We start from the raw sequence: 108,805 nt of genomic DNA, 5'->3' as shown, positions 1-108,805 counted from the left end.
GGTGGGAGCTGCCAGGGTGCGCCGTGCCGGGGTGCTGCATGCCATCCATCTTGCCCTGCCGCGGGTGGACGTGGGCACCGCGTGGGACGATGGAGGCGTGAGCAAGCAGGACGGCTCGAACCGACTGGTCTCGGGTCCGGAGGTCGACGACACGACCGCGACGATCCTGCACGTCGACCTGGACGCGTTCTTCGCCTCGGCGTCCCTGCTCGCCCGGCCAGAGCTGCTCGGCAGGCCTGTCGTCATCGGCCACGACTCGTCGCGCTCGGTGGTCACCGCCGCCACCTACGAGGCGCGCAAGTACGGCGTGCACTCGGCGATGCCGATGGCGCGGGCGCTGCGGCTCTGCCCGAACGCGATCATCCTCGACCCCGACTTCGCGCTCTACTCACGGCTGTCGCAGCAGGTGATGGGCATCCTCGACGAGACCTCTCCCGAGGTCGAGCGGCTCGGCATCGATGAGGCCTTCGTGGGCATCGCGGGGCTCCGGCGGCTCGCCGGCGGCGCGAACCGCATCGGGCCGACGCTGCGCGCCCGCATTCACGCAGAGACCGGGCTGGTGGCCTCCATCGGGGCCGCCGGCACGAAGTACGTCGCCAAGCTCGCCTCCTCACGGGCCAAGCCCGACGGGATGCTCGTGGTGCCGAACGAGCGGGTCGTCGACTTCCTGCACCCGCAGCCCGTCTCGGCGCTGTGGGGCGTGGGGCCGGCGCAGCAGGAGCGGCTGGCCCGCTACGGCCTCCACACCATCGCCGACGTCGCGCACACCTCGCCGGAGCGGCTCAGCTCCTGGTTCGGCGAGGCCACCGGTCGCCACCTCGCCGATCTCGCCTGGGGCCGCGACCCGCGCGCCATCACCGAGCGCGAGCAAGACAAGTCCTTCGGCCACAATCACACCTTCTTCCGCGATGTCACCGACCGCGCCGAGCAGCAGGGTGAGATCCTGCGGCTCGCGACCGGGGTCGGCCGTCGGCTGCGCGACGCCGGGGTGCAGGCGCGCACCGTCACACTCACCGTGCGCTTCCACGACTTCCGGACCATCACGCGCTCCCGCACGCTGCCGGAGGCGACCGACGTCACCCGCGTCATCGTCGAGACCGCCTGGTCGCTGCTCGAGCAGCTCGGCGAGCTGCCGCCCGTGCGGCTGCTGGGCGTGCGCGCCAGCTCGGTGCAGGCCGCAGCCGATCACGGGCTGCTCTGGGACGACACCGAGACGTGGGGGAGCGCCGAGCGCGCGATGGATGCCGTGCATGACCGCTTCGGCGCGGCCACCGTCGTGCCGGCCAGCATGCTGCGCCGCGAGCGCAAGCGCGAGGACACCGGGCCCAGCGGCGGCGACTGAGGAGCGCTCAGCCCCGCGCGAGCCAGCGCTCGAGCGGGATCGAGCCCAGCTCGTCGGGTGTCAGCACCCACACGATCAGGTAGACGAACCAGCTGACGACCGTGAGCGCGAGCAGGATGGTCAGCAGCCGAACGAAGCCGGCGCTCGTGTTGGTGTGGCGGGCGATGCCGCCGCACACGCCGCCGATCATGCGATCCGGCCCGCGGTGGAATCCGGATGCGCGGATGCTCGAGAACAGCGTCGTCATGCCGCAACCGTAGCGCTCGCGATCGTCGTGATCGTCCGGGGAGCGCTCGACGCGCGACACGCTTGACACGCAACCTGTATAGACAGCACCATACAAGCACCGAACCACCACGACGCTCGAAGAGGAGCCACCCGATGCAGGTCACTTCCCCCGGTCACGAGGCCCGCGAGGTCCGCGCCCCGCGCGGCACCGCGCTGTCGGCGAAGAGCTGGCAGACCGAAGCGCCGCTGCGCATGCTCATGAACAACCTCGACCCGGAGGTCGCGGAGCGCCCCGACGACCTGGTCGTCTACGGCGGCACCGGCCGCGCCGCCCGCAGCTGGGCCGCCTTCGACGCGATCGTCGACACGCTGCGCGATCTGGAGGACGACGAGACGCTGCTGGTGCAGTCCGGCAAGCCGGTCGGGGTCTTCCGCACGAACGTCTGGGCGCCGCGCGTGCTGCTGGCGAACTCCAACCTGGTGGGCGACTGGGCGACCTGGCCCGAGTTCCGCAAGCTCGAGGCCGAGGGCCTGATGATGTACGGCCAGATGACGGCCGGCTCCTGGATCTACATCGGCACCCAGGGCATCCTGCAGGGCACCTACGAGACGTTCGCCGCGATCGCCGACAAGCGCTTCGACGGCACCCTCGCGGGCACCATCACACTGACGGGCGGATGCGGCGGTATGGGCGGTGCACAGCCGCTCGCCGTGACCCTCAACGACGGCGCCTGCCTCGTCGTCGACGTCGACGAGGCGCGCCTGCAGCGGCGCGTCGGCAAGCGCTACCTCGACGAGGTCGCCGCCGACCTCGACGACGCGCTCGCCAGGGTGCAGCAGGCGAAGGAGGAGCGCCGCGGCCACTCGGTCGGACTGGTCGGCAACGCGGCAGAGGTCTTCCCCGAGATCCTGCGTCGCCACCGGGCGGGCGAGATCACGATCGACATCGTCACCGACCAGACCAGCGCCCACGACCCGCTCTCGTACCTGCCGATCGGCTACAGCGTCGCCGAGTGGCAGGAGCGAGCCGCGGCCGACGCGGAGGCATTCACGACGGATGCCCGTGCATCGATGGCAGCGCACGTCACGGCCATGGTCGAGTTCCAGGACGCCGGCGCCGAGGTGTTCGACTACGGCAACTCCATCCGCGACGAGGCCCGCCACGGCGGCTACGACCGGGCGTTCGAGTTCCCCGGCTTCGTGCCCGCGTACATCCGCCCGCTGTTCTGCGAGGGCCTCGGCCCGTTCCGCTGGGCGGCGCTCTCCGGCGACCCGGAGGACATCCGCGTCACCGACGAGGCGATCCTCGAGCTGTTCCCCGAGAACGAGCACCTGCACCGCTGGATCCGCGCCGCGCAGGAGCGCGTCGAGTTCGAGGGACTGCCCGCGCGCATCTGCTGGCTCGGCTACGGCGAGCGCCACCGTGCAGCGCTGCGCTTCAACGAGCTGGTCGCCGAGGGCAAGCTCTCGGCGCCGGTGGTGATCGGCCGCGACCACCTCGACTCGGGCTCGGTCGCCTCGCCCTACCGCGAGACGGAGGCGATGGCCGACGGCTCCGACGCGATCGCCGACTGGCCCCTGCTCAACGCCCTCACGGCCGCCTCCTCCGGCGCCACCTGGGTCTCCATCCACCACGGCGGAGGCGTCGGCATCGGGCGCTCGATCCACACCGGGCAGGTCTCGGTCGCCGACGGCACCGAGCTGGCCGCCGAGAAGCTCTCGCGGCTGCTGCTGAACGATCCCGGCATGGGCGTCATCCGTCACGTCGACGCCGGCTACCAGCGCGCCGCCGACGTCGCCGTCGAGCGCGGCGTCCGCATCCCGATGGCACCCGTCATCCGTGACGCCGAGCAGGCGCGGTGACGGTGAGGACCGGTCACCTCGAGCCGCCCGCGTGGTCGGGCCGTGACGACGGCCCGGGCGCCGAGCACGCTCGGTGGCACACCGCGGTGCAGCCCTATGCCGCAGTGCACGAGGGGGCGGATGCGGTGCCCGGCGTCGTGCTCGTCGGCTTCGCGAGCGACGCGGGCGTGCGGCGCAACGACGGCAGGCCCGGCCAGGTCGACGGTCCCGATGCGCTGCGCGCGGCACTCGGCCCACTCGCGCTGGCCGCGCCGCTCACGGCCTACGACGCCGGCACCCTGCGCGTGGAGGGCGACGCGCTCGAGGAAGGGCAGGAGCGCCTGGGGGAGATCCTCCGCAGCGTGATCGATGCCGGCCACCTGCCGATCGGGCTCGGCGGCGGGCACGAGATCGCCTACGGCAGCTACCTCGGCATCGCCGACACCGCGCTGCGCGATGCGCGGCCGCGGCTGGGCGTGCTCAACCTCGACGCGCACTTCGACCTGCGGCGCGCGCCCCGGGCGTCCTCGGGCACGCCGTTCCTGCAGGCGCTCGAGCGCGAGCGGGCACTGGGCCGCCCGATCGACTACGCCGTCCTCGGCATCAGCGAGCCGTCCAACACGCGCGCGCTGTTCGACACCGCGGCGCACCACGGCGTGCGGCACCTGCTCGATGACGACTGCCGCACCGCTGCATCCGTCGACGCCTTCCTGGATGGCTTCCTGGACGCGATCGACGTGCTGTACCTGACGATCGACCTCGACGTGCTGCCGGCATGGATCGCTCCGGGCGTCTCGGCGCCGGCGTCGTTCGGGGTGCCGCTCGAGATCGTGCAGCACGTGTGCGACCGGGTGAGCGCGAGCGGGAAGCTGGCACTCGTCGACGTCGCAGAGCTGAACCCGGCGTTCGACATCGACCGCAGGACGGCGCGCGTCGCCGCGCGCCTGATCCATCGGATCGCGGTGCGCCGCGTCCCGCTCACCGCACCAGGAGCCGCGTGATGCAGGTCGACACCGCCTCGCTCGCCCGCGAGTTCGAGGCGACCGGGGGCGACGGCACGCCGGCGTACGAGCGCATCAAGCGGGTCATCAGCGACCGCATCCGCACCGGCAAGTGGGGTGAGGGTGAGCGGCTGCCGTCTGAGCACCAGCTGGTGGCGGCGCTGGGCATCTCGCGCATGACCGTCAACCGGGCGCTGCGCGAGCTCGCCGACAGCGGCGCGATCGTGCGCAGCATGGGCGTGGGGAGCTTCGTCGCCGAGACCAGGGCCGTCTCGCCGCTGCTCGAGGTGCGCAACATCGCCGACGAGGTGCAGCGGCGCGGGCACCGGCACAGCACCCGGCTCATCTCGCTCGCCGCGGAGGACGCCGACGACCGGCCGTTCGCGGCCGATTCGATGACCGACCGGGTCTACCGCTCGGTCATCGTGCACTTCGAGGACGACACCGCGATCCAGCTCGAGGATCGCCTGGTCAACCCGGCCCTCGTGCCGGAGTATCTGCAGCAGGATTTCACCAGCTCCACGCCCAACGACTACCTCAGCCGCGTCGCGCCGCTGACGCGCACCCAGCTGGTGATCGAGGCGGTGCTGCCGACCGACGAGCAGGCGGCGGTGCTGGGCATCGAGTCGCACGAGCCCTGCCTGCAGATCCGCCGCAGCACCTGGTCGGCGGAGGGCCTCGTGAGCGTCGTGCGGCTCACGCAGCCGGGCGCTCGCAGCCGCCTGGAGGGCGGCTTCGACAGCTGAGGCTCAGCGGCCCAGCCAGCGCTCGAGCGGGATCGACCCCGACTGGTTCGGCGTCAGTATCCAGACGACCGCGTAGGCGCCCCAGCCGACCACCGGCAGTGCGAACAGCAGCAGCATCAGCAGCCGCACGAGCCACACGTTCACGCCGGTCTTGGCGGCGATGCCGCCGCCGATGCCTGCCAGCAGGCGAGCGGGGCCGCGGCGGAAGCCGGCCGAGCGGATGGAGTTGAAGAACGACATGCGGCGACGCTACTCGCGCAGCCTGTGCGCGGCCCGCGTCGCGAGCCGAGAAGAGGCCCGGAGCGATGAGCTCCGGGCCTCTGCCTGTGCGCGAGGGGGGACTTGAACCCCCACGCCCTAATACGGGCACTAGCACCTCAAGCTAGCGCGTCTGCCAATTCCGCCACCCGCGCAAGGTGTCGGACCACTTGGTGGACCAAGAGAAGACATTAGCACGGCCCGCGACGCGCTCACGACCATCGCTCATGCTGCCGGGGCGTCGAGCTGCATCACCAGCAGCGTGCCGGAGGCGGTCGCGACGACGCGGCCCGACGCATCCGTCACCTCGCCCTCGGCGAAGACGACACGGCGCCCCGGCTTCACCACGGTGCCGGTGCAGGTCAGCTCGTCGCCGGCGCGCACGGGGCGCAGGTAGCTCACCTTCAGCTCGATCGAGGTGTAGCCGGTGCCGGCGGGCAGCGTCGTGTGCGCCGCGCATCCCAGCGCCGAGTCGAGCAGCGTGCAGACGAGACCCCCGTGGATCGCACCGATCGGGTTCGCGTGCGACTCGTCGGGCGTGCAGCGGAAGACGGCGGTGCCCGGATCGACCGACTCGAGCGTGAAGCCCATGCGGTCGGCGATGGGCGGTCCGGGCAGCTCGCCGGCGAGCATCGCCCGCAGGTAGTCGATGCCGGGCATCGTCGGCATCACCTGCAGGCCGATCGACGGGTCGGACCACGTGTACGTGCTCGAGCGCTCGGGCATCCTGCTCCTTCGTGCGTCTGGCGGGTGCCCTCAGGCTAGCCGCGGCGCGGGCGGTGCGCGCAGCCCCGAACGACTAGCCTTGCGTGGTGACCGACCGCCTGACCCGCACCGCCCAGATCGCCAGGGACCTCATCCGCATCGACACCCAGAACTGGGGCGGCGGCCGCTCGAACGGCGAGGCGGATGCGGCGGCCTACGTCACCGAGGTGCTGACCGCGATGGGCGTGGCGAGCGAGACCTTCGAGTCGGCGCCCGGCCGCGCGAGCGTCGTCGCCCGCATCGAGGGCGAGGACCCCTCGCTGCCGCTGCTGGTCGTGCACGGCCACCTCGACGTGGTGCCCGCCGACGCGAGCGAGTGGAGCGTCGACCCCTTCGCGGGCGAGATCCGCGACGGCCTGCTGTGGGGCAGGGGAGCGGTCGACATGAAGCAGATGGACGCGATGATCCTGGTCGCGCTCGAGCGCATCCTCGCCAGCGGCAGGAGGCCGCGCCGCGGGCTCGTGATCGCGTTGTTCGCCGACGAGGAGGCCGGCGGCGCGTACGGCTCGCAGTTCCTGGTGCGCAACCACCCGGAGCTCTTCGCCGGCGCCACCGAGGCCATCAGCGAGGTGGGCGGCTACTCGATCGACATCGCCGGGCAGCGGGCCTACCTGCTGCAGACCGCCGAGAAGGCCCTGCAGTGGATCCTGCTGCGCGCCAGGGGCACCGCCGCTCACGGCTCGCAGCACATGCGCGACAACGCGGTCACGAAGCTCGCCCGCGCCGTCGCCGCTGTCGGCGCGCACGAGTTCCCGGTCGAGTACACCGACACCACGCGCGCGCTCTTCGCCGGCATCGCCGAGCTGCTCGGCATGGATGACGACGACCCGGATGCGGTGGCCGAGCAGCTGGGATCGGTGTCGCGCTTCCTGCGCTCGAGCCTGCGTCACACGGCCAACCCCACGATGCTGGAGGCCGGCTACAAGCACAACGTCATCCCCTCGGTCGCGGAGGCGCGCATCGACGTGCGCCCGCTGCCGAGCCGCGAGCAGGAGGCGCTGGATGCCATCCGCGAGCTGGTCGGGGACGAGATCGAGGTGGAGCTCGTGCACGGCGACGTCGGCCTCGAGCAGCCCTTCGGCGGCGAGCTGGTCACGTCGATGACTGCCGCCATCGGCAGGCACGACCCCGGCGCACCGGTGCTGCCGTACATGCTCTCCGGCGGCACCGACAACAAGGCGCTCTCCGAGCTCGGCATCGCCGGCTACGGCTTCGCGCCGCTCAAGCTCACGCCGGATCTCGACTTCGCGGCGATGTTCCATGGCGTCGACGAGCGCGTGCCGCTCGACGCGCTCGAATTCGGCACCGACGTGCTCGAAGACCTGCTGCTGACCTACTGAGGACTCTGCTGAACCCATGGACTGGCTGATCGCGATCTTGCTCGGTGCGCTGCAGGGCGCCACCGAGTTCCTGCCCATCTCCTCCAGCGCCCATCTGCGCATCGCCGGCCTCTTCCTGCCGGGCGCTGAGGATCCCGGCGCCACCTTCACCGCCATCACCCAGATCGGCACAGAGCTCGCGGTGGTGATCTTCTTCTGGAAGGACATCACCCGCATCATCACCAAGTGGTTCCAGCAGTTCTCCGGCAAGACCGACCGCAGCGACCCGGACGTGAAGATGGGCTGGCTGGTGATCATCGGCACGGTGCCGATCGTGGTCGCCGGCGTGCTCTTCCAGGACCTCATCCGCGACCAGCTGCGCAGCCTCTGGATCACGGCGACGGTGCTGATCGTCTTCGGCATCATCCTCGGCATCGCCGACATGCTGGGCCGCCGCGTGAAGACGCTCGAGACCACCACCTACAGGGACGGGCTGCTGATCGGCGTCGCCCAGGTGCTCGCCCTCATCCCCGGTGTCTCGCGATCCGGCGCCACCGTCACGATGGGCCGCGCGCTCGGCTACGAACGGCCCGCAGCCGCCAAGTACGCGTTCTTCCTCGCCGTCCCGGCCGTCTTCGGCGCCGGCATCTACGAGACCATCCAGGCGGTCAGCGAGCCGAGCTCCGTCGGCCTGGGCATGGGCCCGACGATCGTCGCGACCGCGGTCGCCTTCATCGTCGGCCTGGGGGTCATCAAGTGGCTGATGGACTGGATCTCGCGCCGAAGCTTCATGCCTTTCGTCGTCTACCGCATCGTGCTGGGCGTGCTGCTGCTGCTCGCGCTCAGCGCCGGCTGGATCGAGGCGCTCTGATGCACAGCTGGCAGCGTCCGGTGGTGCCCTCGCTCGATGCGTTCGGAGCGGGCGAGGGCACCCGCCCGAGCGTCCACGACGTGCGCACGGATGCCCGGGTGGTCGTGCCCGACGGGCCCACCGCATCCATGTACACCTGCGGCATCACCCCGTACGATGCGACTCACCTCGGCCACGCGTTCACCTACCTCGCGTTCGACACGCTCACGCGCGTCTGGCTCGACGCCGGCATCGAGGTGCGCACCGCGATGAACTCGACCGACGTCGACGACCCGCTGCTCGAGCGCGCGAAGCGCGACGGCGTCGACTGGCGCGAGCTCGCGCAGCGGCAGCAGCAGCTCTTCCGCACCGACATGGAGGCGCTGCGCATCCTGCCGCCCGACCACTGGGTCGCGGTCACCGAGCGCATCCAGCCCATCGGCGACGCCGTGCGGCGACTGCTCGACTCCGGCGACGCCTACCGACTGGCGGCGCCCGAGGGCGAGGGAGCCCTGGGCGAGGACGTGCTGTTCGACACCACGCGCGCGCGGCGGTTCGCCGTCGGCGAGGGCAGCCGCACCGATGCGGCGCAGATGCTCGAGCTCACGCGCGAGTTCGGCGGCGATCCCGACCGCCCTGGCAAGCGCTCGCCGCTCGACCCGCTGCTGTGGCGCGCGGAGCGCCCCGGGGAGCCCGCCTGGGACTCGGCGGTCGGCCGCGGGCGCCCGGGCTGGCACCTGGAGTGCACCGTCATCGCGATGGACGAGCTGGGATCGCCGTTCACGGTCGCCGCAGGCGGCCGCGACCTGCGCTTCCCGCATCAGGAGCTGCAGGGACACCACGCCATCGCGCTCGGTGCGCCGCTGTTCAGCATGACGCGGCTCAACGCCGGTCTGGTCGCCTATCAGGGCGAGAAGATGTCGAAGTCGCTCGGCAACCTCGTGCTGGTGTCGAGGCTGCTCGAGCAGGGCGCCCGGCCGGCGGCGCTGCGCCTGGCACTGCTCGACCACCACTGGCGGCAGGACTGGGAGTGGGCCGACGACGAGCTCGAGGTCGCCGAGCAGCGGCTCGACCGCTGGTTGGCGTGGTCGACCACCCCGGACGACGACCCGTCGCTGGCGGAGTCGGTCGTGCCGTGGCTGCGCGTGACGCTCGCCGACGACCTGAACACGCCGGCCGCGCTGCAGGCGGTCGACGCGTTCATGCAGCGCGCCCCCGCCGACGCAGGCAGCCTCGCTGCGATCGACGCTCTGCTGGGCATCGATCTGTCCGCCGTGGCGGCGCGCTGACGCACGCGACCGGCTGAGGCCGCGCCGATCGATGCTCAGACCGGCGGCGCGTCGTCGTCCAGCTGGTCGTCGGTGCGCGGACCGGCGGACGGCGGGGGAGGCGTGCTGCTGCCGCCTTGGCGAGGCGGCTTCGGGCCCTGATCGCGCAGGAAGCGCTCGAACTCGTTGGCGATCGCCTCGCCGCTCGCCTCGGGGCTCTCGACGGCGTCGCGCTGCTCCTCGAGCTTGCCGATGTAGGCCCGCATCTCGTCGTCGCGCTCGGTGATCTCGTCGATGCCGCGCTCCCACTCGCCGGCCTGCTCCGGCAGGTCGCCGAGCGGGATGGTGACGTCGAGCAGCTCCGAGAGCCGGTCGAGCAGCGCCACGACGGCCTTCGGCGCCGAGGCGTTGTGCACGTAGTGGGGCACCGATGCCCACAGCGATGCGGTCGCGATGCCTGCCTCGCCGGCGAGCAGCGCCAGCACCGACATGACGCCGGTCGGGCCCTCGTAGTCGCTGGCGACCGCACCGAGCCGCGACTGCAGCTCGGCGCTGTCGCTGGTGATCGAGGTCGAGATCGGGCGGGTGTGCGGCACATCGGCCAGCATCGCGCCCACGAAGACGATCGCGTCGATCTCGCAGCCACGCGCGATCTCCAGGAATTCCGCCGCGAAGGCCGTCCAGTTGCGGCTCGGCTCGGCACCGACGAGCGCGAAGACCTCTCCCTCGTTGCCGGAGGAGACGTCGAGGCCGGCGTCCGCGGCGAGCGCGGTCCTGCTGGAGGGCCGGGTGGGTGCGTACGCGATCGTGGCGGGCCACTGCAGCGCACGTGTGCCGTCCTCGAGCGTGCGCACCACCGGCCGGTGCAGTGCGAAGTCGACGAAGTCCTCGGGTTCGATCTCGTCGAACGCCTCGAGCTCGCATGCCTCGATCAGCTTCCGCACCGCACCGCTCGCGGCGTCGCCCGCATCCGTCCAGCCCTCGAAGGCCACGACCATGATGCGACCCTCGATGGGTCCTCGTGCCACTGACGGCACCTCCTCGCGTCAAACGGCCACTCTACGCGCGCGTGCTGGAGCTGAGAGCGGGCGAGGTGTCTCACCCAGCGAGTGAGGGCATAGGTGATGCAGTGCCTGACGCGGGGTGAGCGCGAGAGCCCGCGGCCCGCGGTCTGGAGTTGACGGTCCGTCGGCCTCAGTGCTGCCATGTCGAGGTGCCCGCTGGCGGCCATGGTCTCGCTCTTGCCGTGGACGCAAGTCGGCCAGGTCGACGCCGGCGATGCCTGCCCGCACCACCAGCCGGTGGCGTCCTCGTCGGGCGCAGAGGTTCACAGCTGCATCACGATGTGGGCCGGCGGTGCGAGATCGAGCGCGATCAGCCGGCCGGGTGGGCTGGACCGGCGATCGAGGAGTGCGCGGACTCGCGGTTCGATGCCGCGCGATCGCGGTTCCGGTCGTACTTCAACGCGGTGCGGCCGCGGTTCCGGTCGTACTTCGACGCCGTGTGGTCGCGGTCGCGTGGTCGTGCGGCGGCGCGGCGCCCTCGTCATGGGTGTCGGCGGCGAGATCTCGGTATCGAAGGCGTCGTCGGGGAGCTTGATGGCGAGCGCGGGCGTCGCTGCTGCCGCGACGCTGCCGGCGCTGCGGGGCGTCGACGCCTCGCCCCTGCGGCTGGTGCGTGCGTAGCGGTCGGTGGGGCGCAGCTGGGGGATGATGCGCCAGTGGCCGGGTTCTGGGCTGGCGGCTTCGACGCGGAGGCGGCCGGCGTGGATCTCGTGGTGGTGGTAGACGCAGACGAGGATGCCCCAGTCGATATCGGTGGGGCCGCCGTCGTCCCAGGGGGTGATGTGGTGTGCCTCGCACCAGGAGGCGGGCATGCCGCAGCCGGGCACCCGGCAGCCCTTGTCGCGGGCGGCCAGCGCGCGCCGCTGGGCACGGTTGAACAGCCGCTCGGTGCGGCCCAGGTCGAGCACCTGGCCGACGCCGTTGACGACGGCGTGGTGGATGGTCGAATCGCACGCGAGCCGGGCGACGGTCTCGATCGGCACCAGATCACCGGTGTGCTCGATCGTGAGCGTCCGATCGGGGCAGGGGCGGTCGTGCAGGAAGGCGTTGAACGCGTCGATGGTGCCGGTGAACACCAGCGTGGGCGCCTCACCGCCCGCGACCGGCGCATCGCCGGAGGCGGCGTGGCCGCGGGCGAGGCCGATGATGATGTCGTGCGCGCGCTGATCCTTGGTGCGGTCGTCGACCACGCCCGAGTCGTCGCCGGCGGGGTTGCCGTTGAGGTCCACGTGCCGGCCGGCGTCGCAGTCGTCGCCGCACGCCTCGCCGCAGCCATCGTGGCCGGTGTCGCGGAAGGCGACCTTCACCCGCGGACCCTGGTGCGCGTCGACCACGGCCTTCAGCGAGGAGCCATCCTCGGCCGGGGACCAGCCGCGCCAGCCCCAGCCGCCGCGCTCGCGCCAGATGCGGAACGACCGCTCGGTGCGCTGCCGCTCGTCCGCCGGCAGCACCCCGTCCGGATCGATCGCCGCGGCGTAGAGGCGCGCCTGATCGACCAGCCGCTCGGGCACCAGCGGGAAGTCGCGATCGGTGGCAGCTTCGACCAGCAGGCCCTCCGCCCACGCCAGCCGCTCCAGATCCGCGCGCGGCGCCGCCGGCTCCAAGGCGCCCACGATCGTGCGCGCCTGCTCCAGCGACAGCGCGCCCGCGTCGATCGCCGCCGCCACCCGCGGGTACTTGACCGCGATCTCGGCGCCGGTCAGCGACATCCCCGGGCTCGTCATCGCCGCCAACGACAGCAGCTGCTGCGCATCGCGGGCGCGGATGCCGAACGACTGCGCGAGCGCCTCCTTCGCGCTCCGCCGCCCCATCGCGCGACAGATCTGCCGATCGGCCGGACCCTTCGAGCGCTCCTCCACCAGACCCGCCAGCCGCACCTGCAACGCATCCACGATCCGCGACAGCGCCGCCGTACCCGCCAGCACATCCTCGACCACCGCGACCGGCGCGGCCGCGAGCGAATCGACACGATCGAGCACGGCACGCGCGGCATCCACCGCCACGCCCATCTGCTGCTCGGTCACCATCGACTCCGTCCGTCGCGACGAGAGTAGATGCGGCCACCCACACGACTCTCGAATGCCTGTTCGAACAAGGCTAGCCGAGGCCACCCACACGGGTGCGGGCAGAGCGGCAGGCTGTGGAAAAACGGGTGCCGCCCCAGTCGTCGCCGTCCTCATCAAGGGTCCTGGCGTTGTGGGGCTTGCCTCCGCTCCGATGGGTGTTCCTGTCGCCGCGCGGCCGAAGCGCCTGAGGCACGTCGTAGGCTGTCGCGGTGACCTCGCCCGCTCCTCACGCCGTCTCACCCGTCCTCGATGCCGTGCTGTTCGACATGGACGGCACCCTGATCGACACCGAGCCGCAGTGGATGGCCGCGGAGGCCCGCCTGGCCGCAGAGCACGGCATCCCGTGGGGGACTGCGGAGGCCGAGGCGCTCGTCGGTGTCGACCTCTGGGACGGCGCGCGCGTCTTCATCGCGAAGGGCGTGCCGCTCGACGAGGATGCGATCGTCGCGCGCCTGGTCGGAGAGGTGCTCGGAGCCATCGGCGACGAGCTGCCCATGCGGCCCGGAGCGCTCGAGCTGCTGCGCGCGCTGCTCGAGGCCGAGGTGCCGGTGGCGCTCGTGACCATGTCGACGCGCGAGATCGTCGACCGCGTCGAGGCCGCCCTCGCCGAGCGGCTCGGCCGCGCGCCCTTCACCGTGACCGTCGCCGGCGATGAGTGCACGGAGGGCAAGCCGCACCCCGAGCCCTACCTGCAGGCGCTGCGGATGCTGGGCGTCGGCGCCGAGCGCGCCGTCGCGATCGAGGACTCGCTCAACGGCGCGCGCAGCGCGCTCGCAGCCGGGCTCACGACGATCGGCGTGCCGCACGCCGTCGACGTCTCGCAGCTGCCCGGCATCGTGCACTGGCCGAGCCTCGCCGACCGCACCGTGGCCGAGCTCGCGGCGAGCATCGGGCAGGCCCGCGCATGATGGGCAGGACCGGCCCCTTCCAGTGGGGCGACGTGGTGCAGCTGACCGGACCGAAGCAGCGCATGTACACGATCGTGCTCACCGAGGGCAAGCAGTTCGGCACCCAGAAGGGCGCCGTGCCGCACTCGGCGGTCGTCGGGATGGACGACGGCTCGCTCGTCACCGTCGGCGAGGCCGAGCACCTGGCGATCCGCCCGCTGCTGCAGGACTACATCATGTCGATGCCGCGGGGGGCGGCGATCATCTACCCCAAGGACGCATCCCACATCCTCGGCTTCGCCGACATCCACCCCGATCTCACCATCGTCGAGGCCGGCGTCGGCTCCGGCGCACTCTCGCTCTGGCTGCTGCGCGCGCTGCACGGCACGGGCCGACTCGTCTCCTTCGAGCGACGCGAGGAGTTCCGCGACGTCGCCGAGGCGAACGTGACGGGGTTCTTCGGCGAGCGCCCCGGCAACTGGGAGACGGTGCTCGGCGACCTCACCGACGAGCTGGGCGAGCACGTGGGCGATGGCGAGGCCGATCGCGTGCTGCTCGACATGCTCGCGCCGTGGGAGTGCGTCGACGCGACCGCCACCGCGCTCCGCCCCGGTGGCCTGGTGCTCTGCTACGTCGCCACCGTGACGCAGCTCTCGCGCACGGTCGAGGCCATCCGCGCCGACGGCCGCTTCACCGCGCCCAAGTCGTCCGAGACGCTCGTGCGGGGTTGGCACGTCGAGGGCCTCGCCGTGCGGCCCGACCACCGCATGGTCGCCCACACCGGCTTCCTGATGACCGCCCGCCGCATCGCCGACGGCGTCGAGCTGCCCTCGTTCCGCCGCCGAGCGGCCAAGGCAGACTTCGCCGAGGCCGACATCGAGGCATGGACTCCCGGCGCGGTGGGCGATCGCACCCCGAGCGCCAAGCGCGCGCGCCGCGCACGCCGTGACGCGCAGCGGCAGGCGGAAGCGATCGCGGCGGGTTCCGAGCCGGCTGGCGGGGCAGCGTCAGGCGTCGACGGCGCGCAGGTAGACTGACCCGGTCCCGATCTCTGAAAGGCATCGTTGTGCGCACACGCCCCCTCATGATCGCCGCGCTGCTCGTCGCCGCGGCCGGTCTCACCGCCTGCCAGGCACCTGCAGGCAGCATCGACGGCTGCATGCCGACCCTGCCCGCCGGGGCCGCGTCGAACCAGGTGAGCGTCGAGCAGACCGAGGGCGCGCCCACCGTCGACTTCGAGATCCCGCTGGTGTCCGAGGGCGACCAGGCCACGCTCATCGGCGGCGACGCTGACCGCGTCGAGGACGGCGACGTCGTCGACGCGAACTACGTCGTCTACTCCGGCAAGACCGGCATGATCATCACCAGCTCGTATCCCGAGCCCGGCTCCGACGCACCGGCCGCGGATGCCCTGCGCCTGTCGGCCGGCGGCGAGACGGCGCTCAGCCAGGCGGTCACCTGCGCAGCACCTGGCTCGACCATCGTGCTCACCACCACCATCGAGAGCCTCTTCGGCCCCGGCGCCGAGTCGCCGCAGATGGACATCGCGGCGGCCGACACCGCCGTCGTCGTGCTCGACATCACCGGCGCCTACCCGGGCCGTGCTGAGGGCAACGCGCGCCCCGGCCAGCAGGGTATGCCCGCCATCGCCCTCGCCACCGACGGCCGCCCCGGCGTCACCTTCCCCGGCGGCCCCGCACCGGAGGAGCTCACGATCATGCAGAGCATCGAGGGCACCGGCGAGACGATCGCAGCGGATGACACCGTGCTGCTGCACTACACCGGCGTCATCTGGGAGCGCGAGGAGGTGCTCGACTCCTCATGGGAGAAGGGTGCGCCCGTGGCCTGGTCGATGGACGACCCGGGCCTGATCCCCGGCTTCGTCGACGCGGTCGTCGGCCAGCCGGTCGGCAGCCAGATCGTCGTGTCCATCCCGCAGGAGCTCGGCTACAGCGACCCGGCGACCCGCCCAGCGAGCGTCCAGGACGGCGATCACCTGCTGTTCGTGATCGACATCCTCGACCGGCTCGAGCCCGTCGCCGACTGACGGCGACTCGTCGATGAATCGCGTCGAGGCCGAGGAGCGCCAGTTCTCGCTGCTGCTCGCGCTCGTGGACACGAGCGTCGGCTTCACGAAGCACGAGCTCTTCGTGCGCGTCGCCGGCTATCAGGGCCAGCCGGTCGGCGATGCGCTCGAGCGGATGTTCGAGCGCGACAAGGACGCGCTGCGCGAGCACGGCATCGTCATCGACGTCGTGCAGCCGCCGGGCGATGACAGCAACCAGGAGGCCCGCTATCGCGTGCTCGACGGCGTGCTCGGCTCACCCGCAGAGCTGCAGTTCGACGCCGAGGAGCGCGACCTGCTCGATCTCGCCCTGCGCGTGTGGCACGAGGGCGGCCTGACCGAGGAGTCGCAGCGCGCGGCGCTGAAGCTGCGCGCCGACCCCGAGTTCCGCGGCGGTCTGCCGCTCGAGCGCACCCCGGGTCGCACGAGCGATCCCGACGGCGCCGAGCCGGCCACCGCATCCATCCTGCAGCCGCGCCAGCGGCCGCGCGAGAGCGCCTTCCAGGCGTTGAAGCGCGCCGCCGACCGCCGCCGCGAGGTGGTCTTCGACTACCTGAAGCCGGGGGAGCGGACACCCCGCAGCCGCACGGTGCAGCCGTGGGCGGCGGTGCTGTTCCGCGGCCGCTGGATGCTGGTCGGCCACGACCTCGGCGCCGAGGACACCCGCACCTTCCTCATGCAGCGCATCGTCTCACCCGTGAAGGATCGCGCGGCGAAGCAGCCCTTCGAGGCGCCGGGAGATGCCGCGACCACTGCGCTGGCCAAGCTCGAGGAGATCTGGGCGACCGCCTCGGTGGGCGTGCACGCGCTGCCCGGCAGCGACGCCGACATCCGGCTTCGGCACCGCCGCGACACGAGCGAGGAGGACGGCCTGCTCGTCGTCCACCATGCCGACCGCCACCTGATCGCCGACGAGCTGACCGGCTTCGGCTCCGACGTCGCCGTCGCCTGGCCTGCCGAGCAGCGCGAGCTCGTGCGCCAGCGCCTCGAGCGCATCCGCGACGCCCATGCAGAGGCCACCGGGGAGGCTGCATCGTGAGCGAGAGCCGCATCGAGCGGGGCATCGGCCTGCTGCTCTCGCTCATCCAGTACGTCACCGCATCCGGGTCGGTGACCGTGCAGGAGGCCGCCGCCCACTTCGGCGTGCCCGAGCAGCGCATCCGCGAGGCCGTCGAGCGGGTGTTCATGGCCGGGGTGCCCGACGGCGCCGGCGACTTCATCCGCTTCGACATCGACTTCGACGCGTTCGAGCAGCAGGACGTCATCTCGGTGACCATGCGACCCGCCTTCGAGGACGAGACGGTGCGCCTCTCGCCGCGCGAGGCGAGCGCGCTGATCGCCGGGCTGACGCTCGTCGCCGGCTACACGGAGGCAGCGCCCGAACGGGTCGCGGCGCTGCGCGACAAGCTCCGCAGCGCCGCCTCGCAGGGCGCCGACACGGTCGCCGTCGACACGCTCGCCGTGCCGCTGGCGGCGCAGCGCATCCGCGACGCGATCCGCGACCGCTCCGTGCTGGCGATCGACTACCGCAAGCCCGGGGCCGGCACGCAGCGCCGCCGCATCGCGCCGGTGGCGCTCAACCTCAACGAGGGCCAGGTCTTCGTCGAGGCCGCCGACCTCGACAAGCAGGGCATGCGCACCTTCCGGCTCGACCGCATCGAGGCGATCGAGCCGACGCACGATGCATGGCCGTATGCGCTGCCCGAGCGGGAGCGCACGGTCACGGGCAGTGCACAGGTCGTCGCGACCCGCGCGGCAGCGGCCATGCTGCGCGACTACGCCACCTCGGAGCCGGTCTCCGTGGACGGCGAGCGCGTGCGGCTCGACATCGAGGTGTGGAGCGAACCGGCCGTGCTGCGCGCTGTCGCTGCCTGCGGCGGAGACGCCGAGATCGTGGCACCGGCCAGCCTGCGACGCGCCATGCACCGCTTCGCGGTCGACGCGCTCGGCGGCCCGAGCGGCGAGCGGGAGCAGACGCCGCGGGACTGACGCACCCGGCCCACCGCGATGCCGGTAGGATGGGTGACGACCAGGACAGGGCGGAAGGCGATCATGGGTGGAATTCTCGGCAATGCGGGAGCGCATTGGTGGATCATCCTCATCATCGTCGTGCTCGTCTTCGGTGCGACGAAGCTGCCGGCGCTCGCCCGCAGCCTCGGGCAGTCGGTCAACATCCTGAAGAAGGAAGTCAAGGGCGACGGTGCGAAGGACGACGCCGCCGGCCCCGACGGCGGCGACTCGACCGCCAGCACCGACCGGAAGTAGCCGATGGCCCGCAAGGGGCGCACGGCTGAGCGGCAGTCGAAGCTGGAAGGCCGCATGCGGCTGGCGGAGCACCTGCGCGAGTTCAAGCGGCGTTTCTACATCTCCGGTGCCGCCATCGTCGCGGCCGCCATCGGCGGCTTCTTCCTCGCGGAGCCGCTGCTGCGGCTGCTGAGCGCGCCGCTCGTCGAACTGCAGGCGGCGGGGCTCGACGTCGAGCTCAACATCACCAACATCACCCAGGCCTTCGACGTCCAGATGCGCATCGGCTTCCTGCTCGGCATCATCATCTCGAGCCCGATCTGGATCTGGCAGCTGCTCGCCTTCATCGTGCCGGCGCTGCGCACGATCGAGCGCCGCTACGTGTTCGGCTTCATCGCCGCCGCCGTGCCACTGTTCATCGCGGGCTGCACGACCGGCTGGTTCGTGCTGCCGCGCATCATCCGCCTGTTCGTCGGCTTCACGCCCGACGGCTTCACCGCCTTCCTCGGCGCGACCGACTACTGGGACTTCTCGCTCAAGCTCGTCTTCGCCGCCGGCGTCGCCTACACGCTGCCGGTCGTGGTCGTCTTCCTCAACCTCGCCGGCGTCGTCTCGGGGAAGGCGATCCTGGGCGCGTGGCGCTGGGCCATCCTGACGGCCACGCTGTTCGGCGCCTTCGTCACGCCGGCCGGCGACGTGTGGAGCATGTTCATCATCTCCGTGCCGATGGTCGTGCTCTACTTCGCTGCCGCGGGCATCGCGCTGCTCGTCGACCGGCGGCGCGCCAAGCGCGCGGCTGCCTCTGCCAAGGTTGATGCATGAGCGCGGTGACCGGATGACGATCGCGACCGACGCGTTCGCCCGCGCCATGCCCTTCGGGCTCGACCCCTTCCAGCGCGAGGCCTGCGAGGCCATCGAGGACGGCTCGAGCGTGCTCGTCGCCGCACCGACGGGGGCGGGCAAGACGGTCGTTGCCGAGTTCGCCATCCACCTCACCATGGAGGCGCCCACCGGCCGCGTCTTCTACACGACGCCCATGAAGGCCCTGTCGAACCAGAAGCACCGTGAGCTGACCGAGGTCTACGGCAGCGCATCCGTCGGCCTCCTCACCGGCGACACCTCCATCAACGGCGACGCGCGCATCGTGGTGATGACCACCGAGGTGCTGCGCAACATGCTCTACGAGGGCCGCGACCTCTCGCAGCTCGAATACGTGGTGATGGATGAGGTGCACTACCTCGCAGACCGGTTCCGCGGGGCGGTGTGGGAGGAGGTGATCATCCACCTGCCGCGGCACGTGCGGATGGTCTCGCTCTCTGCCACCGTCTCGAACGCCGAGGAGTTCGGCGCCTGGCTCGACGCCGTGCGCGGCGACACCCGCGTGATCGTCTCGGAGCACCGGCCGGTGCCGCTCGACGCGCACGTGCACATCAAGGGCCGCCTGGTCGACCTGTTTGACTCGAAGGCGGGGGAGGACACCCACCGCCCCAGCAAGGAGCTGCAGCAGCTGGCGCGCGGCAGCGACCTGGCCGACTCCGCCGCGCACGGCCACCGCGACCGCGGCGGGCACAACCGTCACCGCTCCCGCCGCCCCGACAAGGGCGGCCGCCGGGCACCGGGCAGCTGGGGCGGGCCGCCACGCGTCGACCGGGTGGCGCTCATCGAGCAGCTCGACCGGCACGAGATGCTGCCGGCGATCGACTTCATCTTCTCCCGGGCCGGATGCGACGGCGCCGTGCAGCAGGTCGTGGACGGCGGGGTGCGGCTCACGAGCCCCGAGGACCGCGCCGAGATCCGCGCGATCGTCGACGAGCGCACGCGGCTGCTCGACGACGCCGACCTGGCCGTGCTCGGCTACTACGAGTGGATCGACGGGCTCCTGCGGGGCGTCGCCGCGCACCACGCCGGCCTGCTGCCGGTGTTCAAGGAGGTGGTCGAGGAGCTCTTCCGCGCCCGCCTGCTGAAGGTGGTCTTCGCCACTGAGACCCTCGCGCTCGGCATCAACATGCCCGCCCGCACGGTCGTGCTCGAGCAGCTCGAGAAGTTCAACGGCGAGGCACGCGTGCGCATCACGCCGGGGGAGTACACGCAGCTCACCGGCCGCGCCGGCCGCCGCGGCATCGACACCGAGGGCCATGCGGTCGTGCTCTGGAACGGCAAGCTGCAGCCGGTGGAGGTGGCCTCGCTCGCCTCCCGGCGCACCTACCCGCTGCACTCGAGCTTCCAGCCCACCTACAACATGGCGGTGAACCTCATCGATCGGCTGGGCGTGCCGGGCACCCGCGAGGTGCTCGAGACCTCGTTCGCGCAGTTCCAGGCCGACCGCTCGGTCGTGCAGCTGGCGCGCCGCGTCGTCGACCAGCGCGCGAGCCTGGCCGGCTACGAGGAGTCGATGCGCTGCCACCTGGGCGACTTCTCCGAGTACGCGACGCTGCGGCGCGAGCTGAGCGACCTCGAGCGCGACGCGCAGCGCAAGAACCTCAGCCACAGCGAGCACGACCGCATCCAGAAGCAGCTCAAGAGCCTGCGCGGCCGCATGAAGCAGCACCCCTGCCACGCGTGCCCCGAGCGCGAGTCGCACGCCCGATGGGGCGAGCGGTACTGGCGCCTGCAGCGCGACGTCGAGAAGGCCGAGCGGCAGATCGCCCGCCGCACGGGCGAGATCGCCGAGCGCTTCGACCGCATCACCGTGATCCTGCGCACGCTCGGCTACGTCGAGGAGACCGAGACGGGCTCGCGCATCTCGCCCGCCGGCGAGGTGCTGCGCCGCATCTACGGCGAGCGCGACCTGCTGGTCGCCGAGAGCATCCGGCAGGGCCTCTGGAACGGGCTCGACGCGCCGGCACTGGCGGCGCTCGCCAGCGCACTGGTCTTCGAGGGCCGCCGCGACGACGGCATGCTGCCGCAGCGGATGCTGCCCAAGGGCGAGTTCCTCGACGCACTGGATGCGACCCACGCGCTCTGGGCCCAGCTCGACGACCTCGAGCAGGAGCACCGGCTGCCGGGCTCCGAGCCGCTGCAGACGGGGCTCACCCTCGCGATGCACCGCTGGGCGCGCGGCTACCCGCTCGACGGCGTGCTGCGCGACACCGAGCTGGCCGCGGGCGACTTCGTGCGCTGGACGAAGCAGACGATCGACGTGCTCGAGCAGATCGAGCAGGTCGCCCCCAAGCGCCTCACCCGCACCGCCCGCGAGGCCGTGGAGCGCATCCGTCGCGGCGTCGTCGACGCATCGGGCTCCGCGCTGTGACCGTCAACCCCCTCGCCGGTGCCGGCATCAAGCAGCGCGTCGCCCGCACCCGCGCCCGCCAGCCGCTGTCGACCGGCTACGCGTGGGGTGCGGCGATCGTGGCCGGGGCGATCATGCCGCTCGCCTTCCAGCCGTTCGACTGGTGGCCGCTGATCGTGCCAGCGGTCGCGCTCTCGCTGCTCTCGCTGCGCGGCCGCAGGGTCGGCAGCGCCTTCGGCCTGGGCTTCACGACCGGTGCGATCTTCTTCCTGCTGCACATCGAGTGGATCACCGTGTACCTCGGGCCCGTGCCGCTGATCGCCCTGACCGCGTGGATGGCCGTCTGGTGGGGGCTGGGCGGCATCGTGCTGGCGCTCGCCTGGCGGTGGGCGGAGTCGCGCATGCCGGGCCCGATCGGCTCGTTCGCCGTGCTGCCGCTGCTGCTGGGCGGCCTCTGGCTGCTGCGGGAGTCGCTCTCGTCGACCGTGCCGTGGGGTGGCTTCGCCTGGGGCAGGCTCGCGCACTCGCAGGCCTCCAGCCCGCTCGCCGACACCACCAGCTGGGTGGGCTTCGCCGGGCTCAGCTTCCTCATCGCGACCGTGTCGGCGCTCCTGGTGCAGCTGGCGCTGCACCACCGCACCATGCTGCGTCGCAGGCTCACGTTCGGCGCGATCGCGCTCATCCTGCTCGTGGCGATCCCCGGCTTCCCGATCGAGCAGTCCGGCAGCCTGCGCGTCGGTGCCGTGCAGGGCGACAGCGAGGCGGGCCTGCTCGCAGAGCGCATCCCGGGCCAGATCCTGCAGGAGCACGTCGATGCCACGCGCGAGCTGACCGGCGAGCAGCTCGACCTGCTCGTGTGGCCCGAGAACGCGGCCGAGTTCTACGCCGACGAGACACCGTCGACCCTCGCCGCGCTCGACAGGGTCGCGACCGAGTTCGACGCGCCGCTCGTGGTCGGCACGGTCACCCGCGACGGCGACGACACCTACAACGCGCTGCTGCAGATCGAGCCGGGAGAGGGGGCTGTCGCCGAGTACCGCAAGCGGCACCCCGTGCCGTTCGCCGAGTACCTGCCGCAGCGCGAATTCTTCGGGCCCATCCTCGAGCAGCTCGGGTTCCTCGAGCTCATCCCGCGCGACTTCTCGATCGACCCGACCAGCGCGAACGCGTTCGATGTCGCGGGCACGAGCGCGGGGCTCGCGATCTGCTTCGACATCATCGACGACTACCAGGCGCGCGAGATGGTGCTCGAGCACGGCGCCCAGATCATCCTGGCGCCCACGAACAACGCCGACTTCGGCGAGGGCTCCGCCGAGAACGTGCAGCAGCTGGCGATGGCGCAGCTGCGCGCGGTCGAGGCGGGCCGAGCGGTCGTGAACGTCTCCACCGTCGGCACGAGTGCGATGATCGGTCCAGACGGCACCATCATCGATCGGCTGCCGCAGTACGAGCCGGGCACCATGCTCGAGACCCTGCCGCTGTCGACGACCGTGACCCCGGGCATCCGTCTGGGAGCATGGATCGACTGGGCCCTGTGCATCGGCAGCGTCCTCACCCTGGCCGGCCTCGGAGTCGCCACGGCAATGCAGCGGAAGGAGCGAGCGGATGCCTGACGTCATGATCGTGGTGCCGACCTACAACGAGGTCGAGGGCCTGGAGCGCACGGTGGGGCGGCTGCGCCAGTCGGTGCCGCACGCCGAGCTCGTGATCATCGACGACGGCAGCCCCGACGGCACCGGCGAGCTCGCCGACCGGCTCGCGAAGGCCGACGCCGGCACGCTCGTCATCCACCGCAGCGAGCGCGGCTACCGCTCCGCCGTCATCGAGGGGATGCGCTTCGCGATGTCGCGAGGCGCGACCAGGGTGGTCGTCACCGACGCCGACGGCTCCTACGACGCCGACGCGCTGCCGGAGCTGCTGGACGTCTCGCAATCGGGGGTGGATCTGGTGATCGGCTCCCGCTTCGTCGAGGGCAGCGACGTGCGCAACATGGGCTGGCGGCGCAGCGTCGCCGCCAAGGTCGGCAACGCCTACGCGCGCACGATGCTCTCCACCGGCGTCAAGGACCTCACCAGCAGCCTGCGGGTCTACCGCACCCGCATCCTGGAATCCGTCGACCTCGATGCGATCCAGGTGGACGCCTACGCCTTCCAGATCGCCATGGCCGTGCGCGTCGCGCAGGCCGGCGGCACCATCGCGGAGGTGCCGGTCGGCTTCATCGAGCGGGCCGTGGGCAGCTCGAAGATGCGCGTGCTGGAGGAACTCGGCACCATCGGGGCGGTCACCAAGTGGGGGCTGTCGGGCGTGCGAGCGCTGCCGAAGCCGCCGCGCTGAGCTACGGCAGCAGCGGCAGCGCCAGGTCGCAGCGGTCGGTGACGATGCCGTCGACGCCCAGATCGAGCAGCTCCTGCATCTCCGCCGGGTCGTTGATCGTCCACACGTGCACCTCGACGCCGGCGCGCTGGAACGCGGCGACGCTGCGCTCGGTGATGATCTCGAGCCCCTTGTGGCGGCGCGGCACCTGCAGCGCGACCACCGGGCGCAGGATGCGCTCGAGCTGACCGTGCAGCCCCAGCCGCTGGGCCGCCACCGCCTGCAGCGCGAGCGACTGCGAGGCGCTCGTGGCGACATCGGGCAGCAGCTGCTGCGCCTGCTTCCGCCGGCGCTCCGAGAACGAGGTGAGCAGCACGCGGTCGGCGGCCTTGGCCTCGACGACCGCGCGCACCGCGGGGACGACCGACGCATCCGACTTCAGGTCGATGTTCCACTTCGCGTCGGGCAGCGCCAGCAGCGCCTCGCGCAGCCCCGGCATCAGCTCGCCCTGCCCGAGGTCGATGGCGCGCAGGTCCTGCCAGAGCGTCTGCTCGATGACGACGTCCCGACCGGCGACCCGGTCGAGGCCCGGGTCGTGCGCCAGCACGGCGACGCCGTCGGCGGTGGCGTGCACGTCGGTCTCGAGGAACGTCGCCCCGCCATCGACCGCAGCGATGAACGCCATCATCGTGTTCTCCGGCGCATCGAGGGCGAGCCCCCGATGCGCCAGCACCCGCGGCGGCGCCGGGGTCAGGAACGCGCTCACGCCTGCGGAGGCCTGCTGTCCTCAGGCGCGTCGGGGAGATCCTCGGGATCGATCGCAGGCGCATCCGCCCGCACCTCGCGCGCCGTCTCCACCGCCTCCGCGTAGTCCGTGCCGGGGGTCTCATCGGCGAGCGACGTGGACGAGGAGACGTTGTCGATGCGGCCGGCGTCCTTCGGGTCGATGCCGCTGGCCTGCAGCGTCTCGGCGATCGAGGGCACCTCGACGTCGGAGACCGAGTCGGCCTGGAAGGTCTCGTCCAGGATCGACTGGCCCGCCTCGTCGCGGTGCTTGGCCTTCGCCTTCCGCACCGGCACCTCGGCGCGGCCCTCGAAGAAGCCCTTGCCGACCTGCTGCAGCGCGTCGGTGAGCTCCGAGGGGATGATCCAGAGCTTGTTCGAGTCGCCCTCGGCGAGCTTCGGCAGCGTCTGCAGGTACTGGTAGGCGAGCAGCTTGTTGTCGGCGTCGCCCTCGTGGATGGCGGCGAACACGCGCTCGATCGCCTCCGACTCACCCTTGGCCAGCAGCACCTGGGCCTCGGCGTCACCCTTGGCGCGCAGCACCTGGGCCTTGGCCTGGCCCTCTGCGCGGAGGATCTCGGACTGGCGGAGGCCCTCGGCCTCGAGGATCTGCGACTGCTTCGAGCCCTCCGCCGTGAGGATCGCGGCACGGCGGTCGCGCTCGGCGCGCATCTGCTTCTCCATCGAGTCCTGGATGGAGTGGGGCGGGTCGATCGCCTTCAGCTCGACGCGGCCGACGCGCAGGCCCCACTTGCCGGTGGCCTGGTCGAGCACGTTGCGCAGCTGGCCGTTGATCGTGTCGCGGCTGGTGAGCGCCTCCTCGAGGTTCATGCCGCCGACGACGTTGCGGAGCGTGGTGGTGGTGAGCTGCTCGACACCCGAGAGGTAGTCGGCGATCTCGTAGGTGGCCGCGCGCGCATCCGTGACCTGGAAGTAGACGACGGTGTCGATCGAGACGACCAGGTTGTCCTCGGTGATCACCGGCTGCGGGGGGAACGAGCGCACCTGCTCGCGCATGTCGACGTGGTACGAGACGCGGTCGATGAACGGCACCAGGAAGTTGAGGCCCGGCTGCAGCACCTTGTGGAAGCGGCCGAGCCGCTCGACCACGCCGGTGAAGCCCTGCTTGATGATCCGGATCGATCTGAAGAGCGTGACGAGCACGAACAGGACGACCAGGACCACGACGACGATCAGGAATATTCCGAGGATGAATCCTCCGTCGAACGGCATGTGGGGCTCCTTCGCTTAGCGCTGGGCGGGGACGACGATGGCCGTCGCCCCTTCGATGGCGGTGACGACGATGCGCTCGCCGACGTCGGGATCGCGGGGCTGCACCGCGGGGGAGAGGCGGGCGGTCCAGATGTCGCCGTTCACGAGCGTCACCTCGCCGGCGCCGCGCACGAACGAGCGCGTGACCTCGCCGGCCATGCCCAGCAGCGCCTCGATGCCCTGCAGATTGACCTCGCCGGACTCGTGCAGGCGATGCAGCAGCTTCGGCCGCACGAGGAACAGCAGGGTGATGGCGGCCGCGGCGGCGATCAGGATCTGCGCCCACCAGGGCAGCCCGGTGATGCTGGAGACCAGGCCGACGACCGACGACATGCCGATCATCAGGAACGTGAACTCGAGCGTCACCATCTCGATGATGAAGCACACGAGCGCTACGACGAGCCACGCGATCCAGGCATATTGGACGAGATCCACACGCCCAGCATATTGAGCGGATGCTGTGACCGCCTCAGGCGCGCGGCCAGGCAGAGTCGGGGGCGGCGCCCGGCGCAGCGCAGCGCGCACAGTAGTCTCATCGGGAACGAAGGAGCACACGTGTCGGAGACCCCCACCGCCCCCCTTGAGCCCGGTTCGCTGACCGGTCGCAGTGCGCTCGTGACCGGTTCCAGCCGCGGCATCGGCGCGGCCACCGTCGCGCTGCTCGCCGCCGCCGGCGCGAACGTCATCGTCAACTACCGCGCGAAGGCGCCGCGAGCCGAGAAGGTCGTCGCGGCCGCTCTGGAGCAGGGCGTCGAGGCGATCGCCGTGCAGGCCGACCTCACCGACGCCGCGAGCCTCGCGACCATGTTCGAAGCCGCTCGTGCGCGCTTCGGCGGGCTCGACGTCCTGGTCATGAACGCCTCCGGCGGCATGGAGAGCGGCATGGGCGAGGACTACGCCATGCGGCTCAACCGCGATGCGCAGGTGGCGCTGCTCGAGGCCGCGATCCCGGTGCTGGCCGACGGCGCCAGGGTCGTGTTCGTCACCAGCCACCAGGCCCACTTCATCCGCACCACGCCGACGATGCCCGAGTACGAGGCCGTCGCGCTGTCGAAGCGCGCGGGCGAGGATGCCCTGCGCGACCGCATCCCGGCACTGGCCGAGCGCGGCATCGAGTTGGTGGTGGTCTCCGGGGACATGATCGAGGGCACCATCACCGCGAAGCTGCTGGAGCGCGCCAACCCCGGCGCGATCGCCAGCCGCCGCGAGGACGCCGGCAAGCTCTACAACGTCGAGGAGTTCGCGCGCGAGGTGGCGCTGGCGGCCGTCGAGCCGGTGCCTGCGGCGAACACGCGCCTGGTCGGCGATGTCGAGGGATTCGGCGCTGCCGAGGGCACCGCCTGATGCGCGCCGAGGACATCGAGCAGCTCGTCACGCTCTCCCGCCCCGCCGTGCACCCCGGCGGCGAGTGGGCGATCGTCGCGGCCTCACGGCCTGACCTGCGCGCGAACCGCAACGTCGGGCAGCTCTGGAAGGTCTCGCTGCTCGACGGCGCGCGGCGGCGTCTCACCGGGGGCACCGCTGACCGCGCCCCGCAGCTCACGCCCGACGGCGACACGGTGCTGTTCGTGCGCCCGGACGCGGCCGACAAGCCGCAGGTGTGGGCCATGCGCGTCGACGGCGGCGAGCCGGTGCAGGCGACCGCGCAGGCCGGCGGTGTGCTCGAGTTCGCGGTCTCGCCCGCCGGCGACCGCATCGCCTTCACCTCGCTCGTGGTCGAGCCCGGCCGCTACGGCTCGATCGCCGGTGTCGCGCCGGCGCAGGAGTCGCCGCGCCTGATCACCCGCAACCGCAACCTCGCCAACGGCCTCGGCAGCCTGGTCGGACGGCACGCCCACCTCTTCACGGCGGCGCTGCCCGATCTCGATGCCGAGCCCCGCTACGACCGAGCCGCGCATCCGCACGACGACGAGACCACGAAGGACGACGCGCTGCACGCGCCCGAGGCGATCAAGCTCAGCCACGGCGACTTCGATCACGCGGCACCGGCGTTCTCGAGCGACGGCGAGCGCGTGCTGTGCACGACCGCCCGGCACGACACCCGCGACGACGACCTGCTGACGGCGGTCGTGGAGTTCGACGCGACCGTGGCCGAGGGTGAGCCGCACACGATCCTCTCCTCCCGCGCCGGCCTCGCTGTCAGCGAGGTGCAGGCGACGCCCGACGGCGGCTTCGTGCTGGTCGCGGGCAAGCTGGGGGAGTCGGGCCGTGACTTCGTGGCCCGCCAGTCGCAGCTGTTCGTGCTCGAGCAGCCGGGTGCGCACGCGGAGGAGGTCACCGATGAGGAGTCGGTCGACCTGGGCGAGGTCGGCAGCCACTCGACGGTGGTCGAGGACGGCGTGCTCGTGCAGGAGCGCCGTCGCGGCCGCGTGCGGCTCGTGCACGTCACCGGCGGCGGCTCGAAGGAGCTCATCGGCGGCGACCTCGAGGTGCTCGGCCACGGCGTCGGCGCGGGCGTGACGGTCGCGACCGTGCGCACCCCCACGTCGATGGGCGAGGTCGCTGTGCTCGACGACCGCGGGCTGACGGTGCTGACCGACTTCGGCAAGCCGCTGGGCGAGACCGCCCTGGTCGAGCCGAGCGAGCACGAGTTCGCCGCCCGCGACGGCGGCACCGTGCACGGCTGGGTCTTCGTGCCCGAGGGCGAGGGCCCGCACCCGGTGCTGCTGAACATCCACGGCGGCCCGTTCGCGCAGTACGGCGTCGGCGTGTTCGACGAGGCGCAGGTGGCGGTGGCCGCCGGCTACGCGGTCGTGCAGTGTAACCCGCGCGGCTCGGCCGGCTACGGCCGCGAGCACGGCCTGGCGATCAAGCAGGCGATGGGCACCGTCGACATGCACGACGTGCTCGACTTCCTCGACGCGGCGCTCGACGAGCATCCGCAGCTCGACCGCGAGCGACTGGGCATCATGGGCGGCTCGTACGGCGGCTACCTGACGGCGTGGACGATCGCCAACGACCACCGCTTCACCGCGGCCGTCGTCGAGCGCGGCTTCCTCGATCCCGAGTCGTTCGTCGGCACGAGCGACATCGGCTGGTTCTTCTCGCAGGGGTACACGGGCGACGATGCGGATGCGGTGCGTGCGCAGTCGCCGATGGCGCAGGTCGGCAAGGTCACGACCCCGACCCTCGTGGTGCACTCCGAGCAGGACTGGCGCTGCCCGCCCGAGCAGGCGCAGCGCTACTGGTCGGCGCTGAAGCGGAACGGCGTGGAGACGGCGCTGCTGCTGTTCCCGGGGGAGGACCACGAGCTCACGCGCGCCGGCCAGCCGCGGCACCGCGTCGAGCGCTTCGAGCACATCCTCGCGTGGTGGGCGAAGCACCTGCCGACCCCGCACAACCACGCGTGAGCGGCGCGGTCGCGGGATGGCGGCTCAGGTCATCATCCCACTGACCTCGTCGACGGCCCGCACCACCGCATCCCGGCCGGCGCGGTCGATGACGCCGAGCCCGTGGAGGATGCTCGCCGCCTCGTCGTAGGAGCTGTGGAAGCGGATGCCCGCGGCCTCCAGGCTCGCGCGCTTGGCGCCGGTGACCGGCACCACCTCGTGGATGAGCACCGTCACCACGAAGTCGGGGCCGCGCCGCAGCATCTCGGCGCCCACCTGCGCGTCGGCCTGGCCGCTGTCGCCGAGGAAGAGAAACCGGCACTCGGGGAACAGCGTGCGCTCGCGCTCGAAGTTCTGCAGCTTGCGGGCCTTGATCGAGGCCTTCGTGAAGAGGTTGAAGATCGAGCCGCCGAGCACCGCGTGCGGCGGCAGGCCGAGGCCGGTCAGGGCGTTGCGCGTGTACTGCTCGATCAGCCCCTTCGGGCCGCCCGGTCGCGCGGTGACGAAGGTGAGGTCGCCGGGCCGCGACGGCTGGGCCGCGCGGCCCTGGTCGAGCGCCTTGAGCAGCTCGACCACGCCCGGGTAGACGGTGCCGCGCGGGTAGCGGTCGTCGTGCAGCATCGCCTTGACGGTGTCGTCGATGTCGCAGAGGATGCGCAGGTCGGTCGAGGGCGCGGATGCCGCTTCGGCGGCGATGTGGGCGAGCACGGCGTCGCGGTCGGTGGGCGTGAGGCGCTCGTAGACGACGTGCTCGAGGTCGTGGCTGTCGCCGGTGGCGTTGAGCAGGTACTTCATGTCGCGGAAGGGCTCGCCGGTGAGCGAGAGCAGCGTCGAGCGGATGCCGGCCGAGACCTCCGCGCTCATCGGCAGCCGCCGCAGCGCGTGCACGATGCGCGCCCGCATGGCCGGGCTGAGCTCGTCGACGCGGTCGATGCACAGCAGCTGCACGAGCTCGCGCCGCTCGTCGCCCCGGAAGAGCCCGCTGATCAGGTTGCCGGCGATCGCCTCGACCGTGTGCGCGACGTCGATCCGGGCGAGCACGCCTTCGAGCTCGCCCGCCGGGGTCGCGCGCAGCTGCTGCAGTGCCTCCGTGGGTTTCATGTGAACGATCCTCGCATCCGCACCCTGAGCGCCGCACGGTCGATGCGCGCGTCGAGGCGGGCGATGCGGCCTGCCGCGTCGCCGTCGATCTGCACCGGCAGCAGCTCGTCGAGCCAGCCGAGCGTGACGCGCTCGGCGGTGCGGTGTCGCAGCACGCCCTCGGCGCGAGCGATCCCGGCGCCGGCCGCGGCGATGCGGCCCCAGTGGGCGAGGTGGCGCGGGCTGACGGCTGCGATGTGCAGCAGGCCGTCGTCGAGTCGGGTGTCCGGCAGCACCTGCAGTCCCGCGGGGATGCGCGCGGCGTTGTGCACCAGCACGCTCCAGGCGTGGGTCGACTCGATCTCGCCGCCGTCGAAGCGGCCGCGCACGGCGAAGCTCGGGCTGCCGAGCCGGCGCGCGCCGATCGCGATGTAGGCGGCCCAGCCGAGGCGGCGCTTGTGGCGGAGCGACGCCGCCTCGACGGCCAGCGCATCGTTGCCGACGCCCGTCACCACCAGGAAGATGCGCTCGGGCTCGGGCACGCCCTCGCCGTCGCCTCGCGTGAGCGTCACGCGGCCCAGGTCGATGCTCGCGGTGCGATGCCCGTTCGCGTCCCCGTCGACGGCGATGCGGGCGGCGGTCGCGACGTCGCGCAGCGGCAGGTCGAGGTTGCGGGCGAAGAGGTTGGCCGTGCCTGCGGGGACGATGCCGAGCGGAGTACCGGTGTGGGCGAGCTCGGCGGCGATCTCGCGCACCGTGCCGTCCCCGCCGATCGCGACCACCGCATCCGCCCCCTGCGCCAGCGCCGCGCGGGCCTGCGGCCCGCCGGGCTCCGCCACGCTCGTGGGCACCACCCGCGCGTCGGCGCCGCTGCTGGCCGCCTCCCGCAGCACGGCGTCGACGGCGCGGTCGAAGCCTCGCGCTGTGGGGTTGCCGATGACGGCGAGCGAGGGCACGCGGCCAGCGTAGCTGCGGCTGCCGCCGCAGCCTGCCGGCCCGGCGACTGCCCCACCATGCCGCGATGCTCCGCGTGCTTCCGGCCGGCTGCGGGCCGCTGCGGGCTGAGATGTGCACGCGTCTCGACTGCCCTGCGCCGCGCAGGCCGCGCGATGCCGGCATTCCTGGACGCACGACGCCGCGCGCGCGTGCACATCTTGGCCGTGATCGGGCATCTCAGGCGATTGCAGGGCGACCGAGTGGCAGAATCGCCGGCATGGAAGACGAGCTCCGCATCGTGCCGGCGAACCGCGCCAGCCCGGGCGACCTCGACGCGATCTTCGGCAGCCGCGGCAGCGCCTCCCGCTGCCGATGCCAGCGCTACCGGCTCGAGCGCGGCGAGACCTTCGCCGGCACGCCCGTCGAGGAGCGCGCCATGCGCCTGCGCGACCAGACGCGCGCGGGCCAGCCCGACGCATCCGCCACCACGGGCCTCATCGCCTACCTGGGCGACGAGCCGGTCGGCTGGGTCGCGGTGGCTCCGCGCGCGGAGCACCAAGGGCTGGTGCGCGAGTTCACGGTGCCGTGGAAGGGGCGCGAGGAGGGCCGGGCGGATGCGTCGGTGTGGGCGATCACGTGCCTGTTCGTGCGTACGGGGCACCGCAGGAGCGGTCTCAGCCGCGAGCTCGCCGCGGCTGCCGTGGCCTTCGCGCGGGAGCGGGGCGCGCGAGCGGTCGAGGCCTACCCGATCACGACCACCGCGGTGATCGAGGAGGAGCTGCACGTCGGCACGGTGCCGACCTTCGAGGCGGCAGGCCTCACCGAGGTCGCCCACCCGACGAAGCGACGCAAGGTGCTGCGGGCCGACTTCGCGTGACCGCGCGCACGCGCCGCTCCGGTGGCGGCGCCTGGCATCGGCGCAGTGCCAGAATTGCCCCATGTCAGACACGCCCCGCCGCCCAGAGACCGTCGCCGTGACCGCGGGGCGCCCGCCGCACGCGCCCGGCGCGCCCCTCAACGAGCCGGTGACGTTCACGAGCACGTTCGTGCAGGGCGGCGACCCGGTCTACGCGCGCTACGGCAACCCCACCTGGAGCGCCTTCGAGGAGGCGCTGGGCGCGCTCGAGGGCGGCGAGTGCCTGGCGTTCGCGAGCGGCATGGCGGCGGTGAGCGCCGTCATGGCACAGGTGCCGCACGGGGGAGCGGTCGTGGTGGCCCGGCACACCTATCAGCATGCGCTGCTGCTGCTCGACGAGGGTGCCGGGTCCGGTCGCTTCGAGGTGCGCCGCGTCGACATCACCGACGCCGCTGCGGTCGAGGCCGCACTGCCCGGCGCTGCGCTGCTGTGGCTCGAGTCGCCCACGAACCCGGCACTCGAGGTCGCCGACATCCCGCGCCTGACCGCCGCCGCTCGTGCCGCCGGCGTGCTGAGCGTCGTCGACAACACGTTCGCGACGCCGCTGCTGCAGCGTCCCCTCGAGCTCGGCGCCGACGTCGTCGTGCACTCCGCCACGAAGCTCATCGCCGGCCACAGCGACGTCGTGCTCGGCGCGGTCGTGACGGGCACGCCCGAGCTGGCCGAGCGCATCCGCCACCACCGTGGTCTGCACGGGGCGATCCCCGGCCCGATGGAGGTGTTCCTGGCGCTGCGCGGGCTGCGCACGCTGTCGGTGCGGCTGGAGCGCGCCGAATCGAACGCGCGCGAGCTCAGCAGGCGGCTGGCGGGAGCGAGCGGTGTCGTCGAGGTGCGCGACCCCGGGTTCGGCACGGTGCTGGCACTGGTGCTCGCCGATGCGGCGGCCGCCGACCGGGTCGTGGAGCGCGTGCGGCTGTGGATCGCGGCGACGAGCCTCGGGGGAGTGGAGTCGACGCTCGAGCGCCGCCGCCGTTGGCCGACGGAGGCGCCGACCATTCCCGAGGGGCTCATCCGGCTGTCGGTCGGCATCGAGCACATCGACGACCTCGCCGAGGATCTGCTCGCGGCGCTCGGCTGATGGCGCTCGCGGCGGCCTGAGGGCTCCCGACGCGCCGGTCGTGGATCGCTAGTCTCGAAGCATGAGTCGCAACCTGTGGGCGGTCGTCTGCGCGATCCTCGCCGTCATCATCGCGTGGATCGTCGTCGACCTCGTCTTCAGCCTGCTGTGGTTCATCGGCAAGCTCGTCATCGTGCTCGTCGTCGCCGTCGTGGTGTTCTTCCTGCTGCGCTCGCTCATCGGCCGGAGGTCCGACCGGTGACCTCTCGAGACCTCGGCGATGGTGCGCTGCTGCGTACCGCCCGGCCTGGTGACGAGCCGGGCATCCTTGCGATGATCCAGGCGCTCGCGCGCTACGAGCGCGAGCCAGACGCAGTCGAGAACACCGAGTCGCTGCTGACGGCCACACTGTTCTGCGACGAGCCGCGCGTGTTCACCCACGTCATCGAGCTCGACCGCGCGATCGTGGGCATCGCGATGTGGTTCGTCACCTACTCGACCTGGACGGGCACGCACGGCATCTGGCTGGAGGATCTGTACGTCGACGAGCGGATGCGCGGGCGCGGCTACGGGCGCGCCCTCATGTCCGCTCTGGCCGCCGTGTGCGTGGAGCGCGGCTACCGCCGCTTCGAGTGGACAGTGCTCGACTGGAACGAGCCGTCGATCGGCTTCTACCGCTCGATCGGCGCCGAGCCGATGGAGGAGTGGACGACGCAGCGCCTCACAGGTACGCGGCTTGCGGAGCTCGCGAGTTCCGCAGTTCGAACTGCTGCCGCTGAAGAGCTCTGAGGCGCATGATCCGGCGCGGAAGCGCATCCCGTGGAGCTCGAACTGCTCTGCCCGAGGAGTCGTCTTGACAGCCTGAGGGAGTCTCCTTACCCTTAAGTAAGGAGGGATTGATGTCGACAGGGACGATGACGAGCAAGGGACAGATCACCGTGCCCAAGGAGGTTCGGGAAGCATTGGGGCTCACACCCGGCACGAAGGTCGACTTCCGCTTCGCGGATGGCCAGTGGGTGATCTCGACGGAACCAGTCCGAGCCGTTGATCTCGTGGGGATCCTGTCGCAGCACGCTCGCAGCAGGCCAGTCACCGTCGAAGAGATGAACGAGGCGATCGCCGAAGCAGCAGCAGAATCGGGCATGCGAGGACTGCGGTGATCGGCCTCGACACCAACGTGATCGTCCGAGTCCTGATCGGCGACGATCCCGCGCAGACCGATGCGGCAGTCGAGCTTCTGGGATCACTCTCTGCGGCCGAGCCCGGCTGGATCAGTCACGTCGTTCTCGCGGAAACGTTCTGGGTGCTGCGCCGCAGCTTCCGAGTGCCGACCGATGAGATCGTCACGGCGCTGTCGCGTCTGGTGAGCGCGAACAACGTCGTCAGCGAGCAGTCAGACGTCGTCAGTTCCGCGCTGCGCGCTGCCGCGGCTGGCGCGGACTTCGCCGACGCGCTGATCGTGCACGGTGCCCGGAAGGCGGGCGCGCGCACGACGATGACGTTCGACGTGGCTGCGGCGAGCGCGCTCGACGGAATGGAGCTGCTGCGGGCCTGACAGCTCCATCTTGGCTCCGCGGGCGCGCGCCGATAATACACATTATGTCGGGTTAAGGTGGGTAGTACCCCCACTCGCACGGTTGGTCTCACTCCCCGCCCGTGATGCTCACTCCCCGAGAATCGGGGTTTGACCGGTAGTTTCTCCCGCGCGGCGCGGCCCGGGCCATGACGAACGGCTCGCGACGTGTTGCATCAGGTGCATCAATCGGAATGGGCGCTGACCGGTGATTTCGTCCCGAGTGTTGCATCTGATGCATCAATGGTGCAGATTGTGACACGGAGGTTGCGATGGAGTCGACCGGTCGGATTCGCCTGTTTCGCTCCTCCAGTGCGGCCGTCGACGCGGAGTCGCTGAGCGCCGCGATGCTCGACGGTTGGGCGCATGCACAACTCGCGCAAGGGTTCCAGCAGCGCACAGCGAGTCGTCGCGAGCGGACGGTCAAACGATTCATCGACTGGTCGGGAAAGTACCCGAGGCAGTGGTCGCAACTCGAAGCAGACGACTTCTCCGCCGAGCTGCGCGGCATCCACCACCTGGCACCGTCGACGGTTCGCGCGATCCAGAACGATCTCGCGCTCTTCCTCGTCTATATCGCGGACCCGCTCTATCCCTGGGCTCAACACTGCTCGGAGCTGCTCGGCGAACCGTTCGTGCCGATCTCGCCGCGCCGGATGGCGCACCGCCAGGAAGGTCCAGAAAGCCCTGACAAGCGCCCCTTCACCACCGCGGAGCTGCAGACGTTCTTCGACTTCGCGGACGATGAGGTGGAGCGCATCCTGCGCTCCGGCCTGCGGGGCGGACTCGCCGCCTACCGCGACGCGGTCGCCTTCAAGACGATGTACGCGTGGGGTCTGCGGCGACGGGAGCTGTGCCACCTGAAGGTCGTCGGCTTCTCGAGGAACATCCGCGCCCCTCGCTTCGGCGCCTGGGGCGTGCTCCGTGTCCGCTACGGCAAAGCCATGCGCGGCTCCCCCTCGAAGCAGCGCACCGTGCTTACGGTGTTCGACTGGTCCTCCAGCGTCGTCGCCGACTGGGTCGTCCGCGGACTCCCCCGGTTCCGGGCCACCGATGGATGGCTCTTTCCCACCGAACGAGGTGCAGTACTGGACGGCAGGTCACTGCTTCGCAGGATGCAGCAGTACGTCACCGCGCTCGAACTCCCCAGCGGCCTCGACCTTCACTCGTTCCGACGTTCGTACGCCACGCACCTGCAGCTCGAGTGGGGCTTCGACACCTCGTTCGCGAAGGAGCAGCTCGGCCACGAGCACGCATCCACGACCGCGATCTACACAATCGCCACCCCCGACTACCGCGCACGCGAACTCGACCGCGTGCTCGGCGCAACGCTCGAACGAGCAGCAGCACTCCCCCGCCGAAACCGAGGAGATGGATAGCCATGAAGATCGACATCACCTACCGCTGGGAACTGCCCGTGGTCATGGCCCGAGCCGGCTACCGCACCAGCACCGACCTGATCGAGCCGCTGGCCGACCGCGGCATCATGCTCTCGCGCAGCCAGGTCTACCGCCTCACCCGAGATCCGGAACGGATCTCTCTGCAGCTGCTCGCCGCCCTGTGCGACATCTTCGACATTGGCATGAACGAGCTCATCGCCGTCGAATCCGAGCGGATCCGCGCGACGAAGAAGCGCATCGTCAACGACGAGGCACCTCCCCTGCTCGAGTCATACCGACCGATCCGCGCCCGCATCGTCCGCGATCCCGATGACGAATAGGCGCATCGGTCGACCCCGCGTCGGAGGCGACTTCCAATGTCTTCGCTGCGGGCAGACCGCGAAGCGTCACCGCGTGACCTGGCCCGAAGGTCGCATCTGCACGCCTTGCTACGTTCGCGCCGTCGAGAGGTTCGGCATCTGCGCACAGTGCGAAGACGACCGCATGCTGCCCGGCCGCGACGAGCACGACCGTCCGATCTGCCGAGTCTGCGCCCGCATCACGACCGATCTCGACTGTCACCGATGCGGCAACGAAGGCGAGCTCATCCGCAACAAGCGCTGCACACGCTGCGTGCTCCGCGAAGACCTCGAAGCACTCCTCTCCCCCAACGACCCTCCCGATCTGCGCATCAAGCGTCTGGTCAACGTCCTGTGCGGCGTCGACCGACCAGCGAGCATCCGCACCTGGATGCGCGGCGGGGCAGCCAACGCCCTCCTCACCAGGCTCGGCAGGCGCGAGCTCGACCTCGACCACGCAGCGTTCGATGCCCTGCCGCGTTCCACGGCCATCGAGCATCTCCGCAGCCTGCTCGTCGCACACGGCATGCTCCCCGACCGCGGCAACGTCGACCTCGCCCGCTTCGACCTCTGGCTCGATCAACGACTCCGCGACCTCACGGCACGTCCTCGAATCGTCGCCGCGCTCGAACCCTTCGCGCGCTGGCATCACGCACGCCGGCTCCACGACGACGCATCCCGCATCCGTAACCTCAACTACGCCACTCGCGCGGCCAAGCAGGAGATCACCGAAGCCGGACGACTGCTCGCCTGGCTCGACGTGACCCACGACGTCGCGCTCGCCGACGCCGAGGAACGCCACATCGACGAATACCTCTCCGCAGGCCCATCGACCAGGAAGAGCGCCCGAAACTTCATCAACTGGAACCGCACGATCGGCGCCACGAAGCTCCGCTCCGGTCGACGCCGAGACGCGATCTCCACCCCGCTCGCCACCGACACCGAACGCGTCCAAAACCTCTCACATCTTCTCGGCGAAACTGACGCTCCCCTTATCCCTCGCGTCGTCGGGCTGCTAATGCTGCTTTACGGCACCCCGATCGGTCGACTCGTGCAACTCCGCCGCGACGCGGTCACCGAGGTCCCCGACGGCATGCGCATCGACCTCGGGGGCACGCAGCCGGCACTTGTGCCCGGCCCCATCTCCGCGGTGGTCTTCGAGATGATCACGACCGTCGCCGCCACCCGCACCGCCGCCGTCGATGCAGGCTGGCTGTTCCCAGGTCGTCGAGTCGGCCGCCACATCCACCCGGACAGCGTCCGCAACCAACTCCGAAGCCTCGGCGTCTCCGTGCTCGCCGGCCGCAACGCCACCCTCGCCGACCTCACCCACCAGCTGCACCCTGCCGTCCTCGCCGACATCCTCGGCTATACGAACCAGACCCTCACGAAGCACGCGCTCCGGGGCGGGCTCGCCTTCGCGAGCTACACCGCGCGGCCGCGGGAGCCGCGCGGCAGCAGCGGTCTCAGGCCCTGATCTGCCGCCCCACGAGATCGCGATCGATGTCGACGCCCCATCCGCGCCCGCGTGCACCGAGCATCCCTTGCACGCCGGCCATGGCGATTAGGTCCCACAGGCGCTGCAGCGAATCAGCGGTGCTCGCCTCCATCTGGTGAATCAGGGCTTCGTGTGCCTCGGCGTCGCGGCCCGTCACTGCAGACAGGCGCGTCCGCAGCTTCTCATCGTGCGCGAGCAAGATCTGTTCGACGCTCGACCACATCGCTTCCGGAGACGGACCTCGCTGGGGACTCTCGGCGAGGGTGTCCAGGTTGTAGAAGCGACCTTGCCGCCCGTACCTGCTCAGCGCGGCGACGAGCGGGACCAGCACAGGGTCGCGCTCGACGGCATCGAGCAGCGACTCTACGTACGGCCGGTGGTTCGCGCGATCGAGACCTGCTCGCAGGGTGTCGAGCGTCTCGCGCAGCATCGTGTCGAGGTCGTGTCGCCAGTGATCTCGAAAGATGGCCACCGGTGGCCACTCCCGATGCTCTGCAAGGTGTGCAAGCCCGAGTGCCATCTTCAGAAGCTTCTCCAACCCGATCGACAGCATGGTCATGATCGGGTCGCGGGTCGTCTCGAGGAACGCAGCAGTTCGCAGAGCCCGCAGCCCGTAGGCGAGCAGGTTCCGTGTGCTCGTCTGCTCGGCGAGCAATGCCCACGCTTGCGCGTCGCTCAGGCCATCGTCGAGCCTCGCCACGTCACGCCGTCCCGGCGCTCTTTGCCGCCGCCCGTTCAAGCGCGCGGTACACCGTCGAGCGAGCGACGCCGAAGAGCTCGGCGAGTTCACTCGAGGTATGCGACCCCTGACGGTGGAGACTGACCAGGTGCGCCTCTTGCGTTGGCGAGAGCTTTGGCTTCTTGCCGCGGAGCCGGCCCTTCGCGCGAGCGACGGCCATGCCCTCGCGGGTACGGGCGCGGATGAGATCGGCCTCAAACTCGGCCACCATCCCGAGCACGTTGAAGAGCAGCCGGCCAACCGGGTCGTTCGGGTCGTAGTGACTGCCACCAAGGCTGAGACTGACCTCCTTCGATGCGAGCTCGTCCGCGATGTCTCGCGCGTCAGGCAGTGACCGCGCGAGCCGGTCGAGCTTTGACACGACCAGCGTGTCCCCGTCGCGGCAAGCGGCGAGCGCTTCGCGCAGGCCGGGCCGGGCACGGTTCGTGCCGGTGAGTCCGTGGTCGACGTAGATGTTCCGCGACTCGACGCCGAGCGCTGCAAGCGCGTCGCGTTGCGCCGTGACGTCCTGCGCGTTGGTCGAGACGCGTGCGTACCCGATGAGCATGACGCGACTGTAGCGTTTGAGGCCCCTTCACCGGGCATTTTTCCGGGCGGGTCTTACGGGAATCCCCGCAATGATCGACCGCGCGGAAATCGCCGACCAGGTGCGGCGCTGTTCGGTGTCCCAGTGAGGGATCCCCAAACGGGGCGCGCCGGCATGGCTATAGGCCTGCGCCGCTCCAACGCTTCATCCGTGCGTGCCGACACCTTCGGGAACCCGATCGAGCGCAGCGAACTCATCGGCTATTGGGCGCGGGGCGTGATCAGCGGACCGGTACGGGATCCGTAGCAGGAGGTCGGTGGTGCCCGCTTTCACCAGCCAAGGGGTATTCGTTGCCCCGCGCCCGAGACTGGGTACCGCCCCGCCGGTCAACAAGCCCGCCAACCTGTCGGCCTCCTCAGCCTCAAGCTCAACCTTCCGTGCCTCACGCTAGATGTGCCCCCGCACGGAGGGGCGAGGGCATTGCAGTGGGCTCAGTTAGGCGGGTTCGTTGGGGACGAGCCAGAGGCGGTCGCCCGGCTGCAGCGTCAGCCCGTTGACGTCATCCGCGTCGTTGAGCCATGCGAGGTAGTCGGAGCTCGGTGCGCAGAGTCGGCGGGCAATGGGCACTGCCTGGTCCCCTTCGGCAACGACGTAGATGCGAGGGGACCCGTCCGAGAGGGTCTCGACCTCACCGCTGGCCGCTTCGCGCGGCCCAGAGTCGCGCAGGTCGGCGGGGGCATAGCCGTTCACCTGCGGATCTACGCTGGGGTCCACCTGCATGAGCGGTTCGACAGTTCCGCAGTGAGCGGTCATGCCCTCCCAAAGCCCTACCTCGGTGACCGTCGCCTCGGGGGTCGGCGTCAACTCGGATACCTCCGGCTGCGGGGACGGCTGCGGTGCGGGAGAGCAGGCCGTGAGCGCCGCGATCGCGGCGGCAGCGGCAGCGAGGGCTGCGGGGCGCTGGAGGCTGAGCATGGGCCCACGCTCGCGTGCTTGCGTCGCCGAAGCCAGCCCTGTTGCTGGACGGGTACCAATCCTCGTCGACGACGCCGATCGCGGGCCTCGGGCCGCGATCGCCGCGGGAGCGGTTGCAGCGGACGTGGGAGGGGGCAGTGTAGTCGATCTCCCAGGATCGAGTCGGCGCTCGTGACAGAACGTCAACTTACTCGCTAGATTGCCGCTATGGCACGACAAGGGCGGGCGGGCGGCCGCGACCGGAGCCGGACCGTGGCTGCGCTCACCGTTTCGGCGGGTGGTGCGATTGCGGTCGCCGCTGCCGCCGCGGTCTGGATACAGGGCGCTCCCGCGCCGAGCGGTGTTCGCGGAGGGGCGCTCGAGGGGCCTCCGCAAGGAACGTCGGCTCCGTGGCAGGCGCCGGGCGACGCGTGCGCCAACTCTGAGACCAGGTCGGCGGCGGAGCAGGCTCTTCAGAGCGACATCGAAGGACCGCACAACGCTCAGCTCGCGACCCCGGACGAAGTGCCGACCGAGAGCCGAGAGCGTCAGTCAGCGGCATGGCGCGGGCTCACCTCGGAGGACCTGTCGTTTCAGCTCTGTCTTCGGCAGTTGAGCGCTGACGCTCCGGTGCAGCCTTGACGTCGTCCAGCTGTGGGGCTGGGCGCGATGAAGTCTGCGGATGCATCGCAGTCGACGACCAACCCCCATTTGGAAGTTGAACGCCATGAGCGCCCACGAAGCGACGGCGAGCGGCTCTGTGCCGAACCGCAACGACGTGGACAGTGGTGCGGACAACAGCGGAGCCTTGGCCGAACCGCCGGATCCGCGTCGCTGGCCGCTCGCGTCGCGGATCATACGCGTCGTCGGCTTCGCGCTACTGCTCGTGCCCATCATGCTTGATCACGGATGGCCGGGCGATCTCCTCCGCAGAGAAGCCCTAGGATCCGTCACCATCGTCGTCGGTGACTGGGTGCCAAGCCTTCGAGGCCCGGCCGGCTGGTGCCTAGCGCTGGGCGTGCTTGCGATACTCGTCGCCCCTCTTCTTGGGCCGTGGGGTCAAGGCAGGCGAAGCGTCATCGCCATGCGCGTCGTCAGCCCGCTTGCACTTGGCGCAGTGGTACTTTCCGCCGTAGGGGCGTACTTCGGCGTGTGGGTAGCGCAGGAGAGTTTCCGCGTGCTGGATCAGATGAGCGCTGATGGCTGCCGGGTCGTTGTGGGTGCGCACGGCGCGGGCTTTCAGGGCCTCAATCGGTCCTATGGTCTGGTCCGCCCCGGCTCGGACCGTGTCGAGTGGGTCATCCGGGAGAGCTACTCCGACCAGGGAGCCCATGAGATCGAAGTGACGTGGGATGGCGAGGTCGGGCGGCTTCGCAGCGATACCGAGGCCCAGATCACGCCCCAGCTCGCGCCCGTCCGCTTCGACTGCGGCGACTGACTTGATCCCATCGACCGTGTCGAAGGCCAGCACGGTCGGACGCTGGCACGATCGTCACCATGCGCTGCAAGCCCCTCCTCCCGAGGCGACCGCCGGCACCCAGGATCGCGCCGTGACGGGTACGTGGGCGGTGCACGACAGGAGCAGCCGGGAGTGGCCGTCGAGCCAATTAAGGAGTTCCACGTCCCGGCCGTTGGGCGCCCCGAGTGAGCGAAGTCGGACTGCCCGCTCGTGCTCCACCCCCGGTGAGCCATCGGCTTGCGGGCACCCGGCGGCTCGGCAATACGACAGATCACCCGCTCTTCAACTCCGAGCGAACCGCTATCTTGCAGGTTCTCGGAGACACACCGTTGACCCTGCTCGATGACTTCGAAGTGAGCGAGCTGCGCGCCCTTGCCAAGGCACTCGTCAACCACATCGCGTCGCTCTCGACGCACTACAGCCCGCTACCCTTGGCGCACCGCCTGTCTCGAAAGGAGCCCGGGTGATCACAGCGGCGAGGGGAAGCCGAAGATCCCGAGGGAGAGCCTGGCGATTGGCCGTGCTCGCGGTGTTGGTGCTCGCCGCCGTCGCCGCGATCCTCTACTTCGGCGGGCGGCAACTGCTGTTCCCAGGCGCAGAGCAGGGGCGGTGCCTGCTCGGCACCAACGCACCCTGCATCGAACTCTCCAGGGCCTACGTCGAGGAATCTGCCGAGCTCACCCTGCCCGAAGACACCAGAGTCGTGGACTCGGGCTGCAGCGTCGTCTCGCGATGCTGGGCTCGCCTCCAGGTCCCCAATCCGCACCTCGACGAGATCGCGCCACGCTACTCCAGCAGCAGCGGCCCATGCCCGGTAGGTGGGTTCCAATCCACGGTCGAACAAGGCGACTACGTGCTCGAGGACCAACGATTCGATTGCGGCTCCAACACGTGGCGGGGCATTGCGCTCGTCCACGATGTCGACGGCCATTCCTGGCTGCTCGTTCAGGTGGCCCACGACCTCATCTGAACGCACACGAAAATCACCGCCTCTCTATGTCCGTCATCGGCGGCGGGCTCATCACGTGACCAGACTCAACGGCGAATAAACCAGAAGGCGCGCGGATGGTTGGTAGCCGGGAGTGCGCTCGTCGCACTCGTTGGGGCGATCATGACCGTCATCTACTTCCTTCCAACCGTGGCGCAGTTGCGATTACGAGGACACCTCGGTGGGCTGCGCAACGCTCTCCGCCGACGCAACCATCATGATGGTGGCAATGTTCGTGACACTCGCGGTTGTCGTGTTCGTGTCTGCGCTCATCCTCGCTAGGAATCGCCCCGCCGCCCGGTAGCCGCCAACAAGACGCTCACCTGACGAGCTCTGCTAGCCCGATGCTGCTCAGCACCACTCGTCCCACTCCTTCACCGAACGGAACGCGGTGGCGGTGCTGGCGTTCGCCAAGGTGGGCGCCTCGGCTGATATGCCCCCTCGCGCCACTGCTCCTCGCCAAGGTCCGTATCATTCGGTCATGCCCGAATCGGTTGCACCAACGACGCCCGGCCGTCGGCGGATCATCGTCGTCGCAGCGTCGATCGTGCTCGCTCTCGCGCTGCTCTACCTCGTGCGACTGACGGCGCTGGAGATCGGCAAGACCGAGGGAGATCTGCCACCGGTCTCTGCATTGCAGCTCCCCATGGGAAGCGCCGTGCTCTCCGAGCAGCGGGCATGCGCTTCCGGAGGATGCTGGCTCGAGATTCGGGTGCGGCCGCCGGAGGGCATGACGCCGACTTCGCTCGCGGAAGCCATCGGGGCGACCCCCGGCGGCGGGCACCCGGGCACATGGTGGGATCCTCGATCGATCTCGTTCTATGGCGAGCCCGCCGATGACGCACTGGAGATACAGCTCGACTACTGGCGCTAACACGCTGCGCTCCGCGCGCGCCACCTCACAGCGCCGGCGATGCTGAGAACAGAGCGATCGCGAGCGCGATCATGCTGCCGAATGTCCACCCGACGCTGTATGCGCGCGGGAAGCGCGATCTCAACGCGAGAGTGGTCACCGCGTCGAGCACGAGCGCAGCTGCTGGCAACGACCAGAAGAGCGCGTACAGATAGGGCTGACTCCACGCTCCCCCGCAGTCGGGCGGCCCACCCAGCTCAATGCGGAGCTGGGCAAGCAACGCGTAATAGGCCCAAGCGAGCAAGGTGCATCCGATGCTTGCCACGAGCACTGCGATGAAGAGTCGACGCGCATGTCGTTCGCTCAGCAGCGTGACGGCGATCACCAGGAGCGACCCGATCACGAGTTGCACGGCAAGGCGCCTATACATCCCGGGGAGGTCTCCCAAGTGGCTCCCGCACCCGAACGGCGCGGGCGGAATCGGCATCTGCATTAGTGCCACGACCACGGCGGTCACAACGGTGAGCACAACCACGACCACGGCGAGGGCCGCTCCGGTCTGGCGCTGAACGCTCACGGTGTCAGCCTACGTGCAGGACGTCGCGCAGCCGCATCGACCGCCCACGACGGCACTGCTCCCCTAATGTTCGACTTCATGGCGGCAGACGACCACGCGGTCGAGCCGCTGAGCGTTAAGACATGGAACGCGTTTGCCGCGATGGTCGACCGGCACAATGGCATCTTCGGCCGCTGCTGGAGCACGTACTTCCACCCCGAGTGCGCCGACCGGCAGCCCGGCGCCGAGGCCGAACCGTCGCCCGCAGATGCGCAGTGAGGTGATGTGAGCCGCTTCACGACCTGCGTTGATATCCCCGATATCCAGTCAAGGTGGGCAGTACCCCCACTCGCACGGTTGGTCTCATGTTCTCGGCGTCAGTCCGTACATGAACATGTCGCGGCGCTCCTCGCCGACGCGTTCCCACGATTGGAGCAACCCTTCGCGCTTATACCCGACCCGCTCGGCTGCTCGCCATGAGCCGACGTTCCAAGGCTCTACGTAGAGCTGAAGACGGTCCACCCCAACCGTTTCGAAACCCCACTTCGTGACGACTGCCAGCGCGGCTGCTGCAAAGCCTCGACGACGACTTGCAGGCCGAATCCAGTAGCCGATGGTCGCGCGCCCTTGGTCGACGTCCCGAAGCCAGAGTCCAATCTGTCCGACACACATGGAATCGACTTCGACAGCAAATGAGTAGCCGGCTCCGGACACCGCACGCTCGTGCTGGCGAGCAACGAACGCCAGAGCCGACGCAACGTCAGCGCGCTCCGGCACCGAAGTGATCTTCGGGATGAACGGGTCGGAAGAAGCGTCGATCACAGCATCGACATCACTCTCGGCGAACGCTCGAAGAACGATCCGATCACTGCGAATGGTGGGCACGTTTAGCGGGACACTCTGATGCATTCGACCAGTCTGCTGGTTCCCCGGATACGTCCCGTGCAGACAGAGACCCCGTGTCCGGTCGAAGTATCACCTGGGGACGGTGACGCCTCGTGCTACGCCGGGCCACCTCTTCGATGTGCTGGTGGGTCGGCACAGGCTGAACCGGGCTTACGCCCTACGTTGATATCCGGTCAAGTCCCAGGTAGTGGTGTAGCGGTGGTCCTTCGTTCTGTTGGTTAGGCGGAGAGTTGGAGGGCGGTGTCGGTGGTCACCTGGCTTCCGGTGTCGGGGACGAGGGTGAGGCGGCTCTTGGCGAGGATCTCGAGGCCGAGGTAGCGGCGTCCTTCGGCCCATTCGTCGGTCTGCTCGGCCAGGACGGCGCCGACCAGGCGGGTGATCGCGTCGCGGTTGGGGAAGATGCCGACGGAGTCGGTGCGGCGGCGGATCTCGCGGTTGAGGCGTTCGTTCGGGTTGTTCGACCAGACCTGCTGCCAGAGGCCGACGGGGAAGTCGGTGAAGGCGAGGATGTCGGCGCGGGCGGCATCCAGGTGCTCGAACGCGTCGGGCAGCTTGCCCTCGACGTAGTCCAGCAGCCGCTCGAACTGGGCGTGCACGGCGGCCGCGTCGGGCTGGTCGTAGACGGAGTGGAGCATCGCCTTCACGGCTGGCCAGAGGCTCTTGGGCGTGACGGACTTGAGGTTCGCGGAGTAGTGCGTGCGGCAGCGCTGCCAGGCCGCGCCGGGCAGGTTCGCGGCGATCGCCTCCACGAGCCCTTGGTGGGCGTCGGAGGTGACCAGGCGCACGCCGGACAGGCCACGGGCGACGAGGTCGGCGAACAAGCTGTTCCAGGCCGGCCCGGTCTCGCTGGTGGCCACGCGCATGCCCAGCACCTCGCGGCGCCCGTCGGCGTTGACGCCGGTCGCGACCAGCACGACCGCGTTGATGACTCGGCCGCCCTCGCGGACCTTCATCGTTAGCGCGTCCGCGGCGACGAACGTGAACGGGCCGGCCTCATCCAGCGGCCGGTGGCGGAACTGCTCGACCTGCTCGTCGAGGTCCGCCGCCATGCGGGAGACCTGCGACTTCGACAGCGAGTGGATGCCGAGCGTCTTGACGAGCTTGTCCATCCGGCGGGTGGAGACGCCGGCGAGGTAGCAGTCGGCGACCACCGTGATCAGCGCCGTCTCGGCCCGCTTGCGGCGCTCGAGCAGCCAGTCGGGGAAGTAGGTGCCCTGCCGCAGCTTCGGGATCGCGACGTCGATCGTGCCGACACGGGTGTCCAGCTCACGGCTACGGTAGCCGTTGCGCTGCGCGATCCGGTCGGGGCTGGGCTTGCCCCATTCGGCGCCGACGACGGCGTCCGCGTCGGCGGAGAGCAGCGCGTTGATCATCGTCTGCAGCAGGTTGCGCATCAGATCTGGCGACGCGTCGGTCAGGGCCTCGACCAGGAGGCCGGAAGGGTCGACAATATGAGGAGCGGTCATCGTGAGATGTCCTTTCGAGTGGGTTGTAGGAGATTCCTCGAAGGACCACCACGGTGACCGCGCCCACGTCCAAGACGGGGCGGCCACCGAGCGGGCTACACCACTCTATGGGGCACTACTTGATATCCCCGGTATTCAGTCGAAAGAGGGATGAAGCGCTCACGCCCCATTGGCCTCGCTCCCCGTGCCTGACGCAGACTCGCCGGAAACCGATGCCAGACCGGCGGTTTCGCCCGCCCGCGTCTCAGCGGCCGCTGTGCGACTGGAGGGCGGACTCCCACACCCGGCGGTGGTCGCGTGCATACCCTGCTGCTGCCGCCCAGTGCACCCCGTGTCCATCGCGGAACATGCTCGCCCACGGCTCCCACCCACCGATGCTCGCCGACTGCAGATGCTCGTACATCGCCGCTGCTCGCTCGGCCAGAGCCGCGGCAAGTGACGCGCGCAGATCCTCGTCGGCCCCGTAGCCCTCGACGAACGCGGCCAGCTGTCGTGCCGAGTGCGTCGGATCGGCCGAAACGTCGCTGAGTGTGAACGCTTGCGCCGCGTAGGCGAGATCCCACAGTCGAGTGCTGAGCGCCGCCCCATCCCAGTCGATGAACACCCACCTGTCGCCCACGACGAGATTCCACGGCGCGAGATCGTTGTGGCAGATCAGGTCGGCAGCAGTGGGTGCCGGAATCAGCGCCCGGCCGAGTTGACGCCGCAAGCGCAGCGCGGCTGATGCATCGTGAATGCGGCGCACCAGCCCGCCGACCCGCACCAGCTCGGCCTCCGTGAGCGGTGCACGATCAAGCGCGATCGCGCCGGGCACGAACTCGGTTACCTGTCGACCTCGCTCGTCGAGTCCGAGGGGCTGCGGGACGTCGATCCCGGCGTCGCGAAGCGCCTGCATGTACTCGAGGACTGCAGGCGTCGATGCCGTCGATGGCTTCCGCACCGTCGCGCCCACCCGCACCACACCATCGGTGGCGTTGCCACCTGAGAGCGGCTCTTCATGCGCAATCACTCATCGACGCTATCGCGCACCGATGGCCCGGCTCACGACCTAAGTTGATATCCCCGATATCCAGTCAAGTTGATACCGAAGCTCCGGCCCCACTCTCCCTGAGGCCCAAATCAGCAAACAGATCCCATCAAAACCCGCTCCTGACCGGGCGTTTTCCGCGCAGGATCGGACCCCGGCCGACGGGCGCCGCTCCTGGTTGATGCAAATAATGAACCAACCGGAAGAGGCTGGGCGGCTGCTGCTGGGCAAGAACGCGCGCGGCGCGTGGGAACTCATCAACCGACCGATCACGTCATAGCGCTCGCCCGCAGGCTGACCACCGGCGTCGCGCCCTGGCGCGGACGCACGGTGCCAGCGCGCCGAGCGGCGTGAGCGTAACCTTGCACCCATGACCGACCAGCCCTCTTCTCCAGCGGTCGCCTGCTCGCTCGGTGCCGGCATGCAAGGCCAGGTGGATCGCTGGCGCTCGCTGCTCGAGGGCGCCGAGCCCGAAGTGGTCGACGGCGGCCTGCAGTATCTGCTTCCGATCGCGCTCGTCGAGTCGGCGGCACGTGTGGCCGCGGATGAGCAGGCGTGCTGCCCGTTCTTCGCGTTCGATCTCGCGCTGCGCGGCGAGATGTTTGTGCTCGCGATGCGCACGCCTCCCGAAGGTGCGTCGATGCTCGCGGAGATCACGGGACAGCTCCCCCACACCGGATGACGCTGCGTCTGGTGCAGGCCTGGGACCGACACCAGGTTCCGCTCTACCTCGCCGCGATCGCCATCGGCGCAGCGGTCGGACTCATCTCCCCCTCGGTCGCACCCACGCTGGAGCACGCGATCGAGCCAGTGCTGATGCTGCTGCTCTTCGCGACCTTCCTCGGCGTACCGCTCGTCGAGGTGGGGCGATCGTTCAGCGACGCGCGATTCCTCGTGACGATTCTCGGCGCGAACTTCGTCGTGGTGCCCGTGGTCGCGTGGAGTTTGTCGAGATTTGTCGCCGACGACCGCGGCCTACTGCTCGGCGTGCTGCTGGTGCTGCTGACGCCGTGCATCGACTACGTGATCGTCTTCACCGGCCTCGCCGGCGGCGCACGCGCACGCCTGCTCGCGGCCGCTCCCCTGCTGATGCTGGTGCAGATCCTCCTCCTGCCGCTCTACCTGCTGCTGTTCGTCGGAACCGAAGTGCTCGACGTCATCGACGTCGGCCCCTTCGCAGAGGCCTTCCTGCTGCTCATCGTCATCCCGCTCGCCGCAGCCGCGATCGTCCAGGCCTTCGCGAAGCGACACCGCTTCGGCCGAGTCGTCGAGACGGTCATGGCCGCCGCCATGGTGCCGCTCATGATGCTCACGCTCGCGACCGTCGTCGGGTCGCAGATCGCCGCCGTCGGCTCGCAGATCGGCGCCCTCATCCGCGTCGTGCCGCTCTACATGGCGTTCGTCGTCGTCGCGGTGATGCTCGGCCTGCTCGCGGGCCGCATGGCCCGGCTCGACGTCCCTGGAACGCGCGCGGTCGCCTTCTCGCTTGCGACCAGGAACTCGCTCGTCGGCCTCCCGCTCGCACTGGCATTGCCCGCGACACTCGGCATCGCCCCGCTCGCCGTCGTCACCCAAACCCTCGTCGAGCTGGTGGCCATGATTGTGCTCGTGCGGCTGGTGCCACGCTTCATCCCAGAGCGTGTCAATCGTGGGCGCGGCTCATCGTCGCGTGGAGCTCACGACGTACGTTGATATCCCCGATATCCAGTCGAGTTGATACCGAAGCTCCGGCCCCACTCTCCCTGAGGCCCAAGTCAGCAAACAGATCCCATCAAAACCCGCTCCCGGCCGGGCGCTTTCTGCGCAGGGTCGGACGCCGGCCGACGGGCGCCGCTTCTCCTGGTTGATGCAAATGATGCACCAACGCGCGTCCAGTCTTCTTCAGGAGTTCAGATAGTCGGTCGACCAAGGCCCGACGGCAGTACCGAGCAGTATCGTGTCCTCCTCGGCTCCGTCGAAATGCACGGCATTGCCGGGTACGTAGAGGAAGCTTCCGGCCGGGTAGCGGGCAGCGAAACCGCGGTCGAGCGAGTTGCCGTACCCAAGGCGAAGTTCACCCTGAGCCACAACCAGGTGTGCATCGGCGATGTGAGAGTGAGGCTCGTCCCAGACACCCGAAGGGATGAAAAAGGCGTCGGTGAACGTCACCCCGAGCTGCCGACTGCCAACCAGGGTTGCTGAACGGGTGCCGTCAGGATCCGCGAGAAACCTGACGCCGGCACCGAAGTCGTCGATCAGGTAGCGGGCGTGCAGGCCCTGCGCGAGCTTGCGCCAGTCGGTCAGTTCGGCCGCGGCGATCGCACCGCCTCCCAGCATGTCCACGCCTCCGCACGCTACCGGCCACTCGTCCGCCCCACGAGTGCCCCGCTCCCCTACCATCGACCTCATGGCGGCCGACGACTACGCGATCGAGCCGCTGAGCGTGCAGACGTGGGATGCGTTCGCCGCGATGGTCGACCGGCACAACGGCATCTTCGGCGGCTGCTGGTGCACCTACTTCCACGCCGCGTGCGCCGAGCGGCAGCCCGGCGCCGAGGGCAGTCGGCTCATGAAGCGGAAACTGGTCGAAGGCGGGCGCGCCCACGCGGCGCTCGTGATGGCCGGTGACGAGGCGATCGCCTGGGCGGAGTTCGGCACACCGGAGGAGCTGCCGAACATCCACCACCGCAAGCAGTACGACGCCGAGGCCGACCTCACCCCCGACTTCCGCATCACCTGCATCTTCGTCGACAAGCGGCACCGAGGAGCCGGCCTCGCCAAGGCGGCGCTGCAGGGCGCGCTCGGCCTGATCGCCGCGCAGGGCGGCGGCGTCGTCGAGGGCTACCCGCACGAGATCGGCGACAAGTGACCGAACAGCTCCTTCGTCTACAACGGCACGCGCACGATGTACGAGGAGGCCGGCTTCACGCACATCCGCCCGAAGGGGCTGAAGAACACCGTCATGCGGCGCACGGTCGAGCCGTCCTGAGCAAGAGGAGCCCCATGCCACTGCAGGAGATCGCCGACGGCGTGCTCGTCCACCAGAGCGAGTGCATCCAGAGCAACGCCGTCATCGTGCGCGGCGATGCGGGCGCGCTGCTGATCGACCCGGGCATCACCCGCGACGAGCTCGCCGGCATGGCGCGCGAGCTCGACGAGCGAGGCCTGCCGGTGGTCGCCGGCTTCGCCACCCACCCCGACTGGGATCACGTGCTCTGGCACCCAGCGCTCGGCCATGCGCCGCGCTCCGGCACCGCCGCCTGCGCGGCGACCATCCGCGAGTTCGTCGGCCGCGACGGCTGGCAGGCCGAGCTCGCCGACTACCTGCCGCCCGAGTTCGCCGACGACATCCCGATGGAGCTGCTCGGCGACATCACGCCCCTCGCCGCCGGTGCCGTGACGCTCCCGTGGGCCGGCCCGCGCATCCGCATCATCGAGCACCGTGCGCACGCCCCCGGCCACGCGGCGCTGCTCATCGAGGATGCCGGCGTGCTCGTCGCGGGCGACATGCTCTCGGACGTGCTGATCCCATTCCTCGACCTCGACGCCGCCCAGCCGCTCGACGACTACCTCGGCGCGCTCACGCGCTTCGAGGAGATGGCGGATGCGGTGCGCACGATCGTGCCGGGCCACGGCTCGGTCGGCGACGGGCAGGCACTGCGCGCCCGACTCGCGCTCGACCGCGCCTACATCGAGGCGCTGCGGGACGGCCGCGAGCCCGACGACCCGCGCACCGGCCCCGACGCGCCGCTCGACTGGATGCCCGACGTGCACGATGGGCAGGTGCAGCGGCTCGGTGTTCGATAGCGATGCGCACCTGTGCGACGTGATCGGCGCCTTCGCTGCAGTGCGGCCGACCTGAGCTGCGTCAGGCTGCGACCGGATCGATGACGGCGTAGCCCAGCTCACGTGCGACGGATGCCATCCCGCCGTCGTGCGTGACCACCGTCGCATCCAGCCCGGTGGCGACGAGCGACGCCAGATGAATCGCGTCGAGCGTGCGCACGTGGGGAACGATCGACTCTGCCCCCGTCAGGATGCCATCCGTGAGGGGAACCAGCTCGAGCCGGTCGAGGACAGCATCTCGCAGCTCGATCGGCAGCGCCTCGCGGCGCAGCACCCTGGTCAACTCCGTGCGAACCAGACGAGAGGAGACCAGGGTCGTGTCAGCGTCGCTGCTGACCTGCTCGAGCCATTCGCTCGCGGACGGCGTCGACCCGAGGAGAGCATGCAGCGCGACCGACGAGTCGAGATAGAAGATGCTCACCGCTCCCCCCTCATGTCGTCGAGCAGCTCGTCGAGCGCAGCCCCGGTCGGCGCCGTGTAACCCGCCGGCAGCTTCGGAAGCCGGATGGCACCTCGATGCTTCGATGGAACGAGCGCGACACCGGGCTGCGGCGGCACGATTCGACCGACCTCGTGATTGTGCCGGGTGATGCGGTACGTCTCCCCTGCCTCGACATCAGCCAGCATGGCGGTCGGGTTCTGCCGCAGTTCGCCAACGGTGATGGTCTTCATGGCACGACCATAGTCCGTTTATCTATCAATGTCTACGACACCGAGTGGCGCCGAACCCGCTTGCCTGCCGTCTGGCCGCATCACTCCGTCATGCGCTCGCCATCCGGTGAGAGCACCCACCACACCTCGTTGACGCCCTGGCCGTTCACATCGCCAGCGGCCGCGTCACCGGCGAAGGAATAGAGCGGCCAGCCGTTGAGCGTCACCTGCATGCCGCCGTCGATGCCGGTGATCGTGCCCACCTCGCCGGTCACGCCTTCGACCTCCGGCGCGTCCGACTCGGTCGTCAACGCAGGCCAGTTCGCGGCGCACTCCCCTTCGCAGGTGCTCGCGTCGCCGCCCTGGGTGTCGTTGTCGAACATGTAGACCGTCATGCCCTCGCCGTCGACGACGATCTCGCCGAGCGAGGAGTCGGCCACCGTCAGCGCGGCCGAGGCGGCAGGCGCGTCGGAGGTGTCGGTGCCGCCGTAGGGATCGCCGGCGCCCGAGTCGGTGGTCTCGGATGGCGGTGCCGCCGGTGGTGCGTCGGTCTCTTCCGCCGGGCTCGCGCAGCCGGCCAGTGCGACGACGAGCAGTCCGGCGACCAGCGCCGCCGAGGTGATTCGCGAGCTCATGAGAGCGTCCCTTCGTTCGGGCCGCGGATGCGGTCACTGGAGACACGCAGTCGGGCGCCGAGGGGTTCATCGCGGCTTCGTCCCCGGCGCGCCTATCCCTCGTCGAGCTCCGCCCGCATGAGCACGTCGCCGCTGCCCTCGGCGCGGATCTCCACGGCGGCGATGTCGGCGACGTCGAGCGCGGTCGCGGCGCTCAGCCGTGCGGTGGAGCCGGGCGCAGCGCGCCAGCTCGAGATCTGGCTGCTCGCCCCGTCGCGGTCGACGACCACCAGCACGTACGTCCAGCCGCCGGCCGGGCCGCCGCTGCCCTGATAGCTGCACTCGAGCTCGATCCTCGTCCCCCAGCCGACCGGGTCCAGCTCGACGCTCGCGATGAGCGGCAGATCCCCGGCCGCCACCAGCTCCGCAGCTCGCACGTCGCCGCGCGACGAGGCGGGAGCCAGCAGTCCGCCCATCGACACCACGAGGGCGACGACGAGCACCGCCGCGGCGGCGAGCATGCTCACCCACCTTGTGCGACGCATCCGCCCCTCTCGTGCCGCGCGCGCGAGCAGCGCGTCACGGGTCAGCATCGATGACGCCGACCGCTCGCCCGCCCCGGCCGCGTCGTCGCTCCGCTCGCCCAGCATCGACTCGGCGCGGCCGGGGTCGACGCGCGCGAGCAGCCCGAGCGTCGGCGCGATCTCAGCCACCGCGCGGGCGCAGCGCTCGCATCCCTCCAGGTGCTCCTCGAAGGCGCGGCGGTCCGAGGGGCTGAGCGCGCCGATCACGTACGCGGCGTCCCAGTCCGCGAAGCGCTCGTGGTCATGGCTCATCGGGTCACTCCCTGCTCCTGCAGCGCGAGCCGCAGCGCCCGCAGCCCGTAGTGCAGCCGTGACTTCACCGTGCCCTCCGGGATCTCGAGCTCTGCGGCGATCTCGGCGATCTGCCGGCCGCCGAAGTAGGCGCGGATGATGACGCCGCGGTGCTCGGCGCTCAGCTCGGCGAGCGCATCCTCGATCAGGATCGCCTCGAACAGCGCGTCGGTGGCGTCGGTGGTCGCGCGCTCGGGCAGCTCGGCGACGACCACCTCGTGGCGGCGGCGCGCGGTGCGCGTCTCGTCGATCACCAGATGCCGGGCGACGGTCAGCATCCACGCGCGTGCGGTCGCCGGCTCCGCCAGGATCTGCGGGCTGCGCCACGCGCGCAGCAGCGTCTCCTGCACCACGTCGTCGGCACCGGCGCGGTCGCCCGTGAGGTGCACGACATAGCGCCACACGGGCGCCGCGTGCGCGTCGTAGAGCGCACCGAGCTGCTCCGCATCCTGCCCCGGCATCGTCCACCTCCTCGAAGGTGACACGAGAGCGGGCGCCTCGCGGTTCACCGTGAACCTCGCGCCGCCGCGCCTCGTGTCACCGAGTATGGACCTCCTGCTCGCCGACGACGGCTTCGTCATCGCCGGCCTCCCCCTGCACCCGCTGCTCGTGCACGCCGTGGTGGTGCTGGTGCCGCTGACGGCGCTCGCACTCGCGCTCGGCAGCCTTTGGCCTGCGGCGCGGCGCCGGCTCGGCATCGTGACGCCGCTCGCCGCCGCGCTGCTGGTCGTGCTCGTGCCGATCACCGTGGCCGCTGGCGAGGCGCTCGCGGAGGTCGTCGGTGAGACCCCGGCGGTCGAGACCCACGAGGACTATGCGGATGCTGCTGCCGTGGGTGATCGGGATGCTCGTCGTCGCAGCGGCGCAGTGGGCGTGGTTCCGCTGGGGCGGCAGGCGCGTGCCGGAGGGCTCTCGTCGTCGGGCTCGACCGGTGACGGTCGTGCTCGCCGCGCTGGCGCTCGTGGCCGCTGCGGGTTCGACCATCACCGTCGTGCTGATCGGCGATTCGGGAGCACGCGCGGTGTGGGGCGGGCTGCTCGGGTGAGCGGGTCGTCCGAAGCGCGCGGGCGACCTGCCTACGCGCGCGCCGCCACCGTGACGCGCTGCGCGAGCTCGGTGCCGGGCGCGGCGAGGCGGTCGACCGTGTCGAAGATGATTCGCTGCATCTCGGACGCCGCCGCCGAAGCGCCCACCTCGGTGCGCCGGGCGAGGTTGACGGTGCGCGTGAGCTGGGGTCGCACGAGGCGCTGGCTGTGCAGTCCGGGCCGGTCGATCACGACCATCGCCGGCACCACCGCGACACCGATCCCTCGCTCGACGAACCGCAGCACCGCATCCATCTCCGCACCCTCGACGGCGATCGTCGGCGTCAGCCCCGCGTCGGCGAACGCGGCGTCGGTGGCGATGCGCAGGTCGTAGCTGCGGCTGAAGGCCACCTGCGGCATGCGCGCCAGCTGCGCCAGCGCGAGCTCGCCCTGCTCGGTGCCGCCTCGCTCCTGGGCGTCCGTGGCCGACACCACCACGAGCTCCTCTGACAGCAGCGGCACGAGCTCGGTCGCCGGCGTCGGCGGCTGCGCGCCGCGCGTCACCACGAGCGCGAGATCGAGCGCGCCCTCGTGCAGCGCATCGACGAGGAACCGCGAGCCGCCCTCGGTGATGTGGAGCTCGACACCCGGGTGCGCGGACCGGTACGCCGCGACCACTTCGGTCACGAGCGACACGCACAGGGTCGGTGGAGCCCCGAGCCGCACGCTGCCCCGACGCAGCCCGGCGAGCTGGTCGAGCTGCTCGCGCGCGGCACGCGCATCGCCCAGCATGCGCCGCGCGATCGGCAGCAGCACCTCCCCCGCCGCGGTCAGGGTGACGCCACCGGGTGCGCGGCGCAGCAGCTCTGCACCGAGATCTGCCTCGAGCGCGCCGATCTGGCGGCTCAGCGAGGGCTGGGCGACGAAGAGCTCGTCGGCGGCGCGGGTGAAGTTGCCGATGCGGGCGACCGCTTCGAAGGAGCGGAGCTGGTCCAGCTTCATCGCGATAGCATATTGGTATATCGATGAGTCAATCAATGCATTGGACGCATGCAACGGCGCTCCCTAGCGTGGAGGAATGACCGCACCACACGCATCCGAACGCCTCCTCTCCACCTCCGTCCTCGTGATCGGCACCGGCGGCGCCGGGCTCCGCGCCTCGATCGAGCTGGCGGAGCGCGGCGTGCAGGTGCTGGCCGTCGGCAAGCGCCGCAAGCACGACGCGCACACGACGCTCGCGGCGGGCGGCATCAACGCCGCGCTCGGCACCATCGACCCCGCGGACTCCTGGCAGCAGCACGCGGCCGACACGCTGCGCGAGTCGTACTTCCTCGCCGACCCGGCCATCGTCGAGACCGTGGCACGCGGTGCGGCGCAGGGCATCGAGGAGCTCGAGCGCTGGGGCATGCCGTTCGCCCGCGAGGACGACGGCCGCATCTCCCAGCGCTTCTTCGGTGCCCACACCTACCGCCGCACCGCCTACGCGGGCGACTACACCGGGCTGGAGCTGCAGCGCACACTGATGCGCCGGGCCGCCGAGCTGCGGGTGGAGATCGTCGACACGATCTACATCACGCGGCTGCTCGTCGCAGACGGCACGATCTTCGGCGCCTACGGCTTCGACATCGTCGACGGCACGCCCGTGCAGATCCTGGCCGACGCGGTCATCCTCGCCGCCGGCGGCCACACGCGAATCTGGCGGCACACGTCGTCGCGCCGTGACGAGAACACGGGGGATGCGTTCCGACTGGCCGCGCTGGCCGGTGCCCGCATCCGCGACGCCGAACTGGTGCAGTTCCACCCCTCCGGCCTGCTGGAGCCCGACGACGCCGCGGGCACGCTCGTCTCGGAGGCCGCCCGCGGCGAGGGCGGCATCCTCACCAACGCCCTGGGCGAGCGATACATGGAGCGCTACGACCCCGAGCGCATGGAGCTCTCGACGCGCGACCGGGTCGCGCTGGCCGGCTTCACCGAGATCGCCGAGGGCCGCGGCACAGCAACGGGCGGCGTCTACCTCGACGTCTCCCACCTGCCGCGCGAACAGATCCTGCGCCAGCTGCCGCGCGTCTACCGCACCCTGATCGACCTGCAGATGCTCGACATCACCGCGACCAAGATGGAGATCGCTCCCACCGCGCACTACTCCATGGGCGGCGTCTGGGTCGACCCCGAGCACCACGGCACCGGTGTCGACGGGCTGTACGCGATCGGTGAGGCCTCCTCCGGCCTGCACGGCGCGAACCGGCTGGGCGGCAACTCGCTCATCGAGCTGCTGGTCTACGGGCGCATCACCGGCGAGCACGCCGCCGACTACGCCGGCGCGCGCACCGACGTGCGCCGGGACCCGGCTGCCGTCGAGGCGGCCCGCGACGAGATGCGGTCGCTGCTGCGTGAGCGCGGCACCGAATCCGCCCGTCGGCTGCAGCGCGAGGTGCGCAACCTCATGAGCGAGCACGCCGGGGTCGTCCGCACCGAGGGCGGGCTGCAGGAGGGGCTGCGCAAGCTGGCGTCGCTCGAGGAACGCGCCGAGCATGTCACGGCCCACCCCGACATCGCCGGCTTCGACGATCTGGCGCACGCCTACGACCTGCTCGGCTCACTGCTGGCAGCCCGCGCAACGCTCGAGAGCGCGCTCGAGCGGCGAGAGACGCGCGGCGCCCACAACCGCGCCGACTTCCCGGAGACCGACCCGGCCATGCAGGGCAACTTCGTCTGGTCGCCGAGCGAGGGCGTCGTCTTCGAGCCTCTCTCCCCCGCGCCCGACAGCTTCCGCCAGCTGGCAGAGACCGGCGCCGACGACTCCGTGGCGGGCAAGCTCGTCGAGTAGGCAGGCGGCGTCGGCGTCGTGACCGATGTCGCGGGCAGGGACCGGGCCGCGCTCACCAGCGCAGGTCGTCGAGCCCGACGATCTCGCGCGGTGTGCGCTGCCGGGCGGCGGGCTCGTCGGCGCTGCCTTCGTCAGCGCCGGGCTTGTCAGCGCCGGGCAGCCCGTCGAACGAGAGCCCGGTGCGCTCGGCCAGCTCCGCCAGGCTCAGCTCGTACGTGCGGAACGCATCCAGGTAGGCGGTGCGCAGCCCGTCCAGGTCCTGCGTGAGCAGGAACGCCTTCGACCGCAGCGCATCCGCCACCCGGTAGACGACGACCTTCCAGTGGTCGCGCGGCAGCTGCACGAGATCGCGATACCAGGGGTCACCGTCGGCGAGCACCGGGCCGCCGAACACGCTGATGCGGCGGTCGACGAGCTCGTCGAGCTCGAGCACCCCGTTCTCGAGCTCGCCCCAGATGCCGCCGCGGCTCGACTGGTTGAAGCCGGCCAGCTGCGGGGTGATGTTCGTGAAGGTGAAGGAGTCGCGGTTCGCCTGCTTGGCCTCGTCGACCGTGCCCCACAGCAGGTCGGCGCGGCGGGCGATGTGGCCACGGTCGAGGTCGTTGTCGCGGTAGACGGCCTCGCCCGTCTGCTGCTCGTCGGTGAGCCGGTCGTCGAGGAAGAAGCGGCTGCTGCGCGGGATGCCCGGCTGGAGGGCCAGCCCGTCGACGTTCCAGGCGACCGACCACGCGAGGCGCCGCTGCAGGTGCATCGTGACGGTGAAGTGCGCGTAGGGCAGCACCGGCGCTTCCGGATCGGCCACCGGCGTCGGCGCCGCGACCGGCTCACCGAGGAACTCGGCGTCGTAGCCCAGCGTCTCCGCGGCGGCGGCTGAGCGGCTCCCCTCCGGCGCACCCTCGCCCGGCGCACCCTCGCCCTCCAGCGTGAGCGTCATGCCGAGGGGATCGCCCGCCGCGACCACGAATCCGAGCTCCTCGTAGACGCCGACCGCCTCGGGGCTCGCGAACAGGCCGACGATCGCCTCTGCCGGCGCGACCTGGCGCACCCGTTCGAGCAGCCGCTCGACGATGCCGGAGGCGATGCCCTGGTCGGCGGCATCCGGTCGCACCATCACGTCCTGCACGTACCAGTAGCGCACGCCGTCGCCCACCAGTCGTCCGACGCCGACCACGCGGTCGCCGTCGCGCGCGACGACGCCGTGCTCGGAGCCGCGCAGCGACGCCGGCAGGCTCGCCCAGTCGAAGTGGTCGTCCCAGCCCACCGACTCCGCGACCGCGCGCTGCTCGGCCGCGGACGGCACGCGCTCCTCGAAGACGATCATGCGCTGCTCCCCGGTGCGCGCACCTCGAGCACCGCCCAGCCGCGCGGCGGCAGCGTGAGGCGACCATCTGCCAGCTCGCACTCCCCCGCGACGACCGACGACGCATCCGCCGCCGGCATCGTCACGGGCTCGTCGTCGAGGTTGAGCGCGGTGATGACGCCCGCCTCGCCGGTCGCGGTGCGCAGCACCATCGCCGTGTTCGCGACGTGCACGACGTCGGTGCGCGCGGTGGTCAGCCACGGGTTGCGCCGGCGCAGCGCCAGCAGCTCGCGGTGCACGTCGAGCAGGTGACGGGCGGATGCGTCCATGTCGTCGGGCGCGACCGGCTCGGCCGGGAACTCGGGCCGCACGGCGTCGTCGCCGCCCTCGCGCTCCTCCTTGACCGCCTGCCAGCCGTACTCGTCGCCCGCGTAGATCGCCGGCGTGCCGGCGACCGTGCAGAGCACGGCGAGCGCGTGCGGCACGAGCTCGCTGCCGACCGCCGAGGCGATGCGGGTGACGTCGTGGTTGCCGAGGAACGTGTACGGCACGAAGCCGGCCAGCAGCTCGTTGCCGCGGCCGATGGCGTGCTCGAGCTCGAACAGGTTGCGGTCGACGATGGCGTGCCAGATGCCCTGCCACAGCTCGTACTGCGTGAGGCTGTCGATGGTCGACTCGGTGGCGAAGCCCGCGTAGTCACCGTGGATGACCTCGCCGAGGAACCAGGCGTCCGGATGGTGCTCGCGCACCCGCGGCAGCACGCGGGCCCAGAATTCGGCGGGCACCGCGTAGGCGGCATCGAGCCGCCAGCCGTCGATGCCGCGCTCGAGCCAGTGCCGCATCGCGTCGACGACCAGCTGCGCCGTCGCGGGCGAGCTGTGATCGAGCGCGACGAGCGCGCCGTGGCCCTCGAAGACCTCGGCCTCGCCGCCCTCGCCGAGCCGGAACAGCGCGGCCTCGGGGGCGTTCGCGTCTGCGTGCGCGGCGGCGAAGGCCGGGTGCTCGCGCCCCACGTGGTTGAAGACGCCGTCGAGCAGCACGCGGATGCCGCGCTCGTGCGCCGCCGCGATCAGCCGGTCGAGATCGGCGTCGTCGCCGAGCCGCGGGTCGAGCGCGAAGTGGTCGACCGTGTCGTAGCCGTGCGTGCTGCTGGCGAAGATCGGGCCCAGCGCGATGCCGTTGAGGCCGAGCTCGAGCACGTGGTCGAGCCATGCCTCGATTCGCGGGAGCCGGTGCACGACCTCGTCGCCGTGCGCGTCGCGGATCGGAGCGCCCGTGAAGCCGAGCGGATACACGTGCCACCACATCGCGCTGCGGCTCCAGTGCTCGGCGCTCGCGATACCGCCGTTCGTCTCATCAGCCATGGCAGCCATCCTGCCCTGCCTGCCAGGGAGCGCCTGCCATGCTGAAGCCATGACCGGCACCCCGAGCGGCGAACACAGGGAGCGCCGCGACCCGCAGCAGCTGATGGCGCGCGTGACCGGCAACGACACGCACGGCGACGAGCGAATGCAGCGGCGCCCGTGACGCGCACGATCGTGCTCACCGGCGCCTCCGACGGCATCGGCGCGGCCGCGGCGCGGCAGCTGGCCCGGCAGGGGCATCGGCTGCTGCTGGTGGGCCGCTCCCCCGAGAAGACCGCGGCGGTCGCCGACGAGCTGGGTGCCGAGCGCTTCGTCGCCGACTACGCGAGCCTCGACGAGGTGGCTCGGCTCGCCGACGAGCTGCGCGGCGCCGCCGACCGCGTCGACGTACTGGCGAACAATGCCGGCGGCCTCTTGGGGCCCCGCACCGTCACCGCCGACGGCAACGAGCTGACCCTCCAGGTCAACCACCTGGCGCCCTTCCTGCTGACCCAGCTGCTGCTGCCACAGCTGCGGTCGGGCGAGGGCATCGTCGTCAACACGGCGAGCTCCGCCGCCCGGCTGCTCGCCCGCTTCGACATCGACGACCTCGACGCCAAACGCTCGTACAGCCCCAACCGGGCCTATGGCAACGCGAAGCTGGCGAACATCCTGCACGCCCGTGGCCTGCTTGCGCGCTTTGGCGACACGGGCATCCGCCCCGTCGCCTTCGACCCCGGCAACGTGCGCACGAGCTTCGCCACCGGCTCCACCAGCATTCTGCGCCTCGTCTACCGCACGCCGCTCGCGCGGCTCATGCTCATCAGCCCCGAGCAGGGCGGCGAGCACCTGCGGCACTTCGTCGACGGCACGCCCGGCACCACCTGGCAGCCCGGCGCCTTCTACTCCGAGACCACCCCCGCATCCGCGTCGCAGACGAACCCGCTCGTGCACGCCGACGTGCTCGTCGACCGCCTGTGGGAGCGCAGCGAGGCGCGCGTCGCGCCCTGGCTGCGCGGCGCGCGGTGACCGGGCCGGCGGTCGTGCGCGTCGACGCGCTCACCTCGCGCGTCACGGGTCGTTGCTTCCGTGCCATCGACCCCGGGCATCTCGACACGGCGCTCGCGGGCTCGCGAACCGCGGGCCGCTACTCCCGAGCGTCCTCGCCGACGCTCTATCTCAGCGCCTCCCGCGAGGGGGTCGCCGCCGCGCTCGAGGCGCACGCGGATGCCCGCAGCAGCGAGCTCGTGGTGGTCGAGATCGACGTGGATGCGTCGGGCATCGTCGATCTGCGGGATGCAGGCGCGCTCGAGGCCGCCGGAATCGAGCTCGCCGATGCGACCGCGCCGTGGCAGGAGGCGGTGCGTGCCGGAGCGGAGCCGCCGTCGTGGGGTGTGCGCGATCGGCTGATCGAGCTGGGCGCCCGCGGGCTCATCGACCCCTCGCGCAAGCGGCCCGGACTGTGGCACCTGGCGCTGTTCGACTGGAACCGCCCCGGCGCTCCGATGGTGACGATGGCCGGCGGGCGCGGGTGAGCGCTCGCGTGCTGCTGCTGAGCGACACCCACCTGCCGGTGCGTGCGAAGGCGCTGCAGGAGCAGGTGTGGCGGATGGTCGACGAGGCCGATCTCGTCATCCACGCCGGCGACTGGGTCGATGTGGCGCTGCTGGATGCGCTCGAGCAGCGAGCCCGCCGGCTCGTGGGCGTCGCGGGCAACAACGACGGCCCGGAGCTCTGGCGGCGCCTCGGCGAGGTGGCGCGTGTCGAGGTCGAGGGCGTGCGCTTCGCCGTGGTGCACGAGACCGGCAGCGCGGCAGGGCGCGAGCGACGGTGCGACGCGCGCTTCGGGCCGGCGTCCGAGCAGCCGGCGGACGTGCTGGTGTTCGGGCACTCCCACATCCCCTGGGACAGCGTCTGCCCGTCGGGGCTGCGGCTGCTCAACCCTGGGTCGCCCACCGACCGCCGGCGCCAGCCGGTGGGCACCGTGATGACGGTGGAGGTCGACGACGGCCTGCTGCGCGAGGTGGCGCTGGTACCCACGCCGCGCTGAGCCGCCAGCAGCCGCCACTCGATGCCGCGGCCCAGGCTCGCGCAGGTACGATTGGGGTACAGCGGCATCGCTGCGCCGAAGACCAGGAGGACATCGTGCAGGGAGTCGATCCGCTCACGCCCGGAGCGCTGCTCGCCGACCGATACCGCCTCGGCTCACTGCTGGGCGCCGGCGGCATGTCCTTCGTGCACCGGGCCGTCGACGAGACGCTCGGCCGCGAGGTCGCCGTCAAGGCGCTCATCCGCACCTCGGCGGAGCCGGTGGAGCTCGGGCGCATCGGCGCGGAGATCGACCTGCTCGCCACCCTGAGCCATCGCGCGCTGGTGACGTTGTACGACGCGGGCACCGCGGTGCTCGAGGCGCGCCCCGTGACCTATCTGGTGATGGAGCTCGTCGACGGCCCGACCCTCGCCATGCGCGCCGCAGCAGGACCGATCGCGCCGATCGACCTCGCGCACATGGCGCAGGACATGATCGAGGCGCTCGTCGTCGTGCACGCGCACGGGGTCGTGCACCGCGACATCAAGCCCGCCAACATCCTGCTGGCGCCCTCGCTGGTGCCGGGGCACGAGTTCACGGCGAAGCTCGCCGACTTCGGCATCGCGGCGATCATCGACGGCGACCGGCTGACCGAGACGGGCACCGTGCTCGGCACCGCCGCCTACCTGAGCCCGGAGCAGGCCGCCGGCGGGCGCGTCGGGCCGGCGTCGGACATCTACTCGCTCGGCCTCGTGCTGCTCGAGGCCATCACCGGCCACCGGGAGTATCCCGGCCCGCTGATGGAGTCGCTGAGCGCGCGGCAGTCCCGCGACCCACAGATCCCCGGCGCGATCGGCTATCACTGGAAGTCGCTGCTCACGGCGATGACCGCGCGCGATCCCGGCACGCGCCCCACGGCCAAGGCGGTGCTCGAGCGGCTCGCGGCAGCCCCGGAGGAGCTGCCGGTGGTGCCAGCGCGCGACCAGCCGGCTGCGGCTGCGTCGGCCGCCGGAGCCGCAGCGCTCGGCGCGACCGGCGCCGGCGCGGCCGCCACCGGCCTCGTGGCCACCGACGTCGCCGACGCCGACGCCGGCGCTGCACCCGAGGCGACTGCCGCCGTCCCGGCCTCCCCCGCCGCTGGGGCGCCGCTGCTCGACGATCAGGATGACGACGGCGACACCAAGGAGCTCCCCCTGCCGACCGGCCGCCCTCGGCGCCGCGGCTGGGTGCTCGCCGCCAGCGTCACCGCAGCCCTCTCGATCGTCGCCGCCGTCGCGGTCTTCGCGATGCAGGGCATCCTGCTCCCCCAGCCCGGCTCGGCCGATGTTCCGGAGGTCTCGCAGGCACCCGCCGACCTCGTCACCGAGACCTCGGCTCCTCCCAGCCCGACACCGAGCTCGACCACGGGCACCACGACGCCGGCCGTCACCGACACCGAACCGAGCCCCGAGCCGACCGAGACCGCGCCCGCCGAGACGGCGCCCGCGGAGACGGCACCAGCGGCGACGCCCCCTGCCGAGACCGTCCCTCCCGAGCCTGCGCCCACGGAGACAGCGCCGCCGCCCGCGCCCACCGCGGAGCCGCCGGCACCGCCGAGCACGCCTGCTCCGCCCGAAGAGACCAGCAGCAGCTGAGCAGCGCCGCCGCACCGATCGCTCCGCGCCGGCGCCGCCGCGACGTAGAGTGCAGCCAGGACTCCGACGGGATCGAGGACGACGATGCTGCGCACACCCTTCGCCGCGCTGCTGGCCATGGCCGCCGCGACCATGCTGACCGGATGCTCCGGGGGCATCGGCATCAGCGACCTCGACCGCGCGGCGACGGAGACCGACGGGCTGCCGGCCGGGTGGACCTACCCGGATTCCATGGACGTCGAGTTCATCGAGGAGTCCGCACGCCTGGCGGGTGCCCACGACGACAGCCAGCTCTGGCTCATGCGCACCAGCGGCGGCCTGTGCCTGGTCGTCTACGCCGACGGTGCCAGCGACCACTGGGCCTGCAGCGGCGGCGCGCCGATCACCATGGGCGGACCCGACAGCCGCTTCACGGTCATCCCCGACGACGGCGTCGCGCCGGAGGGCGCGGTCGCGATCTCCGAGAACGTCTACGCGCACTGACGTGAGTCGGCCAGCATCAGCGGACGCCGCGGCGATCGAGCATGCCGCGGCGCTCCTGCGCGCGACCGCCGAGCGACTCGCCAGCGGCGGCGCTCGCGACGAGGCGCTCGCCCGCTACGAGGAGCCGAAGCCGGTGCTGGGCATGATCCAGCGGCGGCCCACCATGCGCCCGCTCGGCCGAGCATGGCGGATGGGTGCCCTGCTGCTGCAGGGGGACGGTGCGGTCTGGGCGACGGGCATCTCCACCCGCGTGGCCGAGCCCGGCCGCCCGCAGCATCACACCGCATCCGTCGAGATCCGCCGGGCGTACCGGGCGGCGGCGATCGTCGGCGGCTTCCCGATGGGCGAGACGGTCAACCATGGCATCGCGCCGATCGCCATCGACGAGACGCTCATCGGCGCCGCCGGGCCGCTGTTCGTGGCGGAGGGGCAGGCCTGGGCGCGGTGGGGCCGCGATGCGCCCGTGCGGCTCGAGCGCTACCTCGACGACCTCGCCGACCTGCTGCTGCACCCGCCGCAGGGCGCATAGCCGCTGCCGAGACTGGCAGGATCGGAGGCATGTCTGCCGATGCCGCCGCGCCCGCCCCGTACTTCGTCGCGCTGGGTGAGGGCCGCTACCGGCCGACCGAGCAGGCCAGCGGAGCCTGGCAGCCGGGCGAGATGCACTTCGCACCGCTGGGCGGGCTGCTGACGCACGCGATCGAGCGGCACCGCATGGAGCGGCACGCGGGCGAGGCCGCTCCCCTGCTGCTGGCGCGCATGGGCTTCGACATCCTCGGATTCCTGGCGCTGGAGGAGACGAGCGTGCGGGTCGAGACCCGCCGCCCGGGCCGCACGATCGAGCTCACCGAGGCCACCGCATCCATCGCCGGCCGCGACGTCGCCGTCGCCCGCGCCTGGCACAGCGTCGCCGTCGAGACCGCGCGGGTCGAAGGCGGTGCCGCCGCGCCGCTGCCGGCGCCGCAGAACTCCCAGCGCGCGGAGTTCGGCACCGACTGGGGCGGCGGGTACGTGCACTCGGTCGATTTCCGCGAGTGCGGGGGCCGCGCGCCCGGCCGCAATCGCGCCTGGCAGCGCACCGAGCACGCGCTCGTCGAGGGCGAGCCGGTCGCGCCCATCGCGCGCTGGATCGGGCTCATCGACGGCGCGAACGGCGTCGCCGTGCGCGAGCAGCCGGGCGAGTGGATGTTCCCCAACCTCGATCTCACCATCCACCTGCATCGGCAGCCGGTCGGCGAGTGGGTCGGCTTCGACACCACCGTGACCTTCGGCCCGACCGGGCAGGGCATCACCGCCACCGCGCTGCATGACGAGCGCGGGCACGTCGGCCACGCCGCGCAGACCCTGACGGTGCGCCCGGCGCCGCGCTGACCGGCCGGCGCTCGCGCTACGGCTGGGCGGCGCAGCGCGCGACCGCCCAGTCGAGCAGCGCCTCCCGCTGGGCATCCGGCGACGCCAGCACGAGCGCGATGGGCTCGCCGCCCATCATGCTCGGCAGCCGGAAGATCGTGCCCTGCTTGTCCTCCGCGATCGCGTGCAGGTCGCAGCGGCCCGGCTCCAGCGGCACCTCCAGCACCGTCGGCCGGTCGCCCCGCGAGATGGTCAGGTCGAGCGGCAGGTCCTCGACCCTGGTTCCGGATGCGTCCACGGGCGTGAGCAGCGCGGTGGCCGTGACCGCTCCGATCCAGCCGCGCTGCTCGCTCGGCTCCTGCACCGGATCGACCTGCAGCCGCAGCACCGCCGGCCCGGAGCCGTCGGCGGGGATGCTCGGCTCGAGCCAGGTGAGCCCCGCGACCTCCTGCTCGAACAGCCGCAGGTCGCAGATCTCCTGCCCGAGCCACTCGAGCTGGTCGAGCGGATCGGCCGGCTGCTGCTCCAGCACCGTGCCGTCCGCCAATTCGAGCGTCGCCAGGTGCTCGATCGGCGCGGGCCAGTCGCACGTGGGCTCCGGCAGCTCCAGCCGCAGGTTGCGCCGCTGGCCCGGCGCGATCTCGGCCTCGTCGTCGCGCACCATCGGCGCCGACCATCTGCTCGACTCGTACGTCGCCCGCACGACGCGCAGCGACGCATCCGAGTCATTCGTGACGCGCAGCTCGATGTGCCCGGAGGCGACGTCGCCGCGCAGCTGCACGATCTCCATCAGCACCTCGGGCTCCGCCGGCTGCTCGGGCTCCGCCGGCTCCTCGGGCTCCGCCGACGCGGCGGTCGCGCTCGGCGCCGCAGTCTCCCCGTCGTTACCGGACGGTGCCGGCGTGGGCGAGCCAACGCATCCGCCCGTCACCAGCATCACGACGAGCGCCAGCCCGACCCATCCGCTGCTTCGCACCCGCACGCGGCCATCGTGCCACGCGCGGCCCGACCCCGGCAGCGGCCCGCTCGGCATGTAATGTCTGACATCGTGCCGCGCGCTGGCAGCAGCCGACGTGCGCCCCACCGACCGCGACGCACGCAACCGGAGAGACGATGGATCTGACGCCACTGAACGACATCCTCGACACCATCAGCGGCGTGATCTGGGGGCCGTTCCTGCTCATCCCGCTGCTGGTGGGCACCGGGCTGTACCTGACGATCAGGCTGGGCGGGCTGCAGTTCCTGAAGCTCGCCGCGGGACTGCGGCTGGGACTCGGCAAGAGCAAGGATCAGGGCGCAGAGGGCGACATCTCGCAGTTCCAGGCGCTCACCACCGCGCTCGCGGCGACCGTCGGCACCGGCAACATCGTCGGCGTCGCGACCGCGATCGGCATCGGCGGGCCCGGCGCGCTGTTCTGGATGTGGGTGACGGGCCTGGTGGGCATGGCCTCGAAGTACACCGAGGCGTACCTCGCCGTGCGCTTCCGCACCACCGACGAGGCGGGCGAGAAGTCGGGCGGCCCGCAGATCTACCTGCAGCGCGGCATCCGTGGACCGCTCGGCAAGGTGCTCGCGATCTCGTTCACGATCTTCACGGTCGTCGCCTGCTTCGGCATCGGCAACATGACGCAGGGCAACTCCATCGCCTCCAACGTCGAGCACAGCTGGGGGCTGCCGACCTGGGTGACCGGCGCGGTGCTGACGGTGCTGACGCTGGTCGTACTCGTCGGCGGCATCAAGTCGATCGGCAGGGTCACCGCCGCGTTCGTGCCCGTGATGATCGTCTTCTACGTGCTGAGCGGGCTCTACATCCTGGGCGCGAACGTCGGCGAGCTGCCGGCCGCGCTCGGCGCGATCGTCTCGCAGGCCTTCACCGGCACGGCCGCGGTCGGCGGCTTCACCGGCTCGGTGCTCATCATCGCGGTGCAGATGGGCGTCGCTCGCGGCCTCTTCTCGAACGAGTCGGGGCTCGGCTCCGCCGCCATCGCAGCGGCCGCGGCGAAGACCACGCACCCGGTGCGGCAGGGGCTGGTGTCGATGACGCAGACGTTCATCGACACGCTCATCGTCGTGACCATCACCGGGCTGACGATCGTCGTGACGGGGGTGTGGGATGACATCGACGCGGCCACCGGCGAGCAGCTCAGCGCCGCGCTCATGACCGGCGAGGCGTTCACCAACGGCCTGCCGGGCGACTGGGGCCACTGGGTCGTCACCATCGGGCTGGTGATGTTCGCCTTCTCCACCATCCTCGGCTGGTCGTACTACGGCGAGCGCAACATCGAGCGACTCTTCGGGCGCCGCCCGGTGATGCCGTTCCGCGTGCTGTTCGCGCTGGTGGTCTTCGTCGGCTGCACGATCTCGCTCGACACGGTCTGGAAGTTCTCGGACATCGCGAACGGGCTGATGGCGCTGCCCAACCTGATCGGGCTGCTCATCCTCTCGGGGCTCGTCGCCCGCGAGACGCGGCACTACCTCAGGCACGACCCGAGGCTCGAGGCGTCGAAGGACGAGATCGAGGCGTTCATGGCCGACCAGCCCGGCTGGGCCGACTGGAAGGCGGGCGACCGGGTGGGCACGTCGCGCCTCGAGCTCTCGGCGATCCACGGCGCGCCGGTCGGACGCGACGGGGTCGAGCAGCAGCCGCCGCGCGCGGACGACTGACCCGCTGGGGCGCTGCAGGAGCGCTCCGCCGTGGCGTGCGTGTGTGCGCGGGTGATGGGGAGTTCTGCCCATCGTGGCCTCCGCACGGCAGGGCTACGGTGAGCGCGACAGAGGGCACGAGCGCAAGCCGCGCCTCGAGTCGCCGTCGCTGGTGGTCCATCTCCCCGTCGGGCCACCAGCGGCACCGCTGCCCGCTCGTCTGAGCCGCCGGCCGGGCTACTGCTCCAGCGCCTGCTGGATCGCCGACTCGACGTCGTCGTAGTTCTGCAGCTCGACCATCTCGCCGTCGACGAAGAACGTGGGGGTCGACTGCACGCCCGCTGCGACGCCTGCCTCGTAGTCGTGCGCGATGCGATCGGCCGTCGCCTCGGCCGTGACCGCCGCATCGTAGGCCGCCAGGTCGAGGCCGAGCACCTCGGCGTAGCCGCGGAAGGTCGCTGCGGCGTCCTCGGTGCCGGCCCATTCTGCCTGCTTGTCGAAGAGCATGGCGTGCATCGCCTCGAACTCCCCCTGCTGCGCAGCCGCCTCGGCGGCAGCGGCGGCGGGCACCGCGTTCGCGTGCATCTCCAGCGGGAAGTAGCGCACGGCGAAGGTCACCTGACCTTCGTAGCGGTCGCGCAGGTCCTCCACGATCGGGTGGAACTGACCGCACGACGGGCACTCGTAGTCGATGAACTCGACGACGACCGGCGCGCCCTCTCCCGCGTCATCCAGCACGTGCGTGCTCTCGTCGAGCAGCTGCACATCGCCGCCGGCGGCCGGCTGCGAGCTCTCCCACGGGCGCACCACCAGCAGGGCGACGGCGACGATCACGACGATCGCCCCCACGACGGTGGCGATGCTGATGACGGCATTCTTCGACATGGGTACAAGGTTACCTGGCGAACAGGCATTACCAGGCGCGATGGCCTGTGCTTCTGCCACGCGGTCGTGTCAGTACCCGCGAGTAGTCTCGCGCCGTGGAATTCGAGTTCAGCGGCATCGCGATCGAGTGGCGCGGCCCTGCGCCCTTCGTCTTCCTCCCGGTGCCGCCCGACGAGGCCGCGATGATCGCCGAGCTGGCGAGCGAGCTCACCTACGGCTGGGGCTGCATCCCCGCGGAGGCCGTCATCGGCGGCACGACCTTCACCACCTCGCTCTTCCCGCGCGACGGCGGCTACCTGCTGCCCGTCAAGGTGGCCGTGCAGCGCGCCGAGGGCATCGGCGTCGGCGATCAGATGACTGCCCGGATGCGTCTGGCACGATGATCGGCATGGAGATCGCAGCACGTCTCGGCAGCGTCACCGCGGATGCGGCCAAGGTCGCCGAGCGCACCGTCCACCGCCTCGCGAAGCCCGCCGCCCTCGCCCTGGCGCCGGTGCTGCTGCGGCAGGCCAAGCAGCTGCAGGAGGGCCTCGTCTGGCTGCCGGAGCCGAAGGGCCAGCGGCACGGCACGATCCCCGCGCCCGAGGGCGGCGGCTCCGCCCCGCTGCGCCTGCTCGCGATCGGCGACTCCACCGCCACGGGCGTCGGCGCAGAGCGGCTCGAGGACGGCCTCGTGCTGCAGACCGCCACCCGCCTCGCCGCTCGCGAGCAGCGGCCGGTCGAGTGGCGCATCATCGGTCTCGAGGGCTCGACCGCGGCCCAGGTGCTGGAGCGCTACCTGCCGGAGGTGGAGGGCGAGTGGGACGCGATCCTGCTGCTCGTCGGCGCCAACGATGCGCTGCAGCTGGTCGGCCGCAGGGCCTTCGCGAGATCCATCCGCCAGTTGGTCGCCGGGCTCGCCGAGCACCTCTCCCCCGGCGGTGTCATCGGTCTCACGGGCACGCCCCAGATCGACACCTTCGTCTGGCTGCCGCAGCCCGTCCGCTCGCTCATCGGCGGCCATGCGCGCACGCTCGACGACATGCAGCAGCGCATCGCCGCCGCCGATCCGCGCGTGCTCCACCTGCCGACGCCGGCGATCGTCGAGCCCGAGCAGCACGCGGCCGACGGTTTCCACCCCTCGGCGGCGGGCTACCGGCTGTGGTCGAGCATCGTCGCCCCGCGCATCGCGCAGGCGCTCGCGCGCCGCGCGGCCGACGCTCCAGCAGCAGAGACTCCGTCGCTCGCCCCCGCCGCCACCGAGCTGTCGGCGCCCGTCCGCCAGGGCATCGTGCCGCCGTACCTGCTCGAGCAGCTCGCCGCCGCGGGCCTGGCTACGGCCTCGATCGTCGCCGAGCGCACCCTGGGCCTCGACCGAGGCATCCGCACCGGTCGCGAGGCCACCGCGCCGCAGCAGCCGAGCCTGCGACCCGACGCCCCCGCGCGCATCCCGGGCGAGCCGCCGGCGCCGCACCGCACGATCAGCGACGCGAAGGGCACCACGACGCTGCCGGGCAGCGCGGTGCGCACCGAGGGCGAGGAGCCGACGGACGACATCGCTGTGAATCAGGCCTACGACGGGCTCGGCCTCTCCTGGCAGCTGCTGATGGATGCCTTCGGCCGCGACTCGCTCGATGGCGCGGGCATGCCGCTGCTGGCGACCGTGCACTACGGCGACCGCTACGCGAACGCCTTCTGGGACGGCACGCGCATGGTGTTCGGCGACGGTGACGGCGAGGTGTTCGCGGGCTTCACGAACGCCGTCGACGTGATCGGGCACGAGCTCGGCCACGGCGTGATCTCCTCGACCGCCGACCTCGTCTACCGCGACCAGTCCGGGGCCCTGAACGAGTCGATCGCCGATGTGCTCGGCTCGCTCGTCAAGCAGCACGTGCTCGGCCAGAGCGCCGACGCGGCCGACTGGCTGATCGGCGCCGGCGTCTTCACCGACACGGTGCAGGGGGTGGCGCTGCGCTCGATGTCGGCGCCCGGCACCGCCTACGACGACCCGGCGCTCGGCAAGGACCCGCAGCCCGGCCACATGCGCGACTTCGTCGTCACTCGCGACGATCTCGGCGGCGTGCACATCAACTCCGGCATCCCGAACAGGGCCTTCCACCTGGTCGCCACCGCGATCGGCGGCAAGGCGTGGGAGGCGCCGGGCCTGATCTGGATGGATGCCCTCACCGGCGACCTCCCCCGCACCGCCGACTTCGCGACCTTCGCGGCTGCGACCGTGGACGCATCCGTCGCCCGCTTCGGCGAGGACGCCGCCGAGACGCTTGCCGTGCGCGAGGCATGGGCGGCCGTCGGCGTGACCGACGAGGCGGTGCCGGATGCGTCGGTCGCCGACGAGGTCAGGGTCGCCCGCACGGGTGGCATGCTCGGGCGCACTCAGGCAGCGGTGCTCGAGCTGCAGGTCATCCCGGGCGACGACCGGGAGCAGCTCGACACGCTCGTCGCCTCCGGCGTGCTGGAGGATCTCGGCAGGCAGACGCTGCCCGATGCCCCGCTGTGGCGCGTGACGGTCGAGACGAAGTGCGACGTGACGGTCGCCGAGCCGCTGCTGCCCGAGGAGGTGCTGGCGCTGCTCAGGCGCCTGCTCGAGCTCGGCGACGAGCCCGCGTAGGCCGCTCTGTCTCACCACCCGAGGGATGACGAGTTGGTGCACGAGTGACGCATCACTCCTGCTTGGATCCGTCATTCCTCAGCGGCGGCAGCGAGCGATGGTCGAGCACAGCCTCGAGGTCGAGCAGCCAGCGCTCCGGACTCGGCACGAAGTCCCGATTCGTCGCGCGCACGACATGCAGCCCAATGCGCGCGAACTCGCGATACTTCTCGATGTCGCGATCCCACTGCTGCTTGGACCGGTGGCCGTCGCCCTCGTACTCCTCCACCACGCGCGCCTCGCGATGCATGAGGTCGGCGCGTCCGAGCAGCCGGCCCGACTGTGGGTCGTGCACAGCCGCCTGCACCTCCGGCTCAGGCAGCCCCGCATCGACGATGAACAGCCGCATGTCGGTCTCGCGAGGCGACTCGACGCGCTCGCGAATGCGCGGCAGCGCTGCCCGCAGCGACGCGGCGCCCAGCTTCCCGCCGCGCTGCTCGGTGACCTCCTGCAGCTCGTCGAGCGTCGCGAGCGGCCCCGGCAGCCGCCGATCGGGGTAGTTGTCGGCGTTCGAGACGATCGCATCGCCGATGACGACGAGCTCGTGCACCGTGCAGCGCCCAGCCATCAGCGCCCACGCCAGCGGGGCGGCGGCAGCGCGCAGACCGTCGATCTCCCACGCCTCGAAGCGCTCGACCGAGATCCGCCGCACGCGAACGCCGGCACGACTGGGGTAGCCGCGCCCCGTCGCCGAGACCACCTCGACCGTCTTGGCGGAGCCCATCCGCCACGGCACCGGCAACCCGAGCGTCGCCAGAGCCGAGATGCCGCCGAGCGCCTGCCACGGCCGCAGCAGCGGCGCGAACGCCGCGGCACGCTCGACGAGGGTCTTCGGTCGTTCGACCGTGCGGATGCCGCGGTACGGAGTCGCGAGGCTCCCGTTGCGCAGTGTCCCTGGCGGGACGCCCTGCGCGCGGGCCTCGACCACGGTGAAGCCGCGCGCCCGCAGACTCTCAGGAAGTTCGTTCTGCATGGGCGGAACCTGCCACATGCCCCCCGCACGAGCGATTCTCCTCTCCACAGCCATGCCGCTGTCTCGCCCCGAAACCCCCGCCCCGGCCCAGCCCGGGCGCCCGGCCCAGGAGAGCAGTGAGGCGTTGATGCACGAGTGACGCGTCACTCCTGCACCGACCCGTCACTCCCCGGGGGCAGCGGCCAGCGGCAGCGGTCTGCGGCATCGGCCGGCGGCATCGGCCGGCGGCAGCGGTCTGCGGCAGCGGTCTGCGGCAGCGGTCTGCTGCGCGGCCCGCGGGCGGCGCGGCCCGCGGGCGGCCCCGCCGCTAGTTCGCGGCGGCGGCGCGCATCGCCGCCTCGCGGATCTCGACGATGTAGGGCGCCACGACCTGCTGGCTGACGCGGCAGTCGGCGACGAAGACGCCGTCCTCGCCCGCGGCGAGCCAGTCCTGCAGCTGCCGCAGGTCGTCCAGCGTCTCGATGACCGCGGCGGTCGCGCCGAGGCCGCGGCCGAGCGCTGCGAAATCGACCTGCTCGATGAGCATCGGCTCCTCGGCGACGCCGCGCACGGCGTACTGGTGCACCTCGGCGCCATAGGCGGCGTCGTTGACGAGCACCACCACGCCGCGGCGCACGGTGCGCACGACGCTGTCGAGATCGGCGAGCCCCATCAGCGCTCCGCCGTCGCCGGAGACCAGCACGATGGTCGACTCGGGGCGCGCGGCGCCGGCGCCGACCGCGCTCGGGAGGCCGAGGCCGATCGTCTGGAACGCGGTGCCGACCATGAGCAGCCGCTCGGGGTCGGCGACGCTGAGGTGCGTCGGCGCCCAGCCGATGAAGTGGCCGCCGTCCTGCACGATGACGCGGTCGGCGGGCAGGATGCGCTCGAGCGCGTGGAACAGGCTGCGCGGGTCGAGTCGGCCGTCAGGTGCTGCCGCATCGCCTGGCTCGCGCTCGAAGTGCACGCCCGTGACGTCGCCGAAGCCTGCCGCCGCCCAGCCCTCGTCGCCCTGGCGGCCGCCGCCCTCGGAGGTGCGCTCCGCGGTGCCCTCCGCCGCGGTCAGCGCCAGCAGCGCCTCGGCGACCAGTCGCGCATCGCCGCGCACGAGCTCGTCGACGCGGGGATTCGTTGCGGCCTCGAGGATGTCGACCTGCACGACGCGGGCGTCGGGCGCGAAGGCCTCGCCGAAGCGCATCTGGAACTGGTTGAGGCCCGCGCCGACGACCAGCACGACATCGGCCTGCTCGATCGCTTCCGCCGCGCGGTCGGAGGCGAAGCCGCCGCAGATGCCGAGGTGGCGGTGGTCGGGGGCGAAGATGCCGCTGCCGAGCGCGCTCGAGGCGATGCGGGCGCCGAGCCGAGCTGCGAGCTCCCGCAGCGCCTCCGCTGCGCCGGCCAGGTGCGCGCCGCGGCCCGCGAGCAGCAGCGGCCGACGCGCCTCGGCGAGGGCCTGCGCGACCTCGGCGAGCTGCTCGGCGTCGATCGAGACGAACGGCGTCGAGGCTGCATCGAGCGATGCTGCCTGCACGCCGTCGCCCTCGAGCTCCGCGTGCGCGACGTCGTACGGGATGCCCAGCACGACGGGCCGGCGCTCGAGCAGTGCCATCTCGATCGCGCGACGGGTCGCCGACCGCGCGTCACCGCGGCCGACCACGATCGTGCCCGCACCGACGGCGTCGGCGATCGCGGCCTGGTCGACATCCCACGGGCGGGGGCCGCCGGTGGGCTGGTCGCCGACGACCAGCACGAGCGGGGTGCGTGCCTGCGCGGCCTCGGCGAGCGGAGTGATCGCGTTGGTGTAGCCGGGGCCGTAGGTGGTGGTCGCGACCGCGAGCCGTCCGCTCGCACGGTAGAAGGCGTCGGCGGCGGCGACCGTGGCCGCCTCATGGCGCACGGTCGTCAGCTGCATGGCGCCGCGGCGCACGACGGCGTCGAGGAACCAGGCGTTGCCGTTGCCCATCAGCGCGAAGACATCGCTGGCGTGCTGCTCGAGCTCGGCCGCGATGGCGGCCGAGACGGTGGTGGTGGGCTCAGTCATGGGGCTCTCCGGCAGAGAAGGAGGCTCGACGGCGCGGCGCTCTGGCGACACGGCACGGAACCTCATCGATGGGGTCCATGTGTGTCGCGCGCGGATGCGCGTGGTCCCTTTTCTCGAGACCGGCACCGGGTGGGATGCGATGCCTGACGCCGACGATCGTATCCGATCGGCGGTCAGTCGCGGAAGGTCTCGCGAGCCCTGGTGGGCAGGCCCAGCTGCGCGTCCTGCGGATGTGCGCGCAGGTGCTCGCGCATGCGCGGGATCGCGAACTCCACCCGACCGCGCTCGGGCGCGATGATGATGCCGCCGTCGAGCAGCCGCGAGCGCTGCCGGCCGGCGTTGCCGCTGGTGGCACCCATGCGCTCGGCGACCGTGGCCGTCGAGGCCGGCCCGTCGTCCTCGGCCATCGCCAGCAGGTAGTCGCGGTCGCGGGCCGAGAGCCCCCGCAGCGCCGGCACGATCACGCTCTCCCCCATGGCCGCGTGCGCGACCTCGACGGCGTGCTGCACCGCATCCGTCGTGATCTCCGAGGTGCTGGGCGTGTACTCCCACGCGCGGGCGCCGATGGACTGCACGAGGTAGGGGTAGCCCTCGCTGCCCCTCGCGGCGCGGTCGAGCGCCGCCTCGCCGATCGTGCGCCCGCGGCTGCGCACCGGCTCGGCGATGGCGGCGCGGGTCTCGGCGAGCGTCAGCGTGTCGAGGCGCACTTGCTGTGCGCGGCGGAAGAAGGTGAGCCCGTCGGCGTCGAGCGCGGCGGCGATCGAAGCGGGCACGCCGGCCGCGACGATCGCGATCCGGCGATCCTCGCGCATCAGGTGCTGCACCGCGATCGCGATGCGGCGCAGCTGGTCGAGCGACTCGATCGCGACCTCGTCGAGCGAGACCAGCACACCGGCGCCGCGACCCTCCGCGAGCTCGACGAGCCGGGCGAACATGCTCTCGAGCCGCGGCTCGCGCTCGTAGCGCGCCGTCGACTCGGTGCGCAGGCCGCCCACCTGCGCGACCGTGACGCTCGTGATCTCGTGCCGCACCGCATCCGGGTCCTGCGCCAGCAGCATCGCCGGCAGCTGGTCGTGCTCGAGCAGGTCGACGAGCCCGGCGTGCAGCGTGCCGTGCACCACCGTCCAGTCGTGGGCGAGCGCGAGATCCTCCACCGCGTTGAGCAGCACGGTCTTCCCGACGCCGCGCATGCCGGTGACGAGCGCGGCGCGATACGGCGACCACGCGCCCAGGCCGAACACCTCGCGCCACTCGTCGAGCAGCGCATCCCGACCCGCCAGCATGGGCGGCGAGATGCCGAATCCGGGCCTGAAGGGGTTGTCGTGCACGCGCCCACTCTGCCATCGCCCGCCGACACGGCGACCCGACACGGCGACCCGCCGCGAGGAGCACCCGCCCCGTCGGCGCCGGTCGTGGAACGATGGGCACATGCCCGCGATGCCGCTGCCCCGTGCCCTGCGCACCGGCCTGCTCGTCGCCGCGGTGGTGCTCGCGGTCAATCTGCTGGCCGCGGCGCTGATCGGCATCGGCGTGGGCAACGCCGACATGCTGAACCTGGTGCGCACGGTGCTGATGTGGCTGCTGCTGCCGCCCATCGCGATCGCGCTCGCGCTGATCGGCGCGCTGCGGCATCCGGTCGGCCGCTGGCACCTCGCCGCCATCGTCCTGTGCGCGCTGGGCGACGGCTTCGGCGCCACCACCGGCATGACGATCGTGCTGCTGGGCCTGTTCCTGCTCGGTCACATCGCCTACCTGTTCGCGCTCTGGCCGACCCGCAAGCGCTCGCTGGCGTGGAGCCCGGCTGCGATCGGCTACGCCATCGTCGCGCTCATCGCCGGCGTCCTGATCGCCATCAACGCCGGCGCGCTGGCGATCCCCGTGCTGCTCTACGCCTTCGTGCTGGCGGCCGTCGCAGCCTTCGCCGCGATCGACACCGCGGGTCTCCTCGGCGGGCTGCTCTTCCTGGCGAGCGATCTCGTGCTGGGCATCGGCCTGTTCGTGATCGACATCCCCGACCCGCTGCGCACCTTCTGCGTGCTCATCCCCTACGTGGGCGCCCAGGCGCTGCTGGCGGTGAGCCTGCAGCAGCGGCTGGGCCTTGGCGCTCCCGCGCCGACCGCCCCGCTGCCGAGCACCGCGACCCGGACGACCTCTGGCTATTACCGCACCAAATAGCAATCATCAGAGACACAGGTTGGACTTCTATCCCCCAGCCTGGTGGGATCGATGGCATGCAGCACGTCACCGCAGCCGAGCACACCCCGCACCGTGCCGCCGGCGAGACCATCGGCGTCCTCGGCGGCATGAGCTGGCACTCCACGATCGAGTACTACCGCGCCATCAACGAGCGGGTCGCCGCCGAGCGCGGCGGGCACGCCTCCGCACGGCTGCTGCTCTCGAGCCTCGACTTCGCAGAGATCCGCGACTGCCAGCTGCGCGAGGACTGGGCGGCGGCGGGCGAGATCCTGGCACGCGAGGCAGCCGCGCTCGAGCGCGCCGGCGCGGGGTCGATCGCGATCGGGACCAACCTCATGCACAAGGTCGCGCCCGCCGTCGAGGCGAGCATCGGTGTGCCGCTCGTGCACATCGGCGATGCGGTGGCGGATGCGGCCGGTCGCGCCGACGCGCGCACGCTCGGCATCGTGGGCACGCAGTGGGTGATGGCCGAGCCGTTCTACGCCGACCGGCTGGCACAGCACGGCATCGCCGTCGTCGTCCCCGTCGCTGGCGCGCAGGCCGAGCTCGACCGCATCATCTTCGACGAGCTCACCCAGGGCGTGGTGACGGATGCGTCGCGTGCCGTGTACCGGGACGCGATCGCCGCGCTCGTGGCCGAGGGCGCCGAGGCGATCGTGCTCGCGTGCACCGAGATCATGCTGCTGATCGGCGCCGATGACTCGGCCGTGCCGCTGATCGACTCGTGCGAGGCGCATGCGGGCGCGCTGGCGCGGATCGCGCTGGGCGAGCTGGCGGCCGATGGCCTCGCGCCCGCCGCCCGCATCTCGGCCGCGCACGGCTGAGCGGTCAGCGACTCAGGCGACGCTCTCGCTCCACAGCGTCTGCATCGCCTCGAGCACGGTGCTGACCGCCGGCACGCGCTCCGCACCGTGGCGGTAGCGCAGCGAGACGGTGCGCCCCGAGCCGTCGGAGAGGGCAGCGACCACCACGTCGTCGCGCGTGAGCACCCGCAGCGCCATCGCCGGCAGCAGCGTCACGGAGCCGGTCGCGGCCACGAACGACTGCGCGGCGACGAAGTCGTCGGTCTCGAACTGGATCCTGGGCGCGAAGCCGGCGTCGGCGGCGAGCGACTCGAGGTGCGCGCGGCACCGCTCGCAGCCGCCCACCCAGTCGGAGCCGGCGAGCGCGGCGATGTCGACGGGGCCGCCGCCGGCCAGCTCGTGATCGAGCGGCAGCACGATGCGCGAGGGGTCGCTGCCGAGCTCGAGGCGCGCGAGCTGCACGTCGTCGTGGAGCTCGTCGTACTCGAACGCGACCGCGATGTCGGCGTCGCCGGCGAGCACCGCTTCGATCGCCTCCGGCGGCTCGAGCTCGATGACGCGCGCGGTGAGCTCCGGCACCGCGACCCGCGCCGCGGCGATCGCACGCGGCACGAAGTCGGCCAGCGCCGAGGGGAACGCGGCGATCGTGACGCTGCCCGCGCCCTCCGCGAGCGAGGTCAGCTCTGCTTCGGCGGATCCCAGCAGCCCGGCGATCGCATCGGCGTGCCGCAGCAGCCGCTCGCCCGCCTCCGTCAGCGTGACACCGGTCGACGAGCGCAGCAGCAGCGCCTGGCCCACCTCCTCCTCGAGCAGGCGGATGTGCTGGCTCACGGCCGGCTGCGTCCAGCCGAGCGCGCGAGCGCCGCCGGAGACGGAGCCCTCGCGCGCGACCGTTCGAAAGATCAGGATGCGACGCGGGTCCAGTTGCATGCGACAAGCATGCCCCACCCAGCCGCGTGCCGTCTCCGCGCCGCGCTCACTCGCCCGGCATGCGCACGGGCGCGTCGATCGCGCCAGTGGGCGGCTCATCGCGGCGCGCTGGGCTGCGTGCCGCGAGCAGCTCGACCACGTACATGGCGCCGAGGATCATGCCGCCGCCGACGACCAGCCGCCAGGTGATCGCCTCGCCGCCGAACGCCACGGCGAAGGCGGTCGCCCAGACCGGCTCGGCGGTCATGATGACGGCGGCGCGCGTCGCACTGATCTGCGCCTGCGCCCAGGTCTGCACCCACATCGCGGCGATCGAGGCGAACACCACCATGTAGAGCATCGACGCCCACTGCTCCCCCGTCGCCGGCAGCGTGATGCCGTCCGGCACGCCGCCCGCGAAGCAGACGATGCCGATCACCCACAGCTGCACGATCGCGATGCCGAGCGCGTGCTCCACCCGCGCCCAGCGGGCCGTGGCGATGATGTGCAGCGCGTACGCGAGCGCGCCGCCCAGCGTGAGCGCCTCGCCGAGGCCGAAGGAGATGCCGGTGAGCGTCAGCACCATGAGGCCTGCGGCCGCGACCGCTACAGCGATCCAGGTGCTCGTCTCGATGCGCTGCCGGAAGGCGAGCGCGGCGATCAGCGGCGTGAGCACGATGTAGACCCCGGTCAGGAACCCGCTCACCGAGGCCGCCGTGGTCTCGAGCCCGATCGTCTGCAGGATCTGCGCCGCGGTGTACAGCAGCCCCAGCACCGCGGAGCGCAGCAGCAGCGGGCGGCCCAGTCGGGCGATGCTGCGCCACGCGATCGCCGTCATGATGGCGGCGGCGAGCAGGAACCGCACACCGAGGAAGTCGAGCGAGGGCACGTGCTCGACGAGGTCCTTGATGAGGAAGAAGGTCGAGCCCCACACGACGGTGAGGCCCACCAGCAGCACGGTCGCCAGTCGTGAGGTGCCCGTCTCCGCCATCCGCTCAGAATAGGCCGCTAGCGTGGCGCCCATGAGCGAGCAGCAGAGCGAGACGCAGATCACCGAGAACACAGCGGCGCGGCGCTTCGAGGCGCACATCGACGGCGCCCTGGCCGGCTTCGCCGACTACCGCGACGACCAGGCCGTGCGCTCCTTCGTGCACACCGAGATCGACCGGGCGTTCGGCGGCCGCGGCGTCGGCTCGACGCTCGTCGATGAGGCGCTGCGCGCCACCATCGCCGATGGCAAGCAGATCCGGCCGATCTGCTCGTTCGTCGTCGCTCGCGCGGCGGCCGACGAGTTCGCCGCGCACGTCGTGCACTGACGAGCGGCTACGACTCCCCGAAGCCCTCCGCAGCCAGCAGCTCGATCGCCGCGATGGCCTCCGCGGCCTGCGCGCCGGTCGCTTCGAACCGCGCGACCGTGCCGCGATCGAGGCCCAGGGCCAGCACCCGCAGCATGCTCGTCGCATCCACGCCGTTGACCGTCACCTGCGCGTCGAAGCCGCTCGCGGTGCGCACCAGCTCGGCGGCTGGCCTGGCGTGCAGCCCGTGCTCGTTCGCGAGCGCGATCTCCACCGCCGCCGACCGGGCGGAGTCAGCCGGGTGCTGGTGCTCGGTCGCCGGCTGCGCTGGGGCGGGCGCCTGATCCTGGGCCGCCGCCAGCACCTGCTCGAGGCTCGCCCCCGACTCGGCTGCGACTGCCGCAGCGACGGCACCCTCGACGATCGGCGCGTCGGCGATGCGGATGCGCCCGGGGTCGTCAGCGAGGTCGAGCGCGGTCTCGGCGGTGAGGACGGCAGAGCCGAGATCGCACAGCACCACCACGCCGTCGCCGGAGTCGGCCGCGGTCAGCGCCGCCTGCACCTTGTCGAAGCTCGTGCCGATGCCGCCGTCGTCGGTGCCGCCTGCGGGTACGATCTCGACCGCTGCCGCCATCTGGGCCGCCAGTTCGACGACTCCCTCCGCGATGCGCGCGGAGTGCGAGACGATGACCAGTCCGACCGTCACCGCGTGTCCGCCGCCACCCGCAGGATGAGCGCGGTCGACTCCGCGCCGGGGTCGCGGTGCCCGATCGCCCGCTCCCCCAGATAGGAGGCGCGCCCCTTGTGCGCGACCAGCGGCTCGGTCGCGATCGCGCCCTCCGCCGCCGCGCTCGCGGCCGCCTCCAGCACGGCGCGCACGTCATCGCCCGCGGCGCCAGCGGCCTCGACGGCCGGACTCCACGCATCCACCATCGTCTTGTCGTTCGGCTCGGCCTTGCCGCGGGCGACGATGCCGTCGCGGGCGGCGGTCAGCACCTCGACCAGCCCGGTGGCATCGAGCTCCGGCCGGTCGCCGGCAGCCATGGCCGCCTTCAGGAAGGCGGTGCCGTACAGCGGGCCGGCAGCGCCGCCGACGGTCGAGATGAGCGTCGTGGCGACCAGCTTCAGCACCGCGCCGGGCGTCGGGGCGTCATCGAGCGCATCGAGCTTGCCGAGCACCGCCTGGAAGCCGCGGTCGAGGTTCTCGCCGTGGTCGCCGTCGCCGATGGCGCGGTCGAGCGCCGTCAGCTCTGACTTGCGAGTGGCGATCTCGGCGACGACGGCCTCGATCCACCGCCGAGTCCACGCGCCGTCGAGCCCGCTCACCGGCCCCACCGCAGCGCGGCGGTGTGCACCGGCGCGTCGTACAGGTCGAGCAGGTCGTCGTCGACCTTCAGCAGCGTGATCGAGACGCCCTGCATCTCCAGGCTCGTGACGTAGGAGCCCACCAGCGAGCGCGCGAGATCGATGCCGCGCTCGGCGAGCACCTCGGCGGCGCGGCGGAAGACGATGTAGAGCTCCGACATCGGGGTGCCGCCCATGCCGTTGACGAGCAGCACGACCCGGTCGTCCTTCGCGAACGGCAGGTCCTCGAGGATCGGCTCGATCAGGCGGTCGACGAGCCGGTCGGCTGGCTCCAGCGCGATGCGGGCGCGGCCCGGCTCGCCGTGGATGCCGATGCCGATCTCGACCTCGTCCTCGCCCAGCTCGAAGCTCGGCTCGCCGGCGTGCGGCACGGTGCAGGGCGCGAGCGCCAGGCCCATCGAGCGCACCTGGCTGTTCACGGTGCGCGCGATCTCGGCGACCCGGTCGAGCGAGTCGCCCCGTTCGGCGGCGGCGCCGGCCAGCTTCTCGACGAGCATCGTGCCCGCGACGCCGCGGCGACCGGCCGTGTAGAGGGAGTCCTTGACGGCCACGTCGTCGTCGACGATCACCGACTGCACCTCGATGCCCTCGGCGAGCGCGAGGTCGGCGGCGGTCTCGAAGTTGAGCACGTCGCCGGTGTAGTTCTTCACGATGTGCAGCACGCCCGCCCCGGCGTCGACCTGCTTCGTCGCCTCCAGGATCGGGTCGGGCGTGGGCGAGGTGAACATGGCACCGGGCACCGCCGCGTCGAGCATCCCGTGCCCGACGAATCCGGCGTGCAGCGGCTCGTGGCCCGAGCCGCCTCCGGAGACCAGGCCGACCTTGCCCGCCACGGGCGCGTCGGCCCGCACCACGACGAATGGCGGGTCGATCACCACCCGCACGAGGTCGCTGTGGGCTGCTGCGAATCCGGCGACGCCTTCGTCGACGGTCTTCGCGGGATCGTTGATGAGCTTCTTCACGGTGGGCCTCTCCCTCGCGGTGATCCGACGCCGGTGGTCCAGCACGGTGGTCCGTTTCGTCCTCACGCTACGCCTCAGCCTGAAGATTCTCGACGCATTATGTAGAAAATCCTCAGCGGACGCACACAGCCGAGCAAAGCACAGTTACTGTGTCGGTACTGCCTGAGCGGGCGGTTCGGGCGATGATGCCCGGAGAAGAGAAAGCAGGGACCTGTGGATCAGAACCTCGGTCTGATATTCCTCTCGGAGCTGGTCGGAACCGCGATGCTGGTGCTGCTCGGCTGCGGCGTCGTCGCCAACGTCGTGCTGAAGGGCAACAAGGGCTTCGGCGGCGGCTTCCTGATGATCAACTTCGGCTGGGGCCTTGCGGTCTTCGCCGGTGTCGTCGTCTCGATCTACTCGGGTGCGCACATCAACCCGGCCGTCACCTTCGGGCTCTTGGCGAAGGACCTCGTGCAGGGCAACGAGGTCAACTGGGCCGCGGTACCCGTCTACATCATCGCCCAGCTCATCGGTGCCTTCATGGGCGCCGTGCTGTGCTGGCTCGCCTACAAGCAGCACTTCGACATCGAGGAGGACCCGGGCGCCAAGCTCGGCACCTTCTCCACCGGCCCCGGCATCCGCCACAACGGCTGGAACCTCGCCACGGAGATCATCGGCACCTTCGTGCTGGTGTTCGTCGTCGTCGGCTTCGGTGCGCAAGGCGGCGACGACGCGCTCGGCGTGCCTGCCGGCCTCGCCTCGCTGGGCGCCCTCCCGGTCGCACTGCTGGTCGTCGGCATCGGCGCCTCGCTCGGTGGTCCGACGGGATATGCCATCAACCCGGCCCGTGACCTCGGCCCGCGCATCGCGCACGCGCTGCTGCCCATCAAGGGCAAGGGGTCGAGCGACTGGAGCTACTCCTGGATCCCGGTCGCCGGGCCGATCATCGGCGGCGTCATCGGCGGCGCCACCGCGCCGCTGCTGATCGCCACGATCGCCGGCGCTTGATCGAGAGGGAGGAGGCCGGAGCGGGCCTCCTCCCTCCGTCGTCGCGCACACACCGCACCCAACACATCCACCACCCAACGAAGGAGTTCCGGTGAACGACTACGTCATCGCCATCGACCAGGGCACGACCTCCACTCGCGCCATCCTCTTCGACCACGCCGGGAGCATCGTCTCCTCCGGCCAGCTCGAGCACGAGCAGATCTTCCCGCAGGCCGGCTGGGTCGAGCACGACCCCATGGAGATCTGGAACAACACCCGCGAGGTCATCGGCCAGGCGCTCTCGAAGGCCAACGTGACGCGCCACAACGTGAAGGCCATCGGCATCACGAACCAGCGCGAGACGGCGGTCGTGTGGAACAAGAACACGGGCGAGCCGGTCTACAACGCGATCGTGTGGCAGGACACCCGCACGCAGAAGATCGTCGACCGGCTGGCCGACGGAGACACCGACCGCTACAAGAAGCAGGTCGGCCTGCCGCTGGCGACCTACTTCTCGGGCACCAAGATCGTCTGGATCCTCGAGAACGTCGACGGCGCCCGCGAGGCCGCCGACGCCGGTGACCTGATCTTCGGCACCACCGACAGCTGGGTGCTGTGGAACCTGACCGGCGGCGTGAACGGCGGCGTGCACGCGACCGACGTCACCAACGCATCCCGCACGATGTTCATGGACCTCGAGACCACCACCTGGAACGACGACATCCTCGCCGACTTCGGGGTGCCGAAGTCGATGCTCCCGGAGATCATGTCGTCCTCGGGCGAGTTCGGCGTCGCCGCCTCGGAGTCGCTGCTGCGCGAGACACCCATCACGGGCATCCTCGGCGACCAGCAGGCCGCCACCTTCGGCCAGGCCGCGTTCGACCAGGGCGAGGCGAAGAACACCTACGGCACCGGCAACTTCCTCATCTTCAACACGGGTGAGGAGATCGTGCACTCCGAGAACGGGCTGCTCACGACGGTCGGCTACAAGATCGGCGACGAGCCCGTGCACTACGCGCTCGAAGGCTCGATCGCGGTGACCGGCTCGCTCATCCAGTGGCTGCGCGACAACCTGGGGCTCATCAAGGACGCACCCGCGGTCGAGGAGCTCGCGAAGTCGGTGGAGGACAACGGCGGGGCCTACTTCGTGCCGGCGTTCTCTGGCCTCTTCGCGCCCTACTGGCGACCGGATGCCCGTGGCGCGCTCGTGGGCCTCACCCGGTACGTCAACAAGGGCCACATCGCCAGGGCGGCGCTCGAGGCGACCGCGTTCCAGACCGCTGAGGTCGTCGACGCGGTGAACGCGGACTCGGGCGTGGACCTGACGGAGCTGAAGGTCGACGGCGGCATGATCGCCAATGACACGCTCATGCAGTTCCAGGCCGACATCCTGCGGGTGCCGGTCATCCGCCCGGTGGTGGCGGAGACCACCGCGCTCGGCGCCGCCTACGCGGCCGGCCTCGCTGTCGGCTTCTGGGGCTCGCTCGACGAGCTGCGCCAGAACTGGCAGGAGGACAAGCGCTGGGAGCCGCAGATGGATGAGGAGGCGCGCGACCGCACGTACCGCAACTGGAAGAAGGCGGTGCAGAAGACCCTCGACTGGGTCGACGACGACGTGGAGTGATCCGCGCGTGAGGCGAGGGGCGGCTGCGGCCGCCCCTCGCTCGCGTCTGCGGCGGCTACGTCGCGCGCAGCTCCGGGCCGCTGATCCAGATCACCGCTGCCGCGATCGCGACGATCACCATGGTGACCCGCGCGGTGGCCACCGAGAGCACGATCGACGCCCACCAGTCGTCGCCGGCGGAGAGCCTGCCGCGCTCGACCGGCTGCTTCGCGGAGATCGCGACCGCGATGGCGATCAGGTCGAGGCCCACGAGCATCGTGATGACCTCGTAGCGCCTGCGGCTGCGCTCCCCTGTGCGCGATGCGCGGCCGGAGGCGTGCGGCTCCGCGACGTTCGCGACCGGCAGCAGGGCGCGCATCCACCCGTCCAGCCACCAGCCCAGCAGCACGAGGCCGAGCAGCAGCGCCAGCATGACCGCGCGGGAGAGCGCCTCGTCGGCGGCACTGGCAGCCTCCTCCCACGGATCCTGCGCGAGCCGGGCGCGCAGCACCGGCAGCGCCCTGGCGTAGAAGGCCGCGCCGGCGATGGCATAGCCGAGCACGACGATCAGGATCGTGAGCGGATGCCGCATGCGCACGAGCATCCAGGCCACAACGAGCGCCGCGCCGCTGGCGAACTCGATCGCGTCGAGCGCGCCGTAGGTGGTCGCCCCCAGCAGCGTGGTCGACTGCATCATCATGGTGACCGAGCTGCCGAGCGCGAATAGCACGATGCAGTAGGCAGCCACGACCCGGTAGCCGCGCGAGGCCGGTGCGACGAGCGCCGCCAGCAGCAGCAGCAGCACGCCGATGCCGCGCAGCGTCAGCGATGGCGACAGCGCGGGCGGGCGGTGCAGCAGCAGCGTCAGCCCGTAGCTGGCCAGCAGCCCGCCGAGCGCGAGCGCGACCAGCAGCAGCGAGCGCGAGGCGCGGTCTGCCCAGCGCAGCGGCCAGCTGTGCCAGACCTCCTCGGACGACCAGGTGCCCTGCCGGTGCGCGCGCGGCTGCTCGGCAGCGCCGTCGCGCGCCGTCAGCTCGCGGCTCTGCGCCATGCCTCGAGCGTGCGCGTGGCCGCGCCGGAGTCGATCGCGGTCGTGGCCGTCTCGAGCTCCTCCGCGAGGCGCTCCTTCAGCGGGCGGTCCTTCTGCCGGGGGTCGCTGTCCAGGCGCCAGGCGACCAGCGCCGCCGCCGCGTTCAGCAGCACGATGTCCCGCACGGCGCCGCCCTCGCCCGCGAGGGTGCGCTGGAGCACGTCGGCGTTGTGCTCGGGCGAGCCGCCGCGCAGGTCATCGAGAGAGGCGCGCGGGATGCCGAGCTCGCGCGGGTCGATGTCGTGCTCGACCACATCGCCGCGCGCCACCTCCCACAGCTCCGAGTGCCCGGTGGTGGTGAGCTCGTCCAGCCCGTCCTCGCCGCGCACCACCAGCGCCGTGGCGCCGCGGGTGGCGAACACGCCCACGAACTGCTCGACCACGCTCTTGTCGGCCACGCCCACCAGCGAGACCTCGGGTCGAGCCGGGTTGACCAGCGGCCCGAGGTAGTTGAAGACGGTCGGCACGCCCAGCTGTGCGCGCACCGGACCGGCATGGCGGAATCCCGGGTGGAACCTGGTCGCCCACGCGAAGGAGATGCCCGCCTCCTGCAGGATGCGCCGCACCGCCGCGGGGTCGTCGTCTGCGGGCACCACGCCCAGCGCGTCGAGCACGTCGGAGGCGCCGGAGGAGGAGGACACGGCGCGATTGCCGTGCTTGAGCACCGGCACGCCCGTCGCCGCGACCACGATGCTCGCGGTGGTCGAGATGTTGACCGTGTGCTGACGATCGCCGCCGGTGCCGACGATGTCGACCACCCGCGTGTCGCCCGGCAGCGGCACCGCCGCCTCGAGCACCGCGTCGCGGAAGCCGACCAGCTCTTCCGACACCACGCCCTTCGCGCGCAGGGCGATCAGGAAGCCGGCGATCTGCGCCTCGGTGGCGGTTCCGGCCACAACTTCTGCCATTGCCCACTCGGCCTGACGGATCGCCAGATCCTCGCCGTCCAGCAGCGTCTCGAGCACGACTGGCCAGGTCAAGAGGCGATCCATGGCTCGAGCCTATCTTTTTGCGGCACGCTGTCTGTCGGGTCGAGACCAGCCGCCCATCTGTCGCTAGGATGGCTCTCGTGTCCACTACTGCGCTCCCTCTGTCGCCATCCTCGGCGCCGATGATCAGGCGACCGAACACCGTTGCGGTCGGCACGATCGTCTGGCTCGGCAGCGAGGTCATGTTCTTCGCCGGCCTCTTCGCGATCTACTTCACGCTCCGAGCCATGTCTGGCGACCTGTTCGCCAGCGAAGCCGAGAAGCTGAACGTGCTCTTCGCCACCATCAACACGCTGATCCTGCTGACCTCGAGCTTCACCGCCCAGGCGGGCGCGAACGCTGCTGAGCACCACCAGGCGCGCAGGACCGGCGGCATGCTGCAGTTCAGCAAGTGGGGCATGATCGAGTGGTTCTTCCTGACCTACGCTATGGGCGCCACCTTCGTCACGCTGCAGGTCTTCGAGTACATCGAGCTCATCCAGCACGGCGTGACGCTCTCGTCGAACTCCTACGGCTCCGCCTTCTACCTGACGACCGGCTTCCACGGCCTGCACGTCGCCGGCGGCCTCTTCGCGTTCCTGTTCGTCATCGGGCGCGCATACGCCGTCAAGCGCTTCTCTCGCAAGGAGGCGACGAGCGCGCACGTCATCTCCTACTACTGGCACTTCGTCGACGTGGTCTGGATCGGCCTGTACCTCGTCATCTACTGGCTCAAGTAACGGTTGGGTGAACAACGTTGGCTACACGAAAGAAGACCGGCCGCAGGCATCCGCTGGCGAGCACCGCGCTGCTGCTCATCGGCCTCGTCGCCGCGGGTGGCGCCTCCGCTGCGGTGGGCACCATCGCGAACGCGAACCCCGCTCCGGAGTCGGCATACTCGCAGTCGCTGACCGTCGAGGACGGCGCTGAGCTGTTCCGCGCCAACTGCGCGACGTGCCATGGCATGAACGCCCAGGGCACCCAGAACGGGACCAGCCTGATCGGCGTGGGCGCCGCATCCGTCAACTTCCAGGTCATGACCGGCCGCATGCCGATGGCCTTCCAGGGCCCGCAGGCCCTGAAGCGCGACCCGATGTTCACGCAGGAGCAGTCGGATGCGATGGGCGACTGGGTCGCCTCGCTCGCCCCCGGCCCCGAGCGACCGGCCGAGGAGTGGCTCGACACCTCGCAGGTCTCCGACGAGGGGCTCGCGAACGGCGGCGTGCTCTTCCGCATCAACTGCGCCATGTGCCACAACCTCGCCGGCGCCGGCGGTGCCCTCACCGAGGGCAAGTTCGCGCCGCCGCTGAACGGCGTCGATGCCGCGCACATCTACGAGGCCATGCTGACCGGCCCGCAGAACATGCCGGTGTTCAACGATGCCAACATCGCGCCGGAGCAGAAGCGCGAGATCATCGCGTACCTGCGCTACCTCGATGACAACCCGTCGGTGGGCGGATTCGACCTCGGTGCCCTCGGCCCGGTGTCGGAGGGCCTGTTCATCTGGATCTTCGGCCTCGGCGGCCTCGTCGCCGTCACGGTCTGGCTCACGTCGAAGCCCAACTGATCCATGGCCCAGGAGACGGAGAGGAACAGCATGTCGGCTGAAGACCAGTCGGCTCCGCGCGAGCCCAGCGGCCACCAGCAGAGCGTGGTCGTCCACGATCGCGGTGCTGCCATCGAGCAGTCGGATGCGTTCGAGAACCCGGGCCTGCCGCCGCACCGCCCGCGCCAGACCGACCTCCACCCCCACAAGGAGCGCCGCGCGGAGCGCCAGGTGGTCGGCTGGTTCCTGCTCTCGATGCTCGGCTCCGTGCTCGCGATCGTCGCGTACATCGCCGTGCCGATCGAGTTGGGCAACATGGCGAGCGTCCGCGCGAACAACCTGTTCCTCGGCCTTTCCATCGCGCTCGCCCTGCTCGGCATCGGCATCGGTGCCATGCACTGGGCGCGCCAGCTCATGAGCAGCCACGAGGTCGTCGAGGAGCGCCACCTGACGCGCGGCTCGGAGCCGAGCCGTGCGCGCGCGGTCGAGATCTTCCAGCTGGGCGACGAGGAGTCCGGCTTCAGCCGCCGCTCGCTCATCCGCAACACGCTCATCGGCGCCATCGCGCTCGTGCCGCTGCCGGCGGTCGTGCTCTTCCGTGACCTCGCGCCGGCGCAGGACGCGGTCGAGGCGATCGCTCACACCATGTGGCGCCCCGGCATGCGTTTGGCGCTCGATCCCTCGGGCGCGCTCATCAGGGCCGCCGACGTCACGCAGGGCTCCGCCTTCCACGTCATCCCGGAGCCGCTGGCCGAGATCGGCCACAACGAGGGCTACCTCGACCAGAAGGCGCTCGCCGCCGTGCTGCTCGTGCGCGTACCGCCGGAGAGACTGAACGAAGTGCCTGGCCGGGAGGGCTGGTCGTACGACGGCATCGTGGCGTACTCGAAGATCTGCACGCACGTCGGCTGCCCGGTCGCGCTGTATGAGCAGCAGACCCACCACCTCCTGTGCCCCTGCCACCAGTCGACGTTCGACGTCTCGAACCACGCGAAGGTCGTCTTCGGCCCGGCGAAGCGCCCGCTGCCGCAGCTGCCCATCACGGTGGACGACGAGGGCTACCTCGTCGCGCAGCGCGACTTCACCGAGCCGATCGGGGCGTCGTTCTTCGAGCGTCTGCAGCACGTCGACCCCGAGCACGTGCCGCTGTCGGCCGCTGAGACGGAGAACCGCGCATGACCACCACCGCCCCGCGCTCCTCCTTCACCGCGCAGGCGTCGAACTACCTCGACGAGCGCACCAGCATCTCGACGATGGTCTCGGCACTGGGCCGCAAGGTCTTCCCGGACCACTGGTCGTTCATGCTCGGCGAGATCATCCTGTACTCGTTCGTCGCGATCCTGCTCACGGGCACCTTCCTGACGTTCTTCTTCGAGCCCTCGATGACGGCGATCGAGTACGACGGCTCGTACGTGCCGCTCAAGGGCGTCGAGATGTCGGCGGCCTACGCCTCGACGCTCGACCTCTCGTTCGACATCCGCGGCGGCCTGCTGATGCGCCAGGTGCACCACTGGTCGGCGCTGCTGTTCGTCGCCGCCATCGGCCTGCACATGCTGCGCGTGTTCTTCACGGGCGCTTTCCGGAAGCCGCGCGAGATCAACTGGGTCGTCGGCTTCATCCTCTTCATCCTGGCGCTGGCGGAGGGCTTCACCGGCTACTCGCTGCCCGACGACCTGCTCTCGGGCAACGGCCTCGCGATCATCAACGGCATGGTCAAGGGCATCCCGGTGGTCGGCACCTGGATCTCGTACCTGCTCTTCGGCGGCATCTTCCCGGGCGACGACATCGTGCCCAGGCTGTTCGTGCTGCACATCATGCTGCTGCCGGCGCTCGTGATCGCCTTCATCGGCGTGCACCTGGTGCTCATGGTCGTCAACAAGCACACGCAGTTCGCGGCCCCCGGCAAGACGAACGACAACGTCGTGGGCGCGCCGATCATGCCGCTGTTCGCGGCGAAGGCCGGCTCGTTCTTCTTCATCGTGTTCGGCTTCCTGGTGGCGATCGGATCGACCTTCACGATCCTGCCGGTGTGGGACTTCGGGCCCTACGACCCATCCCCCGTCTCCGCCGGCACCCAGCCCGACTGGTACATCGGCTTCGCCGACGGCGCGCTGCGACTCGCACCCGGCTGGGAGTCGGAGATCTTCGGGCTGACGCTGTCGTGGAACATCCTGCTGCCGATCGCGGTGCTGGGCGGCTTCATCGTGCTGGTCATGTTCTACCCCTTCATCGAGGGGTGGATCACGAAGGACCAGCGCGAGCACCACATCGCCGAGCGCCCCCGCAACAACCCGACGCGCACCGCCATCGGCGCGGCTGGCATCTGGTTCTACGCGGTGCTCTGGGCAGCGGCCTCCTCCGACCTGATCGCGACGCACTTCCACCTGAACGTGTTCCAGGTCACCTGGGCGCTGCAGGCGGCGCTGATCCTCGGCACGGTCATCGTGTACTGGATCACCAAGCGCACGGCGATCGCGCTGCAGAAGAAGGATCGCGAGATCCTGCTGCACGGCTACGAGTCGGGCAACATCCGCAGGCTCCCGGGCGGCGAGTACGTCGAGGTGCACGAGCAGCTCGACGACTACCAGTCGTGGAAGCTCAAGGCCTACGAGAGCTACGCCCCCGTCATGGTGCGCCCGAACGCCAACGGCAGGATCACCCCCGCGACGCACCTGCGCTCGGCCATGTCGCGCTGGTTCTTCGAGGACCGCATCGAGCCGATCACGCGCAGCGAGATCGAGGCGTCGAAGCACCACCACTGATCCGATCGATCGTTGCAGGAGGCCCCGGGGTTCGCCCCGGGCCTCCTTCGTTCGAATCTGAAGGAATGTGCGGCGAGCGGATGCGTTGACCCGAGGTGGAGAGGACACCACCCATGAGCATCGAGTTCGGCGCGCACACCTTCGCCGCAGTCCCCGTCGTCGACGGCACCCCTGTCAGCCACGCGCAGGTGCTGCGCGACGTCGTCGCGGAGGGCATCGCCGCCGATCGCGCCGGCCTGTCGTTCTTCGGCATCGGCGAGCACCACCGCGAGGACTTCGCGGTCAGCGCGCCCGAGATCGTGCTGGGCGCGCTCTCGAGCGTGACCGAGCGCATCCGCCTGGGCACCGCCGTCACGGTGCTCTCCTCGAACGACCCCGTGCGGGTGTTCGAGCAGTTCTCCACCCTCGACGGCATCTCGAGCGGCCGCGCCGAGATGATCGTGGGGCGCGGCTCGTTCGTCGAGTCGTTCCCGCTGTTCGGCTACCGGCTCGAGGACTACAACGAGCTCTTCGAGGAGCGCCTCGAGCTGCTCGCCGCGCTCGTGCGCGAGGAGCCCGTCACCTGGAGCGGCCGACTGCGCTCATCGCTGTCGGAGCAGCAGGTGCACCCGCGCTCGCACGCTGCCGAGCACGGCGGCCGCATGCCCGTGTGGGTGGGCGTGGGCGGCTCGCCCGAGTCGGTCATCCGCACGGCGAAGCACGGCTTCGACATGATGCTCGCGATCATCGGCGGCAGCCCCGCCCAGTTCGCCCCCTTCGCCGGCCTGTACCGGAAGGCGATGGAGCAGTTCGGGCACACGGATGCCGCCGGTGCGCCGCTGGGACGCGTGGGCATGCACTCCCCCGGCTTCGTCGCCGAGAGCGACGAGGAGGCCAAGCGCACCCTGATGCCGCAGTGGATGGTCTACCGCAACCGCATCGGGCGCGAGCGCGGCTGGGGCGACGCGACCGAGCGCGAGTTCGACGCGCAGGTGGCCGAGCACGGCGCGATGTTCGCCGGCAGCCCGGAGACGGTCGCGCAGAAGATCGTCTGGGCGGTGGAGACGCTCGGCGTCGAGCGCTTCGACCTGAAGTACGACTCGGGCACGAGCCATGCCGACAACCTGCGCTCGATCGAGCTGTTCGGCACCGAGGTCATCCCGCGCGTGCGGGCGCTGCTGGGCGAGTAGCGGGCTGCGGCCTGCCGCCGGCGCGAGTGGCTAGCCGAGCACGGACTGCGCGCGCTCGAGCAGCTGCTGCGCGGAGGCCGCTCCGCGCTCCTCGCCCCTGCCGGCGTTGGCGAGCGCGTGGCCGAGGAGGTGCGTGGCCGCGATCGCCGCGACCCTCGCGTCGCCGTGCCAGCCGGCCTGCAGCTCGTCGGCGAAGGCGCTGAGGGCCTGCGCCGACTCGGCGGTCGCCGCGCGCTCCAGCGATGAGACCACGACGTGCCCGAACAGGGCGCCGCGGTCGTCGGCCGGATCGCCCAGGCCCGCGGTGTCGATGTCGAGGATGCCGGTGATCGCCGAGGGGTCGCGCTCGTCGACGAAGATCTGGCCCAGGTGCAGGTCGCCGTGGATGGTCACGGGCGTGGGCACCGCGGTGGCGGCGTAGCGCTCCCGCACCAGCTGCGCGAGCCTGCCCGTCTGCCGGGCGAACAGCGGCGCCGTCTCCTCCATGCGCTCGGCGTACCAGCCGACGCGGCGCGCGAGCGACTCGCGGGCACCGATGGTGACGCGCACCGTGGAGATGTGGCGGGTCAGCTCGTCGAGCCCGCTGGCGAAGCGCGCGCGGTCGATGCGCTCGAACACGTCGATCGCGGGCACGCCCTGCAGCTCGCCCAGCAGCACCAGGCCGGCATCCGAGAACCCGAGCGAGCGCGGCACGGCCACGCCGGCGTGCTGGAAGCGCTCGTGCAGGTCGTGGATGGTGGACGCGAGCGACGGGTGGACGACCTTCGCGAACCAGCGGTCGCCGGCGGTCTCGACGCGCAGCACAGCGCGCTTGCCGGGCCGGTACGCCTCCATGCGCAGGGTCGCGCCCTCCGCTGCGATGCCGAACTTCGCCAGCACCACGCCCGCGGCCTCCGGGTACGAGACCGCCGGCAGCGACGGCAGCGAGGGATCCTGCGGGTAGACCCACGCGGTCAGGCGCCGGCCCGCGGCATCCGTCAGCTCGACCGTGTGCTCGTCGGTGGGCGCGTTCTGCGAGGTGTTCACGTAGATCGTGACCCGCTCGACGGTGTCCTGCGGGGTGCGCACCCCGCAGGCGTAGCCGACGATGAAGCCCTCGTTCACCGGCTCCACATCCTTCTGCGCGAAGTCGACGAGCTCGCGCCCGCTCTCGGCCAGGAGCCGCGTGAGGACCGCGGCGGCGTTGTCGAGCATGGCCCCCATCCAACACCGCCCGACCCGTGAACCGCGCACGGCGCGCGTATCGTGGAGCCATGCGTTGGCTGGGACGGCTCAGGACCGAGCAGCAGGCGAGCTGGCTGCAGGTGCTCAAGATCGTCGTCGCGATCGCGGTCTCCTGGTACGTCAGCGTGCTGCTGCTGGGCACCGAGCTGCCGATCTTCGCGGCCATCGCGGCGCTGCTGGTGGTGGCGCCGAGCGTCAACCAGTCGCTCGGCAAGGGCATCGAGCGCTCGATCGGCACGGTCGGCGGCGTGGTGCTCGCCTGGCTCGCCAGCCTGGTGCTGCCGCCCGGACCGCTGATGGTGCTGGCGGTGACCGTGCTGGCGGTGATCGTGGCACGGCTGGTGCGACTCGCCCCGATGGCTGCCAACCAGCTGCCGATCAGCGCCATGATCCTGCTGGCGCTCGGCGCCGGCACCGGCCCGCTGTTCGGCTTCGAGCGCATCGTGGAGACCGTCATCGGCGCCGTCTGCGCGCTGCTGATCAATCTCGTGCTGGTGCCCCCGGTGCAGCACGAGCCGGCAGAGCGCGCCATGCGCGAGCTCGCGCACGGGATCGCCGACGCCTACGAGCGCATCGACCGCTCGCTCACGAGCGGCTCACCCAGCGAGCACCTGCTCGCCGATGCCCGCGCGCTGCGGGACGGCATCCAGTCCACGCGAGCGGCGATGGATGACCTGGCGGACTCCACGCTGCTCAATCACCGCACGAGACGCCTGCGCGACCGGCTCGAGCGCGACGAGCGGCTGCTGCTGACGCTCACGGTGCTCGCCAACCGCGTGATCGGCATGTCGCGCTCGATCGCCGACCGCAGCGAGGCGTTCCTGCCTGATGCCTCCATCGCCGGTGAGCCCACGGTGCGCCGCATCGGCATCGAGTCACGGCGCATCGCGCACGAGGTGCGAGCGCTGGTCGACCGGCAGGCTCACGACGACGGGCGCACCACCTCGATGCCGGCGCTCGACGGGCCGATGCTCACCGAGCCCATCGAGGTCCCCAGGCCCCACCCGGAGCACTGGGTGCTGATCGGCGCCCTGCTCGAGGACGTCCGTCAGGCGAGGGAGTCGCTGGAGGCCGGCGCCGACGGCGTGTAGGGCGTCAGCCACTGCAGCCGCCAGAACTCCTCTGCGGAGAGCTCGAACGAGTGCGTGTCGATCGACACCGCGCGGCGCACCGCATCCGGGTCGAGGTGCGGCCGGGCGAGGATCGTGACGGCGCTCTGCCGCAGCAGCGCCGACTTGCCGTAGTGGATGGCGAGGATGTCGGGGGTCGCGGGGGTGTCGGAGACCACGTAGGCGCTCGCCAGCAGCCGCGACCGGCCCAGCATGCGCCACGAGAAGTGCCGACCCGCCCAGGCGGCCTCGGCGATGACCTCGCGGTCGCCCTTGTCGGGGCGGTGGTACTCGTAGACCTCGCGCAGCTGCAGCGGCGAGCTGCGCACGAGCTCGAACGTCACCCGCGGGTTCTTGCGCTCGGTGTTCGTCCAGTACGGGAAGGTCGTCGCACGGATCGCCCACGTCCCCCGAAGCAGACGAGCGAGCTCGGCGGGGTCGGCGACACGTGACATGTGTTCAGGATAGCCAACGGATACGCTCGCGTCATGGCCGACGACCACCTCGACCGCGCGATCCTGTTCGCAGCGAAGGCGTTCGACGGCCGCGTCGACCGGCAGGGGCACCCCTACATGGCGCACGCGGTGCGAGTCATGCTCGCCGTCGAGGGCGACGACCTGCGCACCGTCGCGATCCTGCACGACGTCTTCGAGTGGGGCACCATCACGCTGCGCGAGTTCGTCAGCGCGAAGTTCCCCAAACGCGTCATCGATGCCGTCGACGCCATGACCAAGCGCGAGGGCGAGAGCATCGCCGAGCACGTCGAGCGCCTGCGCGCCAGCGAGCTCGCGGCGACCGTCAAGATCGCCGATCTGCGCGACAACGCGCTCGCGTGGCGGCTCGAGGCGCTGCCGAGCCCGGCACAGCGCCACGAGCTGGTGGCCATGTACGGCGAGACCGCCCAGCTGCTGGGCACGAGCCTCGACGAGATCTGCGGCCGCGAGGTCAGCTGAGCGGCGGCTACCAGCGTTCGGGGTGCAGCGCGGCGGCTACCAGATGCCCCACGGGCGCCTGCGCACGCGCCGCTCGACCGGCAGCAGCAGCCGCAGGAACAGCCGGTAGCGCGGCTCGTCGAGCACCAGATCGTGGCTCGGCAGGTGGTCGGTGATCGGCCCGAACAGGCGCTTGAAGATGCCCGGTCCGTGCATGCGGTGCGACTCGTCGTCCGCCTGCCACGATGGCGGCGTCGCGTAGGTGTCGTACACCTCGCGGCCCTGCTCCTTGAACCACTGCATGGCCGTCCAGCGCATCAGGTGGGCGCCGCCGCGGATGGCGCGGTCGGGCACCGAGCCGCCGTCCTTCGCCAGCGCGTAGCGACCGAAGCCGATCATGAAAGCGGATGCCTGGGGGCCGTCGTGCGCGCCGTCGTACCCGAACCAGAAGTGGCCCTGGCCGCGGTCGCACAGCTCGCCCCAGAGCGTGCGGTAGTAGTCGTACGGCTTCATGGTGTCGACGCCCTTGCCGCCGGCGACGGTCTGCATGAGCTCGTACATCAGCCGGTACGTCGCCTCCCCCGGCTCTGCCTTCTCGACCCGGTAGCCGTGCTTGATGGCGTTGCGGATGTGGTTGCGCAGCTTCTTGTTGAAGCCGGCGAAGATGTCGTCCACCGCGGGTGTCAGATCGACCAGCACCGTGTGGATGTTCTGCTGCACGGTGTTGGCGACCCGGTACCCGGCATCCGCCAGCAGCGCGCGCCGCTCGGGCGTGTCGACCTCGTAGGGCTCGACCTTGACCGCGTACACGCCCTTCGTGACATCCCCGCGGGCCGCGCGCAGCGCATCCGCGATGCCCGGGAGGTCGCCGAAGGCGACACCGGGGCCGAGGGGCAGGTACCAGAAGCGGCCGGCGAGGCTGCGGTGCTCGAGCGCGAGCACGTGCACCGCGGTGCCGGCCGACTCGAGCACCAGGAAGACCGGGTGCAGCCGCTCGGTCGACTTGAGCCGCGCGTAGGCGAGGCCCTGCGTCCACTGCCCGCCGTCGGGGTTGGCCTGCACGCTGGCATCCCAGTCGAGCAGCTCCTCCTGCCGCGCGCGGCGGATGGTCCATGAGCCGGTCATGCGGGCCTCCTCATCGCAGTGCGTCCGTGCCGGGCTTGATGCGCCACTCGATGCGGCGCACGACGCGCTCCCACAGCCGGTGGCGGATGGGTCGCAGCAGGATGTCGAACGACGGCAGGTAGCTCACCACCGGCCCGAACTTCTTCTTGAACTGCCCGACCCCGTAGTACCAGTGGGTCTCGTCGTCCATCTGCTCGGGCCGCGGGGTGCCGCAGAGGTCGAAGGCGGTCTTGCCGTCGCGCGCGGCATCCTGCATGGCGCGCCACAGCAGCAGCGCCGCTCCCCCGGCGATGGCGCGCGAGGGTCGCGAGCCGCCGTCCTTGTAGACGGCGGTGCGGCCGGCGAGCGTGACGAAGATGGCGGCCTGCGCCTCGGTGCCGTCGCCGTCGTAGCCGAAGTAGAAGCGGCCGCCCTGGGTCTTCGCGAACTCGCCCCAGAACAGCCGGTAGTAGGCGAACTCGCGCATGGCGGCGACGCCCTTGCCGCCGTTGATGGTCTTCAGCAGCTCGTAGAAGCGCACGAAGTCCTGCTCGGTCGCCTCGTGCGCCTCGATCGTCTCGATCCGGTAGCCCTTGTTCTCGGCCCCGCGGATCGACGAGCGCAGCTTCTTCTGGAACTCCATGATCAGCTCGTCGCCGAGCGTCAGATCGAGCACCACCGTGTGCGTCAGCAGCTGCATGTCGCGGCTGCGCACGGTGCCGGCGGCCTCCATGCGGGCGATCAGCTCTGGGCTGCGCAGCAGGTGCGGCTCGACCTTGATGGCGAGCAGCCCGTCCTGCCGCCTGCCGAACTCGCGCATGGCAGCGACCATCCCCTCCAGGTCGTCGCAGGTGGGCCCGAGCGGGATGTACCAGTAGCGGCCCAACCACACCGTGCCCTCGTGGGCCAGCGCGTAGACCGTCTGCGCGCCCTCCACCACCAGGAAGCGCGGCGTCAGCCGGTCGTAGCGCTTGATCTCGCCCATCGCCCGGGCGCTGGTCATGATGCCGCCGTCGGGATTCTGCTCGATCAGCTCGTCCCAGCGCGCGATCTCGTCGTCGGTCGCGAAGCGGACGCTCGTGGCCTCGGTCATCGCAGCGTGTCCGGGCCCTTCTTGATGCGCCACTCGATGCGGCGCACGACGTTCTCCCACAGTCGGTGCCGCAGCGGCTGCAGCACCAGGTCGAACGAGGGCAGGAAGCTCGAGATGGGGCCGAAGCGCAGCTTGAACTGCGCGAGCCCGTGGAAGGGGTGCGTCGGGTCGTCGACGCGGTCCGGCGGCGGCGTGCCGGCCAGGTCGAAGGCGAGCTTGCCGTCGGCGATCGCGTCCTGCATCGCCGTCCACAGCAGCAGCGCCGAGCCGCCGTTGATCTTGCGGTCGGGGCGCGAGCCGCCGTCCTTGTAGACCACGGTGCGGCCGGCGGTGGTCACGAAGATGCCGGCCTGCGGCTCACCCGAGTCGTCGTCGTAGCCGAAGTAGAAGCGGCCGGTGCCGCCCCGCGTGAAGGCACCCCAGAACTGGTCGTAGTACGCGCGCTCGCGCATGCCCGCCATGCCCTTGCCGCCGGCGACGGTGAGCATCATCGCGTGCATGCGGTCGAAGGTCTGCTGGGTCGGCTCGGGCCGCTCGACGCGGTAGCCCTTCTTGGTCGCGCCGCGCACCTGCCGGCGGATCATCTGCGAGAACGACGCGAACAGCTCCTCCTCGCCCTGCGCGAGGTCGAGCACCACCGTGTGGGTCATCACCTGCATGTCGCGGCTCTGCTCGAGGCCGAGCCCGACGAGCTCGGTGATGCGCTCGGGCGTGCGCTCCAGGTGGGGCTCGATCTTCACCACCAGCAGGCCGTCCTCACCCTTGGCGAAGGCGCGCAGGCCCTCGACCACGGGCGCCATGTCGGTCGCGGTCGGGCCCATCGGCAGGTACCAGTAGCGGCCCAGCGACACCTTGCCCTCGAGGGCGAGGGCGTGGATGCGCTCGGTCGCGCCCTCGACGCCGGCGACCGGTGCGTCGATGACGAGGAAGACGGGCTCGAGCCCGTCGAACCGCTTGGTCTCTGCGAAGGCGAGCGACTGCACCATGTGCCCGCCGTCGGGGTTCGTCTCGATGCGCGCGTCCCACTCGGCGATCTCGCTGGGGTCGGCGCGACGGACGGAAGCTGCGATGGGCATGGAACCTCTCGTATCTGGCGGGCGGCTCCAGTCTACGAGGCTCCCGGCTGGGCCGGCGGGGCGGTCGTCGGCTCGCCGCGCAGGTCGCGCACCAGCAGCGTCGCCCCCACGATGGCGACCGGCGTCGCGATCACGGCGACGCCGGGGATGAGCAGCAGCAGGTAGGCGACGACACCGAAGCCGAGCGTGCGCCAGCGGTGCGCGCGCAGCAGCGCGCGGCGCTCGGCGAGCGACATGCCGCGGGCATCGCCGGGGATGCCGGTGAGCTCGCGCGCGAGCGCCGTGCCGCCCAGCACGGCGCCGACGATGAGGCCCAGCGCGCTGCCGACCAGCGGGATGAGCCCGATCACGAAGACCGCGATCGCGGTGCCGATCGCGATGCCGATCAGCACCGCGGCATCGCGCAGCCCGCGGCGCAGCGAGACCCAGAAGCCGAGCTCGACCGGCGCGGCGATGCCGCCGAGCCGCGCCTCGACCGAGCGCGAGATGCGCTCGTAGAAGGGCTCCCCCACGGTGAGCGTGACCGCCGCGAAGGTCAGCACGCACAGCACGATCGCGCCGACCAGGATGCCGAGCGCGAGCGCGAGCCGCAGCGTGTCGCTCCAGAAGGGGGCCCAGCCGTCGGCGAACGGCGTCAGCGCCTGCGCCCATCCGCCCACCTGGAAGCTCAGCACGATGACGAGCGCGAGCATGAGCGTGCCGACGATGAGCGCCGGCACCGCCCCGAGCGCCATCAGTCCCGGGCTCTTCGCCCAGGTGCCGAAGCCGCGCAGGAACAGCCCGGCGCCGGCGAGGAGCTCAGAGATCCGATGCCGCATGCGCCCATGCTGGCACGCGTCGCTTGGGGGCAGCCGGAGGTTCGGCCGTAGGATCGAGCAGTGCCGACGCTCGCCGCTCCGAGACGACCGGCGCACGCCGTCGCGGTGCTGCTGTCCGCGGTGCTGTGGGGCACGACCGGCACGGTGGCGCACTTCGCTCCCGCCGGGTCCTCGCCGCTCGCGATCGGGCTGTCGACCTTCGCCATCGGCGGCGTCGTGCTCGCCGCGATCTCGGCGAAGCGCGTGCTGGCGGTGCTGCGGCAGCGGCAGCAGCTCGGCTGGGTGCTCGCGGGCGCGGTCGGCGTGGTGCTCTACCCCGCCGCCTACTACCCCTCCATGGCGCTCGCGGGCGTCGCGGTCGGCAACGTCGTCGCGCTCGGCTCCGGCCCGATCTTCGCCGCGCTGCTCGAGTGGGCAGTCGACCGCCGCAGGCCCGACGCACGATGGGCGCTCGCGACGGGCGTCGCGGCCGTCGGCATCGTGCTGCTGACGCTCGGCGGGCACGGCGGTGCAGCGGGTGATGCGAGTTCGGCGGATGCGTCGCTCGCCCCCGCGGGCGTCGCGCTCGCGCTCGTGGCCGGCTTCGGCTACGCGCTGTACGCCTTCGCCGGCAGCCGCCTCATCGCCCGCGGCGCATCCGCCTCGGGAGCGATGGGCTCGCTGTTCCTGGTCGGCGGGCTCGTGTGCGCGAGCTGGCTCGCCGTCGTCGGCATCGGACCGCTCGCCTCCCCCGCGGGGCTGGCGACCATCGCCTACCTCGGCCTCGTGCCGATGGCGCTGGCCTATCTGCTGTTCGGCTTCGGGCTGCGCGTGCTGCGCTCGTCGAGCGCCACCACGATCGCGCTCGCCGAGCCGGTGGTCGCGACGCTGCTCGCCGTGCTCGTGGTCGGCGAGCGCCCGGCCGTCATCGGCTGGATCGGGCTCGCAGTGGTCGCCATCGGCATCGCGCTGCTCGCGCTGCCGCGCCCCTTGACCCGCGGCTCGCGCGGAGTAGCGTCGGGAGCACCGACGACGAGAGGAGCGGTCATGCCTGATCCGCACATCAACGACGAGGAGCTCTACGAGAAGCTGCGCGACGAGGGCAACTCGAAGGAGAAGTCGGCCCGCATCGCCAACGCTGCCGCTCGCGACGGCCGCGACGAGGTCGGCGAGCGCGGCGGCGAGGCCGGCGACTACGAGGACCGCACGGTGGACGAGCTGCAGGATCGCGCGAAGGAGCTGGGCATCGAGGGCTACTCCGACCTGAAGAAGGACGAGCTGATCGACAAGCTCCGCAACCACTGACTCCCCGTTCACAGCCCAGCGGTGGGAAGATCCGGCTGTGAACGACTTCCGTGGGCGCGACGAGACTCCTGAGGAGCGGGCGGACCGCAACTTCGCCGACATCCTGCAGGAGCTGCGCGTCGTGCTCACCGGCACGCAGCTCATCTCAGGCTTCCTGCTCGCGGTCGCCTTCCAGTCGGGCTTCAAGGATCTGGACGCCGACGAGATCGTGCACTACCTGGTGCTCGTCGCGATCGCCGGGCTCGCGACACTGCTGGGCATGACGCCCGTGGTCGTGCACCGCCTGCACTTCGCCAAGCGCATGAAGCAGGATGTCGTGCAGCTCGGCAACCGCTTCCTGATCGCCACGCTCGTGGTCGTCTCGGCGCTCGTGGTCGGCGTCACCGCGTTCATCTTCGAGGTCGTGCTCACCGCCGCCGCAGGGCTCTGGGCGGCGGGGATCACGCTGACGGTGCTGGCCGCGCTCTGGACCATTGCGTGGGTCGCCCGACGGCGGGCGCCGGATCGCGAGCACGGGCGCACGGCAGACTGAGCTGTCAGATAACGACGGGGACGGGAGCGGCGAGCATGGCGAGGATCAGCGACAGCCAGGACCACGGAGCGGCCGACGGGGGGCGCCGGTCGGACGCACGCGGCGCGGCCCGACCCGCGCATCCGCCTCTCGAGCGCACGCGCTTCGGCGGCACCGAGCGAGGGCCGGAGCGGCAACGGCACGAGGGCGACGCCCCCATCTCGCGCAGCGACATGAGCAAGGGACCGACCGAGCTCATGGAGCACCGGGAGCCGCGCGTGCACTGGCGCGTGCTCATCATCGCCTCGGCCATCGTCCTCGCGTTCTCGATCTGGGCGATGCTGATGCCGCAGCAGGCCAACAGCACGATGCTGACGGTGGTCGACTGGATCGCCACCAACCTCGGCTGGTACTACGTGCTCACGGTCACGATCGTGATCGGCTTCGTGCTGTGGGTGGCGCTGTCGAAGGAGGGCAGCGTGCGCCTCGGGCCCGACCACTCACGGCCGCAGTACAACCTGTTCACGTGGGTCGCGATGCTCTTCGCCGCCGGCGTCGGCATCGACATGCTGTTCTACTCGGTGACCGGCCCCGTCGTGCAGTACCTCGATCCGCCCAGCGGCGACGGCGAGACCATGGCGGCCGCGCAGGACGCGGTGGTCTGGACGATGTTCCACTACGGCATCGCCGGCTGGTCGATGTACGCGCTGCTCGGCATGGCGATGGGCTACTTCTCGTACCGCTGGGGCATGCCGCTGTCCATCCGCGCGGCGCTCTACCCGCTGCTGGGCAAGCGGGTGCGCGGCCCGCTGGGCGACAGCATCTCGACGATCGCGCTGGTCGGCACCGTCTTCGGGGTCGCCACCTCGATGGGCATCGGCGTCGTGCTGCTGGGGGTGGGCTTCTCGCTCATCTTCGGTCTGCCGCAGGGCCTCGCCCTGCAGATCGGCCTCGTGCTGGTCGCGGTGCTGCTCACCATCGCCGCCACCACCTCCGGCGTCGACAAGGGCATCCGCTGGATCTCGGAGCTCAACCTGTGGAGCGCCGCGGCGATGATGCTCTACATCCTCTTCACAGGCCAGACGGCCTTCCTGCTGAACGCGCTGGTCGAGAACATCGCCCGCTTCATCGTCACACTCCCCGAGCGCACGCTGCAGACCTTCGCCTACGAGCCCGACGGCGCCGAGTGGATGGGCGGCTGGACGCTCTTCTTCTGGGCGTTCTGGCTCGCCTGGGGGCCCTTCGTGGGCGTCTTCCTGGCGCGCATCTCGCGCGGCCGCACGCTGCGGGAGTTCGTCATCGCAGCGATCACCGCCCCGGTGCTGTGCGACTTCTTCATGGTGTCGCTGTTCGGCAACTCGGCCCTGTACGAGGTGATCGTGAACGGCAATGCCGAGTTCGCCCAGCTCGCCGTCGACAGCCCGGAGGCCGGCTGGTACGCGCTGCTGGAGATGTTCCCCGGTCCGATGTTCCTCATCGGCCTCGCGACGCTGTCGGGCCTGCTGTTCTACCTGACGAGCGCGAACTCCGGCGCCATGGTGATGTCGAACTTCTCCTCCTCGATCCCCGAGCCCAGCCAGGACGGCCCGAAGTGGCTGCGCATCTACTGGGCGCTGCTGACTGCGCTGCTGACCATCGCGATGCTGCTCGCGGGCGGCGTGACCACGATGGAGTACGCGACGCTCATCTTCGCGCTGCCGGTCACGGTCATCGCCTACCTGGTCATGCTCTCGTTCTCGAAGGTGCTGCGCATGGAGCGTGCCGAGCGCGAGGGCCGGGTGCTGCAGCGGCGCACGATGGCGACGACCGGCGGCAAGGCACCGGAGCGGTCGTGGAAGCAGCGGCTCGAGCGCATGCGAGCCTTCCCGTCGAAGAAGCAGGTCGCCCAGTACCTCGACCGCGTGGTGCGGCCGGCGATGGCGGATGTGGTGGCCGAGTTCCGCGCGCAGGGCTACGAGGTCGAGCAGGGACGGATGGCCAACACCGCGACCGGCGTCGACGAGCCGATGCTGCGGGTGTCGATGGACGAGTTCCGCGACTTCCACTACCAGGTGGCGCTCATGGAGGCGCCGGTGCCGATGTTCGGCGGCCGCATGTCGCGCGAGACCGATGTCTACTACCGGCTCGAGGTCATCACGCAGACCGGCTCGGGCGGCTACGACCTGATGGGCCTGACGAAGCAGCAGATCATCGACGACGTGCTCGATCGCTACGAGGCGCACCTCGCATTCCTCACGGTCAGCGAGGAGTCGGATGTCGCCTCGGTGCTCACGCCCCGCATTCCGCACGCGACCGGCACCCTCCCCGCCCTGCCGAAGAGCGCCGACGACGTGCAGGACCTCGACGACGGCAAGGGCTGATCGGGTCTTCCCTTTCTTCCCGCAGCGCGGTTTGCTGGCAGCGCGAGGAGTTTCCTCGCACTGCAGTCGAGGAGGACGGCAATGGCATCCATCGCACGGATCACCACCATCAGCGCACGCTCGGAGACGAGCTTCGAGGACGCGATCAGCCAAGGCATCGCGCGGGCGAACGAGACACTGCGCGGCATCGAGGGCGCGTGGGTCAAGGATCACGTCGTCAACATCAAGGACGGCGCCATCACCTCGTGGCAGGTGACGCTCGAGCTGACCTTCGTGCTCGACGACGCCGGCCCCGCTGTCGACCCATCCTTCGACTGAGATCGGCGCGGCGGCACCTCCGTGTACGGGATGGCGTCGCGCGCCGTGTTCGATGAGCTCGCGGCTGACTCGATCGGCACCTTCGTGAACCAGCGCATCAAGCCGCGGTTCCCGGTGCGCACGGTCGCGGCCGCGTCGTGATCACCGTCGATGAGCTGCGGGGCATCCGGATCTTCGCCGCACTGCCCTTGGAGGCGCTCGAGTACCTGACGCGCGCGGTCGAGGACATCCGGCTGATCGCGGGCGAGTACTTCGCCCATGAGTGTGACGAGCGCGCGCTCTTCGTGGTGGTCGAGGGTCGAGCCGAGATCACCAAGATCGTCAACGGCGAGGAGCGGGTGATCGGGACCCGTCTGCCCGGGCGCTTCTTCGGGGAGGTGCCCATGACGCTCAGCACGCCCTTTCCCGCGAGCGGCCGCGCCGCCGGGCCCTCGCGCGTGCTGAAGCTCGACATCACCGCCTTTTACACCCTCGCCGCGCTCGCTCCCTCGGTGCCGACTCGCGTGGCCGGGCTCGCACGCCGGTACCTCGACTCGCTGCAGGTGCTCGCCGCAGAGCGCCCCGACACCGACATCCGGCTCATCGGCCCGCGGGGCGATCCACGCACCCACGAGGTCGCGGCCTTCCTCGCCCGCAACCAGGTCGCGTTCGACCGGGTCACGCTCGACGTCGCTGCGGCGTCGGCGCGCTACCCCGTGCTCGAGCGCGAGGGCGCCGAGGCGCTGCTGGAGCCGACGATGCGCGATGTCGCCGAGGCGACCGGCCTCGCGGTGCGGCCCGAGCATGCCCGCTACGACGTGGTGATCGTCGGTGGCGGACCGGCCGGCATGACGGCCGCTGTGAACGGCGCCGCCGAGGGTGTGCGCACGCTCGTGATCGAGTCGCTCGCCCCCGGCGGCCAGGCCGGCACCTCGACGCGTATCGAGAACTACACGGGGTTCCCGTTCGGCATCTCTGGCGACGACCTGGCCAGCCGCGCGCTCAAGCAGGCCAAGCGGCTCGGTGCGGAGATCGTGGTGACCCGCACCGTGGAGGCCGTCGATGCCGAGCGGCTCGAGGTGCGGCTGGACGGCGGCGATGTGCTCGGCGCGGCCGCGCTGCTGCTCGCGACCGGCGTGGCCTGGCGAAAGCTGCCGGTGCCGTCGCTCGAGCGCCGGATCGGCAACGGCGTGCACTACGGCGCCGCCCGCAGCGATGCCGCGCTGACCCACGGCGCCGAGGTCTGCATCGTCGGTGCAGGCAACTCCGCCGGCCAGGCGGCGCTCTTCTTCGCCCGCCATGCGCGCTCGGTCACGCTGCTCGTGCGAGCGGCCTCGATCGAGGCGAGCATGTCGCAGTACCTGATCGACCAGCTCGCAGCGAACGGCGGCATCCGCGTCGAGACGCGCAGCGCGGTCGTGGACGCCCACGGAGCCGAGCGGCTGGAGACGATCGAGGTGCTCGATCGCGCCAGCGGGATCGTCAGTGCGCGCACCTGCGACGTGCTGTTCGTCATGATCGGTGCCGACGCCATGACCGACTGGCTGCCCGACGCGATCGCCCGCGATGCGCGCGGCTACGTCGTCGCCGGCTCGGAGGCGGCGGCCTCCCAGCATTGGCGGCCGAAGCGACGGCCCTACGACCTCGAGACAAGCGCACCGGGCGTCTTCGCGATCGGCGATGTGCGCTCGGGATCCGTCAAGCGCGTCGCCGCCGGCGTCGGTGAGGGCGGGATGGCGATCGCCTTCGTGCATCAGTACCTCGCACTGTCGCCCGCCAGCCCCGGCGGCAGCTGAGCGCGATCCCGCTCGCGGCTGTGTTGCGCCGCGTTACCGGCCGCCTCGAAGCCGGGCAGCCGTCCCTGCCAGCATGGCGGCACGGGCAGAAGGAGGCCAGCGATGACGGCGTATCGGCGCGGCGAGCACGCATGGGATGGCATCGGCAGGGTCGACCTTGAGCGGCCCTCGAGCCGCAAGTGGAGCCTGCACCCCGGCACCATCGGCGCATGGGTGGCGGAGATGGACTTCGGCACCGCGCCGCCGGTGCGCGAGGCCCTGCGACGCGCGATCGACGACGACGTGCTCGGCTACCTCTCGCCCTCGACAGCCGCCGAGCTCGCGCAGGCGACCGCCGCCTGGCAGTCGTCGCAGCACGGCTGGCAGGTCGACCCTGAGCGCGTGCACGCGGTCTCCGACGTGATGGCCGCACTGGGCGCTGCCGTCGAGCACTATTCGCCCGAGGGCTCTGCGGTCATCGTGCCGACACCGGCCTACATGCCGTTCCTCACCTACCTCGAGACGATCGGCCGCCCAGTCGTGCAGGTGCCCGGGGTCGTGATCGACGGGCGGTGGCAGCACGATCTCGAGGGCATCGACCGTGCCCTCGCCGCCGGTGCTCGCACGCTCGTGCTCTGCAACCCGCACAACCCGACCGGCACGGTGCTGCCGCGCGCCGAGCTCAAGCAGATCGCCGAGCTCGTCGAGCGCCATGGCGGGCGCGTGTTCGCCGACGAGATCCACGCCTCGATCCGCTTCGACGACCGCGAGCACGTGCCGTACGCGTCCGTCTCCGCTGCGGCGGCCGGCCATACGATCACGGGCACGAGCGCCTCGAAGGCCTGGAACATCCCCGGGCTCAAGACCGCGCAGCTCATCACCTCGAACGACGCCGACGAGGCGCGCTACCGCAGCTTCGGCTTCGCCGTGGTGCACGGGGCGTCGACGCTCGGCGTGATCGCCTCGACGGCGGCCTACCGCGAGGGTGGGCCGTGGCTCGAGGGCACGGTCGACTACCTGCAGCGCAACCGCGATCTGCTCGGCACACTGCTCGCCGAGCGCCTGCCGGGCGCGCGCTGGCACGCCCCGGAGGCCACCTATCTCGCCTGGCTCGACCTGGCCGGACTGCACCTGCGTGAAAGCTCGCCCGCAGCACTCTTGCGCGAGCGGGCCGGCGTGACGCTCACGGACGGCGCGCTCTGCGGCGCGGGCTCCGAGCAGCACGTGCGACTGGTCTTCGCGACCCCCGCCCCCGTGCTCGAGGAGGCGATCGACCGGATCGCCGCCGCGCTGGCGCCGATCGGTGCAGGCTCGCCCCGATGAGCGCGACCGACTGGGGCTTCGCCACCCGCCAGATCCACGCCGGCGCGATCGTCGACGCCGAGGCCGGCGCCCGCATCACCCCGATCTACCAGAGCGCCGGCTACGTCTTCGACAGCTTCGACGACGGCGCGGAGCGCTTCGCCGGCCGCAGCGCGCGACGCGCCTATTCCCGCAACGACAACCCCACGAACGTGGTCGCTGCTCGCCGCATCGCCGACCTCGAGGGCGGCATCGACGGCGTGCTGGTCGCCAGTGGCCAGGCAGCCATAGCCGCAGCCCTCTCGGCGCTCGCGCAGTCCGGCGACCACATCCTCACCTCCGACCGGCTCTATGAGGGTACGCGCGAGATGGTGCGCGGCGCACTGCGCCGGCAGGGGCTGCGGTTCAGCGCCGTCTCCATCGACGCCGACGAGCAGGCATGGGTCGACGCGGTGCTCCCGGAGACGCGCGCGATCTACGCCGAGTCGATCGCGAACCCGCTCGGCGAGGTCGCCGACCTGGCCATGCTCGGCCGCGTCTCTGAGCGCACCGGCGTGCCGCTCGTGATCGACAACACCGTCGCCACGCCCTACCTGTGCCGCCCCTTCGAGCACGGCGCGGCCGTCGTCATCCACTCGACCTCCAAGTGGCTGAGCGGTCACGGCTCGGTCATCGGCGGCGCCATCATCGACGGCGGCATCTTCGACTGGGCCGCCGCCGCCGACCGGTTCCCGCAGCTGCACGAGCCTCGGCCGCACGGCGCCGAGTCGTTCGCCGAGCGCTTCGGCGACGCCGCGTACACCGCCTACCTGCGCTCGGTGACGGTGCTCGAGCACGGCCCGAGCTTCCCGCCCACGAGCGCCTTCCTGCTGCTGCACGGCATCGAGACGCTGTCGCTGCGCATGGAGCGCCACGTCGAGAACGCGCGCGCCGTCGCCGACGCGCTCGCCACGCATCCGGCCGTCGCTCACGTGCACTACCCCGGTCGGCCTGACGACCCGCGCAGGGCAGTGGTCGAGCGGATGCTGCCCGACGGTGCCGGCTCGATCGTCTCGGTCGACCTGGTCGGCGGCCGCGATGCCGCTCGGGCGTTCCTCGACGGGCTGCGGCTGGTGAGCCAGATGACCCACATCGGCGACGTCCGCACGCTCGCGATCCACACCGGCAGCACCATCCACGGCAAGCTCGACGACGCCGAGCGGCGCTCGCTCGGCATCACGCCGGGGCTGGTGCGCATCTCCATCGGCCTCGAGCGGGTCGACGACATCGTCGCCGACCTGCTGCAGGCGCTCGAGGGGATCCGTCCGTGAGCCTGCGCTACTCCTTCGAGCTCTTCCCGCCCCGCACTCCGGCGTCCGCGTCGCGCGTCGACGCAGCCGTCGATGCCTTCATCGCGCTCGATCCCGAGTTCGTCTCGGTGACCTTCGGCGCCGGCGGCTCGACCACGCGCCACTCGCTCGGGGTGCTGCAGCGGCTCATCGACGGCGGCGCGAACCCGATGGCACATCTGACCTGCACGGGGCTCAGCGTCGCGGAGACGTCGCAGCTCGTGCGGCAGTTCCTCGACGCCGGCATCACTCGCTTCCTCGCCCTGCGCGGCGACCCGCCGCGCGAGGACAGCCCGATGCCGCCCACGTCGCTGCAGACCGCGTCGCAGCTCGTCCAGCTCATCCAGCGGGTCGAGTCCGAGCGCGAGCCCTATGCGGAGACCCGACTGCCGGGCCTGCGCGCCGCGTCGCTGTCCGACCGGCGACGCACGGTCGACGTCGCGGTGGCCGCCTTCCCGAACGGCCATCCCGGCGCCGGCGTGCACCGCCGCGACATCGACGCGCTGCTGGCGAAGCAGGCCGCCGGCGCCACCATGGCCATCACGCAGCTGTTCTTCGACCCCTACGACTACGCCCGCTTCGTCGAGCTCGCCCGGGCACGGGGCGTGACCATCCCGATCGTGCCCGGCGTCGCGATCCCCACCTCGCACCGCCGGCTCGTGCGATCGGCCGAGCTCGCGGGCGAGGG

General features: G+C 71.2%; 114 protein-coding genes, 1 tRNA gene and 3 pseudogenes (1 of these 118 only partly in view). 71 read left to right on the top strand and 47 right to left on the bottom strand.

Annotation, left to right across the window (positions count from 1 at the left end; genetic code table 11):
* Positions 1-97 precede the first annotated feature (97 nt).
* Positions 98-1,342 carry a DNA polymerase IV gene (gene dinB / locus J1M46_RS04220; RefSeq protein ID WP_206446677.1) on the top strand — a complete coding sequence of 415 codons (1,245 nt, stop codon included), beginning with the start codon at positions 98-100 and terminating at the stop codon, positions 1,340-1,342.
* Between the two features lie 7 nt (positions 1,343-1,349).
* Here the strand turns inward: dinB and J1M46_RS04215 are convergent, their stop codons facing one another.
* Complete coding sequence (locus J1M46_RS04215; RefSeq protein ID WP_206446676.1) at positions 1,350-1,589, bottom strand: PspC domain-containing protein; 240 nt, start codon at positions 1,587-1,589, stop codon at positions 1,350-1,352.
* A gap of 134 nt (positions 1,590-1,723) precedes the next feature.
* Here J1M46_RS04215 and hutU point away from each other — a divergent pair, with 134 nt between their 5' ends.
* The 3 genes from hutU to hutC are packed head-to-tail and all read left to right on the top strand — an operon-like array spanning position 1,724 to position 5,159.
* Entirely contained in the window at positions 1,724-3,433 is a 1,710-nt protein-coding gene (gene hutU, locus J1M46_RS04210; RefSeq protein ID WP_206446675.1) for a urocanate hydratase, read from the top strand.
* Entirely contained in the window at positions 3,430-4,413 is a 984-nt protein-coding gene (gene hutG, locus J1M46_RS04205; RefSeq protein WP_206446674.1) for a formimidoylglutamase, read from the top strand. Before hutU ends, hutG begins: the two co-directional genes overlap by 4 nt.
* Positions 4,413-5,159, top strand: a complete 747-nt coding sequence (hutC, locus tag J1M46_RS04200) for a histidine utilization repressor (RefSeq protein WP_206446673.1) — start codon at positions 4,413-4,415, stop codon at positions 5,157-5,159. Before hutG ends, hutC begins: the two co-directional genes overlap by 1 nt.
* 3 nt (positions 5,160-5,162) lie before the next feature.
* Here hutC and J1M46_RS04195 read toward each other — a convergent pair whose 3' ends face one another.
* The 3 genes from J1M46_RS04195 to J1M46_RS04185 form a co-directional block, all read right to left on the bottom strand.
* Positions 5,163-5,399: a PspC domain-containing protein gene (locus tag J1M46_RS04195; protein ID WP_206446672.1), complete on the bottom strand. Its 237-nt coding sequence runs from the start codon at positions 5,397-5,399 to the stop codon at positions 5,163-5,165.
* Positions 5,400-5,486: 87 nt separating this feature from the next.
* Positions 5,487-5,572 (bottom strand) — tRNA-Leu (locus tag J1M46_RS04190).
* A gap of 70 nt (positions 5,573-5,642) precedes the next feature.
* Positions 5,643-6,143, bottom strand: coding sequence for a PaaI family thioesterase (locus tag J1M46_RS04185; RefSeq protein ID WP_206446671.1), 501 nt, complete (start codon positions 6,141-6,143; stop codon positions 5,643-5,645).
* Positions 6,144-6,229: 86 nt separating this feature from the next.
* Here J1M46_RS04185 and J1M46_RS04180 point away from each other — a divergent pair, with 86 nt between their 5' ends.
* The 3 genes from J1M46_RS04180 to J1M46_RS04170 are packed head-to-tail and all read left to right on the top strand — an operon-like array spanning position 6,230 to position 9,640.
* On the top strand, positions 6,230-7,522 hold the full coding sequence (locus J1M46_RS04180; protein WP_342384269.1) for a M20/M25/M40 family metallo-hydrolase: 1,293 nt from the start codon (positions 6,230-6,232) through the stop codon (positions 7,520-7,522).
* Positions 7,523-7,538: 16 nt separating this feature from the next.
* Entirely contained in the window at positions 7,539-8,372 is an 834-nt protein-coding gene (locus J1M46_RS04175) for an undecaprenyl-diphosphate phosphatase (RefSeq protein ID WP_206446669.1), read from the top strand.
* Entirely contained in the window at positions 8,372-9,640 is a 1,269-nt protein-coding gene (locus J1M46_RS04170; protein ID WP_206446668.1) for a cysteine--1-D-myo-inosityl 2-amino-2-deoxy-alpha-D-glucopyranoside ligase, read from the top strand. The genes J1M46_RS04175 and J1M46_RS04170 overlap by 1 nt, the downstream gene beginning before the upstream one ends.
* Positions 9,641-9,675: 35 nt before the next feature.
* Here the strand turns inward: J1M46_RS04170 and J1M46_RS04165 are convergent, their stop codons facing one another.
* Positions 9,676-10,647, bottom strand: a complete 972-nt coding sequence (locus tag J1M46_RS04165; protein WP_342384268.1) for a PAC2 family protein — start codon at positions 10,645-10,647, stop codon at positions 9,676-9,678.
* A 299-nt stretch (positions 10,648-10,946) separates the two neighbouring features.
* The gene (locus J1M46_RS04160; RefSeq protein ID WP_206446667.1) at positions 10,947-12,707 is read right to left on the bottom strand and encodes a DUF222 domain-containing protein; all 1,761 of its coding nucleotides are present in this window, start codon (positions 12,705-12,707) and stop codon (positions 10,947-10,949) included.
* Between the two features lie 251 nt (positions 12,708-12,958).
* Between J1M46_RS04160 and J1M46_RS04155 the strand changes: the two genes are divergently transcribed.
* Genes J1M46_RS04155 through J1M46_RS04110 form a run of 10 tightly spaced genes read left to right on the top strand, consistent with a single transcriptional unit; the run spans position 12,959 to position 23,508 of the window.
* Positions 12,959-13,657, top strand: coding sequence for an HAD-IA family hydrolase (locus J1M46_RS04155; protein ID WP_206446666.1), 699 nt, complete (start codon positions 12,959-12,961; stop codon positions 13,655-13,657).
* Positions 13,654-14,673 carry a tRNA (adenine-N1)-methyltransferase gene (locus J1M46_RS04150; RefSeq protein WP_446698555.1) on the top strand — a complete coding sequence of 340 codons (1,020 nt, stop codon included), beginning with the start codon at positions 13,654-13,656 and terminating at the stop codon, positions 14,671-14,673. Before J1M46_RS04155 ends, J1M46_RS04150 begins: the two co-directional genes overlap by 4 nt.
* Positions 14,674-14,702: 29 nt before the next feature.
* The gene (locus J1M46_RS15725; RefSeq protein WP_206446665.1) at positions 14,703-15,683 is read left to right on the top strand and encodes an FKBP-type peptidyl-prolyl cis-trans isomerase; all 981 of its coding nucleotides are present in this window, start codon (positions 14,703-14,705) and stop codon (positions 15,681-15,683) included.
* 13 nt (positions 15,684-15,696) lie between these two features.
* A complete protein-coding gene (locus tag J1M46_RS04140) occupies positions 15,697-16,740 on the top strand; it encodes a helix-turn-helix transcriptional regulator (RefSeq protein ID WP_206446664.1) in 1,044 nt (347 codons plus the stop codon).
* Positions 16,737-17,690, top strand: coding sequence for a WYL domain-containing protein (locus J1M46_RS04135; RefSeq protein ID WP_206446663.1), 954 nt, complete (start codon positions 16,737-16,739; stop codon positions 17,688-17,690). The genes J1M46_RS04140 and J1M46_RS04135 overlap by 4 nt, the downstream gene beginning before the upstream one ends.
* A gap of 33 nt (positions 17,691-17,723) precedes the next feature.
* Positions 17,724-17,966, top strand: coding sequence for a twin-arginine translocase TatA/TatE family subunit (locus J1M46_RS04130; RefSeq protein WP_342384267.1), 243 nt, complete (start codon positions 17,724-17,726; stop codon positions 17,964-17,966).
* A 3-nt stretch (positions 17,967-17,969) separates the two neighbouring features.
* A complete protein-coding gene (gene tatC, locus J1M46_RS04125; RefSeq protein WP_241249012.1) occupies positions 17,970-18,767 on the top strand; it encodes a twin-arginine translocase subunit TatC in 798 nt (265 codons plus the stop codon).
* A gap of 13 nt (positions 18,768-18,780) precedes the next feature.
* Complete coding sequence (locus J1M46_RS04120) at positions 18,781-21,195, top strand: DEAD/DEAH box helicase (protein ID WP_241249010.1); 2,415 nt, start codon at positions 18,781-18,783, stop codon at positions 21,193-21,195.
* A complete protein-coding gene (gene lnt, locus J1M46_RS04115; RefSeq protein ID WP_206446661.1) occupies positions 21,192-22,787 on the top strand; it encodes an apolipoprotein N-acyltransferase in 1,596 nt (531 codons plus the stop codon). Before J1M46_RS04120 ends, lnt begins: the two co-directional genes overlap by 4 nt.
* Positions 22,780-23,508, top strand: coding sequence for a glycosyltransferase (locus J1M46_RS04110; RefSeq protein WP_206446660.1), 729 nt, complete (start codon positions 22,780-22,782; stop codon positions 23,506-23,508). The genes lnt and J1M46_RS04110 overlap by 8 nt, the downstream gene beginning before the upstream one ends.
* A gap of 1 nt (position 23,509) precedes the next feature.
* Here J1M46_RS04110 and J1M46_RS04105 read toward each other — a convergent pair whose 3' ends face one another.
* From J1M46_RS04105 to J1M46_RS04095, 3 genes and pseudogenes are all read right to left on the bottom strand, one after another.
* Positions 23,510-24,253: a glycerophosphodiester phosphodiesterase family protein gene (locus J1M46_RS04105; RefSeq protein ID WP_342384266.1), complete on the bottom strand. Its 744-nt coding sequence runs from the start codon at positions 24,251-24,253 to the stop codon at positions 23,510-23,512.
* 332 nt (positions 24,254-24,585) lie between these two features.
* Positions 24,586-25,503, bottom strand: a pseudogene (locus tag J1M46_RS04100) (SPFH domain-containing protein); the annotation flags it as partial.
* 15 nt (positions 25,504-25,518) lie between these two features.
* Positions 25,519-25,977, bottom strand: coding sequence for an NfeD family protein (locus J1M46_RS04095; protein WP_342384265.1), 459 nt, complete (start codon positions 25,975-25,977; stop codon positions 25,519-25,521).
* A gap of 120 nt (positions 25,978-26,097) precedes the next feature.
* On the opposite strand from J1M46_RS04095, the gene J1M46_RS04090 reads away from it, so the two are divergent.
* Positions 26,098-26,886 (top strand): SDR family oxidoreductase, encoded by a 789-nt coding sequence (locus J1M46_RS04090; protein ID WP_206446659.1) that lies wholly within the window; start codon positions 26,098-26,100, stop codon positions 26,884-26,886.
* Positions 26,886-28,892 (top strand): S9 family peptidase, encoded by a 2,007-nt coding sequence (locus tag J1M46_RS04085; protein WP_206446658.1) that lies wholly within the window; start codon positions 26,886-26,888, stop codon positions 28,890-28,892. The genes J1M46_RS04090 and J1M46_RS04085 overlap by 1 nt, the downstream gene beginning before the upstream one ends.
* A 24-nt stretch (positions 28,893-28,916) precedes the next feature.
* Here J1M46_RS04085 and J1M46_RS04080 read toward each other — a convergent pair whose 3' ends face one another.
* Together J1M46_RS04080 and J1M46_RS04075 are read right to left on the bottom strand one after the other, a co-directional pair.
* Positions 28,917-29,972 carry a phosphatase domain-containing protein gene (locus J1M46_RS04080; protein ID WP_206446657.1) on the bottom strand — a complete coding sequence of 352 codons (1,056 nt, stop codon included), beginning with the start codon at positions 29,970-29,972 and terminating at the stop codon, positions 28,917-28,919.
* The gene (locus J1M46_RS04075) at positions 29,969-30,907 is read right to left on the bottom strand and encodes a diacylglycerol kinase family protein (protein ID WP_206446656.1); all 939 of its coding nucleotides are present in this window, start codon (positions 30,905-30,907) and stop codon (positions 29,969-29,971) included. The genes J1M46_RS04080 and J1M46_RS04075 overlap by 4 nt, the downstream gene beginning before the upstream one ends.
* A 257-nt stretch (positions 30,908-31,164) precedes the next feature.
* Between J1M46_RS04075 and J1M46_RS04070 the strand changes: the two genes are divergently transcribed.
* The 9 genes from J1M46_RS04070 to J1M46_RS04030 all read left to right on the top strand — a co-directional run bounded on the left by J1M46_RS04070 (position 31,165) and on the right by J1M46_RS04030 (position 37,648).
* A complete protein-coding gene (locus J1M46_RS04070) occupies positions 31,165-31,764 on the top strand; it encodes a GNAT family N-acetyltransferase (RefSeq protein ID WP_206446655.1) in 600 nt (199 codons plus the stop codon).
* Between the two features lie 61 nt (positions 31,765-31,825).
* Complete coding sequence (locus J1M46_RS04065) at positions 31,826-32,881, top strand: trans-sulfuration enzyme family protein (protein ID WP_206446654.1); 1,056 nt, start codon at positions 31,826-31,828, stop codon at positions 32,879-32,881.
* Positions 32,882-32,942: 61 nt separating this feature from the next.
* Positions 32,943-33,122, top strand: a complete 180-nt coding sequence (locus tag J1M46_RS04060) for a hypothetical protein (protein WP_206446653.1) — start codon at positions 32,943-32,945, stop codon at positions 33,120-33,122.
* Positions 33,119-33,649: a GNAT family N-acetyltransferase gene (locus tag J1M46_RS04055; protein ID WP_342384264.1), complete on the top strand. Its 531-nt coding sequence runs from the start codon at positions 33,119-33,121 to the stop codon at positions 33,647-33,649. Before J1M46_RS04060 ends, J1M46_RS04055 begins: the two co-directional genes overlap by 4 nt.
* A gap of 110 nt (positions 33,650-33,759) precedes the next feature.
* Positions 33,760-34,020 carry an AbrB/MazE/SpoVT family DNA-binding domain-containing protein gene (locus J1M46_RS04050; protein WP_206446652.1) on the top strand — a complete coding sequence of 87 codons (261 nt, stop codon included), beginning with the start codon at positions 33,760-33,762 and terminating at the stop codon, positions 34,018-34,020.
* The gene (locus tag J1M46_RS04045) at positions 34,017-34,415 is read left to right on the top strand and encodes a PIN domain-containing protein (RefSeq protein WP_206446651.1); all 399 of its coding nucleotides are present in this window, start codon (positions 34,017-34,019) and stop codon (positions 34,413-34,415) included. Before J1M46_RS04050 ends, J1M46_RS04045 begins: the two co-directional genes overlap by 4 nt.
* Positions 34,416-34,705: 290 nt before the next feature.
* The gene (locus J1M46_RS04040) at positions 34,706-35,812 is read left to right on the top strand and encodes a tyrosine-type recombinase/integrase (protein WP_206446650.1); all 1,107 of its coding nucleotides are present in this window, start codon (positions 34,706-34,708) and stop codon (positions 35,810-35,812) included.
* 2 nt (positions 35,813-35,814) lie between these two features.
* Positions 35,815-36,153, top strand: a complete 339-nt coding sequence (locus J1M46_RS04035) for a helix-turn-helix domain-containing protein (protein WP_206446649.1) — start codon at positions 35,815-35,817, stop codon at positions 36,151-36,153.
* Between the two features lie 292 nt (positions 36,154-36,445).
* Complete coding sequence (locus tag J1M46_RS04030; RefSeq protein WP_206446648.1) at positions 36,446-37,648, top strand: site-specific recombinase; 1,203 nt, start codon at positions 36,446-36,448, stop codon at positions 37,646-37,648.
* Here the strand turns inward: J1M46_RS04030 and J1M46_RS04025 are convergent.
* The 3 genes from J1M46_RS04025 to J1M46_RS04015 form a co-directional block, all read right to left on the bottom strand.
* Complete coding sequence (locus J1M46_RS04025) at positions 37,638-38,369, bottom strand: hypothetical protein (protein WP_206446647.1); 732 nt, start codon at positions 38,367-38,369, stop codon at positions 37,638-37,640. The two genes, J1M46_RS04030 and J1M46_RS04025, sit on opposite strands and share 11 nt — an antisense overlap.
* Position 38,370: 1 nt before the next feature.
* Complete coding sequence (locus tag J1M46_RS04020) at positions 38,371-38,955, bottom strand: recombinase family protein (RefSeq protein WP_206446646.1); 585 nt, start codon at positions 38,953-38,955, stop codon at positions 38,371-38,373.
* 474 nt (positions 38,956-39,429) lie between these two features.
* Positions 39,430-39,909 (bottom strand): hypothetical protein, encoded by a 480-nt coding sequence (locus tag J1M46_RS04015; protein WP_206446645.1) that lies wholly within the window; start codon positions 39,907-39,909, stop codon positions 39,430-39,432.
* A 706-nt stretch (positions 39,910-40,615) separates the two neighbouring features.
* Between J1M46_RS04015 and J1M46_RS04010 the strand changes: the two genes are divergently transcribed.
* The 4 genes from J1M46_RS04010 to J1M46_RS03995 all read left to right on the top strand — a co-directional run bounded on the left by J1M46_RS04010 (position 40,616) and on the right by J1M46_RS03995 (position 43,209).
* Complete coding sequence (locus J1M46_RS04010; protein WP_206446644.1) at positions 40,616-41,326, top strand: hypothetical protein; 711 nt, start codon at positions 40,616-40,618, stop codon at positions 41,324-41,326.
* A 350-nt stretch (positions 41,327-41,676) separates the two neighbouring features.
* A complete protein-coding gene (locus tag J1M46_RS04005; protein WP_206446643.1) occupies positions 41,677-41,814 on the top strand; it encodes a hypothetical protein in 138 nt (45 codons plus the stop codon).
* Between the two features lie 53 nt (positions 41,815-41,867).
* Positions 41,868-42,317, top strand: coding sequence for a hypothetical protein (locus J1M46_RS04000; RefSeq protein WP_206446642.1), 450 nt, complete (start codon positions 41,868-41,870; stop codon positions 42,315-42,317).
* 415 nt (positions 42,318-42,732) lie between these two features.
* Positions 42,733-43,209, top strand: a complete 477-nt coding sequence (locus J1M46_RS03995; protein WP_206446641.1) for a hypothetical protein — start codon at positions 42,733-42,735, stop codon at positions 43,207-43,209.
* Between the two features lie 25 nt (positions 43,210-43,234).
* Here the strand turns inward: J1M46_RS03995 and J1M46_RS03990 are convergent, their stop codons facing one another.
* On the bottom strand, positions 43,235-43,765 hold the full coding sequence (locus tag J1M46_RS03990) for a hypothetical protein (protein ID WP_206446640.1): 531 nt from the start codon (positions 43,763-43,765) through the stop codon (positions 43,235-43,237).
* A 66-nt stretch (positions 43,766-43,831) separates the two neighbouring features.
* On the opposite strand from J1M46_RS03990, the gene J1M46_RS03985 reads away from it, so the two are divergent.
* Positions 43,832-44,023, top strand: coding sequence for a hypothetical protein (locus J1M46_RS03985; protein WP_206446639.1), 192 nt, complete (start codon positions 43,832-43,834; stop codon positions 44,021-44,023).
* An 84-nt stretch (positions 44,024-44,107) separates the two neighbouring features.
* On the opposite strand, the gene J1M46_RS03980 is transcribed toward J1M46_RS03985, so the two are convergent.
* The 3 genes from J1M46_RS03980 to J1M46_RS03970 all read right to left on the bottom strand — a co-directional run bounded on the left by J1M46_RS03980 (position 44,108) and on the right by J1M46_RS03970 (position 47,068).
* Positions 44,108-44,653: a GNAT family N-acetyltransferase gene (locus tag J1M46_RS03980; RefSeq protein WP_206446638.1), complete on the bottom strand. Its 546-nt coding sequence runs from the start codon at positions 44,651-44,653 to the stop codon at positions 44,108-44,110.
* Positions 44,654-44,868: 215 nt separating this feature from the next.
* Entirely contained in the window at positions 44,869-46,116 is a 1,248-nt protein-coding gene (locus tag J1M46_RS03975) for an IS256 family transposase (protein WP_206446637.1), read from the bottom strand.
* Positions 46,117-46,360: 244 nt separating this feature from the next.
* On the bottom strand, positions 46,361-47,068 hold the full coding sequence (locus J1M46_RS03970) for a phosphotransferase (RefSeq protein ID WP_342384263.1): 708 nt from the start codon (positions 47,066-47,068) through the stop codon (positions 46,361-46,363).
* A gap of 445 nt (positions 47,069-47,513) precedes the next feature.
* Between J1M46_RS03970 and J1M46_RS03965 the strand changes: the two genes are divergently transcribed.
* Positions 47,514-47,825, top strand: a complete 312-nt coding sequence (locus J1M46_RS03965) for a hypothetical protein (protein WP_206446635.1) — start codon at positions 47,514-47,516, stop codon at positions 47,823-47,825.
* Positions 47,822-48,835, top strand: coding sequence for an arsenic resistance protein (locus J1M46_RS03960; protein ID WP_206446634.1), 1,014 nt, complete (start codon positions 47,822-47,824; stop codon positions 48,833-48,835). Before J1M46_RS03965 ends, J1M46_RS03960 begins: the two co-directional genes overlap by 4 nt.
* A gap of 189 nt (positions 48,836-49,024) precedes the next feature.
* Here J1M46_RS03960 and J1M46_RS15250 read toward each other — a convergent pair whose 3' ends face one another.
* Positions 49,025-49,465, bottom strand: a complete 441-nt coding sequence (locus J1M46_RS15250) for a cupin domain-containing protein (protein WP_241249007.1) — start codon at positions 49,463-49,465, stop codon at positions 49,025-49,027.
* Positions 49,466-49,529: 64 nt separating this feature from the next.
* Here J1M46_RS15250 and J1M46_RS03950 point away from each other — a divergent pair, with 64 nt between their 5' ends.
* The gene (locus J1M46_RS03950; protein ID WP_342384262.1) at positions 49,530-49,991 is read left to right on the top strand and encodes a GNAT family N-acetyltransferase; all 462 of its coding nucleotides are present in this window, start codon (positions 49,530-49,532) and stop codon (positions 49,989-49,991) included.
* Positions 49,992-50,008: 17 nt separating this feature from the next.
* On the opposite strand, the pseudogene J1M46_RS15895 reads toward J1M46_RS03950, so the two are convergent.
* Positions 50,009-50,284: pseudogene (locus J1M46_RS15895) on the bottom strand (hypothetical protein); the annotation flags it as partial.
* Between J1M46_RS15895 and J1M46_RS03945 the strand changes: the two are divergent.
* Positions 50,177-50,929 (top strand): MBL fold metallo-hydrolase, encoded by a 753-nt coding sequence (locus J1M46_RS03945; RefSeq protein WP_446698588.1) that lies wholly within the window; start codon positions 50,177-50,179, stop codon positions 50,927-50,929. The pseudogene J1M46_RS15895 and the gene J1M46_RS03945 sit on opposite strands and share 108 nt — an antisense overlap.
* Positions 50,930-50,990: 61 nt before the next feature.
* On the opposite strand, the gene J1M46_RS03940 is transcribed toward J1M46_RS03945, so the two are convergent.
* From J1M46_RS03940 to J1M46_RS15245, 6 genes are all read right to left on the bottom strand, one after another.
* Positions 50,991-51,389, bottom strand: coding sequence for a PIN domain-containing protein (locus J1M46_RS03940; RefSeq protein WP_206446632.1), 399 nt, complete (start codon positions 51,387-51,389; stop codon positions 50,991-50,993).
* Positions 51,386-51,640, bottom strand: a complete 255-nt coding sequence (locus tag J1M46_RS03935) for a type II toxin-antitoxin system Phd/YefM family antitoxin (RefSeq protein WP_206446631.1) — start codon at positions 51,638-51,640, stop codon at positions 51,386-51,388. The genes J1M46_RS03940 and J1M46_RS03935 overlap by 4 nt, the downstream gene beginning before the upstream one ends.
* An 80-nt stretch (positions 51,641-51,720) precedes the next feature.
* Positions 51,721-52,254, bottom strand: a complete 534-nt coding sequence (locus tag J1M46_RS03930; RefSeq protein ID WP_206446630.1) for a COG4315 family predicted lipoprotein — start codon at positions 52,252-52,254, stop codon at positions 51,721-51,723.
* Between the two features lie 92 nt (positions 52,255-52,346).
* A complete protein-coding gene (locus J1M46_RS03925) occupies positions 52,347-53,069 on the bottom strand; it encodes a zf-HC2 domain-containing protein (protein WP_206446629.1) in 723 nt (240 codons plus the stop codon).
* Complete coding sequence (locus J1M46_RS03920; protein ID WP_206446628.1) at positions 53,066-53,569, bottom strand: sigma-70 family RNA polymerase sigma factor; 504 nt, start codon at positions 53,567-53,569, stop codon at positions 53,066-53,068. The genes J1M46_RS03925 and J1M46_RS03920 overlap by 4 nt, the downstream gene beginning before the upstream one ends.
* 76 nt (positions 53,570-53,645) lie before the next feature.
* Positions 53,646-53,915, bottom strand: a complete 270-nt coding sequence (locus tag J1M46_RS15245; protein WP_241249006.1) for a hypothetical protein — start codon at positions 53,913-53,915, stop codon at positions 53,646-53,648.
* Positions 53,916-53,928: 13 nt separating this feature from the next.
* On the opposite strand from J1M46_RS15245, the gene J1M46_RS15240 reads away from it, so the two are divergent.
* Positions 53,929-54,153 carry a hypothetical protein gene (locus J1M46_RS15240; protein WP_241249005.1) on the top strand — a complete coding sequence of 75 codons (225 nt, stop codon included), beginning with the start codon at positions 53,929-53,931 and terminating at the stop codon, positions 54,151-54,153.
* 31 nt (positions 54,154-54,184) lie between these two features.
* On the opposite strand, the gene J1M46_RS03910 is transcribed toward J1M46_RS15240, so the two are convergent.
* Complete coding sequence (locus J1M46_RS03910; RefSeq protein ID WP_206446627.1) at positions 54,185-55,135, bottom strand: LysR family transcriptional regulator; 951 nt, start codon at positions 55,133-55,135, stop codon at positions 54,185-54,187.
* 76 nt (positions 55,136-55,211) lie between these two features.
* Between J1M46_RS03910 and J1M46_RS03905 the strand changes: the two genes are divergently transcribed.
* On the top strand, positions 55,212-56,960 hold the full coding sequence (locus J1M46_RS03905; protein ID WP_206446626.1) for an L-aspartate oxidase: 1,749 nt from the start codon (positions 55,212-55,214) through the stop codon (positions 56,958-56,960).
* 52 nt (positions 56,961-57,012) lie between these two features.
* Here the strand turns inward: J1M46_RS03905 and J1M46_RS03900 are convergent, their stop codons facing one another.
* Complete coding sequence (locus J1M46_RS03900; RefSeq protein ID WP_206446625.1) at positions 57,013-58,281, bottom strand: GNAT family N-acetyltransferase; 1,269 nt, start codon at positions 58,279-58,281, stop codon at positions 57,013-57,015.
* Entirely contained in the window at positions 58,278-59,624 is a 1,347-nt protein-coding gene (locus tag J1M46_RS03895) for an alpha-amylase family glycosyl hydrolase (RefSeq protein WP_241249004.1), read from the bottom strand. Before J1M46_RS03895 ends, J1M46_RS03900 begins: the two co-directional genes overlap by 4 nt.
* Before the next feature lie 159 nt (positions 59,625-59,783).
* Here J1M46_RS03895 and J1M46_RS03890 point away from each other — a divergent pair, with 159 nt between their 5' ends.
* The 7 genes from J1M46_RS03890 to J1M46_RS03860 all read left to right on the top strand — a co-directional run bounded on the left by J1M46_RS03890 (position 59,784) and on the right by J1M46_RS03860 (position 65,120).
* Complete coding sequence (locus J1M46_RS03890; RefSeq protein WP_206446624.1) at positions 59,784-60,632, top strand: SDR family NAD(P)-dependent oxidoreductase; 849 nt, start codon at positions 59,784-59,786, stop codon at positions 60,630-60,632.
* Entirely contained in the window at positions 60,629-61,138 is a 510-nt protein-coding gene (locus tag J1M46_RS15235; protein ID WP_241249003.1) for an RES family NAD+ phosphorylase, read from the top strand. The genes J1M46_RS03890 and J1M46_RS15235 overlap by 4 nt, the downstream gene beginning before the upstream one ends.
* Positions 61,135-61,653: a YfcE family phosphodiesterase gene (locus J1M46_RS03880; protein ID WP_206446623.1), complete on the top strand. Its 519-nt coding sequence runs from the start codon at positions 61,135-61,137 to the stop codon at positions 61,651-61,653. Before J1M46_RS15235 ends, J1M46_RS03880 begins: the two co-directional genes overlap by 4 nt.
* Before the next feature lie 95 nt (positions 61,654-61,748).
* Positions 61,749-63,266 carry a protein kinase domain-containing protein gene (locus J1M46_RS03875; protein ID WP_206446622.1) on the top strand — a complete coding sequence of 506 codons (1,518 nt, stop codon included), beginning with the start codon at positions 61,749-61,751 and terminating at the stop codon, positions 63,264-63,266.
* A gap of 84 nt (positions 63,267-63,350) precedes the next feature.
* Positions 63,351-63,749, top strand: a complete 399-nt coding sequence (locus J1M46_RS03870; RefSeq protein WP_206446621.1) for a hypothetical protein — start codon at positions 63,351-63,353, stop codon at positions 63,747-63,749.
* A 1-nt stretch (position 63,750) separates the two neighbouring features.
* Positions 63,751-64,278: a hypothetical protein gene (locus J1M46_RS03865; protein WP_206446620.1), complete on the top strand. Its 528-nt coding sequence runs from the start codon at positions 63,751-63,753 to the stop codon at positions 64,276-64,278.
* Between the two features lie 29 nt (positions 64,279-64,307).
* Complete coding sequence (locus tag J1M46_RS03860) at positions 64,308-65,120, top strand: thioesterase family protein (RefSeq protein WP_206446619.1); 813 nt, start codon at positions 64,308-64,310, stop codon at positions 65,118-65,120.
* 16 nt (positions 65,121-65,136) lie between these two features.
* Here J1M46_RS03860 and J1M46_RS03855 read toward each other — a convergent pair whose 3' ends face one another.
* Positions 65,137-66,081, bottom strand: a complete 945-nt coding sequence (locus J1M46_RS03855) for a hypothetical protein (RefSeq protein ID WP_206446618.1) — start codon at positions 66,079-66,081, stop codon at positions 65,137-65,139.
* A gap of 131 nt (positions 66,082-66,212) precedes the next feature.
* Here J1M46_RS03855 and J1M46_RS03850 point away from each other — a divergent pair, with 131 nt between their 5' ends.
* A complete protein-coding gene (locus J1M46_RS03850) occupies positions 66,213-67,763 on the top strand; it encodes an alanine/glycine:cation symporter family protein (RefSeq protein ID WP_206446617.1) in 1,551 nt (516 codons plus the stop codon).
* Between the two features lie 216 nt (positions 67,764-67,979).
* Here the strand turns inward: J1M46_RS03850 and J1M46_RS03845 are convergent, their stop codons facing one another.
* Entirely contained in the window at positions 67,980-68,627 is a 648-nt protein-coding gene (locus J1M46_RS03845) for a DsbA family protein (RefSeq protein ID WP_206446616.1), read from the bottom strand.
* Between the two features lie 95 nt (positions 68,628-68,722).
* Between J1M46_RS03845 and J1M46_RS03840 the strand changes: the two genes are divergently transcribed.
* On the top strand, positions 68,723-69,010 hold the full coding sequence (locus J1M46_RS03840; protein ID WP_206446615.1) for a DUF1905 domain-containing protein: 288 nt from the start codon (positions 68,723-68,725) through the stop codon (positions 69,008-69,010).
* Positions 69,011-69,015: 5 nt separating this feature from the next.
* Complete coding sequence (locus tag J1M46_RS03835) at positions 69,016-71,235, top strand: protealysin inhibitor emfourin (protein WP_206446614.1); 2,220 nt, start codon at positions 69,016-69,018, stop codon at positions 71,233-71,235.
* Positions 71,236-71,287: 52 nt separating this feature from the next.
* Here the strand turns inward: J1M46_RS03835 and J1M46_RS03830 are convergent, their stop codons facing one another.
* The 3 genes from J1M46_RS03830 to J1M46_RS03820 form a co-directional block, all read right to left on the bottom strand.
* A complete protein-coding gene (locus J1M46_RS03830) occupies positions 71,288-72,247 on the bottom strand; it encodes a hypothetical protein (protein ID WP_206446613.1) in 960 nt (319 codons plus the stop codon).
* Positions 72,248-72,554: 307 nt separating this feature from the next.
* Complete coding sequence (locus tag J1M46_RS03825) at positions 72,555-74,267, bottom strand: thiamine pyrophosphate-binding protein (RefSeq protein ID WP_206446612.1); 1,713 nt, start codon at positions 74,265-74,267, stop codon at positions 72,555-72,557.
* Positions 74,268-74,440: 173 nt separating this feature from the next.
* Complete coding sequence (locus J1M46_RS03820) at positions 74,441-75,595, bottom strand: hypothetical protein (protein ID WP_206446611.1); 1,155 nt, start codon at positions 75,593-75,595, stop codon at positions 74,441-74,443.
* A gap of 100 nt (positions 75,596-75,695) precedes the next feature.
* On the opposite strand from J1M46_RS03820, the gene J1M46_RS03815 reads away from it, so the two are divergent.
* The gene (locus tag J1M46_RS03815) at positions 75,696-76,442 is read left to right on the top strand and encodes a lysoplasmalogenase family protein (RefSeq protein WP_206446610.1); all 747 of its coding nucleotides are present in this window, start codon (positions 75,696-75,698) and stop codon (positions 76,440-76,442) included.
* A 56-nt stretch (positions 76,443-76,498) separates the two neighbouring features.
* Positions 76,499-77,287 carry an aspartate/glutamate racemase family protein gene (locus J1M46_RS03810; protein WP_206446609.1) on the top strand — a complete coding sequence of 263 codons (789 nt, stop codon included), beginning with the start codon at positions 76,499-76,501 and terminating at the stop codon, positions 77,285-77,287.
* Between the two features lie 12 nt (positions 77,288-77,299).
* Here J1M46_RS03810 and J1M46_RS03805 read toward each other — a convergent pair whose 3' ends face one another.
* Complete coding sequence (locus J1M46_RS03805) at positions 77,300-78,196, bottom strand: LysR substrate-binding domain-containing protein (RefSeq protein ID WP_206446608.1); 897 nt, start codon at positions 78,194-78,196, stop codon at positions 77,300-77,302.
* Between the two features lie 46 nt (positions 78,197-78,242).
* Positions 78,243-79,166 (bottom strand): DMT family transporter, encoded by a 924-nt coding sequence (locus J1M46_RS03800; protein WP_206446607.1) that lies wholly within the window; start codon positions 79,164-79,166, stop codon positions 78,243-78,245.
* Positions 79,167-79,197: 31 nt separating this feature from the next.
* On the opposite strand from J1M46_RS03800, the gene J1M46_RS03795 reads away from it, so the two are divergent.
* Positions 79,198-79,491 (top strand): GNAT family N-acetyltransferase, encoded by a 294-nt coding sequence (locus J1M46_RS03795; protein WP_206446606.1) that lies wholly within the window; start codon positions 79,198-79,200, stop codon positions 79,489-79,491.
* 7 nt (positions 79,492-79,498) lie between these two features.
* Here the strand turns inward: J1M46_RS03795 and dhaM are convergent, their stop codons facing one another.
* The 3 genes from dhaM to dhaK are packed head-to-tail and all read right to left on the bottom strand — an operon-like array spanning position 79,499 to position 81,797.
* On the bottom strand, positions 79,499-80,176 hold the full coding sequence (dhaM, locus tag J1M46_RS03790; RefSeq protein ID WP_206446605.1) for a dihydroxyacetone kinase phosphoryl donor subunit DhaM: 678 nt from the start codon (positions 80,174-80,176) through the stop codon (positions 79,499-79,501).
* On the bottom strand, positions 80,173-80,796 hold the full coding sequence (gene dhaL, locus J1M46_RS03785; protein ID WP_206446604.1) for a dihydroxyacetone kinase subunit DhaL: 624 nt from the start codon (positions 80,794-80,796) through the stop codon (positions 80,173-80,175). Before dhaL ends, dhaM begins: the two co-directional genes overlap by 4 nt.
* Complete coding sequence (gene dhaK, locus J1M46_RS03780; RefSeq protein WP_206446603.1) at positions 80,793-81,797, bottom strand: dihydroxyacetone kinase subunit DhaK; 1,005 nt, start codon at positions 81,795-81,797, stop codon at positions 80,793-80,795. Before dhaK ends, dhaL begins: the two co-directional genes overlap by 4 nt.
* Before the next feature lie 264 nt (positions 81,798-82,061).
* Here dhaK and J1M46_RS03775 point away from each other — a divergent pair, with 264 nt between their 5' ends.
* Together J1M46_RS03775 and glpK are read left to right on the top strand one after the other, a co-directional pair.
* Positions 82,062-82,787 (top strand): MIP/aquaporin family protein, encoded by a 726-nt coding sequence (locus J1M46_RS03775; protein WP_241249294.1) that lies wholly within the window; start codon positions 82,062-82,064, stop codon positions 82,785-82,787.
* A gap of 91 nt (positions 82,788-82,878) precedes the next feature.
* Complete coding sequence (gene glpK, locus J1M46_RS03770; protein WP_206446601.1) at positions 82,879-84,390, top strand: glycerol kinase GlpK; 1,512 nt, start codon at positions 82,879-82,881, stop codon at positions 84,388-84,390.
* Positions 84,391-84,445: 55 nt separating this feature from the next.
* On the opposite strand, the gene J1M46_RS03765 is transcribed toward glpK, so the two are convergent.
* Both J1M46_RS03765 and trpD read right to left on the bottom strand, forming a co-directional pair.
* Positions 84,446-85,420, bottom strand: a complete 975-nt coding sequence (locus J1M46_RS03765) for a hypothetical protein (protein WP_206446600.1) — start codon at positions 85,418-85,420, stop codon at positions 84,446-84,448.
* Positions 85,399-86,451, bottom strand: a complete 1,053-nt coding sequence (gene trpD / locus J1M46_RS03760; RefSeq protein WP_206446599.1) for an anthranilate phosphoribosyltransferase — start codon at positions 86,449-86,451, stop codon at positions 85,399-85,401. Before trpD ends, J1M46_RS03765 begins: the two co-directional genes overlap by 22 nt.
* A 119-nt stretch (positions 86,452-86,570) precedes the next feature.
* On the opposite strand from trpD, the gene ctaE reads away from it, so the two are divergent.
* From ctaE to J1M46_RS03735, 5 genes are all read left to right on the top strand, one after another.
* The gene (ctaE, locus tag J1M46_RS03755; RefSeq protein WP_241249002.1) at positions 86,571-87,167 is read left to right on the top strand and encodes an aa3-type cytochrome oxidase subunit III; all 597 of its coding nucleotides are present in this window, start codon (positions 86,571-86,573) and stop codon (positions 87,165-87,167) included.
* 17 nt (positions 87,168-87,184) lie between these two features.
* Complete coding sequence (gene qcrC, locus J1M46_RS03750; RefSeq protein WP_241249001.1) at positions 87,185-87,994, top strand: cytochrome bc1 complex diheme cytochrome c subunit; 810 nt, start codon at positions 87,185-87,187, stop codon at positions 87,992-87,994.
* A gap of 30 nt (positions 87,995-88,024) precedes the next feature.
* The gene (gene qcrA / locus J1M46_RS03745) at positions 88,025-89,152 is read left to right on the top strand and encodes a cytochrome bc1 complex Rieske iron-sulfur subunit (protein ID WP_206446597.1); all 1,128 of its coding nucleotides are present in this window, start codon (positions 88,025-88,027) and stop codon (positions 89,150-89,152) included.
* On the top strand, positions 89,149-90,735 hold the full coding sequence (gene qcrB, locus J1M46_RS03740; RefSeq protein WP_206446596.1) for a cytochrome bc1 complex cytochrome b subunit: 1,587 nt from the start codon (positions 89,149-89,151) through the stop codon (positions 90,733-90,735). The genes qcrA and qcrB overlap by 4 nt, the downstream gene beginning before the upstream one ends.
* 113 nt (positions 90,736-90,848) lie before the next feature.
* The gene (locus tag J1M46_RS03735) at positions 90,849-91,904 is read left to right on the top strand and encodes an LLM class flavin-dependent oxidoreductase (protein ID WP_206446595.1); all 1,056 of its coding nucleotides are present in this window, start codon (positions 90,849-90,851) and stop codon (positions 91,902-91,904) included.
* Between the two features lie 30 nt (positions 91,905-91,934).
* On the opposite strand, the gene J1M46_RS03730 is transcribed toward J1M46_RS03735, so the two are convergent.
* Positions 91,935-93,098: a phosphotransferase family protein gene (locus J1M46_RS03730; protein ID WP_206446594.1), complete on the bottom strand. Its 1,164-nt coding sequence runs from the start codon at positions 93,096-93,098 to the stop codon at positions 91,935-91,937.
* Positions 93,099-93,157: 59 nt separating this feature from the next.
* On the opposite strand from J1M46_RS03730, the gene J1M46_RS03725 reads away from it, so the two are divergent.
* Positions 93,158-94,219 (top strand): FUSC family protein, encoded by a 1,062-nt coding sequence (locus J1M46_RS03725; protein WP_206446593.1) that lies wholly within the window; start codon positions 93,158-93,160, stop codon positions 94,217-94,219.
* On the opposite strand, the gene J1M46_RS03720 is transcribed toward J1M46_RS03725, so the two are convergent.
* A complete protein-coding gene (locus J1M46_RS03720; RefSeq protein ID WP_206446592.1) occupies positions 94,177-94,692 on the bottom strand; it encodes a hypothetical protein in 516 nt (171 codons plus the stop codon). The two genes, J1M46_RS03725 and J1M46_RS03720, sit on opposite strands and share 43 nt — an antisense overlap.
* A 33-nt stretch (positions 94,693-94,725) precedes the next feature.
* Between J1M46_RS03720 and J1M46_RS03715 the strand changes: the two genes are divergently transcribed.
* Positions 94,726-95,190 carry a phosphohydrolase gene (locus tag J1M46_RS03715; RefSeq protein WP_206446591.1) on the top strand — a complete coding sequence of 155 codons (465 nt, stop codon included), beginning with the start codon at positions 94,726-94,728 and terminating at the stop codon, positions 95,188-95,190.
* Between the two features lie 36 nt (positions 95,191-95,226).
* On the opposite strand, the gene J1M46_RS03710 is transcribed toward J1M46_RS03715, so the two are convergent.
* The 4 genes from J1M46_RS03710 to J1M46_RS03695 are packed head-to-tail and all read right to left on the bottom strand — an operon-like array spanning position 95,227 to position 99,260.
* Positions 95,227-96,294: a lipid II:glycine glycyltransferase FemX gene (locus J1M46_RS03710; protein ID WP_206446590.1), complete on the bottom strand. Its 1,068-nt coding sequence runs from the start codon at positions 96,292-96,294 to the stop codon at positions 95,227-95,229.
* A 10-nt stretch (positions 96,295-96,304) separates the two neighbouring features.
* A complete protein-coding gene (locus J1M46_RS03705) occupies positions 96,305-97,366 on the bottom strand; it encodes a lipid II:glycine glycyltransferase FemX (protein WP_206446589.1) in 1,062 nt (353 codons plus the stop codon).
* The gene (locus J1M46_RS03700; RefSeq protein ID WP_206446588.1) at positions 97,363-98,442 is read right to left on the bottom strand and encodes a lipid II:glycine glycyltransferase FemX; all 1,080 of its coding nucleotides are present in this window, start codon (positions 98,440-98,442) and stop codon (positions 97,363-97,365) included. Before J1M46_RS03700 ends, J1M46_RS03705 begins: the two co-directional genes overlap by 4 nt.
* A gap of 32 nt (positions 98,443-98,474) precedes the next feature.
* Positions 98,475-99,260 carry an EI24 domain-containing protein gene (locus tag J1M46_RS03695; protein WP_206446587.1) on the bottom strand — a complete coding sequence of 262 codons (786 nt, stop codon included), beginning with the start codon at positions 99,258-99,260 and terminating at the stop codon, positions 98,475-98,477.
* A 60-nt stretch (positions 99,261-99,320) separates the two neighbouring features.
* Between J1M46_RS03695 and J1M46_RS15230 the strand changes: the two are divergent.
* The 10 genes and pseudogenes from J1M46_RS15230 to J1M46_RS03655 form a co-directional block, all read left to right on the top strand.
* Positions 99,321-100,205: pseudogene (locus J1M46_RS15230) on the top strand (DMT family transporter); the annotation flags it as partial.
* Positions 100,206-100,286: 81 nt separating this feature from the next.
* The gene (locus tag J1M46_RS15225) at positions 100,287-100,544 is read left to right on the top strand and encodes a DUF7218 family protein (protein ID WP_241249293.1); all 258 of its coding nucleotides are present in this window, start codon (positions 100,287-100,289) and stop codon (positions 100,542-100,544) included.
* Positions 100,545-100,581: 37 nt separating this feature from the next.
* Complete coding sequence (locus J1M46_RS03685) at positions 100,582-101,076, top strand: DUF6328 family protein (protein ID WP_206446585.1); 495 nt, start codon at positions 100,582-100,584, stop codon at positions 101,074-101,076.
* 212 nt (positions 101,077-101,288) lie between these two features.
* Complete coding sequence (gene betT, locus J1M46_RS03680) at positions 101,289-103,415, top strand: choline BCCT transporter BetT (RefSeq protein ID WP_241249000.1); 2,127 nt, start codon at positions 101,289-101,291, stop codon at positions 103,413-103,415.
* Between the two features lie 81 nt (positions 103,416-103,496).
* Positions 103,497-103,733 (top strand): dodecin family protein, encoded by a 237-nt coding sequence (locus tag J1M46_RS03675; RefSeq protein WP_206446583.1) that lies wholly within the window; start codon positions 103,497-103,499, stop codon positions 103,731-103,733.
* A gap of 45 nt (positions 103,734-103,778) precedes the next feature.
* Positions 103,779-103,874 (top strand): KTSC domain-containing protein, encoded by a 96-nt coding sequence (locus tag J1M46_RS15220; RefSeq protein WP_241248999.1) that lies wholly within the window; start codon positions 103,779-103,781, stop codon positions 103,872-103,874.
* Positions 103,871-105,508 (top strand): FAD-dependent oxidoreductase, encoded by a 1,638-nt coding sequence (locus J1M46_RS03670; protein ID WP_206446582.1) that lies wholly within the window; start codon positions 103,871-103,873, stop codon positions 105,506-105,508. Before J1M46_RS15220 ends, J1M46_RS03670 begins: the two co-directional genes overlap by 4 nt.
* 102 nt (positions 105,509-105,610) lie before the next feature.
* Positions 105,611-106,810, top strand: a complete 1,200-nt coding sequence (locus J1M46_RS03665; RefSeq protein WP_206446581.1) for a MalY/PatB family protein — start codon at positions 105,611-105,613, stop codon at positions 106,808-106,810.
* On the top strand, positions 106,807-108,099 hold the full coding sequence (locus tag J1M46_RS03660; protein ID WP_206446580.1) for an O-acetylhomoserine aminocarboxypropyltransferase/cysteine synthase family protein: 1,293 nt from the start codon (positions 106,807-106,809) through the stop codon (positions 108,097-108,099). Before J1M46_RS03665 ends, J1M46_RS03660 begins: the two co-directional genes overlap by 4 nt.
* On the top strand, positions 108,096-108,805 hold the 5' portion of the coding sequence (locus tag J1M46_RS03655) for a methylenetetrahydrofolate reductase (RefSeq protein ID WP_206446579.1). It continues 220 nt past the right edge of the window; the window shows 710 of its 930 coding nt (coding positions 1-710); the start codon lies at positions 108,096-108,098; its stop codon lies beyond the right edge, outside the window. The genes J1M46_RS03660 and J1M46_RS03655 overlap by 4 nt, the downstream gene beginning before the upstream one ends.

Origin of the sequence: Agrococcus sp. KRD186 (assembly GCF_017168255.1) — a bacterium.
Lineage (GTDB): Bacteria > Actinomycetota > Actinomycetes > Actinomycetales > Microbacteriaceae > Agrococcus.
This window is presented reverse-complemented; position numbering and strand designations above follow the sequence as displayed.

Excerpts from the sequence above, each read along its gene's own strand:
- J1M46_RS03950 (WP_342384262.1), top strand. The coding sequence starts at position 49,530 with ATGGCGGCCGACGACTACGCGATCGAGCCGCTGAGCGTGCAGACGTGG.
- J1M46_RS03815 (WP_206446610.1), top strand. The coding sequence starts at position 75,696 with ATGCCCGCGATGCCGCTGCCCCGTGCCCTGCGCACCGGCCTGCTCGTC.
- J1M46_RS04035 (WP_206446649.1), top strand. The coding sequence starts at position 35,815 with ATGAAGATCGACATCACCTACCGCTGGGAACTGCCCGTGGTCATGGCC.
- J1M46_RS04080 (WP_206446657.1), bottom strand. The coding sequence starts at position 29,972 with ATGAAACCCACGGAGGCACTGCAGCAGCTGCGCGCGACCCCGGCGGGC.
- J1M46_RS04085 (WP_206446658.1), top strand. The coding sequence starts at position 26,886 with ATGCGCGCCGAGGACATCGAGCAGCTCGTCACGCTCTCCCGCCCCGCC.
- J1M46_RS04065 (WP_206446654.1), top strand. The coding sequence starts at position 31,826 with ATGTCAGACACGCCCCGCCGCCCAGAGACCGTCGCCGTGACCGCGGGG.
- J1M46_RS03800 (WP_206446607.1), bottom strand. The coding sequence starts at position 79,166 with ATGGCGGAGACGGGCACCTCACGACTGGCGACCGTGCTGCTGGTGGGC.
- J1M46_RS03775 (WP_241249294.1), top strand. The coding sequence starts at position 82,062 with ATGCTGGTGCTGCTCGGCTGCGGCGTCGTCGCCAACGTCGTGCTGAAG.
- J1M46_RS15225 (WP_241249293.1), top strand. The coding sequence starts at position 100,287 with ATGCCTGATCCGCACATCAACGACGAGGAGCTCTACGAGAAGCTGCGC.
- J1M46_RS04170 (WP_206446668.1), top strand. The coding sequence starts at position 8,372 with ATGCACAGCTGGCAGCGTCCGGTGGTGCCCTCGCTCGATGCGTTCGGA.
- J1M46_RS04020 (WP_206446646.1), bottom strand. The coding sequence starts at position 38,955 with ATGCTCATCGGGTACGCACGCGTCTCGACCAACGCGCAGGACGTCACG.
- J1M46_RS04060 (WP_206446653.1), top strand. The coding sequence starts at position 32,943 with ATGAGTCGCAACCTGTGGGCGGTCGTCTGCGCGATCCTCGCCGTCATC.
- J1M46_RS03715 (WP_206446591.1), top strand. The coding sequence starts at position 94,726 with ATGGCCGACGACCACCTCGACCGCGCGATCCTGTTCGCAGCGAAGGCG.
- J1M46_RS03930 (WP_206446630.1), bottom strand. The coding sequence starts at position 52,254 with ATGAGCTCGCGAATCACCTCGGCGGCGCTGGTCGCCGGACTGCTCGTC.
- betT (WP_241249000.1), top strand. The coding sequence starts at position 101,289 with ATGAGCAAGGGACCGACCGAGCTCATGGAGCACCGGGAGCCGCGCGTG.
- J1M46_RS03835 (WP_206446614.1), top strand. The coding sequence starts at position 69,016 with ATGGAGATCGCAGCACGTCTCGGCAGCGTCACCGCGGATGCGGCCAAG.
- J1M46_RS03825 (WP_206446612.1), bottom strand. The coding sequence starts at position 74,267 with ATGACTGAGCCCACCACCACCGTCTCGGCCGCCATCGCGGCCGAGCTC.
- J1M46_RS03705 (WP_206446589.1), bottom strand. The coding sequence starts at position 97,366 with ATGACCGAGGCCACGAGCGTCCGCTTCGCGACCGACGACGAGATCGCG.
- J1M46_RS04015 (WP_206446645.1), bottom strand. The coding sequence starts at position 39,909 with ATGCTCAGCCTCCAGCGCCCCGCAGCCCTCGCTGCCGCTGCCGCCGCG.
- J1M46_RS04010 (WP_206446644.1), top strand. The coding sequence starts at position 40,616 with ATGAGCGCCCACGAAGCGACGGCGAGCGGCTCTGTGCCGAACCGCAAC.
- J1M46_RS03920 (WP_206446628.1), bottom strand. The coding sequence starts at position 53,569 with ATGCCGGGGCAGGATGCGGAGCAGCTCGGTGCGCTCTACGACGCGCAC.
- J1M46_RS03860 (WP_206446619.1), top strand. The coding sequence starts at position 64,308 with ATGTCTGCCGATGCCGCCGCGCCCGCCCCGTACTTCGTCGCGCTGGGT.
- J1M46_RS04150 (WP_446698555.1), top strand. The coding sequence starts at position 13,654 with ATGATGGGCAGGACCGGCCCCTTCCAGTGGGGCGACGTGGTGCAGCTG.
- J1M46_RS04110 (WP_206446660.1), top strand. The coding sequence starts at position 22,780 with ATGCCTGACGTCATGATCGTGGTGCCGACCTACAACGAGGTCGAGGGC.
- J1M46_RS03695 (WP_206446587.1), bottom strand. The coding sequence starts at position 99,260 with ATGCGGCATCGGATCTCTGAGCTCCTCGCCGGCGCCGGGCTGTTCCTG.
- J1M46_RS03730 (WP_206446594.1), bottom strand. The coding sequence starts at position 93,098 with ATGCTCGACAACGCCGCCGCGGTCCTCACGCGGCTCCTGGCCGAGAGC.
- J1M46_RS03925 (WP_206446629.1), bottom strand. The coding sequence starts at position 53,069 with ATGAGCCATGACCACGAGCGCTTCGCGGACTGGGACGCCGCGTACGTG.
- J1M46_RS03805 (WP_206446608.1), bottom strand. The coding sequence starts at position 78,196 with ATGCAACTGGACCCGCGTCGCATCCTGATCTTTCGAACGGTCGCGCGC.
- J1M46_RS03665 (WP_206446581.1), top strand. The coding sequence starts at position 105,611 with ATGACGGCGTATCGGCGCGGCGAGCACGCATGGGATGGCATCGGCAGG.
- J1M46_RS03675 (WP_206446583.1), top strand. The coding sequence starts at position 103,497 with ATGGCATCCATCGCACGGATCACCACCATCAGCGCACGCTCGGAGACG.
- J1M46_RS04215 (WP_206446676.1), bottom strand. The coding sequence starts at position 1,589 with ATGACGACGCTGTTCTCGAGCATCCGCGCATCCGGATTCCACCGCGGG.
- hutC (WP_206446673.1), top strand. The coding sequence starts at position 4,413 with ATGCAGGTCGACACCGCCTCGCTCGCCCGCGAGTTCGAGGCGACCGGG.
- J1M46_RS03660 (WP_206446580.1), top strand. The coding sequence starts at position 106,807 with ATGAGCGCGACCGACTGGGGCTTCGCCACCCGCCAGATCCACGCCGGC.
- J1M46_RS03735 (WP_206446595.1), top strand. The coding sequence starts at position 90,849 with ATGAGCATCGAGTTCGGCGCGCACACCTTCGCCGCAGTCCCCGTCGTC.
- J1M46_RS03895 (WP_241249004.1), bottom strand. The coding sequence starts at position 59,624 with ATGGCTGATGAGACGAACGGCGGTATCGCGAGCGCCGAGCACTGGAGC.
- J1M46_RS03980 (WP_206446638.1), bottom strand. The coding sequence starts at position 44,653 with ATGCATCAGAGTGTCCCGCTAAACGTGCCCACCATTCGCAGTGATCGG.
- J1M46_RS03765 (WP_206446600.1), bottom strand. The coding sequence starts at position 85,420 with ATGGCGCAGAGCCGCGAGCTGACGGCGCGCGACGGCGCTGCCGAGCAG.
- J1M46_RS04140 (WP_206446664.1), top strand. The coding sequence starts at position 15,697 with ATGAATCGCGTCGAGGCCGAGGAGCGCCAGTTCTCGCTGCTGCTCGCG.
- J1M46_RS03960 (WP_206446634.1), top strand. The coding sequence starts at position 47,822 with ATGACGCTGCGTCTGGTGCAGGCCTGGGACCGACACCAGGTTCCGCTC.
- J1M46_RS03720 (WP_206446592.1), bottom strand. The coding sequence starts at position 94,692 with ATGTCACGTGTCGCCGACCCCGCCGAGCTCGCTCGTCTGCTTCGGGGG.
- J1M46_RS04120 (WP_241249010.1), top strand. The coding sequence starts at position 18,781 with ATGACGATCGCGACCGACGCGTTCGCCCGCGCCATGCCCTTCGGGCTC.
- J1M46_RS03850 (WP_206446617.1), top strand. The coding sequence starts at position 66,213 with ATGGATCTGACGCCACTGAACGACATCCTCGACACCATCAGCGGCGTG.
- J1M46_RS04050 (WP_206446652.1), top strand. The coding sequence starts at position 33,760 with ATGTCGACAGGGACGATGACGAGCAAGGGACAGATCACCGTGCCCAAG.
- trpD (WP_206446599.1), bottom strand. The coding sequence starts at position 86,451 with ATGGATCGCCTCTTGACCTGGCCAGTCGTGCTCGAGACGCTGCTGGAC.
- J1M46_RS03975 (WP_206446637.1), bottom strand. The coding sequence starts at position 46,116 with ATGACCGCTCCTCATATTGTCGACCCTTCCGGCCTCCTGGTCGAGGCC.
- J1M46_RS03845 (WP_206446616.1), bottom strand. The coding sequence starts at position 68,627 with ATGTCGAAGAATGCCGTCATCAGCATCGCCACCGTCGTGGGGGCGATC.
- J1M46_RS03830 (WP_206446613.1), bottom strand. The coding sequence starts at position 72,247 with ATGCAGAACGAACTTCCTGAGAGTCTGCGGGCGCGCGGCTTCACCGTG.
- J1M46_RS03725 (WP_206446593.1), top strand. The coding sequence starts at position 93,158 with ATGCGTTGGCTGGGACGGCTCAGGACCGAGCAGCAGGCGAGCTGGCTG.
- J1M46_RS04185 (WP_206446671.1), bottom strand. The coding sequence starts at position 6,143 with ATGCCCGAGCGCTCGAGCACGTACACGTGGTCCGACCCGTCGATCGGC.
- J1M46_RS03870 (WP_206446621.1), top strand. The coding sequence starts at position 63,351 with ATGCTGCGCACACCCTTCGCCGCGCTGCTGGCCATGGCCGCCGCGACC.
- J1M46_RS03900 (WP_206446625.1), bottom strand. The coding sequence starts at position 58,281 with ATGATCGTCTTCGAGGAGCGCGTGCCGTCCGCGGCCGAGCAGCGCGCG.
- J1M46_RS03985 (WP_206446639.1), top strand. The coding sequence starts at position 43,832 with ATGTTCGACTTCATGGCGGCAGACGACCACGCGGTCGAGCCGCTGAGC.
- J1M46_RS04195 (WP_206446672.1), bottom strand. The coding sequence starts at position 5,399 with ATGTCGTTCTTCAACTCCATCCGCTCGGCCGGCTTCCGCCGCGGCCCC.
- J1M46_RS04070 (WP_206446655.1), top strand. The coding sequence starts at position 31,165 with ATGGAAGACGAGCTCCGCATCGTGCCGGCGAACCGCGCCAGCCCGGGC.
- J1M46_RS03710 (WP_206446590.1), bottom strand. The coding sequence starts at position 96,294 with ATGACCGGCTCATGGACCATCCGCCGCGCGCGGCAGGAGGAGCTGCTC.
- ctaE (WP_241249002.1), top strand. The coding sequence starts at position 86,571 with ATGATCAGGCGACCGAACACCGTTGCGGTCGGCACGATCGTCTGGCTC.
- J1M46_RS03905 (WP_206446626.1), top strand. The coding sequence starts at position 55,212 with ATGACCGCACCACACGCATCCGAACGCCTCCTCTCCACCTCCGTCCTC.
- J1M46_RS03810 (WP_206446609.1), top strand. The coding sequence starts at position 76,499 with ATGCAGCACGTCACCGCAGCCGAGCACACCCCGCACCGTGCCGCCGGC.
- J1M46_RS03795 (WP_206446606.1), top strand. The coding sequence starts at position 79,198 with ATGAGCGAGCAGCAGAGCGAGACGCAGATCACCGAGAACACAGCGGCG.
- J1M46_RS04040 (WP_206446650.1), top strand. The coding sequence starts at position 34,706 with ATGGAGTCGACCGGTCGGATTCGCCTGTTTCGCTCCTCCAGTGCGGCC.
- J1M46_RS03910 (WP_206446627.1), bottom strand. The coding sequence starts at position 55,135 with ATGAAGCTGGACCAGCTCCGCTCCTTCGAAGCGGTCGCCCGCATCGGC.
- qcrA (WP_206446597.1), top strand. The coding sequence starts at position 88,025 with ATGTCGGCTGAAGACCAGTCGGCTCCGCGCGAGCCCAGCGGCCACCAG.
- J1M46_RS04175 (WP_206446669.1), top strand. The coding sequence starts at position 7,539 with ATGGACTGGCTGATCGCGATCTTGCTCGGTGCGCTGCAGGGCGCCACC.
- J1M46_RS15240 (WP_241249005.1), top strand. The coding sequence starts at position 53,929 with ATGCTGCTGCCGTGGGTGATCGGGATGCTCGTCGTCGCAGCGGCGCAG.
- J1M46_RS03965 (WP_206446635.1), top strand. The coding sequence starts at position 47,514 with ATGACCGACCAGCCCTCTTCTCCAGCGGTCGCCTGCTCGCTCGGTGCC.
- J1M46_RS03700 (WP_206446588.1), bottom strand. The coding sequence starts at position 98,442 with ATGCCCATCGCAGCTTCCGTCCGTCGCGCCGACCCCAGCGAGATCGCC.
- tatC (WP_241249012.1), top strand. The coding sequence starts at position 17,970 with ATGGCCCGCAAGGGGCGCACGGCTGAGCGGCAGTCGAAGCTGGAAGGC.
- J1M46_RS03935 (WP_206446631.1), bottom strand. The coding sequence starts at position 51,640 with ATGAAGACCATCACCGTTGGCGAACTGCGGCAGAACCCGACCGCCATG.
- hutU (WP_206446675.1), top strand. The coding sequence starts at position 1,724 with ATGCAGGTCACTTCCCCCGGTCACGAGGCCCGCGAGGTCCGCGCCCCG.
- qcrB (WP_206446596.1), top strand. The coding sequence starts at position 89,149 with ATGACCACCACCGCCCCGCGCTCCTCCTTCACCGCGCAGGCGTCGAAC.